The organism is Bacillus sp. 1780r2a1, assembly GCA_024134725.1.
In the GTDB taxonomy this organism is placed as follows: domain Bacteria; phylum Bacillota; class Bacilli; order Bacillales; family Bacillaceae_H; genus Priestia; species Priestia aryabhattai_A.
Genome location: CP099863.1, coordinates 97,501 through 210,000, shown reverse-complemented (window position 1 = coordinate 210,000; position 112,500 = coordinate 97,501). Strand labels below are relative to the sequence as shown.

The 112,500-nt window shown below is 38.9% G+C and carries 122 protein-coding genes, 16 tRNA genes, 5 rRNA genes, 1 pseudogene and 2 other annotated features (1 of these 146 only partly in view); of the genes and pseudogenes, 5 read left to right on the top strand and 139 right to left on the bottom strand.

What is annotated here, in order from left to right:
* Positions 1-8: 8 nt before the first annotated feature.
* From NIZ91_01230 to NIZ91_01195, 8 genes are all read right to left on the bottom strand, one after another.
* Positions 9-84, bottom strand: a tRNA-Lys gene (locus NIZ91_01230).
* A gap of 4 nt (positions 85-88) precedes the next feature.
* Positions 89-163, bottom strand: a tRNA-Gln gene (locus NIZ91_01225).
* A gap of 13 nt (positions 164-176) precedes the next feature.
* Positions 177-252, bottom strand: a tRNA-Asp gene (locus NIZ91_01220).
* 29 nt (positions 253-281) lie between these two features.
* Positions 282-354 (bottom strand) — tRNA-Val (locus tag NIZ91_01215).
* 31 nt (positions 355-385) lie between these two features.
* Positions 386-457 (bottom strand) — tRNA-Glu (locus tag NIZ91_01210).
* Positions 458-466: 9 nt separating this feature from the next.
* A tRNA-Ser gene (locus tag NIZ91_01205) sits at positions 467-557 on the bottom strand.
* A 7-nt stretch (positions 558-564) separates the two neighbouring features.
* Positions 565-639: transfer RNA gene (locus NIZ91_01200), tRNA-Asn, on the bottom strand.
* Between the two features lie 127 nt (positions 640-766).
* Positions 767-1,225 carry a SprT family protein gene (locus NIZ91_01195; GenBank protein USY55358.1) on the bottom strand — a complete coding sequence of 153 codons (459 nt, stop codon included), beginning with the start codon at positions 1,223-1,225 and terminating at the stop codon, positions 767-769.
* A gap of 95 nt (positions 1,226-1,320) precedes the next feature.
* Here NIZ91_01195 and cmpA point away from each other — a divergent pair, with 95 nt between their 5' ends.
* A complete protein-coding gene (cmpA, locus tag NIZ91_01190; protein ID USY55357.1) occupies positions 1,321-1,440 on the top strand; it encodes a cortex morphogenetic protein CmpA in 120 nt (39 codons plus the stop codon).
* Between the two features lie 60 nt (positions 1,441-1,500).
* On the opposite strand, the gene NIZ91_01185 is transcribed toward cmpA, so the two are convergent.
* The 14 genes from NIZ91_01185 to acpS form a co-directional block, all read right to left on the bottom strand.
* The gene (locus tag NIZ91_01185) at positions 1,501-3,657 is read right to left on the bottom strand and encodes an RNA-binding transcriptional accessory protein (GenBank protein ID USY57059.1); all 2,157 of its coding nucleotides are present in this window, start codon (positions 3,655-3,657) and stop codon (positions 1,501-1,503) included.
* A gap of 109 nt (positions 3,658-3,766) precedes the next feature.
* Complete coding sequence (locus NIZ91_01180) at positions 3,767-4,378, bottom strand: SpoIIE family protein phosphatase (protein ID USY55356.1); 612 nt, start codon at positions 4,376-4,378, stop codon at positions 3,767-3,769.
* Positions 4,375-5,169: an RNA polymerase sigma factor SigB gene (gene sigB, locus NIZ91_01175; protein ID USY55355.1), complete on the bottom strand. Its 795-nt coding sequence runs from the start codon at positions 5,167-5,169 to the stop codon at positions 4,375-4,377. The genes NIZ91_01180 and sigB overlap by 4 nt, the downstream gene beginning before the upstream one ends.
* Positions 5,135-5,620 (bottom strand): anti-sigma B factor RsbW, encoded by a 486-nt coding sequence (gene rsbW / locus NIZ91_01170; GenBank protein ID USY55354.1) that lies wholly within the window; start codon positions 5,618-5,620, stop codon positions 5,135-5,137. The genes sigB and rsbW overlap by 35 nt, the downstream gene beginning before the upstream one ends.
* Positions 5,617-5,949 (bottom strand): anti-sigma factor antagonist, encoded by a 333-nt coding sequence (locus tag NIZ91_01165; protein ID USY55353.1) that lies wholly within the window; start codon positions 5,947-5,949, stop codon positions 5,617-5,619. Before NIZ91_01165 ends, rsbW begins: the two co-directional genes overlap by 4 nt.
* A 62-nt stretch (positions 5,950-6,011) precedes the next feature.
* Positions 6,012-7,025: a PP2C family protein-serine/threonine phosphatase gene (locus tag NIZ91_01160; protein ID USY55352.1), complete on the bottom strand. Its 1,014-nt coding sequence runs from the start codon at positions 7,023-7,025 to the stop codon at positions 6,012-6,014.
* An 11-nt stretch (positions 7,026-7,036) separates the two neighbouring features.
* Positions 7,037-7,438: an anti-sigma regulatory factor gene (locus tag NIZ91_01155; protein USY55351.1), complete on the bottom strand. Its 402-nt coding sequence runs from the start codon at positions 7,436-7,438 to the stop codon at positions 7,037-7,039.
* Positions 7,439-7,441: 3 nt separating this feature from the next.
* Positions 7,442-7,804 (bottom strand): STAS domain-containing protein, encoded by a 363-nt coding sequence (locus NIZ91_01150; GenBank protein ID USY55350.1) that lies wholly within the window; start codon positions 7,802-7,804, stop codon positions 7,442-7,444.
* Positions 7,801-8,637: an STAS domain-containing protein gene (locus NIZ91_01145; protein USY55349.1), complete on the bottom strand. Its 837-nt coding sequence runs from the start codon at positions 8,635-8,637 to the stop codon at positions 7,801-7,803. The genes NIZ91_01150 and NIZ91_01145 overlap by 4 nt, the downstream gene beginning before the upstream one ends.
* 173 nt (positions 8,638-8,810) lie before the next feature.
* Positions 8,811-9,161 (bottom strand): type II toxin-antitoxin system PemK/MazF family toxin, encoded by a 351-nt coding sequence (locus tag NIZ91_01140; protein USY55348.1) that lies wholly within the window; start codon positions 9,159-9,161, stop codon positions 8,811-8,813.
* 4 nt (positions 9,162-9,165) lie between these two features.
* Positions 9,166-9,447 (bottom strand): antitoxin endoai, encoded by a 282-nt coding sequence (locus NIZ91_01135; protein ID USY55347.1) that lies wholly within the window; start codon positions 9,445-9,447, stop codon positions 9,166-9,168.
* A 175-nt stretch (positions 9,448-9,622) separates the two neighbouring features.
* The gene (gene alr / locus NIZ91_01130) at positions 9,623-10,795 is read right to left on the bottom strand and encodes an alanine racemase (protein ID USY55346.1); all 1,173 of its coding nucleotides are present in this window, start codon (positions 10,793-10,795) and stop codon (positions 9,623-9,625) included.
* Positions 10,796-10,983: 188 nt separating this feature from the next.
* Entirely contained in the window at positions 10,984-12,000 is a 1,017-nt protein-coding gene (locus tag NIZ91_01125) for an outer membrane lipoprotein carrier protein LolA (protein USY55345.1), read from the bottom strand.
* Between the two features lie 113 nt (positions 12,001-12,113).
* Positions 12,114-12,482 (bottom strand): holo-ACP synthase, encoded by a 369-nt coding sequence (gene acpS / locus NIZ91_01120; GenBank protein USY55344.1) that lies wholly within the window; start codon positions 12,480-12,482, stop codon positions 12,114-12,116.
* A gap of 96 nt (positions 12,483-12,578) precedes the next feature.
* Between acpS and NIZ91_01115 the strand changes: the two genes are divergently transcribed.
* Complete coding sequence (locus tag NIZ91_01115) at positions 12,579-13,166, top strand: rhomboid family intramembrane serine protease (GenBank protein ID USY55343.1); 588 nt, start codon at positions 12,579-12,581, stop codon at positions 13,164-13,166.
* Positions 13,167-13,201: 35 nt separating this feature from the next.
* On the opposite strand, the gene uvsE is transcribed toward NIZ91_01115, so the two are convergent.
* The 30 genes and pseudogenes from uvsE to sigW form a co-directional block, all read right to left on the bottom strand.
* Positions 13,202-14,170 (bottom strand): UV DNA damage repair endonuclease UvsE, encoded by a 969-nt coding sequence (uvsE, locus tag NIZ91_01110; GenBank protein ID USY55342.1) that lies wholly within the window; start codon positions 14,168-14,170, stop codon positions 13,202-13,204.
* Between the two features lie 75 nt (positions 14,171-14,245).
* Positions 14,246-15,754, bottom strand: coding sequence for a DEAD/DEAH box helicase (locus tag NIZ91_01105; protein ID USY55341.1), 1,509 nt, complete (start codon positions 15,752-15,754; stop codon positions 14,246-14,248).
* 193 nt (positions 15,755-15,947) lie between these two features.
* The gene (locus NIZ91_01100; protein ID USY55340.1) at positions 15,948-17,321 is read right to left on the bottom strand and encodes a UDP-N-acetylmuramoyl-tripeptide--D-alanyl-D-alanine ligase; all 1,374 of its coding nucleotides are present in this window, start codon (positions 17,319-17,321) and stop codon (positions 15,948-15,950) included.
* A gap of 66 nt (positions 17,322-17,387) precedes the next feature.
* Positions 17,388-18,473: a D-alanine--D-alanine ligase gene (locus tag NIZ91_01095; GenBank protein ID USY55339.1), complete on the bottom strand. Its 1,086-nt coding sequence runs from the start codon at positions 18,471-18,473 to the stop codon at positions 17,388-17,390.
* 231 nt (positions 18,474-18,704) lie between these two features.
* Entirely contained in the window at positions 18,705-19,805 is a 1,101-nt protein-coding gene (locus tag NIZ91_01090) for an acyltransferase (protein USY55338.1), read from the bottom strand.
* Between the two features lie 247 nt (positions 19,806-20,052).
* Positions 20,053-21,126 (bottom strand): ABC transporter substrate-binding protein, encoded by a 1,074-nt coding sequence (locus NIZ91_01085; protein ID USY55337.1) that lies wholly within the window; start codon positions 21,124-21,126, stop codon positions 20,053-20,055.
* Positions 21,123-21,926: an ABC transporter permease gene (locus NIZ91_01080; protein ID USY55336.1), complete on the bottom strand. Its 804-nt coding sequence runs from the start codon at positions 21,924-21,926 to the stop codon at positions 21,123-21,125. The genes NIZ91_01085 and NIZ91_01080 overlap by 4 nt, the downstream gene beginning before the upstream one ends.
* Position 21,927: 1 nt before the next feature.
* Positions 21,928-22,728 carry an ABC transporter permease gene (locus NIZ91_01075; protein USY55335.1) on the bottom strand — a complete coding sequence of 267 codons (801 nt, stop codon included), beginning with the start codon at positions 22,726-22,728 and terminating at the stop codon, positions 21,928-21,930.
* Positions 22,718-23,827, bottom strand: a complete 1,110-nt coding sequence (locus tag NIZ91_01070; GenBank protein USY55334.1) for an ABC transporter ATP-binding protein — start codon at positions 23,825-23,827, stop codon at positions 22,718-22,720. Before NIZ91_01070 ends, NIZ91_01075 begins: the two co-directional genes overlap by 11 nt.
* A 26-nt stretch (positions 23,828-23,853) precedes the next feature.
* Positions 23,854-24,396 carry an XRE family transcriptional regulator gene (locus NIZ91_01065; protein USY55333.1) on the bottom strand — a complete coding sequence of 181 codons (543 nt, stop codon included), beginning with the start codon at positions 24,394-24,396 and terminating at the stop codon, positions 23,854-23,856.
* Between the two features lie 200 nt (positions 24,397-24,596).
* Complete coding sequence (budA, locus tag NIZ91_01060; protein ID USY55332.1) at positions 24,597-25,298, bottom strand: acetolactate decarboxylase; 702 nt, start codon at positions 25,296-25,298, stop codon at positions 24,597-24,599.
* Between the two features lie 77 nt (positions 25,299-25,375).
* Positions 25,376-25,921 (bottom strand): annotated as a pseudogene (locus NIZ91_01055) (GNAT family N-acetyltransferase).
* Positions 25,922-25,996: 75 nt separating this feature from the next.
* The gene (locus NIZ91_01050) at positions 25,997-27,139 is read right to left on the bottom strand and encodes a mannitol-1-phosphate 5-dehydrogenase (protein ID USY55331.1); all 1,143 of its coding nucleotides are present in this window, start codon (positions 27,137-27,139) and stop codon (positions 25,997-25,999) included.
* A 5-nt stretch (positions 27,140-27,144) separates the two neighbouring features.
* Entirely contained in the window at positions 27,145-29,232 is a 2,088-nt protein-coding gene (locus NIZ91_01045; protein ID USY55330.1) for a BglG family transcription antiterminator, read from the bottom strand.
* Between the two features lie 88 nt (positions 29,233-29,320).
* Positions 29,321-31,216, bottom strand: coding sequence for a PTS mannitol transporter subunit IICBA (locus NIZ91_01040; GenBank protein USY55329.1), 1,896 nt, complete (start codon positions 31,214-31,216; stop codon positions 29,321-29,323).
* Between the two features lie 177 nt (positions 31,217-31,393).
* A complete protein-coding gene (locus NIZ91_01035; GenBank protein USY55328.1) occupies positions 31,394-32,011 on the bottom strand; it encodes an HAD family hydrolase in 618 nt (205 codons plus the stop codon).
* A gap of 109 nt (positions 32,012-32,120) precedes the next feature.
* Positions 32,121-32,528 (bottom strand): GNAT family N-acetyltransferase, encoded by a 408-nt coding sequence (locus tag NIZ91_01030; protein USY55327.1) that lies wholly within the window; start codon positions 32,526-32,528, stop codon positions 32,121-32,123.
* Positions 32,529-32,626: 98 nt separating this feature from the next.
* Positions 32,627-33,325 carry a lactate utilization protein C gene (locus NIZ91_01025; protein ID USY55326.1) on the bottom strand — a complete coding sequence of 233 codons (699 nt, stop codon included), beginning with the start codon at positions 33,323-33,325 and terminating at the stop codon, positions 32,627-32,629.
* On the bottom strand, positions 33,322-34,752 hold the full coding sequence (locus NIZ91_01020; GenBank protein ID USY55325.1) for a LutB/LldF family L-lactate oxidation iron-sulfur protein: 1,431 nt from the start codon (positions 34,750-34,752) through the stop codon (positions 33,322-33,324). The genes NIZ91_01025 and NIZ91_01020 overlap by 4 nt, the downstream gene beginning before the upstream one ends.
* A 17-nt stretch (positions 34,753-34,769) precedes the next feature.
* The gene (locus NIZ91_01015; protein ID USY55324.1) at positions 34,770-35,486 is read right to left on the bottom strand and encodes a (Fe-S)-binding protein; all 717 of its coding nucleotides are present in this window, start codon (positions 35,484-35,486) and stop codon (positions 34,770-34,772) included.
* A 41-nt stretch (positions 35,487-35,527) separates the two neighbouring features.
* A complete protein-coding gene (locus NIZ91_01010) occupies positions 35,528-36,235 on the bottom strand; it encodes a FadR family transcriptional regulator (protein USY55323.1) in 708 nt (235 codons plus the stop codon).
* A gap of 79 nt (positions 36,236-36,314) precedes the next feature.
* Entirely contained in the window at positions 36,315-37,895 is a 1,581-nt protein-coding gene (locus tag NIZ91_01005; protein USY55322.1) for an L-lactate permease, read from the bottom strand.
* Between the two features lie 249 nt (positions 37,896-38,144).
* A complete protein-coding gene (locus tag NIZ91_01000; protein ID USY55321.1) occupies positions 38,145-38,699 on the bottom strand; it encodes a hypothetical protein in 555 nt (184 codons plus the stop codon).
* A 33-nt stretch (positions 38,700-38,732) separates the two neighbouring features.
* The gene (locus NIZ91_00995) at positions 38,733-38,987 is read right to left on the bottom strand and encodes a hypothetical protein (GenBank protein ID USY55320.1); all 255 of its coding nucleotides are present in this window, start codon (positions 38,985-38,987) and stop codon (positions 38,733-38,735) included.
* A 142-nt stretch (positions 38,988-39,129) separates the two neighbouring features.
* Entirely contained in the window at positions 39,130-40,932 is a 1,803-nt protein-coding gene (gene glmS, locus NIZ91_00990) for a glutamine--fructose-6-phosphate transaminase (isomerizing) (GenBank protein USY55319.1), read from the bottom strand.
* A gap of 426 nt (positions 40,933-41,358) precedes the next feature.
* Entirely contained in the window at positions 41,359-42,705 is a 1,347-nt protein-coding gene (glmM, locus tag NIZ91_00985) for a phosphoglucosamine mutase (protein ID USY55318.1), read from the bottom strand.
* A gap of 33 nt (positions 42,706-42,738) precedes the next feature.
* Positions 42,739-44,205 carry a CdaR family protein gene (locus tag NIZ91_00980; protein ID USY55317.1) on the bottom strand — a complete coding sequence of 489 codons (1,467 nt, stop codon included), beginning with the start codon at positions 44,203-44,205 and terminating at the stop codon, positions 42,739-42,741.
* On the bottom strand, positions 44,198-45,019 hold the full coding sequence (cdaA, locus tag NIZ91_00975; protein ID USY55316.1) for a diadenylate cyclase CdaA: 822 nt from the start codon (positions 45,017-45,019) through the stop codon (positions 44,198-44,200). Before cdaA ends, NIZ91_00980 begins: the two co-directional genes overlap by 8 nt.
* A 191-nt stretch (positions 45,020-45,210) precedes the next feature.
* Positions 45,211-45,828, bottom strand: coding sequence for an anti-sigma factor (locus tag NIZ91_00970; protein ID USY55315.1), 618 nt, complete (start codon positions 45,826-45,828; stop codon positions 45,211-45,213).
* A 12-nt stretch (positions 45,829-45,840) separates the two neighbouring features.
* Entirely contained in the window at positions 45,841-46,404 is a 564-nt protein-coding gene (sigW, locus tag NIZ91_00965; GenBank protein USY55314.1) for an RNA polymerase sigma factor SigW, read from the bottom strand.
* A 214-nt stretch (positions 46,405-46,618) separates the two neighbouring features.
* Here sigW and NIZ91_00960 point away from each other — a divergent pair, with 214 nt between their 5' ends.
* Complete coding sequence (locus NIZ91_00960; protein USY57058.1) at positions 46,619-46,723, top strand: aspartyl-phosphate phosphatase Spo0E family protein; 105 nt, start codon at positions 46,619-46,621, stop codon at positions 46,721-46,723.
* A gap of 38 nt (positions 46,724-46,761) precedes the next feature.
* Here the strand turns inward: NIZ91_00960 and rocF are convergent, their stop codons facing one another.
* The 14 genes from rocF to NIZ91_00890 form a co-directional block, all read right to left on the bottom strand.
* Entirely contained in the window at positions 46,762-47,661 is a 900-nt protein-coding gene (gene rocF, locus NIZ91_00955; GenBank protein ID USY55313.1) for an arginase, read from the bottom strand.
* Between the two features lie 151 nt (positions 47,662-47,812).
* Positions 47,813-47,888: transfer RNA gene (locus tag NIZ91_00950), tRNA-Ala, on the bottom strand.
* A 22-nt stretch (positions 47,889-47,910) separates the two neighbouring features.
* Positions 47,911-47,985: transfer RNA gene (locus NIZ91_00945), tRNA-Gly, on the bottom strand.
* Between the two features lie 9 nt (positions 47,986-47,994).
* Positions 47,995-48,067 (bottom strand) — tRNA-Lys (locus NIZ91_00940).
* A gap of 4 nt (positions 48,068-48,071) precedes the next feature.
* A tRNA-Gln gene (locus NIZ91_00935) sits at positions 48,072-48,146 on the bottom strand.
* Between the two features lie 6 nt (positions 48,147-48,152).
* Positions 48,153-48,236: transfer RNA gene (locus tag NIZ91_00930), tRNA-Tyr, on the bottom strand.
* A gap of 8 nt (positions 48,237-48,244) precedes the next feature.
* Positions 48,245-48,320 (bottom strand) — tRNA-Thr (locus NIZ91_00925).
* 10 nt (positions 48,321-48,330) lie between these two features.
* Positions 48,331-48,406: transfer RNA gene (locus tag NIZ91_00920), tRNA-Val, on the bottom strand.
* Between the two features lie 23 nt (positions 48,407-48,429).
* Positions 48,430-48,504: transfer RNA gene (locus NIZ91_00915), tRNA-Glu, on the bottom strand.
* A gap of 5 nt (positions 48,505-48,509) precedes the next feature.
* Positions 48,510-48,584 (bottom strand) — tRNA-Asn (locus tag NIZ91_00910).
* A gap of 10 nt (positions 48,585-48,594) precedes the next feature.
* Positions 48,595-48,710 (bottom strand): 5S ribosomal RNA (rrf, locus tag NIZ91_00905).
* 110 nt (positions 48,711-48,820) lie between these two features.
* Positions 48,821-51,755, bottom strand: a 23S ribosomal RNA gene (locus NIZ91_00900).
* 224 nt (positions 51,756-51,979) lie between these two features.
* Positions 51,980-53,532, bottom strand: a 16S ribosomal RNA gene (locus tag NIZ91_00895).
* Together the 16S, 23S and 5S rRNA genes with 9 tRNA genes alongside form the textbook arrangement of a ribosomal RNA operon.
* A 237-nt stretch (positions 53,533-53,769) precedes the next feature.
* Positions 53,770-53,943, bottom strand: coding sequence for a hypothetical protein (locus NIZ91_00890; GenBank protein USY55312.1), 174 nt, complete (start codon positions 53,941-53,943; stop codon positions 53,770-53,772).
* A 188-nt stretch (positions 53,944-54,131) separates the two neighbouring features.
* Between NIZ91_00890 and pdaB the strand changes: the two genes are divergently transcribed.
* Positions 54,132-54,851 (top strand): polysaccharide deacetylase family sporulation protein PdaB, encoded by a 720-nt coding sequence (gene pdaB / locus NIZ91_00885; protein ID USY57057.1) that lies wholly within the window; start codon positions 54,132-54,134, stop codon positions 54,849-54,851.
* 17 nt (positions 54,852-54,868) lie between these two features.
* Here pdaB and NIZ91_00880 read toward each other — a convergent pair whose 3' ends face one another.
* Entirely contained in the window at positions 54,869-55,492 is a 624-nt protein-coding gene (locus tag NIZ91_00880; protein ID USY55311.1) for a KinB-signaling pathway activation protein, read from the bottom strand.
* Positions 55,493-55,641: 149 nt separating this feature from the next.
* Here NIZ91_00880 and gerD point away from each other — a divergent pair, with 149 nt between their 5' ends.
* Positions 55,642-56,283, top strand: a complete 642-nt coding sequence (gene gerD / locus NIZ91_00875) for a spore germination lipoprotein GerD (GenBank protein ID USY55310.1) — start codon at positions 55,642-55,644, stop codon at positions 56,281-56,283.
* A 43-nt stretch (positions 56,284-56,326) separates the two neighbouring features.
* Here gerD and NIZ91_00870 read toward each other — a convergent pair whose 3' ends face one another.
* The 72 genes from NIZ91_00870 to NIZ91_00515 form a co-directional block, all read right to left on the bottom strand.
* Positions 56,327-57,391: a P-loop NTPase gene (locus NIZ91_00870; protein ID USY55309.1), complete on the bottom strand. Its 1,065-nt coding sequence runs from the start codon at positions 57,389-57,391 to the stop codon at positions 56,327-56,329.
* 77 nt (positions 57,392-57,468) lie between these two features.
* Positions 57,469-58,191 carry an N-acetylmuramoyl-L-alanine amidase CwlD gene (gene cwlD / locus NIZ91_00865; GenBank protein USY57056.1) on the bottom strand — a complete coding sequence of 241 codons (723 nt, stop codon included), beginning with the start codon at positions 58,189-58,191 and terminating at the stop codon, positions 57,469-57,471.
* A 55-nt stretch (positions 58,192-58,246) separates the two neighbouring features.
* Positions 58,247-58,678, bottom strand: a complete 432-nt coding sequence (locus tag NIZ91_00860; GenBank protein ID USY55308.1) for a YbaK family protein — start codon at positions 58,676-58,678, stop codon at positions 58,247-58,249.
* Positions 58,679-58,799: 121 nt separating this feature from the next.
* On the bottom strand, positions 58,800-59,192 hold the full coding sequence (gene rpsI, locus NIZ91_00855) for a 30S ribosomal protein S9 (protein USY55307.1): 393 nt from the start codon (positions 59,190-59,192) through the stop codon (positions 58,800-58,802).
* 20 nt (positions 59,193-59,212) lie between these two features.
* Positions 59,213-59,650 (bottom strand): 50S ribosomal protein L13, encoded by a 438-nt coding sequence (rplM, locus tag NIZ91_00850; protein USY55306.1) that lies wholly within the window; start codon positions 59,648-59,650, stop codon positions 59,213-59,215.
* Between the two features lie 153 nt (positions 59,651-59,803).
* A complete protein-coding gene (gene truA / locus NIZ91_00845) occupies positions 59,804-60,544 on the bottom strand; it encodes a tRNA pseudouridine(38-40) synthase TruA (protein ID USY55305.1) in 741 nt (246 codons plus the stop codon).
* A gap of 18 nt (positions 60,545-60,562) precedes the next feature.
* The gene (locus NIZ91_00840) at positions 60,563-61,360 is read right to left on the bottom strand and encodes an energy-coupling factor transporter transmembrane protein EcfT (protein ID USY55304.1); all 798 of its coding nucleotides are present in this window, start codon (positions 61,358-61,360) and stop codon (positions 60,563-60,565) included.
* Complete coding sequence (locus tag NIZ91_00835; GenBank protein ID USY55303.1) at positions 61,357-62,226, bottom strand: energy-coupling factor ABC transporter ATP-binding protein; 870 nt, start codon at positions 62,224-62,226, stop codon at positions 61,357-61,359. Before NIZ91_00835 ends, NIZ91_00840 begins: the two co-directional genes overlap by 4 nt.
* On the bottom strand, positions 62,202-63,041 hold the full coding sequence (locus NIZ91_00830; protein USY55302.1) for an energy-coupling factor ABC transporter ATP-binding protein: 840 nt from the start codon (positions 63,039-63,041) through the stop codon (positions 62,202-62,204). The genes NIZ91_00835 and NIZ91_00830 overlap by 25 nt, the downstream gene beginning before the upstream one ends.
* 116 nt (positions 63,042-63,157) lie before the next feature.
* Positions 63,158-63,520 carry a 50S ribosomal protein L17 gene (rplQ, locus tag NIZ91_00825; GenBank protein ID USY55301.1) on the bottom strand — a complete coding sequence of 121 codons (363 nt, stop codon included), beginning with the start codon at positions 63,518-63,520 and terminating at the stop codon, positions 63,158-63,160.
* 46 nt (positions 63,521-63,566) lie between these two features.
* Complete coding sequence (locus NIZ91_00820; protein ID USY55300.1) at positions 63,567-64,511, bottom strand: DNA-directed RNA polymerase subunit alpha; 945 nt, start codon at positions 64,509-64,511, stop codon at positions 63,567-63,569.
* 179 nt (positions 64,512-64,690) lie between these two features.
* A complete protein-coding gene (gene rpsK / locus NIZ91_00815; protein ID USY55299.1) occupies positions 64,691-65,080 on the bottom strand; it encodes a 30S ribosomal protein S11 in 390 nt (129 codons plus the stop codon).
* Positions 65,081-65,103: 23 nt separating this feature from the next.
* The gene (gene rpsM / locus NIZ91_00810; protein ID USY55298.1) at positions 65,104-65,469 is read right to left on the bottom strand and encodes a 30S ribosomal protein S13; all 366 of its coding nucleotides are present in this window, start codon (positions 65,467-65,469) and stop codon (positions 65,104-65,106) included.
* Between the two features lie 23 nt (positions 65,470-65,492).
* Positions 65,493-65,606, bottom strand: a complete 114-nt coding sequence (gene rpmJ / locus NIZ91_00805) for a 50S ribosomal protein L36 (GenBank protein USY55297.1) — start codon at positions 65,604-65,606, stop codon at positions 65,493-65,495.
* A gap of 37 nt (positions 65,607-65,643) precedes the next feature.
* Positions 65,644-65,862, bottom strand: coding sequence for a translation initiation factor IF-1 (gene infA / locus NIZ91_00800; protein ID USY55296.1), 219 nt, complete (start codon positions 65,860-65,862; stop codon positions 65,644-65,646).
* A 240-nt stretch (positions 65,863-66,102) separates the two neighbouring features.
* A complete protein-coding gene (gene map, locus NIZ91_00795; protein USY55295.1) occupies positions 66,103-66,849 on the bottom strand; it encodes a type I methionyl aminopeptidase in 747 nt (248 codons plus the stop codon).
* Positions 66,846-67,499 (bottom strand): adenylate kinase, encoded by a 654-nt coding sequence (locus tag NIZ91_00790; GenBank protein USY55294.1) that lies wholly within the window; start codon positions 67,497-67,499, stop codon positions 66,846-66,848. Before NIZ91_00790 ends, map begins: the two co-directional genes overlap by 4 nt.
* Positions 67,500-67,563: 64 nt before the next feature.
* On the bottom strand, positions 67,564-68,856 hold the full coding sequence (secY, locus tag NIZ91_00785; GenBank protein USY55293.1) for a preprotein translocase subunit SecY: 1,293 nt from the start codon (positions 68,854-68,856) through the stop codon (positions 67,564-67,566).
* A 2-nt stretch (positions 68,857-68,858) separates the two neighbouring features.
* On the bottom strand, positions 68,859-69,299 hold the full coding sequence (gene rplO / locus NIZ91_00780; protein USY55292.1) for a 50S ribosomal protein L15: 441 nt from the start codon (positions 69,297-69,299) through the stop codon (positions 68,859-68,861).
* A 33-nt stretch (positions 69,300-69,332) separates the two neighbouring features.
* Entirely contained in the window at positions 69,333-69,515 is a 183-nt protein-coding gene (rpmD, locus tag NIZ91_00775; GenBank protein ID USY55291.1) for a 50S ribosomal protein L30, read from the bottom strand.
* Between the two features lie 13 nt (positions 69,516-69,528).
* Positions 69,529-70,029 carry a 30S ribosomal protein S5 gene (gene rpsE / locus NIZ91_00770; GenBank protein USY55290.1) on the bottom strand — a complete coding sequence of 167 codons (501 nt, stop codon included), beginning with the start codon at positions 70,027-70,029 and terminating at the stop codon, positions 69,529-69,531.
* Positions 70,030-70,049: 20 nt separating this feature from the next.
* Positions 70,050-70,412, bottom strand: coding sequence for a 50S ribosomal protein L18 (gene rplR, locus NIZ91_00765; protein USY55289.1), 363 nt, complete (start codon positions 70,410-70,412; stop codon positions 70,050-70,052).
* Between the two features lie 32 nt (positions 70,413-70,444).
* Positions 70,445-70,984, bottom strand: a complete 540-nt coding sequence (gene rplF, locus NIZ91_00760; protein USY55288.1) for a 50S ribosomal protein L6 — start codon at positions 70,982-70,984, stop codon at positions 70,445-70,447.
* Positions 70,985-71,015: 31 nt separating this feature from the next.
* The gene (gene rpsH / locus NIZ91_00755; GenBank protein USY55287.1) at positions 71,016-71,414 is read right to left on the bottom strand and encodes a 30S ribosomal protein S8; all 399 of its coding nucleotides are present in this window, start codon (positions 71,412-71,414) and stop codon (positions 71,016-71,018) included.
* A gap of 30 nt (positions 71,415-71,444) precedes the next feature.
* Positions 71,445-71,630: a type Z 30S ribosomal protein S14 gene (locus NIZ91_00750; GenBank protein USY55286.1), complete on the bottom strand. Its 186-nt coding sequence runs from the start codon at positions 71,628-71,630 to the stop codon at positions 71,445-71,447.
* Positions 71,631-71,663: 33 nt separating this feature from the next.
* On the bottom strand, positions 71,664-72,203 hold the full coding sequence (gene rplE, locus NIZ91_00745; GenBank protein USY55285.1) for a 50S ribosomal protein L5: 540 nt from the start codon (positions 72,201-72,203) through the stop codon (positions 71,664-71,666).
* Between the two features lie 31 nt (positions 72,204-72,234).
* On the bottom strand, positions 72,235-72,546 hold the full coding sequence (gene rplX / locus NIZ91_00740) for a 50S ribosomal protein L24 (GenBank protein USY55284.1): 312 nt from the start codon (positions 72,544-72,546) through the stop codon (positions 72,235-72,237).
* 51 nt (positions 72,547-72,597) lie between these two features.
* Complete coding sequence (gene rplN / locus NIZ91_00735) at positions 72,598-72,966, bottom strand: 50S ribosomal protein L14 (GenBank protein ID USY55283.1); 369 nt, start codon at positions 72,964-72,966, stop codon at positions 72,598-72,600.
* Between the two features lie 52 nt (positions 72,967-73,018).
* Positions 73,019-73,282, bottom strand: a complete 264-nt coding sequence (rpsQ, locus tag NIZ91_00730) for a 30S ribosomal protein S17 (GenBank protein USY55282.1) — start codon at positions 73,280-73,282, stop codon at positions 73,019-73,021.
* Between the two features lie 24 nt (positions 73,283-73,306).
* Positions 73,307-73,507 carry a 50S ribosomal protein L29 gene (gene rpmC / locus NIZ91_00725; GenBank protein USY55281.1) on the bottom strand — a complete coding sequence of 67 codons (201 nt, stop codon included), beginning with the start codon at positions 73,505-73,507 and terminating at the stop codon, positions 73,307-73,309.
* Entirely contained in the window at positions 73,497-73,931 is a 435-nt protein-coding gene (rplP, locus tag NIZ91_00720; GenBank protein USY55280.1) for a 50S ribosomal protein L16, read from the bottom strand. The genes rpmC and rplP overlap by 11 nt, the downstream gene beginning before the upstream one ends.
* Before the next feature lie 2 nt (positions 73,932-73,933).
* Positions 73,934-74,590, bottom strand: coding sequence for a 30S ribosomal protein S3 (rpsC, locus tag NIZ91_00715; GenBank protein ID USY55279.1), 657 nt, complete (start codon positions 74,588-74,590; stop codon positions 73,934-73,936).
* 3 nt (positions 74,591-74,593) lie between these two features.
* The gene (rplV, locus tag NIZ91_00710; protein ID USY55278.1) at positions 74,594-74,935 is read right to left on the bottom strand and encodes a 50S ribosomal protein L22; all 342 of its coding nucleotides are present in this window, start codon (positions 74,933-74,935) and stop codon (positions 74,594-74,596) included.
* A gap of 19 nt (positions 74,936-74,954) precedes the next feature.
* The gene (gene rpsS / locus NIZ91_00705; GenBank protein ID USY55277.1) at positions 74,955-75,233 is read right to left on the bottom strand and encodes a 30S ribosomal protein S19; all 279 of its coding nucleotides are present in this window, start codon (positions 75,231-75,233) and stop codon (positions 74,955-74,957) included.
* A 57-nt stretch (positions 75,234-75,290) separates the two neighbouring features.
* Positions 75,291-76,121 carry a 50S ribosomal protein L2 gene (rplB, locus tag NIZ91_00700; protein ID USY55276.1) on the bottom strand — a complete coding sequence of 277 codons (831 nt, stop codon included), beginning with the start codon at positions 76,119-76,121 and terminating at the stop codon, positions 75,291-75,293.
* A 27-nt stretch (positions 76,122-76,148) separates the two neighbouring features.
* Positions 76,149-76,436 (bottom strand): 50S ribosomal protein L23, encoded by a 288-nt coding sequence (rplW, locus tag NIZ91_00695; GenBank protein ID USY55275.1) that lies wholly within the window; start codon positions 76,434-76,436, stop codon positions 76,149-76,151.
* A complete protein-coding gene (rplD, locus tag NIZ91_00690) occupies positions 76,436-77,059 on the bottom strand; it encodes a 50S ribosomal protein L4 (protein USY55274.1) in 624 nt (207 codons plus the stop codon). Before rplD ends, rplW begins: the two co-directional genes overlap by 1 nt.
* Positions 77,060-77,087: 28 nt before the next feature.
* Positions 77,088-77,717, bottom strand: coding sequence for a 50S ribosomal protein L3 (gene rplC, locus NIZ91_00685; protein USY55273.1), 630 nt, complete (start codon positions 77,715-77,717; stop codon positions 77,088-77,090).
* Positions 77,718-77,758: 41 nt separating this feature from the next.
* Entirely contained in the window at positions 77,759-78,067 is a 309-nt protein-coding gene (gene rpsJ, locus NIZ91_00680; protein ID USY55272.1) for a 30S ribosomal protein S10, read from the bottom strand.
* 321 nt (positions 78,068-78,388) lie between these two features.
* Complete coding sequence (tuf, locus tag NIZ91_00675) at positions 78,389-79,579, bottom strand: elongation factor Tu (protein ID USY55271.1); 1,191 nt, start codon at positions 79,577-79,579, stop codon at positions 78,389-78,391.
* Positions 79,580-79,693: 114 nt separating this feature from the next.
* Positions 79,694-81,772: an elongation factor G gene (fusA, locus tag NIZ91_00670; protein ID USY55270.1), complete on the bottom strand. Its 2,079-nt coding sequence runs from the start codon at positions 81,770-81,772 to the stop codon at positions 79,694-79,696.
* A 57-nt stretch (positions 81,773-81,829) separates the two neighbouring features.
* Positions 81,830-82,300 carry a 30S ribosomal protein S7 gene (rpsG, locus tag NIZ91_00665; GenBank protein ID USY55269.1) on the bottom strand — a complete coding sequence of 157 codons (471 nt, stop codon included), beginning with the start codon at positions 82,298-82,300 and terminating at the stop codon, positions 81,830-81,832.
* A gap of 49 nt (positions 82,301-82,349) precedes the next feature.
* Positions 82,350-82,772, bottom strand: a complete 423-nt coding sequence (rpsL, locus tag NIZ91_00660; protein ID USY55268.1) for a 30S ribosomal protein S12 — start codon at positions 82,770-82,772, stop codon at positions 82,350-82,352.
* A gap of 96 nt (positions 82,773-82,868) precedes the next feature.
* Positions 82,869-83,117: a 50S ribosomal protein L7ae-like protein gene (locus tag NIZ91_00655; GenBank protein ID USY55267.1), complete on the bottom strand. Its 249-nt coding sequence runs from the start codon at positions 83,115-83,117 to the stop codon at positions 82,869-82,871.
* Between the two features lie 130 nt (positions 83,118-83,247).
* The gene (gene rpoC, locus NIZ91_00650) at positions 83,248-86,841 is read right to left on the bottom strand and encodes a DNA-directed RNA polymerase subunit beta' (GenBank protein USY55266.1); all 3,594 of its coding nucleotides are present in this window, start codon (positions 86,839-86,841) and stop codon (positions 83,248-83,250) included.
* Positions 86,842-86,914: 73 nt separating this feature from the next.
* A complete protein-coding gene (gene rpoB, locus NIZ91_00645; GenBank protein USY55265.1) occupies positions 86,915-90,481 on the bottom strand; it encodes a DNA-directed RNA polymerase subunit beta in 3,567 nt (1,188 codons plus the stop codon).
* Between the two features lie 242 nt (positions 90,482-90,723).
* Entirely contained in the window at positions 90,724-91,326 is a 603-nt protein-coding gene (locus tag NIZ91_00640) for a class I SAM-dependent methyltransferase (protein ID USY55264.1), read from the bottom strand.
* Between the two features lie 113 nt (positions 91,327-91,439).
* Entirely contained in the window at positions 91,440-91,802 is a 363-nt protein-coding gene (rplL, locus tag NIZ91_00635) for a 50S ribosomal protein L7/L12 (GenBank protein ID USY55263.1), read from the bottom strand.
* A gap of 44 nt (positions 91,803-91,846) precedes the next feature.
* Positions 91,847-92,347: a 50S ribosomal protein L10 gene (gene rplJ, locus NIZ91_00630; protein USY55262.1), complete on the bottom strand. Its 501-nt coding sequence runs from the start codon at positions 92,345-92,347 to the stop codon at positions 91,847-91,849.
* A 41-nt stretch (positions 92,348-92,388) separates the two neighbouring features.
* Positions 92,389-92,532: a sequence feature (ribosomal protein L10 leader region), on the bottom strand.
* Positions 92,533-92,596: 64 nt separating this feature from the next.
* The gene (rplA, locus tag NIZ91_00625; GenBank protein USY55261.1) at positions 92,597-93,298 is read right to left on the bottom strand and encodes a 50S ribosomal protein L1; all 702 of its coding nucleotides are present in this window, start codon (positions 93,296-93,298) and stop codon (positions 92,597-92,599) included.
* 109 nt (positions 93,299-93,407) lie between these two features.
* A complete protein-coding gene (gene rplK, locus NIZ91_00620; GenBank protein USY55260.1) occupies positions 93,408-93,833 on the bottom strand; it encodes a 50S ribosomal protein L11 in 426 nt (141 codons plus the stop codon).
* A 164-nt stretch (positions 93,834-93,997) separates the two neighbouring features.
* Positions 93,998-94,531, bottom strand: coding sequence for a transcription termination/antitermination protein NusG (nusG, locus tag NIZ91_00615; GenBank protein USY55259.1), 534 nt, complete (start codon positions 94,529-94,531; stop codon positions 93,998-94,000).
* Positions 94,532-94,724: 193 nt separating this feature from the next.
* The gene (secE, locus tag NIZ91_00610; protein USY55258.1) at positions 94,725-94,904 is read right to left on the bottom strand and encodes a preprotein translocase subunit SecE; all 180 of its coding nucleotides are present in this window, start codon (positions 94,902-94,904) and stop codon (positions 94,725-94,727) included.
* 53 nt (positions 94,905-94,957) lie between these two features.
* Positions 94,958-95,107 (bottom strand): 50S ribosomal protein L33, encoded by a 150-nt coding sequence (gene rpmG, locus NIZ91_00605; GenBank protein ID USY55257.1) that lies wholly within the window; start codon positions 95,105-95,107, stop codon positions 94,958-94,960.
* A 73-nt stretch (positions 95,108-95,180) separates the two neighbouring features.
* Entirely contained in the window at positions 95,181-95,831 is a 651-nt protein-coding gene (sigH, locus tag NIZ91_00600; protein USY55256.1) for an RNA polymerase sporulation sigma factor SigH, read from the bottom strand.
* Positions 95,832-95,899: 68 nt separating this feature from the next.
* Positions 95,900-96,409 (bottom strand): NYN domain-containing protein, encoded by a 510-nt coding sequence (locus NIZ91_00595; GenBank protein ID USY55255.1) that lies wholly within the window; start codon positions 96,407-96,409, stop codon positions 95,900-95,902.
* Between the two features lies 1 nt (position 96,410).
* Positions 96,411-97,157 (bottom strand): 23S rRNA (guanosine(2251)-2'-O)-methyltransferase RlmB, encoded by a 747-nt coding sequence (gene rlmB, locus NIZ91_00590; protein USY55254.1) that lies wholly within the window; start codon positions 97,155-97,157, stop codon positions 96,411-96,413.
* A 1-nt stretch (position 97,158) separates the two neighbouring features.
* Complete coding sequence (locus tag NIZ91_00585; protein ID USY55253.1) at positions 97,159-97,572, bottom strand: Mini-ribonuclease 3; 414 nt, start codon at positions 97,570-97,572, stop codon at positions 97,159-97,161.
* Positions 97,573-97,579: 7 nt separating this feature from the next.
* A complete protein-coding gene (gene cysS / locus NIZ91_00580) occupies positions 97,580-98,977 on the bottom strand; it encodes a cysteine--tRNA ligase (GenBank protein ID USY55252.1) in 1,398 nt (465 codons plus the stop codon).
* Positions 98,967-99,635, bottom strand: coding sequence for a serine O-acetyltransferase (gene cysE / locus NIZ91_00575; GenBank protein ID USY55251.1), 669 nt, complete (start codon positions 99,633-99,635; stop codon positions 98,967-98,969). The genes cysS and cysE overlap by 11 nt, the downstream gene beginning before the upstream one ends.
* A 33-nt stretch (positions 99,636-99,668) precedes the next feature.
* Positions 99,669-99,892, bottom strand: a binding site (T-box leader).
* Between the two features lie 34 nt (positions 99,893-99,926).
* Positions 99,927-101,384, bottom strand: coding sequence for a glutamate--tRNA ligase (gene gltX, locus NIZ91_00570; GenBank protein USY55250.1), 1,458 nt, complete (start codon positions 101,382-101,384; stop codon positions 99,927-99,929).
* A 101-nt stretch (positions 101,385-101,485) separates the two neighbouring features.
* Positions 101,486-101,965: a 2-C-methyl-D-erythritol 2,4-cyclodiphosphate synthase gene (gene ispF, locus NIZ91_00565; GenBank protein ID USY55249.1), complete on the bottom strand. Its 480-nt coding sequence runs from the start codon at positions 101,963-101,965 to the stop codon at positions 101,486-101,488.
* A 12-nt stretch (positions 101,966-101,977) separates the two neighbouring features.
* Positions 101,978-102,667, bottom strand: a complete 690-nt coding sequence (ispD, locus tag NIZ91_00560; protein ID USY55248.1) for a 2-C-methyl-D-erythritol 4-phosphate cytidylyltransferase — start codon at positions 102,665-102,667, stop codon at positions 101,978-101,980.
* Positions 102,668-102,692: 25 nt separating this feature from the next.
* Entirely contained in the window at positions 102,693-103,790 is a 1,098-nt protein-coding gene (locus tag NIZ91_00555) for a PIN/TRAM domain-containing protein (GenBank protein USY55247.1), read from the bottom strand.
* Positions 103,791-103,932: 142 nt separating this feature from the next.
* Entirely contained in the window at positions 103,933-105,009 is a 1,077-nt protein-coding gene (gene disA / locus NIZ91_00550; protein USY55246.1) for a DNA integrity scanning diadenylate cyclase DisA, read from the bottom strand.
* A 5-nt stretch (positions 105,010-105,014) separates the two neighbouring features.
* Complete coding sequence (gene radA, locus NIZ91_00545) at positions 105,015-106,394, bottom strand: DNA repair protein RadA (protein USY55245.1); 1,380 nt, start codon at positions 106,392-106,394, stop codon at positions 105,015-105,017.
* A 122-nt stretch (positions 106,395-106,516) separates the two neighbouring features.
* Positions 106,517-108,958, bottom strand: coding sequence for an ATP-dependent protease ATP-binding subunit ClpC (clpC, locus tag NIZ91_00540; protein USY55244.1), 2,442 nt, complete (start codon positions 108,956-108,958; stop codon positions 106,517-106,519).
* A gap of 20 nt (positions 108,959-108,978) precedes the next feature.
* Positions 108,979-110,046: a protein arginine kinase gene (locus tag NIZ91_00535; GenBank protein ID USY55243.1), complete on the bottom strand. Its 1,068-nt coding sequence runs from the start codon at positions 110,044-110,046 to the stop codon at positions 108,979-108,981.
* A gap of 4 nt (positions 110,047-110,050) precedes the next feature.
* Entirely contained in the window at positions 110,051-110,590 is a 540-nt protein-coding gene (locus tag NIZ91_00530) for a UvrB/UvrC motif-containing protein (GenBank protein USY55242.1), read from the bottom strand.
* Between the two features lie 37 nt (positions 110,591-110,627).
* Positions 110,628-111,089: a CtsR family transcriptional regulator gene (locus NIZ91_00525; protein USY55241.1), complete on the bottom strand. Its 462-nt coding sequence runs from the start codon at positions 111,087-111,089 to the stop codon at positions 110,628-110,630.
* 201 nt (positions 111,090-111,290) lie between these two features.
* Positions 111,291-111,406, bottom strand: a 5S ribosomal RNA gene (rrf, locus tag NIZ91_00520).
* Positions 111,407-111,586: 180 nt separating this feature from the next.
* Positions 111,587-112,500: ribosomal RNA gene (locus NIZ91_00515) — 23S ribosomal RNA — on the bottom strand (it continues 2,021 nt past the right edge of the window).

Sequence of the window (112,500 nt, the reverse complement as noted above, 5' to 3'; positions counted from 1 at the left end):
ATTTAAAATGGTGAGCCATGAAGGACTCGAACCTTCGACCCTCTGATTAAAAGTCAGATGCTCTACCAACTGAGCTAATGGCTCTTGATGGCTGGGCTAGCTGGATTCGAACCAACGCATGACGGAGTCAAAGTCCGTTGCCTTACCGCTTGGCTATAGCCCAATCAAGAAAGAAATGGCGGTCCCGACGGGAATCGAACCCGCGATCTCCTGCGTGACAGGCAGGCATGTTAACCGCTACACCACGGGACCATCCATATAGATGATATACAACTAAAATATGGAGGATGACGGGATCGAACCGCCGACCCCCTGCTTGTAAGGCAGGTGCTCTCCCAGCTGAGCTAATCCTCCGGAATTAAATCATGAATTCTTCAAACAAGTATGACCCGTACGGGATTCGAACCCGTGTTACCGCCGTGAAAGGGCGGTGTCTTAACCACTTGACCAACGGGCCATTATAAAATGGCGGAGAAGGAGGGATTTGAACCCTCGCGCCGCTTACGCGACCTACACCCTTAGCAGGGGCGCCTCTTCAGCCTCTTGAGTACTTCCCCATTTTCATGGCTCCACAGGTAGGACTCGAACCTACGACCGATCGGTTAACAGCCGATTGCTCTACCACTGAGCTACTGTGGAATAATGTTATCAGACTCATTAAAATTTACTATATTTTGACGGTTTTGTCAATATGTTTTCGAAGAAATATTTAAGCACTTTTGAGTGCTTTATAAATTTATCATATGAATTTTCCATAGTCAAGGACTTACTCTATTTTTTTTAACATTCCATTACAATAACCGCAGCGATATTTTTGTAGCTGAATCTTTCGCTTTCTCGTATATTTAATCTTGCAACCAGTGCACTGATAAAGATGTATTGGACTATTTTGCTTCTTTTCTATGTTTTTCGCAAGCGGTTGGCAAAATCTTGGAGCGTTTACTTCTTTCATTAATTTCCGGAAATCTCGATCCCGATGTCGATATCCTTTACCTTCTAAATGCAAATGGTAATGACATAGCTCATGTTTAATAATATTAACAACTTCTTCTTCACCATGTTCTTCATAGTGACCATAGTTGATTTCAATATTAGAGTTATGAACCAGATACCTCCCACCCGTTGCTCTTAAACGTTTATTAAAATAAGCTTTATGGAAAAAAGGTTTTTGGAAAAACTTCATTGATATTTCTTCTACTAATTGCTGCAATTCATTGTTCTCCATTTTCTTCCCCCTTGGTATCACCTGACTAGCATGCCTTGCATACATTTAATATTACATTATTTTTATACACTTATATAAAAGGAGCGAATGCTGTGATGCCGATGTGGTTACAAAGACAAATGCAGCGTGCTTACTTACAGAAAGATTGTGCACAAATTCGATTATTAAACCAATGCTGGTTTTTTTACCGTAAAAACCACTCTTCAATGGACTAACTTCTACAACAATAGAGAAATCGCCCTGACTTTAATGCCAGAGCGATTTTTCTGATGGATTTACGAAGTAGCTTTTGGAGAAATCATTGTCAATGAAACTCTTCCTTTAGCCACATCTACATCTTCTACCCAAACAGTTACTACATCTCCGACAGAAATTACGTCTAACGGATGCTTTACATACTTAGTTGTTAATTTTGAAATATGAACAAGACCGTCCTGCTTTACACCGATATCTATAAACGCGCCAAAATCTACTACGTTACGCACTGTTCCTTCAAGTTGAAGACCTTTTGATAAATCTTCAAGCTGTAAAATATCTTTCTTTAGGAGTGGTTTTGGCAAATCGTCTCTGGGGTCTCTACCCGGCTGTACCAAAGCTTGAATAATATCTTTTAAAGTAAACTCTCCAACTCCTAGCTCTTTTGAAAGATCTGAGACAGATAAGCTATTTAATGCTTGTTTTAATTCATCTGTTCCAAGAGCATCATAAGTCAAATTCAATTTACCTAACAATTCGTTAACGTAGCCATAACTCTCAGGGTGAATACTTGTTTGATCTAACGGCTCTTGACCATCAATAATTCGCAAGAAGCCAATACATTGTTCATATGTTTTAGCCCCTAATCTCGGAATCTTCTTTAACTCTTTTCGACTTTTAAGCTTTCCGTTCTCTTCTCGATAGCGAATGATGTTTTGAGCAACCGTCTTATTCAAACCTGACACATATTGAAGCAAAGAAGAAGAAGCTGTATTTACATTGACTCCTACTTGATTTACTACTGTCTCCACAACGAACGTTAATGAATCATTTAGCTGTTTTTGGGAAACATCATGCTGATATTGTCCAACGCCAACGGATTTCGGATCTATTTTAACAAGCTCAGCAAGCGGGTCTTGTAACCTTCGCCCAATTGAGACTGCGCTTCTTTCTTCTACCTGAAAGTTCGGAAATTCATCTCTAGCAATGTCTGAGGCAGAGTAAACGCTAGCGCCCGCTTCATTCACAATTAAATAAAAGATATTTCTAGGCTGCTGCTGTAGAATCTCTGCGATGAACTGCTCTGTTTCTCTAGAAGCTGTACCGTTTCCGATTGCTACCATTTCAATTGAAAACTTTTCAATAATTTCAATGATTCGCTTTACACTTTCTTCTTTTTTGTTAACGGGAGGATGCGGGTAAACAACATCAATTTTGAGCACTTTTCCTGTTTCATCAATAGCTGCCAACTTACATCCAGTTCGATATGCAGGATCTACAGCTAAGACAACCTTTCCTTTTAGAGGAGGTTGAAGAAGTAGCTTTCTCAAATTTTCAGAAAAGATATGTATAGCTTGTGCTTCAGCTCTCTCTGTTAGGTCTTTTCGAATTTCTCGTTCAATAGCAGGAGCAATTAGGCGCTTATACGCATCCGCAATAGCTTCTTCTACTAATAAGACAACAGGTGACTTCGTATTTTTAATAAACCCTGTTTGGATATATCTAAGAATACCTTCTGGAGATACATTAATAGATACTTTTAATACCCCATCTTTTTCTCCTCTATTCATGGCTAACACGCGATGAGGAACAATCTTGGTTACAGATTCCTTATAATCGTAATACATTTCATAGACGTTTTTTTCATCTTTTTCATGGGCTTTAGCTTCAGTTTCAATCACGCCATGTTTAAAGGTATAGTCTCGAATCCACTGACGATAGGAAGGTTCATCGGATATAATCTCTGCGATGATATCTAGAGCACCTTGAATAGCATCTTCGACGTTATCGACGCCTTTTTCCTTAGATACGTATAGCTTTGCTTTCTCCTTAACTGTTTCTAAAGGAAATGTTAAAATCCATTGAGCAAATGGTTCTAATCCTTTTTCTTTTGCAACAGTTGCTTTCGTTCTTCGCTTTTGTTTGTAAGGTCTATATAGATCTTCCACTTGCTGTAACTTTGTTGCTTTCACAATTCTTGTAGCAAGCTCATCGGTTAATTTCCCTTGTTCTTCAATTAAACGAATAACCTCTTCTTTTCGGTTATTTAAGTTTGTTAAGTAGGTCCACTCATCTAAAATTGTTCGAATTTGCACTTCATCAAGAGAGCCTGTTTGCTCCTTGCGATACCGAGCAATAAATGGAACTGTATTTCCCTCTTCAATTAAGTCGATTACATTCTTTACTTGTTTTAAGGACAGGTTTATTTGATTACTTACATGCTTCATTACATCAATTGTTTTCACTTTTGCTATGGCCGTCAACTCAATCTCTCCTAGCAATGTTTTCTTTTAATTGTAACAAAACTCACATGTATTAGCACATGTGAGTTAAATTTTTACATCATTAGCTTGTCGGTAGCTCTCCCAATATGAACGTTACATCGTCTTTATGAGAGGATAATTTTGCTTTGAGCTGAGCAGATAGTTGTTCAATGTTCATTCGAGAACCAAAGAAAGCTCTAACTTCTTTTAAATCTAATCCATCTGTATGAATTAAAAATTGTGAGCTAGGTTCATATGAAAAAGTCTGAACTTGGATTTTTTGTTTTCGACCTGATAGAAATCCTTTTACAGGTAAAGGATACGTAAGCTTTCCGTCTGGGGCATATAGATAAAATCGAATATTGCCTACGTTTGTGTATGAAAACTGCCGACTGCGCTTATCAAATTTCAATAGAGCAACAGCGGCGCCTCTTGTTCCTTTAGTCACATCATTACACAGGATCATTAAATCATCGAGCTCAAGATTATAATTTTGCTTTGCAGTTTCAATGACAGCATCGGACGCTATTTTCGCATGTTCACCGCTTCCTAACCCATCTGCAATAGCGCATAAGAAATAATCGCTAGTTTCTTTGATATAAAAGCCATCACCACAACAGGCATTTCCATCTTTGGGTGTTTGATAAGTGGCTGTTTTTATAAAAGATTGATTGGCAGATATACGATTCGTCACTTTTTATACTCCGCTTCGCTAAGATCGGTTCGGGCAGCATTTCGAAGCTTATCAAGAGCTCTTCTTTGAAGACGAGAGACATGCATTTGAGAAATACCTAATTTCTCTCCAGCTTCTTTTTGACTTAAGTTCTCAATAAATGTATAACGAATGACTTCTCTTTCTCGCTCGCTTAAAACATGTAAAATCTTCTCCAAGACCAACCTTTGGTCGGTTTTTTCATAGCCTGCTTCTTTTTCCCCAACTAAATCTAGAATAGTTACGGTACTGCCATCAGAATCCGCTTCAATGGAGTGGTCAACAGAGAGCGCTTGGTAGCTTTGCCCCATTTCCATCGTCTCTAAAACTTCTTCTTCCGTGACTCCGATATAATCAGCAATCTCTTGCACTTGAGGAGAGCGCTGTAACTGAGTTGTCAACTCTTCAACAGCTGCTTTAATTTTAGGACCTAGCTCTTTAATTCGACGAGGAACATGTACGCTCCACGTTTTGTCACGTAAGAATCGTTTTATCTCACCAATGATTGTCGGAACAGCAAACGACTCAAAGCTTCTTCCAAACGAAGGATCATATCTGCGAATTGCACCTAAAAGACCGAGCATTCCAACTTGGACAATATCCTCATGTAAGCTGCGACCTTTTGAATAACGACGTGCAATTGATTCAACAAGATTTTTATAATGAATAACGAGTTCACTTTGTGCTTCTTCATCTTGGAATTTTTGGAAACGCTCAATTCGTTCCTGAACCTGCTCTTTAGTTAATTTCATAGGTTGAGACTGTGTTTTCATCACTCTCCACCTGCTCTCTTTGCAAATACTTTGTCATCATGAGGGTAACACCTTTAGAATTCATCATTTTCACTTCATCCATGAGCGTTTCAATTAAATATAAACCTAATCCACCTTCTGGCAGCATCTCAACTTCTTCTGCTGTCTCGTAAGGACCGATTTTTTCTTTTAACTCTTCAAAATCAAAGCTTTCACCTTTATCAACCACCATAATTTCTAAGCGGTCAGAAAAAAGGCCAAAACCTACTTTAACTTCACCGTTTTCATTTTCTTTATAAGCATGCTGAACGGCATTCGTACACGCTTCGCTTATAGCAATCTTCATATCTTCAATATCGTCATAAGAGAAGCCCATACGGTTTGCTACTCCTGACAAAGTTAGACGAATGATTGCGACATAATCTGGCTTGGCTGGAATCTTCATCTCAACAAAATCATACGGTTGCTTCATTTGACGCCACCTTCTACCTGTGAATTCACGTTTAAAATATCCGTCAATCCTGTAATATCAAATAGTCTCTTTAATCGCTCAGACACGCCAACAAACCTCAATGAACCGTTATGCTTTTTACTCGCTTTTAACAGCGCAATAAAAACGCCAAGACCTGTACTGTCCATATATGAAACGTCTGTTAAATCAATTGTAATTTTAACACCGTCTTGTTCCGCTATTTCCATAAATTTCTCTTTTAAATTTGGAGCTGTATATGCATCAATTTCGCCAGCCAATGTAATACGATACTCCTGACTAGCATCTTGAACATCAATCTTTAAATTCATCGTATCTATAAACCCCCTCAGATTTCATAAACTATACATTCTTTACCCTTTATTCTTTTGAATTAAACCGCTTTTTTTAAAATAATTAGGGTAAAATCATCTCTAAGCTGAAACTCTTGTAACTTTTCTAATTCTTTAAAAACCGCCTCAACAATTTCTTGAGGTGTCAAATGCATGTATTTACGAATTAGTTTTATGATGTCCAACCTTTCCAAAAATCCTTCTTCAGTTCGACATTCTGTTACACCATCCGTTAATAAGATAATCATATCACCTTCGTGAAGCTCTTTTTCATACTGTGCGTACTTCACGTGGCGATCTACACCTAAAACTAGACCTCTTGCTTCTAAATCATGAAATGTATCAGTTGAAGCTTCATAGTAGAACCCTGGTTCATGACCTGCTGATGCGTAGGTGAACAAGTTGGTTGTAGGGTGGTACGTCCCATAAAACATCGTAATAAACATGCTCGGGTCGACATTACGCTCTACAATATTATTCAAATTTTCAAGCACATAGCCTGGATTTTTCCGAGAATCCGGTAAGCTATCCATCGCATACTTAATCATCGACATACACATTGCTGCTGGTATTCCTTTACCGATTACGTCTGCAACGGCAATGCTAACACCGCCTTTATCTTCATCCACAAAATGAAAATAATCGCCATTCATCTGCTTAGCTGGTACGCTCACTGCGCCAATCTCTAAAGTATCCACATGGTCGGGAATGTTTGTTCCCAATAAATTTTGCTGAACGTTTGCAGCTACTTCAATCTCTGACCGAAGTTCCCTCTGCTTACTTTTTAACGTTTGATGTTCACGTAAGGCTAGTCCATAGCTAATCATAACTTCTAATAAAAAATCTAATGAATGCAATACTTTCTCTGGAATATCAGAATAAATTTCCTCGATTACCTCTTTATGAATACTAACGATGTCTTCTGGCGATATTTCATTTTCTAAAGATTTGCGACTTAACTTTTGTCCTTGGTATAAAACTTGCTCATCTTGTGTTTGAATATAGTTCCCCAAAATATCTCTATATAGCTGCTTCATTTCTTTATCAAAAGACATTTATTCTCCTCCTAGCGGAGCCACTTAATTGCTTTGATTTCAGTACCGTCTCCCACATTTGAGTCAATTGAAAATTCGTCCATGAGTCGCTTTACTCCGGGTAAACCTGCACCTAGTCCCCCAGATGTTGAATACCCATCTTCCATCACTTTGCGGATATCAGGAATACCTGGTCCTTCATCTTTAGCAATGATTAAAAGCCCTCGTGTAGTTGAACGGTCCAGCTTTTCAATATGAATCTGCCCTTTCCCTGCGTACAAATAAATGTTACGTGCTAACTCAGAGATGGCTGTTGTAATACGCGCTTGGTCTACGGTTCCAAACCCTAAATCTTTGGAAACATTCCTACCTAGTTGGCGCGCAGCTACAATATCCCACTCCGTTACAATTTTTACACTGGATTGGAATTCCATCTATTATTCCCCCAGTTCCGATTGGAGTTTCTCAAGACCTTTTTCCAAGTCAAGCGCAGTGAAAACATCATTTAACCCAATACCTAGCTCCACTAAGGTAATAGCAACAGCAGGTTGAATTCCTGTTAACACAACACGCGCTCCCATTAAACTAGACATGCTAACTACATCACCTAACACTTTAGCAATAAATGAGTCAATCATATCAATGGATGTTAAATCGATTACTACGCCTTTTGCTCCAGTTTGGTGTATTTTGCTTAGTAAGTCTTCTTGAAATTGAATAGCTGTTTGATCATCAAGCTCCCATTGAATCGAGACTAGTAAGTAGTCATATAATTTTAAGATCGGTATTCTCACGTTCATTCCCCCGACTCCATATCGACAATTTGACGGTTAGTCATTTCTAACGCAAATTCGATTCCTTTCTTTAATGAGTTCTTCGTAATTAGCTCATTTAAATTAATTCCTAAATTAACAATGGTTTGTGCAATTTCAGGACGAATCCCTACTAATAAGCATTTTGCTCCTACTAATCGTACAGCCTCAGCTGCTTGTATAATATGGTGAGCTACCATTGTATCAACTACCGGCACTCCTGTAATATCAATTAAAACCACTTCTGAGCGATGCTTAACAACGCCTTGCAGAAGGTTTTCCATAATTTTTCTTGCACGCTCTGTATCAATTGTTCCCACAAGTGGCATAACTGTTATTTTATCAAATACCGGAATTAACGGTGCTGACAATTCTTGTAAAGCTACTTTTTGTAGCATCACCGTATTTTCCCATGAACTTGAATACTGCTCTACTACCTTGTTATAAACTGGACTAAGCCATTTATCAAAATGATAAAAAAGCTCTGAGTGTGCTTCTTTGTTTGGGTTTCCTTCATTCAAATATCCTTCTACAACAACATGTCCTAATTCGCGCAAGCCCTGGGTTAGGTATCCAAGCGGCCATCCTAGCTTGACCACTTTCTCTACGATATCTTCGAGTTCATTTGAAAACTCTTTTAAAGAACGAAATGCATTTGATAAAACTACATTCACAAAATCTGAACTAACGTTTACATAGACTTGTTCCGATACAACGCTTTTAATTCGACCTGTTTCAATATCATTCATTGTAACAAGCCAACGTTCAAATATATCCGCTTTAGATTGTTGAATATAATCAAATAACTCTTTTTGATTCATGGGCTCCTCCTTGTAAGAAATCACATTTCTTTATGCTATTTCGCCATTTTTTATCCTATTTAATAAACCTATTAAATAAATTTCTTCTTTCAATATACGTTTACTAGTTATTCTTCGTCAAATTAAAAAAGTTGCCCTTAAAGGAGCAACTTAGTATAAATGGAAGTATAATTCTAAAAGTCGATAAGTCCTACACTGATTTGCAAGGCATCATCCACTCTGTCCATCATTTCATCATCTAAATGGGTAATCTTATCAGTTAGTCGCTGTTTGTCAATTGTTCGAATTTGCTCTAGCAAAATAACTGAATCGCGCTCAAACCCATATTTTTTCGCATTAATTTCTACATGCGTAGGCAACTTTGCCTTTTGAATTTGAGCAGTAATTGCAGCAACAATGACAGTCGGACTAAATCGATTTCCAATATCATTTTGGATGACAAGTACAGGGCGAACGCCTCCTTGTTCTGAGCCAACAACAGGAGATAGGTCAGCAAAATAAACGTCGCCGCGTTTGACTACCAAGACATTACCCCCCGCTGACTAAACGATCCACTGTGTGGTTTGCTTCAGACTCAGCTAAGAAAGCTTCAGAAGCAATGTTTAAATTTATCTTTGCCATCTCCATATATCCGCGACGCATAGACTCGCGAATATGGCGTTTTTTTCGCTCACGAAGGTATAATTTCGTTGCTTGGTAAATAAATTCGCTTCTGTTACCATTTTCTTGTTTCACCATAAGATCAAGTTCCGATACTAAATTTTTCGGCAATCTTACCAGGATTTCTGTAGTTGCGCTCGCTTCAGACACAAACATACACCTCCAACATCAATACACACACCAATAGTCTCATCTTTCCTTATCATAACACTCATACGTATTAATGGAAAGTTAATTCTGTCAATTTCTACACTATTATTGTCAATCGACGTATTGTTTTATGCATAAATTTAATTTTTAAGCTGAATATTTATTAAATTCTACGTCAATCGTGCTTGTTCAACAAGTAGTTCGTAATATTCACTTGTTCTTGATTCTTCACAATTACCCTTGGTACGCGAGCTGAAATCATACAAGGAATTTCATAGTTAATTGTTTCTAAGTGCTGTGCTACTTGATCAATCGATATTTTTTCGTCACCCTGCTTACCAATAAGCGTCACTTTTGTGCCTACTGGATAACGCTCTGGAAGACGTACCATTAGTTGATCCATACAAATACGCCCCACCACAGGAACTTTTTTTCCTTCAACGAGAATATTGAAGTTATGAAGCTTTCGAATCCATCCGTCCGCATAACCGATTGGAATCGTTCCAATCCATTCTTCTTTCTCCGATTCATACGTAATACCATAGCTGATTCCACTACCCGGCTCTACTTTTTTAACATGTACAAGTGTACTATGCAATGAAAAAGCCTCTTTTAAAGGAAATGAAATGATTTCCTTCATCTCTGGTGAAGGCCTTAATCCATACATTGAAATGCCTAGTCTAGCAGCCGTAAACAAATTTTCTGGCTGCTGAAAAATAGCCGCACTGTTTGCACAGTGAATTAAAGGAGGATTAATTCCTAGAGATTGAATGAGCTGAACTACGTTTTGAAATCGGTTATATTGATTTTGAAAGTACGTTGAATTTAGTTCATCTGCCGTTGCAAAGTGAGTAAATACCCCCTCTACCTCCATAAAGGATTGTGACTTCAAAAGTGTTGCTACTTCCTTAATCTCATCATCACTTCGTAAGCCTAGCCTTCCCATTCCAGTATCTATTTTCAAATGAATAGTTAACTTTCCATTATTAGCTTGGTCTGCCATTACTTCTTCTATCCATTGCTTACTATAAGCTGTTATTATAACATTCCATTTAATTGCCTCTTTAACGTAGAGAGGTGGCACAGCTCCTAGTACTAAAATGGGGGCTTTAATCCCTTTCTGACGAAGTGAGATTGCTTCATCCAAAAATGCAACTGCCAACATGTTAGCACCTGCTTGTAGTGCTAAATCTGCTACTTCTACATCTCCATGTCCATATGCATTTGCTTTCACTACAGCCATAAGCTTTTGACCTGGCTTTAATAACTTTTTAATTTCTTGAACATTATACAAGATTGCATCCGCATTAATTTCTGCCCATGTTTCTCGGTAAAATGCTTTAACCATTGTGACACTTCCTTTTTCAGAACCATTATAAACATATGCTACTTTGCTAGTATAATACATCCAAAATTAAAGTTCATTAGCAGGAACTAAAAATCAGCCTAAACAGATTTGAATTTTCTCACAAATGAAACCGTATTCAAAGAAGAAAACAAAAAGACTCGCTATTCGCGAGCCTGTATTAAAAGCAGTTATTTACCAAGCTGAGTTTGAACTGAGTTTGCTACTTTACTCATTTCTTCAGGCGTTAAGTTTTCCGAACCAATCATAAAGTCAATTCCATCATAAGACCAAGAAAGTGTCTTATCTGTTAGCGCTCCAACTGTAAATCCTAAATCAAATGGTTCCCCCGCTGTTAAAGTAGCTGTAGATACCGCTGTTTCCGCTACTTTTGCTTTCTCTTGCACAAGCGTAAACGACTTTTTGCCTTCATATTTTAAGACAACTCGCTCACCATTTTCACCTTCAACTTTTTTCTCTTCTGCTAATTTAACTCCCTTTGGTAGAATTTCTGGATAAAGCACACCAAACTCATCAGATTTTTCTGTAGCCATTGTCGGAACATCAATTTTTGCCCCGGTCATGTTACGCTTTGTATCAAATGCACCTTTATCAAACTTTGAATCAAATTGTACTTTTGAAAAATCCACTTCAATTAATACCTTATTATCTGTATCCATAATTTTTACAGATACAGGTGTTAAATCCTTTTTATTCAGCGTAATTTCTTGCTTCGGTAACATCGTGCTATTTTGATAATTTGTCTTTGTCTTAAATACATAATGTTTGTCGTTTGATTTAAATTCAGCACCCTCATCCTGCACAATGTCTTGTACTAACGACTCGTACAAGTAAGCTTGGCTACTGTTCTGTGGCCAGTCGCTTTGGAAACGGAAGCTTTTGTTCAAAGCTGGTGTTAAGACAAAGACACCTTCATCGTTGCGCAAAATCATTTGACTTTGGTCTTTCTTCGTATTTTTTAAATTCACACGATAATACGTTGGCTTACTGTGCCAAATCTCAACGTCATATACCTGCGCATCCTTTCCTGTATTTAGCTTCATTTCTGCTTCAGCTTTATACCCTTTCATATCTTCAATCTTAGCATCTAATGCATCCGTTACATCTTGCTGGCTTTTTTCTCCACAAGCAGCCAATAGTAATAGTAAAAAAGCGCATGCGAATAACCCAATAAACTTTTTATGCATCTCCCCAACTCCTTTTATATCATGTCATACCTACATGTAGAGAGAAACAAGATATTTCCTGTCTCCCTTGTCCGCAATATGAATATATGAAGTTGGGAATATGAATATGCAGACTAGCTTGACGAGCTTTCAATAATTACCTGTGTTACAACATAATGTTGACTGTGTGAAATAGAGACATGAATGTCCTTGTTATCGTTTCTGTTTAGCACATAAAGCACTGGTTTTCCACTGTGTTCATTTAAAACTTCAATATCTTGAAAGCTTAACTCTTTTCCTATTCCTGTTCCCAATGCTTTAGAATAGGCCTCTTTCGCTGAAAAACGTCCTGCTAGAAACTCAATCTGTCTTTTCCCTTGGAGTTTATCGTAGCTCACCTTTTCATTTTTTGTTAAAATACGAGTAACAAATGAAGGCTGTCTTTTTACAAGCTTTTCAATTCGATCTAGCTCTGTAATATCTAGTCCGATTCCTTTAATCAATTGTTCTTCACATCCTTCTATCTTTTTGTACACTGCATAAAATAAAGAAATGCACCTAGAACACTTATACTAAGTTCCCTACGAAAGGAAGTGTTTATGATCTTTGTGCGAACTGAAAGCTTTCGTGAATTCAGAACCTACTACCCAATTACATTTCTACTACTTTGTATTCATATAATTTTATGGATTTTATTTTTGATTCCTGTCCAATCTATCCAATCCTTATTTTATAACTTTATTGGTTATAACGGTGCCATTAGCCAAGGAGAATATTGGCGCTTGGCAACATCCATGTTCCTACACAATAGCTTTGGTCATTTGCTGTTTAACTCATTTTCACTATTTTTATTTGCACCACGTCTAGAAAGGGAGCTTTCACGCTATAAATTTCTAGGCTTTTATATGGCATGTGGCATATTAGCAAATGTACTTACCTTTATCATTCAGCCTGCTTATTATAGTCATGTAGGCGCATCAGGTGCAATCTTTGGCATTTTCGGTGCCTACATTTATTTCATTCGAAACAAAACGATCTATTTTACAAAAAGCGATCAACAAATTGTTATTGTGCTCCTGATTATAGGATTACTATCTGGATTTTTAAATAGTGGAGTAAATAACGTTGCTCATATAGGTGGATTTATAAGCGGCTATCTATTAACCATTTTGTTTGCTCGTAAATAACAAGAGAACAGTTCGTTCAAAGAACTGTTCTCTTGTTATTTTACAATAAACGTGGATCCATTTACTATTTTGATTCCTTTATACATTTTTAAATCATTCATTAGTTTAAAAAGTGCTGCATCCTTTTGTTTTGCTTCAATCATACAGTCAATCTGTGGTATTGTCCCAGAAATTGATTGTAGGAATGAATAAAACTCTTCTGCATCAATGTAATCCGCATGGGCACGAAATTCTTTTGAGCTTTTGGGACTTGAAATGTGCATTTTCAATGGGAGCTTTTCCTGTTCCCACGTAGCAACAATCCTAGGCCAATATTCTTTCCAATCGGGGTTTTCATGATTTGCTTGATGATGATGCAAATCAAATATTAAAGGAATGTTTAGTTTTTCACAAAGATATAACGCATCCTGAACAGAGAATGTTGTATCATCATTTTCAAGCATAATCATTTCTTGAATAGAATGAGGTACTAACCCCCAGTTATGAATAAACTGTTCAAGCGCTTTTTCTTTGTCATTATAAGCCCCGCCAACATGTAAAACACAACGGTTTTTGGGTAGTATCCCCATTCCTTTTAATAACTTTTTATGCATTTGAAGCGTTTCAAGAGAGTGCTTGAAAATATCTTTATCTGTAGAGTTTAGCACAACAAAATGATCGGGATGAAAATCAACGCGCATTGGATTTTCTTCTAGAAACTGACGAATCTTGAACATGACAGGTTTTAAAGCGTTTATGTAGTTCCAATCACTAAGTTCGGGATGGTTAGCAAGGGGAATAAGCTTTGAACTAAGTCGAAAAAATTCCACTTCACTCCAAGCATTATGCTTTAATAACCTCAAACAATTTTCTAAGTTTGAAATAGCAATACGCTCTAGTTTGGAAATGGCAGCTACTCGGTCTCGAATTCGCCCAAACTGTGCAAATGTCATCGTCTGAGAAGGCGATGCATTCTGTAATTGCACACTCATTGCTACATACCCTAAACGCACTAACGTGGACATTGAAAACACCTCACTTTCCTTTTAGTATTTCCTAACGGCAAAAAAAATAAGCGAGCCAATTGGCTCGCTTTTATTTTATGCTTTTGTACGTGAATCTTTGCGGTTATTTTGACGATTTCCTTGACCACCGCTGTTATTGCTACGGCGCTTATCTCCAAATCGCTTAGAGTTTCCACGACGGTTTTGTTGTGAATAGTTTTTAGAATTAGAGCGTGAACGACCACTGCCGTTATTACCACCGCGTCTTTTCTTATCACCTTTTCCAACAACAGGTGGCTCAGCTGTTAAGTTTACAGGCACATCGTTTGGCTCTTTTGTCGCCAACTTAAGTGCTGCTGCTACTAATGCTACAGATTCATTTTCTTCTAACAGCTCTTCAGCTAATTGCTTATAGTAAGATAAGTTGCCTGTTTTTACTGTTTCAACTAACTTATCTGCAGCAATACGCTGTTGACCTTCTAATGCCTCATCCAATGTTGGAGGCGTCATACGATCCATTTTACGCTTAGTTGTACGCTCAATGTTGTGTAACTGACCAGATTCTCTTGGTGTTACAAACGTCATCGCTGCACCCATTTTGCCCGCACGACCTGTACGTCCAATACGGTGAACATAGCTTTCTGGATCTTGTGGAATATCAAAGTTATAAACGTGAGTTACGCCTGAGATATCTAATCCACGAGCAGCTACATCTGTAGCAACTAACACGTCAATAGAACCTTCTTTAAATTGACGTAAAACAGATAGACGTTTCGCTTGTGTTAAATCACCATGGATTCCTTGAGCAGAATAACCACGTACGTTTAGAGCTTCTGACAACTCATCCACACGACGCTTTGTACGACCAAAGATAATAGCTAATTCTGGTGATTGCATATCTAAAAGACGTGTTAATACATCAAATTTACGTTTTTCTTGTACTTCAATGTAGTACTGTTGAATGTTTGGAACCGTTACTTCTTTTGCTTTTACTTTTACAACTTTAGGTTCGCTCATGAATTTTTCAGCAATGCGGCGGATTGGGTCAGGCATTGTTGCTGAGAATAATAGCGTTTGATGACTTTCAGGAACATTAGATAAGATTTTTTCAATATCTTCAATGAATCCCATGTTTAACATTTCATCCGCTTCATCTAATACAACAGTGTGAACATCTTGTAAGCGAAGTGTACGACGGTTAATATGATCTAACATACGTCCTGGTGTTCCAACGATAATGTGAGGGCGTTTCTTTAGAGCGCGAATTTGACGGCTGATATCTTGACCACCGTAGATTGGTAAAACGCGAACGCGTTTTGTTTGTCCAATTTTATAAAGTTCTTCAGATACCTGTACCGCAAGTTCACGTGTAGGTGCAATAATTAAACCTTGAATTGCATCAACGTTTGCATCTACTTTTTCAATAAGAGGAATACCGAATGCAGCTGTTTTACCAGTTCCTGTTTGTGCTTGTCCAATTAAATCATGGCCTTGTAACGCTAAAGGAATTGTTTCAGATTGGATTGGTGTAGCTTCCTCAAAACCCATTTTACTAACAGCATTGTTTAGCTGTTGACTTAAACCTAACTCTTGAAATAATGCCAAATTTTTCAAACTCCTTCTATATTTAGACTATCTATATTTTACAAAAAAAAGCATTCCCCGATACCCGGAAAATGCTCTAAACGATTACTTAATGAAATCAACGTTTAGAGAATAAGCATCTCAAGACACTCAAATTACATCATAACACTATGAGTTTTTATTTGCAATAGAGCTTATTCTATTATTCCTCTTCTTATTTCGACATGACTTTAGTAATTACTTCTTCAAGCTTCATACCTCGAGATGCTTTCACCAATACAATATCATTTGAAGAGCTAACAGATTGTAAATGATCTGCTAACGTATCTTTATCGTCAAAATGAAGAACTTTTCCTTCTTGAAAATTCTCTTGTGCTCCTGAAGCAATCTCTTTACTTAGCGGACCGTATGTAAATACATATTCCACTGCAGCAGGATCAATAAATTTCCCAATCTCATTATGAAATTGTATTTCTTGATCACCAAGTTCGAGCATATCTCCTAACACTAAGATTTTTTTATTATAACCATTAATCTCATGGATTAGCTTAATCGCTGCTCTCATTGATGTTGGACTTGCATTATACGCATCGTTAATAAACGTTAAACCACTCTTAGCTTTCACTAATTCCATTCGCATATTTGTCAGCTTTAATTCAGCTAACCCTTGTGCAATTGTTTCATCACTCAGGTTAAAGTAGCGACCCACAGCAATAGCAGCCATCGCATTATGTGCATTATGCTCACCTAATACAGGAATGAAAAACTTTTGTGTTTCACGTGAAACGAAAAATGTCGTTCCATGTTCTTCTCTTGTCATATTCGTTAAAGAAAGGTCATTATTTGGTGAACTTCCAAACGTAATAACTTTAAACTTTGGATTGTTTACTCGACTTGTTAAAAGAGGTTCATCACCATTAAAGATAAATTGTCCTTGCTCTGATAGACCACTTGTAATTTCAAGTTTTGCTTCAGCAATTCCTTCTCGGCTACCTAAATCCTGGAGGTGAGATTCCCCGATGTTTGTAATGACCGCAACATCAGGCTCAGCCAAATTCGATAAAAACTCAATTTCACCGCGGCTACTCATTCCCATTTCCAGAACAGCAATATCCGTATCTTCTTCTAAGCGTAAGATTGTTAATGGCATGCCGATGTGATTGTTAAAATTCCCTGCTGTTTTTAAAACTTTATACGTTGTCGATAAAACGGCATCGACCATGTCTTTTGTTGTTGTTTTCCCGTTACTTCCCGTAATTCCTACAACTTTTACAGCTAGTTCATGACGATATGCTTTTGCTAATTTCTGTAGGGCTTCAAGCGTATCGTCTACCAAAATGACAGGTACATTTTGCGGAATATCTTTTTCATTTTTATTCCATAAAGTTGCCACAGCACCTGCTTCAATTGCTTTTTCAACAAAGTCATGGCCATTAAATCGATCACCTTTAATTGGTACATATAAATTCTCTGGTTGCAATGTTCTTGTATCAATTGAAACCCCTTTAATATGAACCTTTTCGTCACCATGAGCTAAGCTGCTGTTTGGAATCATCTTCACTACATCTTTTAGCTTTCGATTAATCATAATGTTTATAGCTCCTTTCACAAAAAGCAGAAACACTATTCATTTTGAATAGTGTTAGCTTTTTTCTCACATCGTATGTTTAATTTTTTGCTTTTCATCATGACGCTGAAGCGCTAAATCTACTAATGTTTCAATTAACACTGGATATTCAACACCTGCATGCTTCCATAGTAACGGGAACATGCTAAACGGTGTAAATCCTGGCATTGTATTTACTTCATTAATAATTAACTCGCCTTCTTTTGTTAAGAAGAAATCAGCACGAACAAGCCCTGAGCCATCAATTGCTTTAAATGCTTTAATTGCCAATTCTTTCATTTCTACATACGTTTCTTGGCTAATTTCAGCCGGAATAGCAAGACCCGTGCTACCATCTTCGTACTTCGCTTTATAGTCATAGAAAGCAGCCTTTGGTAAAATTTCTCCAACAACTGAGCAAGATGGATCATCATTACCTAATACACCAATTTCCACTTCGCGTCCAATTGCCGCTTCTTCAATAATAATTTTACGGTCAAATTGGAAGGCTTCTTCAAATGCTGCTTCTAATTCGTTACGATTATCACATTTACTAATACCAACGCTTGAACCTAAGTTCGCTGGCTTGACAAAACATGGATACCCTAAGTTTTTCTCAACAGCTTCATATGATGCTTCACGGTTCTCATCCCACTCTTTGCGAATGAAATATTCGTATTTTACTTGCTTTAAACCTGCTTGAGAGAAAAGTTGTTTCATCACGACTTTATCCATCCCTGCTGCAGATGCTAACACTCCGTTCCCTACGTAAGGTAGGTTTAATAGTTCTAACAGCCCTTGGACTGTTCCATCTTCACCGTTTGGACCGTGTAGAAGTGGGAAGATTACATCAAGCGTTTCTTCATTTTTCACATCGGATAAAGCGAACATATTTGTATTTAAAGATACGGATGAAATAACCGTACCACTGTTACTAATCTCAAGTTCGTTGACTGTTTCAAGTGGACCCATCAATTTTGTACCGCGAACCCATTCGCCTGTTTCAGTAATATAAATTGGATGCACTTCGTATTTATCATGGTTAATTGCTTTTGTTACTGCTAAAGCTGTTTGTAGAGATACTTTATGTTCAGCGGATTTTCCCCCGTATAAAAGACCAAGCTTAATTTTCACAAGTGTTCCTCCTAACACAATTTCATCTTTTCTATTTTATCACTTTCTCTATCCTTATAGGAAACAGTTTCTTTCTTTATTACTTATGTAAAAAGTGGGCAGATGTGAGTCAAATTATAATTTATTTTTGACTTACTTGTTATCATAACAGCTTCTACTCCAATCAGTAAGGGACTTCCGACTCCAATAAAAAAGTGGTAAAAAGAGTTGGTCTTTTTACCACTTTAATAATTATTGTGCTTCACGCTTATATAAAAATACAGCTTTCTTTGGAAGCTTTCCATACAATAAATTTGCAAACGGTAAAAACCGATGACAAGCCCAGATAATAAGGTAACATAGAGTTAAAGTTAATATATAACGAATTAGCATCTCAATATGAAATAATTGATTACTATGTGCTGGTACAAATCCAGAGACAATATTTAACACCAAAGGATGAATTAAATAAAAACCAAAAGAGTACATTGCAATATTTCGAACTGTAATAACTGCTCTTCTAGGAAGTTTTGCGGCCAAAATCTCTCCGATACGGAAGGCTACATAGCTACCTAATACGAGATAAAATGTATTGATGACCTCGTACATAACTCCCGATAGGTAAAGTGTCTTAACTGTATACACATAATAATGTAAAGAAGAGACGACTGCTCCTGCAATTAGCGCAACAATTAGCAACACAATCGTAGATTTATTGGTGCTTTTTGCTTTCTGTTCATTATAGTAAACGCCAATCCATGCTCCTAATAGGAAAGTAGATAACGAACTAATGAATAAAGTAAATGATACCAGGCCGTACATTGAATTTAATTGAAGATAAACTAACTGTAGGACGACTCCGAATAACCACATATAGCGGCGAAAAAAAGTAAACTTTTGAGCAATCCATACAAAAACAGGTAAAACAAGATAAATTTGCACAATTAAGAAAATAAAGTGCAGTTGATAGTACGATTCACCCTTTAAAATGCGTAGCAAAATTTCTGTTGCGTTAAATTCTCTTGCACCTACGTAAATTGAATATGCTTCATAAATCAATGCCCAGATAATATATGGTATAAGGATATATGTAACTCGTCTCGTATAATAACTTTTCCACAACTCTTTTGTTAACGGCTTCTTAATATAGCTATAAAAGAATACGAGTCCTGTAATTACAATAAAGATTCCCGCTTCTATCCGAATAATGCGATTGATAAAGTGATACTTTTGGTACGCATCTCCGCTATATGGAAGGACGCTTGCATACGCTGCCGTTACGTGTACAAGTACAACCATCATCATGGCAAATAATCTTAAAAAGTAAATTGATTCAATTTGTTGTTTCTTCACATTCTGTCTCCTATTATGAAAAAATTTAACACGTCATCTCTATTCCCCTATGCCATAAGTGTTACGCTTTACTTTTCCCCTATTTTAAAAAAAGTTTCATAAAAAAAGCTAATGACATGATAAATCATGTCATTAGCTTCCTTATCTCTATATTAAAGGTCTATTTTTATCTTTTCAACAGGCAGTAAAACCTATTTATTTTACACAATTATCCTTGATATCAACATAAAGCAACAAAAAACCAGACCTATTTTCTATGCATTTTAAATTCTAAAAACAATTCGTTGTAGTAACCTAACATTTCTTTTCCTAGATTATCGTAAACCTCTAACTTTTCAGTTAATGCTTCATCTGGATAGAAACGTTCATCTTTTGCAACTTCCTCAGGTAAGTAATCTAACGCTTTTTCATTTGGTGTTGAGTACCCCACGTATTCAGCGTTTCGAGCTGCAATTTTCGGATCTAACATAAAGTTCATAAATTGATGAGCTCCCTCAATATTGTTTGCCGTTTTAGGAATCACCATATTGTCAAACCACAGGTTCGATCCTTCTTCTGGAACTACATAATCTAGATTCTCATTTTCACTCATAATCTCTGAAGCATCACCAGACCAAACTAACCCTACCGCTGCCTCTTCATTTGCTAGCAACATTTTAATTTCGTCTCCAACAATTGCTTTCACGTTGGGTGTTAACGTATCTAACTTTTCTTTCGCTTCTCTTAAATGCTTTTTATCCGTGTCATTTAGCGAATAGTCTAAGCTATTAAGTCCCATCCCTATCACTTCTCGTGCCCCATCAGCTAAAAGGATTTGATTTTTCAACTTTGGATCCCATAGATCGTCCCAACTCGTAATTTCCTTGCCGTTTAGCATTTCTTTGTTATAGACAACACCTACTGTTCCCCAGAAGTAAGGAATAGAATATCTATTTCCTTCATCAAACGATAAGTTCAGAAAGCGTGGATTAATATGCTTTAAGTTAGGTAGCTGCTTATGATCTACAGGAAGTAGTAAATCTTCTTCCTTCATTTTACTAATGGCATACTCTGATGGTACCGCAATATCAAACGTAGTGCCACCTTGTTCAATTTTTGTCATCATTGCCTCGTTGGAATCAAACGTTTGATAGATAACTTTAATCCCTGTCTCTTCCTCAAACTCATCAATAATTTCTGGATCAATATAGTCCCCCCAGTTATAAACAGTCAGAGTATTGTCTCCTGAATATCCTTGAGCAGAGTTTAACTGAGATACAACGTACATTAAGACGAGTGAAATGGCTACAATAACAATAAATGACCGCATTAATTGCTTCATTTCTCACCCCCGCCTCCTTTCGTACGAAGATTGCGTTGACTAACAAAGTAGTAGCCCACTACCAATAGCACAGTGAATAAGAAAATCAGAGTAGACAATGCATTAATTGTTAATGATACGCCACGTCTTGCTAGTGAATAAATTTCAACTGACAGTGTAGAAAACCCATTTCCCGTTACAAAGAACGTAACTGCAAAATCATCTAATGAATAAGTTAGTGCTAAAAAGAAGCCTGCAAAGATTCCTGGTGCAATAAACGGTAAAATGACTTTTGACAATACTTGAAAACGACTTGCACCTAAATCCCTTGCTGCATCAATCAAAGTTGAACTCATTTCTTGAAGCTTCGGGAGAATCATAATGACAACAATTGGTACACTAAAAGCAATGTGGGCAAGCAGAACAGATGTAAAGCCCAGCTTAATCCCAACAATCGTAAATAAAATAAGAAAAGAAGCTCCTATGATGACATCTGGACTAACAATGAGAACATTATTTAACGTCAACAGCGTATTTTGAATTCTTCTTCTTTTTACATAAATAATTGCAAGCGCTCCAATGATTCCAAGAATGGTTGAAATCACCGATGAAAGCAATGCAATAATAAGCGTGTTTAATACAATAATTAATAGTCTTGTATCTTGGAAGACTTCCTTATACCACTGCAATGTAAAGCCTTCAAACTCCCTCATTGAGCCCCCACTATTAAATGAGTAATACATAAGGTAAAAAATTGGCGCATATAAAATGACAAAAACCAAAATTAAATATATATTGCTCCATTTCCATTTCTTCATCATTTTATAGCCCTCTCTTTCTAGTTCCAGTTGCAATCATCATAATTGCCATCGCAATAATTAAGAAGACCGCAATCGTCGCTCCCATTCCCCAGTCTTGTGTTACTAAGAAATGCTGTTCAATTGCTGTACCAAGCGTAATTACTCGGTTCCCGGCAATTAGACGAGTAATCATGAAGAGTGATAATGCAGGAATAAAGACTGCTTGGCATCCGGACTTCACACCATTTAATGTGAGCGGAAATACAACGCGACGGAATGTTGTCCATGAAGAAGCCCCTAGATCTCTGGATGCGTATATTAAAGAAGGGTTCAGCTCTTCTAACGAGTTGAAAATAGGTAAAATCATAAATGGAATAAAGATATAAACAGATACAAAAACAAAACTAAAATCAGTAAATAATATTTGATGAGTGCCAAACCCTAAAAACTCACTAAAACTATTAATTGTTCCGTACGTACCGAAAATCCCTAAAAATGCATACGCTTTTAGCAGTAAGTTAATCCAAGTCGGTAAAATAATTAACAACAGCCATAGCTGCTTATGTCTTGTTTTGGTTAGTAAGTACGCTGTAGGATAAGCAATTAGTAACGAAAATAGCGTAATCAAAAAAGCATACCAAAACGAGCTGAGCGTCATTTTTAAATAAACTGGTGTAAAAAATTTCTCATAGTTAGCGAAGGTAAACTCATTATGAATATCAAAGAACGAATAATAAACAACTAAGGCAATCGGTGCAATAACAAACAAAGCAATAAAAAGCAGATAAGGTATTAAATAAATATTACGTGACTTAGTTTGCATGAGTCTCGTCACCATATGCTTCTAGCCTTTTATCAAACTCTTCCTCTGTTTCACCAAAGCGCATAACGTGAATTGCTTCAGGATCAAAGTAAAGACCGATCTCTTCGTCTACTGTTGCTTTTTTTGTTGAATGCACAAGCCACTCGTTTCCATCCTTATCGTATCCACAAATTTCATAGTGGACCCCTCTAAACAGCTGAGAGTCAACTTTCACTTGAATTTTACCCTTTTCTGGATCCGTAATTTCTAAATCCTCTGGACGGATGACAATTTCTACTTTTTCATTTGGATTGAAGCCTTTATCCACACATTCAAAGCGTTCTCCTGCAAACTCTACGACAAAGTCTTCAACCATACTTCCTGGAATAATATTTGACTCTCCAATGAAATCTGCTACGAAACGATTAATAGGTTCATCATAAATATCTGTTGGTGCACCGCTTTGCTGGATATTCCCTTTGTTAAGTACAAAGATTTCATCGGACATCGCTAATGCTTCTTCTTGATCATGCGTAACAAAAATAAATGTAATGCCTAATCGGCGCTGAAGCTCTCTTAGTTCATACTGCATTTCCGTACGCAGCTTTAAATCCAATGCTGATAGTGGTTCATCAAGTAAAATGACCTCCGGTTGATTTACAATTGCTCGAGCAATTGCCACGCGTTGACGTTGGCCTCCAGACATCTCTTTAATTTCACGATTTTCATATCCTTCTAGATTGACGAATCGAAGTGCTTCACTCACCCGTTCTTTGACTTCGGCATTCTTTACTTTTTTTATTCGTAATCCAAATGCAATGTTTTCAAATACATTAAGATGCGGAAATAATGCATAATCCTGAAAAACGGTATTAACCTGACGTTTGTTAGCTGGTACGGAATTAATTTTCTTACCGTTGAAATAAATATCTCCGCTTGAAGCCTCTGTAAACCCTGCAATTAAACGTAAAATAGTTGTTTTACCACACCCTGATGGACCTAGTAACGTGTAAAATTTCCCTCTCTCAATTTCAAAGCTTACGCTATCAAGCACTATTGAATCGTTATCGTATTGCTTTGTTACATTTTCAAAGCGAATAATCGCTTGATTATCGTTCATTTCAATCTTCTCTCCTCTTAATCTCTTTATAAATATGACTCTGTCGCTACCACAATAAGCTCAGTGACGCCGTCGTAGGCATTAAACATTTTGTGCTCTTCAGCAGCTTGAAAATAAATTGTTTCTCCTTCTTTCGCTTCATACGTTCGCTGACCAATTTGAACAATAACAGCTCCTTTTAGAACATAGCCAAAGGTCTCAGATAGGGAAGGCTCAAATTCTTTAAATTCACCTTTTCGTTCTAAAATTAACCGAATAGGCTCCATTTCTTTTTCATTCGATTCATGAACTAACCATTCAATATGATAGCCTTTTTCTTCATCACAATAATTTGTGTAGTCTTCTTTTTTATATACAACTTTTTGCACGGTTGTATCTTGATCAAAAAACTCTTTTGGTTGGCAACCTAACACTTCTAAAATACTAAAAAACGTTTCAAGAGAAGGCGAGCTTAAATCTCGCTCTAACTGTGAAATATAACCTTTGCTAAGGTCCGTCCGTTCTCCAAGCTCTTCTTGCGTTAACCCTTTTTTTAAACGTAAGTTCTTAATCTTCTTACCTATCTCCATTTATTTAAACCTCGACATGTTTAAAATAAGTAAACTTCTAGTAAATAAAGTTTTATAACACTTAACTTAAAGTTTACTTTCAACTCGTATTATTATACATGTTTTAAAGCTAAGCACAAGAAGTTTTTTTAGCAATTATGGTACTTAAAAGTTGAAGCTTGCTTGCATTAAAAAAAGCACCGCTTAAACGATGCTTTGCTCTATTCTACTTCTTCAATTTCTTTTTGAATATCTTCTTTATCTAAATCTGCGTTACGAAAACATTGGGTATTATCAAGGTCCAGCTCCAACGATGTTTTTTCTTCTAAACTTATCTTTACATCCTCAACGGTCACATCTAAAACGTGACCACCTGCCGTTTTATATTCATCAATAAAATGAAAATGGTACCCTGGCACACCTATACCTGCTACATAAGCTGGAGTGAAAAATCCAACCATAGTTCCCTTAACATTTTCCAACTCAAAAACAGGCTGGCTTTCTGCAACTTCCGTCATTGGTGGATAGGGCTTGTTTTGTTTAGCTACCGTTCTTGTTTTTACTTGTTGAAAAGCCCCCTCCACCTTTATTGCATAAAAGACATTTTTACTATTCATATTAGCCTCTAGCTGTTGCTCAAGCTCTTTCTGAGTTAACACCTTATCAAGATTAATTTCTGTTCTCCCTTTAAAATACGTCATCACGGCAAATGGCAGTATATCTTTTGAATGGACCTTTATCGCTTCTCCTTCTCTTAAATGATAAAAATCCCCATCCACCGCTAACATTTCACCATCTAGCGCCTGGAATGTTCCAAGGCCAAAATCTCCTTTTTGAGAAAGCTCTTCTTTTGTAATTGTTCCATCGTAAACACCCTCTAAGAGTGCTACCATCGTAGATTTTTGATAAATACTAGAGCTCATTATTCGTTTCCCCTTCCGTTACAGATAACTATTGATATAACAATTATTCCCTCTGAAAAGAAGCTGAAACAACGGAGCTATTTAAAGAATCGACTCATAATAAGCATGCTGTAATAGCTGCCATCAGATAATTTCTTATCTTTTTTCAGTACGCCCTCTATTTCAAACCCATACTTCTTATAAACATGTATAGCACTTTTATTCGTTTCAATAACCTTTAGGGTTACCTTAACAAAGTCTTGGTAGTCAGCCCAAAGAAGCGATTGATTTAATAATTCCTGACCAACCTTTAGTCCCCAAAAATCTTTTTTAACCCCTACACCAAATTCAACTTGATGCATGAGACGCTGAAGTTAACTGCCTGCACACCTAGAGAATCCCACAAGGTTGTTTTCTACCTCCGCGACGAGAAATAAATGATTAGGTGTCGACGTATCTATTAAAATCAGTTCCCTGAATCTCTCTTCATCAATTATCCCCTCTCCTTTTACACGATCGAGATGTTCTGTTTCACCATCAATTTGTAATCGTAATTCAGCAAGTGCAGATGCATCGCTGATCGCAGCAACACGAATGATATACTCTATTCCCTTGACTTGAAATGTTTTTGATTTTATCACCAATCTTCTCTCCCTCTTTTAACCTATTAAAAAACGAGCCTTTGTTTTATTATAAGGCTCGTTTAGGAAAAGATATTTTTATTTCTGTAATTGAGAGTAGTGCTCAATAATTTCCTGGGTTAGATCATCATTTTCATGTAGGTCGCTCACTTTACTTAGCACATATAAAATACCATGCTCTTCAAGCATTGTTTGGAGCTGAACAGCTTCTTCATCCTCCGAAGGATCAAACAGCAATGCTGCAGCGATTGCCTTGGCTAAGTTTGTATATGATAAACCTGCTTGCTTTGCTTCTACAGCTGGACGAACTAATCGATCTTGCGGCCCCAGCTTACGAATAGGTGAACGACCTACGCGATTGACAGAATCATTTAAGTACGCATTTTTGAAGCGCTCAATAATTTTCTTAATATATGCTTCATGTTCATTTTGATCAAGACCATATCGATGAACAAGGTACGCCCCTGTTTCCTGCAATGTCTTTTTTACCTGTTCGTAAATCGCAGCATCCTCTAATGTCTGATCAATCGTCTCTTTTCTTTGCAAGTAACCTAAATAGGCAATGACCGCATGTCCTGTGTTAACCGTAAAGAGTTTACGTTCAATAAATGGTGCTAAGTCCGGAACAATTTTCATTCCTTCAACTGTTGGAATATGTTCTTTTGTTTCTACCACCCACTCATAATACGGCTCAACCAATACATCGATAGATTCTGGATTCGATTGAATCGGTACAATACGATCGACTGCTGAGTTAAAGAACGACACTTTCCCACTAAGCTGTTCCTTTGTTTCCTCATCTAGGCACTCTAGAATGTAGCCTTTTAAGAGCTCCGTTGCAGAAATTTGATTCTCACATGCGATAACATATACTTTCTCATCGGTTTCCTTTACGCGAGCTGCTAAGCCTTTTGCAATCAATGGTGCAATACGAGGTAAAATTGTCGGGCCGATAGCTGTTGTGATGTAAGTAGCAGTTTTTAAAGCTTCTAACACTTCTTGCTCTTGCGTCATATTATTTAAGCCAGACACATTATTCACTTCAATTATTTCCGTATCTTCCGCTGCCGTTTTCACATGGTACCTTTTATCTTCGTTTAGTTTATCAATAATTGGTTGGGCAATATCCACAAACGTAACATGATATCCCGACTGAGCAAAAAGCGCACCGATAAACCCTCTTCCAATGTTGCCTGCACCAAAATGTACAACTGTTTTCACACTTATCATTCCTTTATCAAATTATTTTGTAAGTATTCATAAAATGTATCTTCCAGTTTTTTTCGAATCATCTCTTCATTAGAGGACGAAAAAATCATCATCGCCTCTTTATCTTCAATCAAGCTTGTACTAATTAGGCTTAAAATCTCTTGCTCACGGATTGTAAGCTTTTCTGGGGCCAACATCAGCAGTAGGTTTCGTGTTTCCAGCATTTTTCCATCCATCCCTTTCACCTGACAAGGATTTTGCAAATGAGAAATTTGAAACAATAGTTGTCCTATCCCTTCATGTCGACAGTGAAAAAGGGCCATGCTTGTTTCTGGAATACCAAGCCCACCTTTTTCTTCTCGCTCCTTGAGCTTTTGAATAATGCTTTGTGTGTTTTTAACCAAACCTTCACGACCTGCAGCCGCAACCATACGAGCAATGATTTGCTCATGACCTAAAGTTGAACCTTCTCGGTAAATCCTTAGGTTGTCAAAAATAGAATCAATACTTGTATACACTTCTTTTATTTCTTTCATTACTTGTTGAAAAGGTGGTCTATCGTTTGCACTTGAAGTAGCAGTTATGCTGCTTTTTGCTGTATATCGATTCTTTTGTGTTAACTCCTCCACATTTTTTTGAAGAAAGGTTCGAATAGCATGAATATCCTCATCGCTAAGGAGCGGATTAACTAAGATGTATTCACATGCTAAAAACGGTAAACGGACGGTTGAAATAATAAGGTCGTACTTTTCTATATTTGTTTCATGAATTTCTTTAATCGATTTTACATCAACAGAGTCAATTTCAATAAATTCTTTCTTTATTCGACTCGCTAGCATCTTAGATGTACCGATACCTGTTGGGCATACCACTAATGCTTTGATTACAACATTTTCTTCTCGCACTACTAAAGAAGAGCCAAAATGAAGAACTACATACGCAATTTCATCATCTGAAAAAGATAACTCGTTAAACTCTTTTTCCATGCTGTTTCGTACCGCCATAAAAAGTAGTGGATACTTCTTTTTAATCTCTTCCGTTAATGGATTAAATGCTTCTAGCTGCTGTTGAATGCGAAAGATAGATGGCTCCATGTGCGCTAATAACCCTTGAAATAGTGAAAAGTCATTTGTTAAGTCGATATGCAGCTGAATGGAAACATCTTGAATAACTCTCTTAATCATGCGTCCTAAAACTATACTATCGTAATCTACTGCGTTGGCTACTTGAAGTTTAGATGCTCGTAGTACAACCGCTAGGAATGTAATATCATTAGTGTTAATGCTGAGAGAAAACTGTTCCTCTAGCTCTTTGCACAGACTTTCGATTAATTGGTACTCATTTGACGCTTCCTTAATTAACACTGATTCTTCTAACTGAAAGCCTTTCTCAGACCTTTGTAGCATGATACATGTATGAATGATTAACCCCATATAATCGCTGTCTGCTAACCTCGATTGGCCTTTATTTATCTTTAAATTAACAATACGATCCACTTCCGCCAAATAAGCAGCATTAAAATAATATAAAACCTTTTCTTGCTTTAATTTATTGTTTTGAAGCAAAAAAAGCTGTTCGATTAGCTCTTCTCCAAAATAAACAAGAAAGTAATTAGCAAGTGCTTTTCGTTTGTTGATTTCAGTTGAAACGACCTCTAACCCAACTCCTCTTCTTCGAACAAGGGTTACACTGTAATGTTCAAGCCAATCTGTTAATTCATCCAAGTACGAAGTTAAGGTAGTGATGCTAACACCTAAGTCTTTAGCTAGCGTTTGGAGCTTAAAAGATGCTTCTTCCAATAGCTTAATAACCAATAATAGCTTACGTTCTTTCGGAGACTGATCGGTAGGTTGAACTTTCATAAGCTCTTGGATCAACTTGAAAATCTGTTCATCTTTACCGCTAATTATCAATCCTTCATCTGGTGTACGAACTAATTGCAAATTAAATTGCTTCAGTAAGGATTCAATTGTTTTCAAATCCCGATGTACGGTTCTAGCACTTACCTTCAAAAAACTAGCAATGGATAAAGCCGTATGTTTTCCTGATGTTTTAATGATTAATTCAATAATGTTTTTTTCCCTGGATGTAATAAACACATGCATCAACTCATTTCTTATCTAAAGAAATTAACGCCTTGCAGAAAGAACGAATAGAAAGGCACTTTACATGCCTTTCTACACTTTTACTTTTTTAGTTCAACTCACCTTGAATAATTGCTTTAAGTTCTTTAGCTGATGTAGCTTGAACCATTTTTTCAATGTTATCCATATCAGAACATGTTACGGCGATACCCGACAGGATTTCGAGATGCGTACCATCTTTGCCTGCAATACCAAAGATTAAACGTACTTGTTCTCCATCGAAATCAACACCATTTGGAACTTGCAGCACCGTAAATCCAGATTTTAATACGTTCTTTTTTGCTTCTTCTGTACCATGCGGAATAGCAACATCATTTCCCATATAAGTAGATGTTATATTGTCACGTTCAATCATAGCTTCAATATAACTCTCTTCCACATAACCACCTTTTACAAGAACTTCTCCTGCAAATCGAATTGCTTCTTCTTTGTTGCTAAATTCTTGATTAAGAAAAATATTCTCTTCGCGCAGCAAGCTATCATCTTCTGGACTTGATTCTACTACTTCCTCTACTTGAGGAATTCTTCCTTCCGCTGAAGAATCATTTTTAAGCTTATTAATAAGCTTGTCATATTCAGGGCTCGATAAGAAATTATCTACTGAAATATGATATGCTTCTGGAATTTTATTTTGAGCACGTGGAGTAAGTTCTTCTTGTGTAATAACGATTTGAGCATCACTTGGAATATTGCTGATTGCTGTATTTGTAACAAAGATATCTAAACCAGCTTCTTTTACTTTTTTACGAAGTAATGATGCTCCCATTGCACTTGATCCCATTCCAGCGTCACAAGCGAATACAACTTTGTTAACTTCTTTTGGTAACGCTCCTTTATTTGTCACAATTGAGCCAGCTACCGAACTCTTCTTCCCCTTCATCTCTTGCATCTTGCGCGTTGCCTCATCTAGATCCTCTGTTTGCTTACCTGTTTTTAAGATAAACGCTGAAACAACAAATGATACAACTGTCGCTACCAGAACGCCTGCAATGTTTGCAATGTAACTTCCTGCATTACCTGGTGTTGCAGCTAAAATAGCTAAGATACTACCTGGAGATGCAACAGCTTGAAGTCCTCCACCTAGGAGTACAAGCGTGAATACACCACTCATACCTCCTAAAATTGTTGCAATAATAAGCATTGGACGCATTAACACGTACGGGAAATAGATTTCGTGAATACCCCCAATAAAGTGAATAACGGCTGCACCTGGAGCAGATTGCTTTGCTGTTCCACGTCCAAAGAACCAATAAGCTAATAGTACTCCTAGACCAGGACCTGGGTTTGCTTCAAGAAGTAGCAAAACAGACTGACCAGTAGTACGAATTTGCTCTGCACCAATTGGTGATAAGATTCCATGGTTGATTGCATTATTTAAGAATAGGATTTTTGCTGGTTCAATTAAAATACTTGTTAGTGGGAGTAATCCAGCACCTACTAACCAATCTACCCCAACAATTAGTGCTTGTGTAAACGCGTCTACTGCAGGACTAATACCTAAGAAAGCTAAAATAGCTAATATGCCACCTAAAATACCTGCCGAAAAGTTATTTACAAGCATTTCAAAGCCTGTTTTAATTTTACCGTCAATTAACTGATCAAATTTCTTAATAACGTATCCACCAAGTGGACCTACAATCATCGCTCCAAGGAACATTGGAATATCTGCTCCAACGATAACCCCCATTGTAGCAATGGCACCAACGACTGCACCACGCTGGTCATGAACTAGCTTACCGCCGGTATAACCAATCAATAGCGGTAATAAGTACGTAACCATTGGTCCAACAAGCTTAGCAAGCTCTTCATTTGGAAAAAAGCCTTTTTCAATAAATAGTGCTGTAATTAGACCCCAGGCAATAAATGCCCCGATATTTGGCATAACCATTGAGCTTAGAAAGTTACCAAACTTTTGAACGCCTACTTTTATATTTGATTGAGCCATATGCTCTCTCCCTTTCTATATCATAATTACACTTATAATGTTAGGATATGAACCGCTTACATTCAATGAAGAAGAAAACTAACTTTGTCACACCTTAACGAGACAAAGGTATATTTATGTATATAGGCTTTGAAGAGAAGTATATTTGCATACGTATATCTTATTGAAAGAGAAATTCTAGAACAGTTCGTTTAGTTCTTTAAACGCACCAATTGTATAGTCTGGGTCATCTACTTTTCCAAATCCATACGATGCATAAACAAATGGAATACCTGCATATCGAGCTGCTTCGTAATCTCCTTGTGTATCCCCTACATATACTGGTTCTTTTAAGTTATTACGCTCGATAATGAGCTTAATATTCTCACCTTTTGATAAACCTGTACGCCCAGGGTTTTCAAAGTCAATAAAATGTGCGTCTAGCTTGTGATAGTTATAAAAAGCTTCAATATACCCTTCTTGACAATTACTTACAATATACAATTTATATTTTTTAGAAAGCTCTTTTAGTGTTCTCTCTACTTGTGGGTACAAAAGACCGCCACTTTTCTCTAAATAAGCATTCTCTACTTCACAACATTCTGCTAGAATCTGCTTTTGCTTTTGTTCATCTAACTCTGGAAATAGCTTTTGAGCAATCTCTTGAAATGGAAGACCCATGGTTTGTTCAAAGTCTCTTTCCGTTACTTCTTTTTTCACATACTTGCTTCTTTTAATGACTTCGTTCCAAGCGACGGTTACCGTCCCAATTGAATTCCAGAGTGTTCCGTCTAAGTCAAAGATTATACTATCCATCTAGTCATCCCCTTTAATTTGTCTTACCGTCATTATAAACATAACAAAGCTTCCTTTTTCAATTATCAAAGGAAGCCTTATAAAAGCTTATATACACCATTACAAAATTTTATCTATTTATTCGCTTAACCATGGCAGTTGCAAATTCTTCAAATCCCAAGGATTCATAATAGGGCTTAAGACTATCTACACACATAAGTTGAGGAATGACTCTTTGCTTCTCACAGTACTTAATAATGCGGTTCATAAGCTCTTTACCAATTCCCTTTGATTGATATGCAGGAGCGACACCCACACCACAGATTGTAGCTGTAATAATACCATCAGATATAACTCTCGCTGTACCAACTAGCTCGTCTGCATCAAATGCATATAGTGTATACCAGCTCTGCTCGCACATTTTCTTTAGTTCATCTGTTGTTAGATTGATTGAATTCCAAACTAAAGAGTCATATAAAACTCGCATCTGATTAAAATCTTTGGGTCCCTTAATTGTATAACATATACGTTGATTCAATCTTTCCCCTCCTATTTCATCTATCTCCGCTACTTGGGTCTTTCTATAAAAATAGCCTTTTCGTAACTATTATACGAAAAGGCTATTTTTTCTAGAAGTTAGTCTACTACAATATAAGTTGCTTTTACAGGTCCATGCACTCCAACAATCAAGTTCATCTCAATATCAGCGCTGTTGCTTGGTCCAGTGATAAAACTCACATAAGAAGGGACATCTTCACCCTCTAGCTGCTTTTTGTGTATAAGCGAAGCTGCTTGTGTCATCCGTGGAACTAGCGTGCTTTTAGGAATAATTGCAACAAACGTTTTCGGTAACAAACTGATTGACCTACCGTGATCTTTATTATGAAAGAGCGTTACCGTTCCTGACTCTGCAAGCGTCACATCGCTAAAAACAAGCCCTACGTCGGCTGCTTCTGCAATTTGTTGATTTACCTTTTTTTTCTCTGCATCCCAGATATGAACTTGGAGGTCTTCAGCATTTCTCTCAAAAAAGCCGGTTAACCCATATTCTTTATTTCGCAGATCATTTGAAGTGATTAACGACTTTCCCTCGTAACCTTTAATCGTTTCTGCAAGAACACCAACCAATCCTTCACGATCTGTTCGCTTAAAAGTTGTATGAATTACTTTACAATGCTCTTGTAAAATATCGACAAGTTCATCCTGTGTCCTATCTTTGAATACATCATACTGTGGCGTAACGCTCCAGCTTGGGCGCTGTACACCTTCGACTTTTCGTTCTCTACCTAAAGTAGTAGCTAATTTATCTAAAAAAGCCTCTCGATTCTGTATCATGATGACGATTCACTCTCCTTCTGCCGTTGTTTAAACCAAGAACGGAATGACTGACCTTCCGGAGCATAGAAATCACGTACATTCGTCCAATCCTTCAGGGGACCTGGCCCATTTTCAATCATACCCTCTTTTGTCCATGGTCTAAGAGCAGGCTTAGCGAGATTTGCACTTAAGTTATAAAGAGATGGATTGGCCGACCACTTCGCGAATCCCTTCATCATGAGCTTTTCAGTCAGGGGTGCTTTCTTTTCTCGTTCCACAATGATTTGACGATGGCGAACTAAATGCTCGTGCAGTGGTATTTTAACAGGACATGCTTCTGAGCACGCTGCACATAGCGTAGATGCATACGGAAGCTCTTTATGATCGTCATAGCCTTCTAAAAGTGGCGTGATGACTGCACCGATTGGCCCTGGATAAATTGAGTTGTAAGCATGCCCTCCAATATGACGATAAACAGGACATGCGTTAATACAGGCGGCACAGCGAATACAGTGAAGTGCTGATTGAAATTCTGTTCCTAAAATTTTTGAACGACCATTGTCTACAATGACTAAATGAAACTCATCTGGACCATCTATTTCTTCTTCGAGCCTTGTTCCTGTAATAGCCGTAATATAGCTCGTTAGTTTTTGTCCAACCGCTGCTCGGGTTAGTAAACTAACAAGCACCTCCATCTCTTCCCAAGTGGGAACAATTCTCTCCATTCCCATCACCGTAATAACAGTGTCCGGTAGACTTGTAACCATTTCTGCGTTTCCCTCATTGGTAACAAGGGTGATAGCACCTGATTCTGCAATAGCGAAATTACACCCTGTAACTCCTACGTCAGCCGCTAAGAAATCTTGACGAAGTTGTTCTCGAGCAAACGCTGCCAGCTCTTCGGGAGTATCTGAGCCACCGTATCCTTTTTTATTAGCAAACGTTTCTCGTATTTGTCCTTTATTTTTATGAAGAGCAGGAGCTACGATGTGAGAAGGTGGATCTTCATCCAGTTGCAAAATCCATTCACCCAAATCAGATTCCACAACCTCAGCACCTACTTCTTCAAGCGCTTTATTTAAACCAATTTCTTCAGTTACCATCGATTTTGATTTAACAACTTTTTTCGCTTCCTTCTTTTTTATCACATTTTTAACATACTCATTTGCTTCTTCTGCTGTTTCTGCAAAAAAGACATTTCCTCCTCGTCTAGCTACTTGTTCGCTCAGTTGATGTAAATAGTAGTCTAGATTCTCTAATGTATGTGAACGAATTTCAGAACCGAGCTGTCGCCACTCTTCCCAATTTCCCCATGCTTCTGCCTGATTTAACCGCCCATTTCGAAGTCTTCCTTGAGCGGAGGAAACGGCTTGCCTCATAAAGTCGTCTGCAATTCCTTTTTGAATTCGTTCTTTGTATGGAATTTCACCAATTTTGACGCTCATTTTCGTTCCTCCGTTTCTTAATGGGTGTTTAGAATCTCAGTAATATGAACAACTTTAACTTCTTTCCCTTCACGACTCATGCGACCGCCGATATTCATTAAGCACCCCATATCAGCACCCACTAAATATTCGGCTTTTGTTTCTGAGACATGACGTGACTTTTCACTGACCATCTCTTGTGAAATAACAGAGTTTTTCACGGCGAACGTACCACCAAATCCACAGCAATCTTCTTCACACGGTAAATCAACTAGTTCTACACCTTTTACGTTTTTCAACAGTACTTTAGGCTGTTCCTTTACTCCTAACAGTCGTTTCATATGACAAGAGGAATGAAAAGTGACTTTTCCCTTAAACGAAGAATTTAAGTCTGTAACGTTTAATACATCTACAAGGAATTCAGTAATTTCATAGCACTTATCTGCAAAAGCTTCCGCTTCTTTCTCCCATTCTACATCTCCTCTAAACACCGCGGGATACTCCTTCAACATACTGATGCATGATCCTGATGGTCCCACTATATATTCAGAATGACGAAAAGCTTTCATCATTTGCTTCATAGACTGCTTTGCTTCCTGTAGGTATCCACTGTTATACGCTGGTTGGCCACAGCACGTTTGCTCCATAGGATAATCAACTTTACAGCCGCATCGTTCCAGGATTTCAAGCGTGTCTTTTGCTACATTGGCAAAAAGAATATCACTTAGGCATGTACTAAATAAGGAAACTCTCATACTTGCTCACCTCTCAGAAAATTGGTAAACAGCCGGCTACATCATTCAATATATGTAAAAAGACGGCTTTGAACATTTTGCAAATGTTCAAGCATCGCTTCACTCGCCTCATTTGGCTGCCTATTTTTAATAGCTTCAAAGATTCTTCGATGCTCTACTTTTAAATCTTCGACCGTATTACCTGAATATAAGAATACTTTTCTTGTTTCTTGAATCGTTTCAGAGATTAACGACGACACGCTGCTCATTAAATTAATAAGTAATTTATTATGTGTCGCGTTCGCAATGGCCAAATGGAAGTCTAAATCCGCGCTTGAGGCTAACTCTTCATTTCCGCTTGCATTCTCCATCACAATCAATGCTTTCTCAAGCGCTAAAAGATCCTCTTCTTCGTGCACTGCTGCTGCTTGAGCCACCGTACCTAACTCTAAAATTTCACGAACTTTGTAAAGTTCTTTAATATCTTCAATCTTCATTAAAAAAGCAATGTTGACAGGTAACTGAAATTTAGAAGCGTCAAAGTTATTTACAAACGTACCTTCTCCATGCCTCGCTGCGACTAGCCCCATTGTACGTAAGCCACTTAAAGCCTCGCGAATAGTTGACGTCCCTACATCAAAACTTTTTGCTAATTTTTCAACAGACTCTAATTTATCACCAGGCTTTAAATCTCCTGCTTTAATTAATTCAATTAATGTTTCAGCTACTTCCTCATATGCTTTTTTTCCACGAACACGTTTATAGTTCATTTCATTCAACTCCCATCTATCTCTCTATTATATCGATTTACTTACAAGAGAATACAATGGGAAACCCCGCTTTTCTTATTTAAAAAACATTTAAAAAGAGAAACCCTGCTATACCCGCTAATACTCCATATACAACTGCTGTCCCTAACGTTTTGCGAATGATTTCCCCCTCTTTACCAGATAAACCAACAACAGCACTAGCAGCCACAACATTGTGAACGCAAATCATATTTCCCGCTGCAGCACCAATGAGTTGAACTGCTAAAACAGTGTTTAAGTTTAACCCAATTGCCTGGGCAACATTATATTGGATTGGTGAAAAGGTTAATGTGGATACCGTTGCACTTCCAGTGATGAACGCCCCAAGTTTTCCAAGGAATGGCGCTACAAAAATCCATACTGACCCTAAAGAGCTCGCCAATGATTCGGCAATGTATTCGGGCATGCTATTTAAATTGTTTAGGTTCAATCCAGAATTAACAAACACCTGTACCATCGCCAGCGTTGCAATGAGTGAAATCGCTGTTATTTTCATTGTACCTAGTGACTCTTTTGATGCTTGCAAAAATGTTTTATAAGACTTTCTTTGAATAAGAAAAGCAAACACAGCTGCCAAAGTTAGAATCGTTCCGGGAGAATATAAAAACTCCCACTTAGAAACAATACCTTCTACTCCTAAAATATCTGTCCAGGTTAAGTCAATAGCGGTTAACGCAAATTGCTTAAGCCCTGGGATAACTCTAGTCAACAGCAATAAGACTACAACGCTAATATACGGTGCCCATGCTGTTAAAATGCCCATTTCCGCTTTATCTTCCCCTATCTTGAAATCTTTCCTCATTACCTTTCTCCATTCTCCCTTAGGTAATAAGATTCCTCTCTTTGCTGTCAAAGTTGCTACAATTAACGTAATAAGAGAGGCTAAAATGGAGACAAATTCATGCCCAAAGAAATTAGCAATCAGAAATGCGCTTACCGTATATACAATTCCAATGAGGAACGTCCACGGAAACATTTGCAGCGCATCTTTTATACCACTGCGACTAAATGTGGTTAATACAACCATTAAAATAAATGGAATAAAGACACCCGCCAATAAGTCTAAACTTGTGACTTGCACCGCAATTTCTTTAAAGAAATTAATATCTGCGCTTGGAATATTACTGAGTCCGACTGCTACTGGCGTCCCCACTGCTCCAAACATAACGGCTGTACTATCAGCAATTAACGCAATGGTGGCGGCCACCAGTGGTTGAAAACCCAGAGCCAATAATAGCGGGCCTGTCACCATCGCCGGTGTCCCAAAACCAGCGGCTCCTTCAATAAGTGAGCCAAATAAAAAAGCTACAATGACTACTTGGACACGCATATCAGCTGAAATGCTTTGAAAGCCTTGATTGATTCGAACAACTCCACCCGTATTTCGAAGGGTATTCAACAATACCAATGCACCGAATAAAATCCACAAAATCGTAAATGTTTTATGTATTCCTTGAAAAATTGATGCTAAAATTACTTTCCCTTCCATCCCCCAGATAGTAAGCGCTAACAATATGACGATAATTGAACTCAATGCCATTCCTTTAGCAGCTGACATCCTCAGAACTACAAGAAATAAAAATGGCGCAATAATCGCACTTAGCGCAATGAACAATAACATATAAACCCTTCCCCCTAGTTGACTTATAGTATTGAGCACTCATATCTAATGAGGTCATCTGATGACCTCATTAATATAGTTACATAAATTTCATAAATAGACAATGGGGAATTTTGCATTTTTATCTAATTTATTTTATAGCAACTACATATCTTCAGCTTTATTAGAACAAAAAAAGCCAAACTTATGGAGTTCCTAAGCTTGATCCTCGAATATATGTTTGTTTATGATGCTAGTTCCCATTGCTCTTTATGGTTTTATTTCAATTTCTTTTATCCAGAATTCAATTGTATCCATTGGTTCTGAACGTAAATGCACGTAATATACTTCCACCTCTTTTTCTTTTATTCCCTGCGGTAAAGAAAAAGTAAAGCGACCGTTCTTACTTGCTTTTATATCAAAAACTTGTGTTGTTAAGTTTGACGGATATTTTTCTTCTACCCATCCTTTAACCGAGTCTTCTAATTCTGCCATTTCCTTATAATCTTTCACTCGTTCTCTTTTCACATTTGTTACTGTACTAGTATTTGGTACATAGAAAACGACAAAATCAGTTGGAAACCGATACACATCTAAAGGCTTTTCCCAACTGTTTTCAATTATGTATTCAGATCCTTCATGCTGCACGCTAAAGTTTAAAGATTCAGGGGTTGTTTCATACCACATATTAAAAAGAACATAACTAGCAAAACCAAATAGAACCAACATAGGTGCTAAAAGTAAAAGAGAAAGCCAGCGGTTTATTTTCCCAAAAAAGATCCCTGCTATCATAAGCAGTAAAATAATAAAAATTACAAATGACATATTTACTCCCTCATACTTGAATTATTTTTACATTTAAGACATAGAGGATACCGCAACTTCTATTAAGCCTGTAAAAATGATTAAAAACACCATAAAGGTGCTTGAACTCAATAAGATTTTCCTTGTGAAATTTTTTTGTTTTTGTTTCTTATACATTAAGTAACCTACTACAATGGAGAAAACCCAACAGAAAAGCCCACTTTTTGAAAAGAGGTAAGAAGAATTTCCTATCCAGAATAGTGCAACAGCTATATGAAATAAAATTAAAAACCAAGCAAATATCTTCATTCTCAACCTCCTTTATATCTATCCTAATTTTAACATAGAATAAATTTACTTTTTTGTAATTTTCACTAATATAAACACAAAAAGAAAGAGAGCAACCAACAGGTTACTCTCTTTTTATATGATTTAAAAACCCGATTAACTATTACTCAACCGTAACAGACTTAGCTAAGTTACGTGGTTTATCTACGTCACAATCACGGTGTAGAGCTGCGTAGTAAGAAATTAATTGTAATGGAATAACCGCTGCTAAAGGTGCTAATGTTTCGTGTACCTTTGGAATTACATAGCGATCTTCTTCCGTTTCTAAGCCCTTCATAGAGATAATGCAAGGGTTAGCTCCGCGCGCTACTACTTCTTTTACGTTTCCGCGAATGCTTAAATTTACGTGCTCTTGTGTTGCAAGGGCAATAACAGGCGTATTGTTTTCAATTAAAGCAATTGTTCCGTGCTTCAGCTCTCCACCAGCAAATCCTTCTGCTTGGATGTAAGAGATTTCTTTAAGCTTTAATGCACCTTCTAATCCAACGTAATAGTCTACAGAACGCCCGATAAAGAATGCGTTACGCGTTGTTGCTAAGAACTGAAGAGCAATGCTTTCCATTTCTTCCTTATCATCACATAGAACTTCCATTGTATTAGCAACGATTGCTAGTTCTTGCATTAAGTCGAAATCAAGCTTAATGCCGCGTGCTTGTGCAGTTACTGCTGCTAAAATTGAAAGCACTGCTAACTGAGCTGTATATGCTTTTGTAGAAGCAACAGCAATCTCTGGACCAGCGTGTAATAACAGCGTGTAGTCTGACTCACGAGATAAAGTTGAACCAGGAACGTTTGTAATTGTTAATGCTTTATGGCCAAGCTCTTTAATTTGAACAAGGACTGCACGGCTATCTGCTGTTTCACCACTTTGAGAAATAAAGATGAATAGTGGTTTTTCAGATAAAAGCGGCATGTTGTAAGAGAATTCACTTGCTACGTGCACTTCAACAGGTACTTTCGCCCATGTTTCAATGAATTGTTTTCCTACTAGTCCAGCATGGTAACTTGTTCCACAAGCAACGATGTATACGCGATCAGAGTTATTCATAGCTTTTACAATGTCCTCATCCACGTGAAGCTCATTGTCATCACCTTGGTATTGCTGAATGATTTTACGCATTACTAGAGGCTGCTCGTCAATTTCTTTTAGCATGTAGTGAGGATACGTACCCTTTTCGATATCACTTGCATCTAATTCAGCAGTGTAAGGTTCACGCTCTACTACTTGACCATCTAATGTTTTAATTGTAACTGCTTCTTTTGTTACAATTACTGTTTCTTTATCCATTAACTCTACATATTGGTTTGTTACTTGCAGCATCGCCATTGCATCACTTGCTACAACGTTAAAGCCTTCGCCTAAACCAACAAGTAATGGACTTTTATTTTTAGCAACATAAATTGTATTTTTATCTTCATTATCAATTAATGCTAGTGCATAAGAACCGTGTAGTAAGCTTACCGCTTTACGGAATGCTTCTTCTACTCCTAATCCTTCGCTTGCGATTTTTTCAATTAAATGAACGATTACTTCTGTATCCGTTTCACTTTTGAATTCAACACCTTGTAAATACTCACGCTTTAAAATTGCGTAGTTCTCAATAACTCCATTGTGAACTAACGTAAAGCGCCCGTTATTACTTTGATGTGGGTGAGCATTTTCACGGCTTGGAACACCGTGTGTTGCCCAGCGCGTGTGACCGATACCAGCTGGTGCTACAACATTGTTATCCACTGATTGACGTAGTTCAGCAATACGTCCTTTTTCTTTAAATACGTGTACGCCACCGTCATTAACAACTGCAATACCTGCTGAGTCATATCCACGATATTCTAATTTTTCAAGACCTCGTAATAAAATTTCCTTTGAATCTTGAGTTCCAATATAACCTACAATTCCGCACATAGATTGTAATCCTCCTTAAAGTAATGAAGAACGTTACCTTCTTCACAATAACGATTATCTTCTTAATGCGTTTGTCCAAAGAGTCACCCCTTTGTTTTTCACATCAAGCTTTCGATTGTGATAATCAACAACCGGGAGGCATCCGCCGATACTTCGATAAACCTCCTCCTCGTCAACTAAGTCACTGTCGTCTCAGACCTAGTTCAGGCGCTTTTATTTAAATTATAAACTGCTTTTAACATTCCCTCCTTTTGTAAATTAGAGACGAACAGATTTAATCTTACAACAAAGCATAAGAAATCGTCAATTATCTTTATTACCAATAGTAAAAACAGGGCTTTTTGCGTGCCGCTGTGTACAATTGGCATAATATAAAAATATGCATAAGCAGCCCTTGTGGTCACTGCTTATGCATAGAATGATGAATTACTCTAGTCCCATTTCTGCTTTTACTACTTCAACAATACGATTTACGTACACATCACACTCATTTTGGCTTGGTGCTTCAACCATTACGCGCACAAGTGGCTCTGTACCTGAAGGACGAACAAGAACACGACCGTTTCCAGCCATTTCTTTTTCTACCTCTGTAATTACTTCTTTTACCTTTTCATTTTCAGTTACGTGATGCTTATCCGTTACTCTCACGTTCACAAGAAGCTGCGGGAACTTTTTCATTTCGCTCGCTAATTCAGATAACTTTTTATTTGTTGCTTTCATAATGTTTACAAGCTGAATCGCAGACAACATACCATCTCCTGTTGTATTGTAGTCAAGGAAAATAATATGGCCTGATTGCTCTCCACCTAAATTATATTGATGTGCTTTCATTTCTTCTACTACGTAGCGGTCACCCACCGCTGTCTGAGCACTTTGAATTCCGTTTGCCTCAAGAGCTTTGTAAAACCCAAGGTTACTCATCACCGTAGAAACAAGCGTATTATGCTTTAAACGACCTTGTTCGAATAGATACTTTGCACAGATGAACATAATTTGATCACCATCTACAATGTCGCCATTTTCATCGATTGCAATTAGTCGATCCCCATCACCATCAAAGGCTAACCCTACGTCTGCATTTTTTTCTTTTACAAATGCTGCTAATGCTTCCGGATGAGTAGAACCCACACCTTCGTTAATATTTAATCCATTTGGAGATGCACCCATTGTTGAAATATCAGCATCTAAGTCTGCAAATAAATGTGCTGCTAAAGATGAAGTGGCACCATGCGCACAGTCTAGCGCAACGTGCAAACCAGAAAAATCTTCATCAATTGTTTGCTTGAGGTACTGAAGGTACTTTTGACCACCTTCAAAGTAGTCATTTACTTGTCCAAGGTCTTTACCTGCAGGTCTTGGTAGTTCATCTTTTGAAGCATCAATTAATGCTTCAATCTCATTTTCTTGAGCATCAGATAGCTTGAATCCATCCGGTCCAAAAAATTTAATACCGTTATCTTGCACTGGGTTGTGTGACGCAGAAATCATAACACCTGCTTGCGCACCTAACGCTTTCGTTAAGTAGGAAACACCTGGCGTTGAAATTACACCTAAGCGCATCACCTCAGCTCCAATTGATAGAAGACCCGCTACTAAAGCTCCCTCCAACATATGACCTGATACACGAGTATCGCGACCTATTAGGACTTTTGGTCTTTCAGTGTCTTTTGTTAATACGTACCCGCCAAAACGACCAATTTTAAATGCAAGCTCAGGTGTTAATTCACTGTTTGCAACACCCCTTACACCGTCTGTTCCAAAATACTTACCCATTCTTGTTCTCTCCTTTTATATCCATTGTGTATATTAGTTTGCCGATGATGAATCATTTTCTTCATTATTTGTACTGTTGTCGCCATTACCTTCATCCTCTTCGTTAGACCCCGTGTTATCAGATGGATCAGAAGGCTCGTCCGGATTATTATTACCACCTTCTTCTGGTGGTTCAGAAGGGTTTTGTTCTTCTTCATTTGAAGGATTTTTTTCACTAACTTTTACTCTTAGTGTCTTTGTAGAAAGGGTGCCTTCAACACCATTTGGAACCGTTAGAGAAATAGGAACCGAAAACTCACCAGGTGTTAGCCTTGCAACATTAGCAGTTATACTAATATCACTTCGGGTAACGTTTCTTAGCTGTTGTTGTGGTCCTAACAGGTCAACCCCCACCACTCCGTTTTTAGGAGATAAAATTTCATATCTATATTTTGAGTTTTGCCCATTTAGTGTCACTGACAAGCTTTCAAACGACTTTTTTCCATCTTTCTCTTCTTCGGCTACAGAGGTTTCTTCTGCGTCAGTTTCTTCTTCTGCTTCCTCATCCAGCTTTTTGACTTTTACACTTACTGTCACCTGCTTAGGCTGAACACTATCTACACCTTCTGGAACAGGCACATCAACTTTTATATCGGACGTTTTAGAAATCCCCGTTACGTCGACCGGAATATTATCAATTGATGAGATAGAATCTAATACGTCTTTCTCACCAATAACAGTTACTTCATCTCTATCTAAAGAAATACCTGTAATTTCAATACCTTCGCCTAGGGTACCAGTTTGCTCAAGGCTAATTGGTACCTTTTTACTTCTATTTTCAATTGGGATTGTAACATTAACTACTTCTGGTTCGATAGATACATCTAGCTTATTCAGATTTTTATCAAATGCTACTACCTCTGCTTGTTCATTTACATCTTTACTTACATTATCTAATTCAACAAGTGCTTTTACATAGGCTACTTGTGATAGCTGACTCTTCGCTCCAGTAACCGTTACCGTCTCTGGGCTAATTTGTGCTGATCCCGCTTTATAGCCTTTTTTCACCTGATTTTTATCAAAGCTTGCTTCTACCGGAAATTCTTGTGATTGTTGATTTTCAATACTGACCGTTACAACTTGTGGATCAATTTTGACATCCAAACGATCTGAAATGTTTCGGTGCTGCAACTCTACTTGGTGCTCTCCCAAACCATAGTTATTTAAATCCACATACACTTCCAAGTCTTGCTTTAGCTTTTCTTGTTGAAGGGCACTCTTAGAACCTTCTAAAGTAACGTTAACCGTATCTGGAACACCGCTAATGATCATATTATCTTGATCATAAGAAACTTCTACAGGAACATTTGTAATGGTTTCTGTACCTGTTCCTGACGATTTACTTGTGCCAAGAATTGTATTTGTATCTTGATTATCGATGCTAACAGATAAATAAAGCATTAAGGCTAAAAGAAGCGCAATTATTTTCATGATCCAAGGATTGTTTAATAATCTATCCATTCTTCTTCGACCTCCATTGCCAACGAGCTGAAGAAGATGCTCTTGAAGTATTAACCAACTCTTTCTCAAGCATTTCTTTTAACGTATCGATTGTTAACTCACGGTATAACTCACCATTCTTTGTCACAGAAATACCACCTGTTTCTTCAGATACTATAACCGTTATACTATCTGTTACTTCACTAATACCAACAGCTGCTCGGTGACGAGTCCCTAGCTCCTTTGAAATAAAAGGGCTTTCGGAAAGTGGCAAGTAGCAAGCGGCAGCTGAAACTTGATTGCGCTGTAAAATAACGGCTCCATCATGCAATGGCGTATTAGGAATAAATAAATTAATCAATAGTTCTGATGACACATTGGCATTTAACGGAATGCCGGTTTCAATATAATCATTCATTCCTGTTTCTCGCTCAATCGAGATTAAAGCTCCTATACGACGCTTTGCCATATAATGTGTAGCTTTTGTAATAGCTTCGATTGTTAATGCGCGTTCATCCTCTTCAGGAAGACTAGCTTTAGAAAACAAACTTCCTCTTCCTAACTGTTCCAACGCTCTGCGAACTTCAGGTTGGAAAATAATAATAACTGCTAAAAATCCCCATGTTAAGGCTTGATCCATTAACCATTGTAATGTGTTTAGGCCCAGGAAGTTACTAATAAAGCGTACAACAACGATGACGATTATTCCTTTGAGTAACTGTACAGCTTTCGTACCTCTGATGACCATTATCAATTTATATATAACAAACCAAACAAGGAGAACATCGATTATATTTCCTAAATATGCAAAGATCGGTAGCTCTCCAAAAGGCATCGTCTCACTTCCTCTATTTATATGTAGTCAATTAAACATAACTTTTTTATTATATCACAAATTTAAAATTTCCTACTAGCTAGACATAATAACAATTGGTTTTCATTTACAAAAAGAATCGTCCAATAGTCTTGATGACCGAGGACGATTCTTTAGCAAATCTATGTTGTTACCGTCAACCAAACTTCTTTTTATTGATGATTTGATAGGTTAACTGCGTCTTTAACACCATTCTTTACGTTGTACCAAATCCATTCAAACATTTGGTCTAATTCTTCAATATCACCGGTAACCTCTCCCGCAGATGCAAGATACTGATCACCATTAATAATAGTAATATTTCCATCGACCTTTCCTTCTACCTTTATATCACCATTACGTACAGTAACATCTCCTTTAACTACTTCGCCAGCTGGCACAATAACAGTCTTATTTTCAATTACAAGATTATCTTGCTTAGAGACTGCAAACTCTTCATTTGTATTCCAAGCTGAAAAAGTCGCTCCAGACATTAATAACGTAAATACAGCAGCTGCCGTTAAAAATGGGTGATTGGTAAACCAACGATTCATTCTTACAGCGTTCTTCTCTTTAGGAAGACCCGCCATAATATTAGCCGTAAAGTTCATAGGTGTATCAATATGAGAAGTGCTTTGAACAAAAGCAATTGTTCGCTTTAATTGTTTAAAATGTTCTTGGCATGCATCACATTCCTGTAAATGCTGCTTCAGTAATTGTTCATTCTCTTTTGTAAGATCTCCATCTAAGTATTCATGGATTAGATTTACATAGGAACTTGAGCATTTCATTATTTTCACTCCTTACAAATGGCGAAGTCTGTTTCTTAAGGCTTCCCGTCCTCTATGAATTCTTGTCTTTACAGTACCAATCGGTAGCTCTAAGATTTCACTAATTTCCTTCAAAGAAAGCTCATCAATATATTTCAGCACAATAACTGTACGATATTTCTCAGGTAGCTTTAGAATTTCAGATTGAATTAAATCTTGCAACTCTCCTCTTTCTAATTCATCTTCAGGAAGTGCTTGATCTGCAGCAATCTGTGAGTACATATTCAGACCTTCCGTTCCAGCTACTTCTGCATCTAAATAGTAATCTGGCTTCTTTTTACGAATTTTATCGATACAAAGGTTTGTGGCAATCCGATATAGCCATGTGGAAAATTTCTTGGATGAATCATAACTATGAATATTAACATAGGCTCTAATAAAAGCTTCCTGAGCCGCATCTTGCGCTTCTTCACGATTCCCTAACATTCGATAACACAGCTGATAGAGCTTATCTTTATGATATTCTACAATATCAGCAAACGCATCTTGATCGCCTTTTTTTACTTTTTTTATTTTCCGTTTTAATAATAAATCCATGTAACAGTGACCTCCGCCCATTGCGGGATAGTATATATACGTTTACTTCTAGTTAAAGTTTCATTCATGCTTAATTATTTTAACAAAAATTTGCTGCCTATGTTTAAGATTTTGCAAATTGGGTTATTTATGAAGAAAAAGACTATTATAAAGTGGAGGAATGTCGCTGATGGAGAAAAATTTACTGGAAAGAATTGAAGAACATCGTCACATGATGTTAAGTACCGCACAACAAACTTCTCTATGTTCTAAAGAGGTACTGAGGCTAAGTTCAGAGTTAGACACACTATTAAATCAATACACAAAACAATCAAACTAAATCAGCTCTTGCTTTTACAAACAAGAGCTGATTCTTTTTTATAATAATTTTTCACCAAATAAGGAGCCCATTAATGCAACAGCCACCGTTGCTGTTTTATTGCGCTCATCTAAAATAGGATTTACTTCTACAAATTCAGCGGAAGTAATGACGTTAGATTCAGCTAGCATTTCCATAGCTAAATGGCTTTCTCTGTAGCTGATTCCTCCAATAACAGGTGTTCCTACTCCAGGTGCGTCATGAGGATCTAAACCATCTAAATCAAGTGACAAATGTACCCCATCTGTTTTATCTTTTAGATAAGCAATTGTTTCTTCCATAACGTGTGCCATTCCAAGACGATCAACCTCATGCATTGTGTATACCTTAATACCAATCTCTTTAATTAAAGCCCTTTCTCCTTCATCTAAAGAACGTGCACCAATAATTACAACATTTTCAGGTTTAATTTTTGGCATATATCCAAAAATATTGATTAGTGTTGGGTGTCCAATTCCTAAGCTAGCTGCTAATGGCATTCCATGTATGTTTCCTGATGGAGAAGTATCAGCTGTATTCAAATCTCCATGTGCATCATACCAAATAACTCCTAGATTCTCATAATGCTTGCTCACACCAGCTAACGTTCCAATAGCAATACTATGGTCACCACCAAGTACAAGTGGAAAATTACCGTTTGTAATTACATGATCTACTTTAGAAGCTAGCCGCTCACTAGCATCTGCTACGGCCGTTAGATTTTTTAAGTTAGTTTTTACATCATTATGTACTCTTTCTGCAGGAGCAATCTCAATGTTGCCTTCATCTTCCACAACATATCCAATGCTTTCAATACGCTCTACTACACCAGCATAACGAATAGCACTTGGCCCCATGTCTACCCCTCGACGTGTTTGCCCTAAATCCATTGGTACACCAATAATTGATACATTTTTCATTTCTCTTTCTCCCCTTTTTACCTTTTATACTTCTATTGTATAGCTAAAAGTATGAATGGCTCAACTCGACATTTTTCTGAATATATATACAAATTTAAAAGGGACAAAAAAACCTCTAAACGATAGTTTAGAGGTGAATGATTTATGTAATTGGTGGAGCCTAGCGGGATCGAACCGCTGACCTCCTGCGTGCAAGGCAGGCGCTCTCCCAGCTGAGCTAAGGCCCCAACAAAAGCAAATAATAATAATTGGAGCGGAAGACGAGGTTCGAACTCGCGACCCCCACCTTGGCAAGGTGGTGTTCTACCACTGAACTACTTCCGCATATAAGAGTGAGCCATGAAGGACTCGAACCTTCGACCCTCTGATTAAAAGTCAGATGCTCTACCAACTGAGCTAATGGCTCTTAATGGCTGGGCTAGCTGGATTCGAACCAACGCATGACGGAGTCAAAGTCCGTTGCCTTACCGCTTGGCTATAGCCCAATAAAATGGTGGAGGGGGGCAGATTCGAACTGCCGAACCCGAAGGAGCGGATTTACAGTCCGCCGCGTTTAGCCACTTCGCTACCCCTCCAAAAACAATGGTGCCGGCAAGAGGACTTGAACCCCCAACCTACTGATTACAAGTCAGTTGCTCTACCAGTTGAGCTACACCGGCAACATGTTCATGGTGGAGGATGACGGGATCGAACCGCCGACCCCCTGCTTGTAAGGCAGGTGCTCTCCCAGCTGAGCTAATCCTCCAAAATTTCTTATATAAAAATAAGTGGTGACCCGTACGGGATTCGAACCCGTGTTACCGCCGTGAAAGGGCGGTGTCTTAACCACTTGACCAACGGGCCATAAATGGCTCCACAGGTAGGACTCGAACCTACGACCGATCGGTTAACAGCCGATTGCTCTACCACTGAGCTACTGTGGAATCTTATAAAGCCTGGCAACGTCCTACTCTCACAGGGACAAAGTCCCAACTACCATCGGCGCTAGAGAACTTAACTTCCGTGTTCGGCATGGGAACGGGTGTGACCTCTCTGCTATCGCCACCAGACATGAATTGAGATTATTCTCTCAAAACTAGATAACATTTTGCTGAGTACTAAGTTTACTGTCTAGCTACGGCTCCTTTCACAATTGAACAGTCGCCTTCGCTTTTCTAATTTGGTTAAGTCCTCGATCGATTAGTATCAGTCAGCTACACACGTCGCCGTGCTTCCACCTCTGACCTATCAACCTGATCATCTTTCAGGGATCTTACTAGCTTGCGCTATGGGAAATCTCATCTTGAGGGGGGCTTCATGCTTAGATGCTTTCAGCACTTATCCCGTCCACACATAGCTACCCAGCGATGCCTTTGGCAAGACAACTGGTACACCAGCGGTGTGTCCATCCCGGTCCTCTCGTACTAAGGACAGCTCCTCTCAAATTTCCTACGCCCACGACGGATAGGGACCGAACTGTCTCACGACGTTCTGAACCCAGCTCGCGTACCGCTTTAATGGGCGAACAGCCCAACCCTTGGGACCGACTACAGCCCCAGGATGCGATGAGCCGACATCGAGGTGCCAAACCTCCCCGTCGATGTGGACTCTTGGGGGAGATAAGCCTGTTATCCCCGGGGTAGCTTTTATCCGTTGAGCGATGGCCCTTCCATGCGGAACCACCGGATCACTAAGCCCGACTTTCGTCCCTGCTCGACTTGTAGGTCTCGCAGTCAAGCTCCCTTGTGCCTTTACACTCTACGAATGATTTCCAACCATTCTGAGGGAACCTTTGGGCGCCTCCGTTACTCTTTAGGAGGCGACCGCCCCAGTCAAACTGCCCACCTGACACTGTCTCCCAGCCCGATCAGGGCTGCGGGTTAGAATTTCAATACAACCAGGGTAGTATCCCACCGACGCCTCCACCGAAGCTAGCGCTCCGGCTTCTCAGGCTCCTACCTATCCTGTACAAGCTGTACCAAAATTCAATATCAGGCTACAGTAAAGCTCCACGGGGTCTTTCCGTCCTGTCGCGGGTAACCTGCATCTTCACAGGTACTATAATTTCACCGAGTCTCTCGTTGAGACAGTGCCCAGATCGTTACGCCTTTCGTGCGGGTCGGAACTTACCCGACAAGGAATTTCGCTACCTTAGGACCGTTATAGTTACGGCCGCCGTTTACTGGGGCTTCGATTCAGAGCTTCTCCCAAAGGATAACCCCTCCTCTTAACCTTCCAGCACCGGGCAGGCGTCAGCCCCTATACTTCGCCTTGCGGCTTCGCAGAGACCTGTGTTTTTGCTAAACAGTCGCCTGGGCCTATTCACTGCGGCTCTCTCGGGCTATACACCCTACCAGAGCACCCCTTCTCCCGAAGTTACGGGGTCATTTTGCCGAGTTCCTTAACGAGAGTTCTCTCGATCACCTTAGGATTCTCTCCTCGCCTACCTGTGTCGGTTTGCGGTACGGGCACCTCCCGCCTCGCTAGAGGCTTTTCTTGGCAGTGTGGAATCAGGAACTTCGGTACTATATTTCCCTCGTCATCACAGCTCAGCCTTATGATGAGCGGATTTGCCTACTCATCAGCCTAACTGCTTGAACGCGCATATCCAGCAGCGCGCTTACCCTATCCTCCTGCGTCCCCCCATTACTCAAACGGCGGGGAGGTGGTACAGGAATATCAACCTGTTGGCCATCGCCTACGCTTTTCAGCCTCGGCTTAGGTCCCGACTAACCCTGAGCGGACGAGCCTTCCTCAGGAAACCTTAGGCATTCGGTGGACAAGATTCTCACTTGTCTTTCGCTACTCATACCGGCATTCTCACTTCTAAGCGCTCCACCAGTCCTTACGGTCTAGCTTCGCAGCACTTAGAACGCTCTCCTACCACTGACATCAAAGATGTCAATCCACAGCTTCGGTGATACGTTTAGCCCCGGTACATTTTCGGCGCAGAGTCACTCGACCAGTGAGCTATTACGCACTCTTTAAATGGTGGCTGCTTCTAAGCCAACATCCTGGTTGTCTAAGCAACTCCACATCCTTTTCCACTTAACGTATACTTGGGGACCTTAGCTGGTGGTCTGGGCTGTTTCCCTTTTGACTACGGATCTTATCACTCGCAGTCTGACTCCCACGGATAAGTCTTTGGCATTCGGAGTTTGACTGAATTCGGTAACCCGTTGGGGGCCCCTAGTCCAATCAGTGCTCTACCTCCAAGACTCTCACTACGTGAGGCTAGCCCTAAAGCTATTTCGGAGAGAACCAGCTATCTCCAGGTTCGATTGGAATTTCTCCGCTACCCACACCTCATCCCCGCACTTTTCAACGTGCGTGGGTTCGGGCCTCCATTCAGTGTTACCTGAACTTCACCCTGGACATGGGTAGATCACCTGGTTTCGGGTCTACAACCACATACTAAACGCCCTATTCAGACTCGCTTTCGCTACGGCTCCGTCTCTTCAACTTAACCTTGCATGGGATCGTAACTCGCCGGTTCATTCTACAAAAGGCACGCCATCACCCATTAACGGGCTCTGACTACTTGTAGGCACACGGTTTCAGGATCTCTTTCACTCCCCTTCCGGGGTGCTTTTCACCTTTCCCTCACGGTACTGGTTCACTATCGGTCACTAGGGAGTATTTAGCCTTGGGAGATGGTCCTCCCAGCTTCCGACGGAATTTCACGTGTTCCGCCGTACTCAGGATCCACTCAAGAGGGAACGAAGTTTCAACTACAGGGTTGTTACCTTCTTTGACGGGCCTTTCCAGACCTCTTCATTTACCTCGTTCCTTTGTAACTCCGTATAGAGTGTCCTACAACCCCAAGAGGCAAGCCTCTTGGTTTGGGCTAATTCCGTTTCGCTCGCCGCTACTCAGGAAATCGCATTTGCTTTCTCTTCCTCCGGGTACTTAGATGTTTCAGTTCCCCGGGTCTGCCTTCAATATCCTATGTATTCAGATAAAGATACTGCTCCATTACGAACAGTGGGTTTCCCCATTCGGAAATCTCCGGATCAAAGCTTACTTACAGCTCCCCGAAGCATATCGGTGTTAGTCCCGTCCTTCATCGGCTCCTAGTGCCAAGGCATTCACCGTGCGCCCTTTCTAACTTAACCATTAGCGAATAAATGGTGCAACTTGCGTTGCGTTATTTATTGGTTTGATTAAAGAAAAGTTTCACTTTTCCTCAGCTATTACTGTTATCTAGTTTTCAAAGAACAATCGCACTCAAAATTCTTCTTATTAGATAAGAAGAAAGTGATGTACTTTCTATTAATGAGAGATTGAACTCTCAAAACTGAACAAAGCTTCAAAACGTACGTCTTGTAAAAATCCTTAGAAAGGAGGTGATCCAGCCGCACCTTCCGATACGGCTACCTTGTTACGACTTCACCCCAATCATCTGTCCCACCTTAGGCGGCTGGCTCCATAAAGGTTACCCCACCGACTTCGGGTGTTACAAACTCTCGTGGTGTGACGGGCGGTGTGTACAAGGCCCGGGAACGTATTCACCGCGGCATGCTGATCCGCGATTACTAGCGATTCCAGCTTCATGTAGGCGAGTTGCAGCCTACAATCCGAACTGAGAATGGTTTTATGGGATTGGCTTGACCTCGCGGTCTTGCAGCCCTTTGTACCATCCATTGTAGCACGTGTGTAGCCCAGGTCATAAGGGGCATGATGATTTGACGTCATCCCCACCTTCCTCCGGTTTGTCACCGGCAGTCACCTTAGAGTGCCCAACTTAATGCTGGCAACTAAGATCAAGGGTTGCGCTCGTTGCGGGACTTAACCCAACATCTCACGACACGAGCTGACGACAACCATGCACCACCTGTCACTCTGTCCCCCGAAGGGGAACGCTCTATCTCTAGAGTTGTCAGAGGATGTCAAGACCTGGTAAGGTTCTTCGCGTTGCTTCGAATTAAACCACATGCTCCACCGCTTGTGCGGGCCCCCGTCAATTCCTTTGAGTTTCAGTCTTGCGACCGTACTCCCCAGGCGGAGTGCTTAATGCGTTAGCTGCAGCACTAAAGGGCGGAAACCCTCTAACACTTAGCACTCATCGTTTACGGCGTGGACTACCAGGGTATCTAATCCTGTTTGCTCCCCACGCTTTCGCGCCTCAGCGTCAGTTACAGACCAAAAAGCCGCCTTCGCCACTGGTGTTCCTCCACATCTCTACGCATTTCACCGCTACACGTGGAATTCCGCTTTTCTCTTCTGCACTCAAGTTCCCCAGTTTCCAATGACCCTCCACGGTTGAGCCGTGGGCTTTCACATCAGACTTAAGAAACCGCCTGCGCGCGCTTTACGCCCAATAATTCCGGATAACGCTTGCCACCTACGTATTACCGCGGCTGCTGGCACGTAGTTAGCCGTGGCTTTCTGGTTAGGTACCGTCAAGGTACAAGCAGTTACTCTTGTACTTGTTCTTCCCTAACAACAGAGTTTTACGACCCGAAAGCCTTCATCACTCACGCGGCGTTGCTCCGTCAGACTTTCGTCCATTGCGGAAGATTCCCTACTGCTGCCTCCCGTAGGAGTCTGGGCCGTGTCTCAGTCCCAGTGTGGCCGATCACCCTCTCAGGTCGGCTATGCATCGTTGCCTTGGTGAGCCGTTACCTCACCAACTAGCTAATGCACCGCGGGCCCATCTGTAAGTGATAGCCGAAACCATCTTTCAATTTTCTCTTATGCAAGAAAAAATGTTATCCGGTATTAGCTCCGGTTTCCCGGAGTTATCCCAGTCTTACAGGCAGGTTGCCCACGTGTTACTCACCCGTCCGCCGCTAACGTCATAGAAGCAAGCTTCTAATCAGTTCGCTCGACTTGCATGTATTAGGCACGCCGCCAGCGTTCATCCTGAGCCAGGATCAAACTCTCCGAAGAAATGTTTGACTTGCTCATAAAAGTTTAAAAAATTAACGTTGACGTTTGTCGCTTTGTTCAGTTTTCAAAGTTCAACCGTCGCCCAGAAGCGACTTTTTTATATTAACAAGTTACAATCAACTTGTCAACACTTTTTTATATTTTGTTATCGCTCACTTGCGACATTTAATAATTTAACAGATATAAATAAAAAGGTCAATACTTTTTCAAAACTTTTTTTATAAACCCTCTGGTTATTTAACTGGTACGCATTAATAAACGAGTTAACAGTGCCTTTCTCTCCTTAATAACACGGGCAATAAACGGGTTAGATTGATATGTATCAGCCTGTATCGATAAATCCTTTAATTCTTTTAATAAAATAGTGTGCATCTCTACTATTTCTTGTTCATTCAACGATAATCTTCTCACGTACAGCACCTTTTCTTTTTTATTCTAACCATTGCTAGCAACTTTATATCACCTTTTATAAGAACTGATGATTATTTGTTATTTATCTTTCACACATTGCATAGAAATTAGACAAGTACTACTTAATTAAATGAGGTGAAAATGTGAATGGATTTTATACAATAAAAGCGAAGCGCTTAAAACAAACCATGATTATCGTTTTATCCGCTTTGTTTACAAGCTTCTTTCTCTATGCTCAACATATGTTTGACTATCCAGTGTTCTCAACTGACGATGGCCCGCGCGCTGTTTATAAGGCTGAAGAAAAAGATTTAGAAGTAGCCTTAACTTTTAATATCAGCTGGGGAGATGAACGCGCTGTTCCTATTTTGGATGAGCTAAAAAAACAAAAAATTAACCACGCCACGTTCTTTTTATCCGCTTCCTGGGCAGAACGTCATCCAGATGTTGTTGAAAGAATTAAAAAGGAAGGCCATGAAATCGGAACCATGGGATATGATTATAACTCATATACTTCTATGGAGCCAAATGAAATTAGACAAGACTTAGCCAAATCACAGAAAGTTTTTACCTCTTTAGGTATTAAAGACGTAAAGCTTTTACGCCCACCTAATGGACATTTCAATAAAGACATTCTAAAGCTTGCGAACAAGATGGGTTATACAATTATTCACTGGAGCATTGATTCAAAAGATTGGACAAATCCAGGTGTTAAAGAAATTGTATCAAATACAACTAAACCATTACATGGTGGAGACATTGTATTACTGCACGCATCAGATTCGGCTCAACAAACTGCAAAAGCACTTCCTTATATTCAACATGCTTTACAGTCTAAAAAGATATCTAATGTGACCGTATCCACTCTTATTTCTAATACAAAAAGCGAAATTCAGGATGTAAAATAAAAAACAACCGGGGGCTATTAGCCGCTGGTTGTTTTCACTACTTTTTTATTTGTTGTCAATTTCGGTAAAATCAACAACTGATATGTATTACAAATTAATAAGGGAAATAGCATTAAATATAGCCAGCTTTCTTCATTGGTACGAAGTGCAGGAAACCATTCCACTGTTGTAATCACAATGATAAAAAACAGAGCCGGTATAAAAGCTTCTTTCTTCGTACTTCTAGCCTTTAAGTACGCTACCACTAAGCCATAAGCTAAAACAAAAATACTAACTAAAAGATAGCCCAGCATAGATTCTCCTTCTTCAGCAAAAAATCGATAGCGAAAATAAACTAAATCAAATAGTACAAAAACAATTAATACCGATTGTACACTTGACCATAAGGATAATGAACGAAAAATTCCAATCCCAAATCGATGGATTGTTAAATATGCAAAGAACCCCATCTGACTAATAAGGCTAAAAATAAAACCTACACCTATTAGCCATGTTAAAATTGATAAGATTTCTGTTACTTCTCCACCAGCAAATAACTCTTTATACTCATTCCATCTAACCGCAAAGCCAACGATAGATGTGCTAAGCCCACCTACTATTAAGGTTGATAAAAAGAGTCGAACCCAATTTCGACTATTCACGTTCATCCTCCCCCCCATAAAACCGTTAAGTAATCCCTTTCATAAATTGTACCAATCGTTTTTTAAAAAATCTAGAGGTGAGCAATGAATAAAAAATGCTCATTATCTCATATTAAGCGTAAGCGTATGTTGAAAGGAGCCCATCATCCATGAAAAAGCTACTCTTGCTCCTCTCTTATGTAGGGATATGCATGTTTTCATTAACTGCCTGTGCCCCTCAAGACGAGGAAAGTAACGGGATGGATTATGATCAAACAAAGAAAATGGTTGTTGATATTTTAAAGACTGATGAGGGAAAGAAAGCCATTGAAGCTATTATGGATGATCCTGCACTTCGAGAAGACCTCGTAATGGATCAAGCAATGGTTAAAGAAACAATTTCTGAAACGTTAACTTCAGATACTGGCGTTGAATTTTGGAAAAAGGCCATGAAAGATCCAAAATTCGCTGAGAGCTTCGCTAAAAGTATGGAAGCAGAGCATGAACGAGTATTAAAGCAACTTATGAAAGACCCTGACTACCAAGCTATGCTACAGGACGTTTTAAAAGATCCAGCAATGGAAAAAGAACTGTTAACTGTACTTAAGAGTAAAGAATATCGCACTCATTTACAAAAAGTAATGAACGAAACGTTTGAAAGTCCTCTCTATCAATCAAAGATTCAGGATATTTTATTAAAAGCTGCTGCAGAAAATTCTGAACAGCAAGGTCAAAAAGGTGAAAATAGTGGCGAAGGATCTTCAGAAGAAGCATCCGCTGACGGTGAAGAACAACAACAAGAACAAGGATAAGGATAAAAAAACCCAAAGATACTTTTGTATCTTTGGGGTTTTTTTAATTATAGACGTTTTGTTCGCAAATATCCGCTACTTTTTGAGCAATTTCTTTATACACTTTCCCTAAACGATGGGACTCGTCATACACAGACGGAGCAAAGTCTTCTTCATTCCAGTCTGGTTGACTTAAAGGAAGCTGGCCTAATAGCTTGGTTTGAAGTTCTTCAGCTAATTTTTGGCCGCCACCTTTTCCAAACACATATTCCTTCTCACCAGTTAATTTACTCTCAAAAAAGGACATGTTTTCAACGACTCCAATTACTTCATGATCCGTCTTCAATGCCATTGCACCAGCTCTCGCTGCAACAAATGCTGCAGTTGGATGCGGTGTAGTAATAATAACTTCTTTACAAGATGGAAGCATTGAATGCACATCTAGCGCAATGTCACCTGTGCCCGGAGGTAAATCTAATAATAAGTAATCTAACTCTCCCCATTCAACTTCTGTGAAGAAGCTTGTCAGCATTTTACCAAGCATGGGACCACGCCAGATAACTGGTGAATTGTCCTCAACAAAGAATCCCATTGAGATTACTTTAACCCCTAATCTTTCTACAGGGATAATACGTTCCCCTTGTACCGTAGGGCGCTGAGTAATCCCCATCATATCCGGAACGCTAAATCCGTAGATATCAGCGTCAATTAAGCCTACTTTTTTCCCTAAACGTGCTAGAGATATTGCTAAGTTTACAGAAACCGTTGATTTTCCTACGCCACCCTTACCACTCGCAACAGCAATAAATTGCGGAGGATTAAGACTCGTAAGTAAATTACCATCGCTCTTTTGCTCAGCGCGAAACGGTGCTAATTCTTCAGGAGTAAATTCAATAAACCGAATTCCTACTGTCGCAGCACCGATTTCTTTTAGTTTTTCAACGAGAGTTGATTGTAATGAAAGCTGTTCGCTCGTACCAGTTTTAGCTACGGCAACTTTTACACTAATATGCTTTTTCTCTTCTTTGATTGAAATTTCTTTAATTGCATCTGTTTCGTTTAATGATTTGTTTAAAAATGGATCTACAATTTCCCCTATTGCATCTTTTACCTGTTGTTCCGTAAGCATATTCCCACCACCATGTTAAAAGTCATTTTCCACTTTTAGTATACCATACTCTAATACATACAAGGTTATATGTTACTCTATTTTGGTCTTTCACCTGCAAAATAGCGGCTTATTCCTTCGTAGATAGATTCGGATACCTTTTGTTGATACTTTTCAGTTTCTAACAGTTCACGCTCAGAAGGATTGGATAAAAAGCCAACTTCAACTAAGGCACCTGGTGGATCTGCATGCTTTAATAAGTAGAGAGTTTGCATGACTTTAGCTTCTCTAGTGGTGTTCGCTAGGTTTGCTTTTAGTTCATTTTGAATCAATTTCGCTACTTGTTCATTCTCTTTTAAAGAACCATGATAAAAGGTTTGAGCACCTCTCCAAGCCGGAGATGGGATAGCATTAAGGTGTATAGTTAAATACAAATCTGCATTAGATTCATTAATGATATCAAGTCGCTTTTTTAAATCTTCAACCTTACGCCTGCTATATCCTTTTGTTTCTTTTTTAGCTAAGTCTTTGTCTGTTTCTCGCGTCAAAATAACCAAAGCACCTTGTTCTTGAAGGTAGTCTCTAAGTTCAAGTGACATTTTTAACGTAATATCTTTCTCTAAGGTTTCTTTCCCACCAACAGCTCCACCATCAGGCCCTCCATGACCAGGGTCAATTACAATGATTTTCCCGCTTAGAGGTAAAGAGAAAGAGCCCGACGATATCTTGGTACCAAACTGATATTGAATGATAAATGCAATAACAACAAACGCTAATAGCCCGCTTATAATTTTTGCTTTAGACAAAAAATCCCCTCCCATTCCCACATATCTATTTACTTCTATATGGGACAAGGAGTGAATTTATGATTGTTTTTTAACTGAGGCGAAGACGATGTCTACGAATACCTGTTTCGTACCCTTCGTTCCACCACTCTTCTACATAAGACTGGCACAGATAATAAAGGCTATCTTTAGACACTTGATTTGAAGCGGAACATAGCACTTCAAATAGTGTATCGGCTAACAGCTTCTCTTCATTTACACTGCGAAGTTTTGATTGTTCCAATGTTTCTCCCCAAGTGAAGAACTTACTTGTTCGTGCTCCTAGCAAAAATGATTCAATAGCAATATCCATACAGTACTCTTCAACATGGTATTCACTCATCACATGCCACTGAAAAATAGGTCGGAATGTTTTATCAGCTTTTCTGTGTAGTTCCTCAATGGACAAATCTCGTAAAACTTTGCGCTCATACTTCATTTCTCTTTCGTATCGCTTCTCTTTAAACGTGTTCGCTTCATACATAAATATACAAGACTCCTTTTTCTCATATTGTCTACACAACCTTTAATCTCATTCATTAAAAACATAGACAACATAAAAAAACCCTCGGTCTTTGAGACCAAGGGTTGAAACGATAATAAAATTAACGTTTTGAGAATTGTGGTGCACGACGAGCGCCTTTAAGACCGTATTTTTTACGTTCTTTCATACGAGCGTCACGAGTTAATAGACCAGCGCGTTTTAATGTTACGCGGTATTCTGGATCAGCTTCTAATAAAGCACGAGAAATACCGTGACGGATAGCGCCAGCTTGACCTGCATAACCTCCACCATCAACGTTTACAAATACGTCATAGTTACCTACAGTTTCAGTTAAAGCAAGTGGTTGCTTTACTACTTCACGTAGTGCAGCGAATGGGATGTACTCTTCGATTTCACGACCGTTAATTACAACGCGACCGTTACCTGGTACTAAACGTACACGAGCAACAGAGCTTTTACGACGACCAGTTCCATAATATTGTACCTGTGCCAAGATAATAACCTCCTTATTAATTATCCGCGAAGTTCGTAAACTTCTGGTTTTTGAGCTTCATGTGGATGTGTGTTACCAGCATATACATGAAGTTTTTTGAACATTTGACGACCTAAGCTACCTTTTGGAAGCATGCCTTTGATTGCTAATTCAAGCATTTTTTCAGAGTAGTTAGTACGCATTTCTAATGCTGTACGTTGCTTTAAACCACCTGGGTGCATGCTGTGACGGTAGTAAATCTTGTCAGTTAATTTCTTACCTGTTAATTCGATTTTCTCAGCATTGATAAGGATAACGTTATCACCTGTATCAACGTGTGGTGTAAAAGTTGGTTTATGTTTACCGCGTAAGATAGATGCTACTTCACTAGCAAGACGACCTAAAGTTTTACCTTCAGCATCAACAACATACCATTTACGCTCTACTTCGTTTGCTTTCGCCATGAAAGTTGTACGCATGAGTTTCCCTCCTAATTTTCATCAATAATAAAATTATTTCAACCTTATATTTCAACACGATTAATTTCCGGGGCTAACCGTGGGGTTAAAATACATACCATATGATATATTATATGTTTACACTACTAATGTCAAGAAAATGTTACACCAGGTTTAGTTGTCATAGAAAACTTGCCACAAATAGAGCCCTTCCGCTGGAGCTGTTTTCCCCGCTAAAGGCCGTGACTTGCTCTCTAATACTGCTTTTATATCAACAGGATCTATTTTACCTTGTCCTACATCTAACAATGTACCAACAAGGATACGTACCATATTGTATAAAAAGCCATTTCCCTTAAACGTAAGTACAAGCTGGTTATTCTCTTCGACCAAACCTATATCATAGATTGTCCGCACTTTATCCTCTACTTCTGTTTTTGCAGAGCAAAAACTCGTAAAATCATGAGTGCCGGTGAGATAGTGACTTGCTTCTTTCATCTTCATGTAATCAAGTTTATAAGGATAGTGGTATGCATAATAACGAGTGAAAGGATTGCGATTTTCCTGCCTATCAATATAATAACGATACTCTTTCGCCTTCACATTGAAACGAGCGTGAAACTCAGAATCGACTTCACTTACATACTTAATTACAATATCATCTGGGAGCATTGAATTCAATGCTTTTTTCCACTTATTGAGTGGAATATTTAGGTCTGTGTCAAAGTGAATAACTTGACCTTGAGCATGAACCTGTGCATCCGTTCGACCAGATGCATAAATGGTTATTTTCCTCTTATGCATCTGGGTTAAAACCTTCTCTATTTCACTTTGGACTGTTCTTTTTGCTGGCTGTACCTGATAGCCAGCAAAAAGAGAACCGTCATACGCTACGATACATTTTAAGCGTTTCATTTTATTCACCAAACCAGTTTAATTTCGAATAAATAATAGACCAACAGCTAAACAAATGAGGGTAATTAGCATAATGGTATCAACTGCTCCCCAGGTTAGCTGTCGATATTTTGTACGCCCTTCGCCCCCTCTGTATCCTCTAGCTTCCATCGCGATGGCTAGCTCTTCAGCTCGCTTAAATGAGCCAATAAAAAGAGGGACCAACAGCGGAACTACTGCTTTTAGTCGCTCCATGATAGGACCGCTACTAAAGTCTACACCACGGGCTGTTTGAGCTTTAATAATCTTATCTGTTTCATCCATTAAAGTTGGGATAAAGCGTAATGATATAGACATCATTAATGCTAGTTCATGAACAGGAAATTTTAGCTTCTTTAAAGGAGCTAGTAAACTCTCAATACCATCTGTTACTTGAATTGGCGTTGTTGTCAACGTTAGCAAAGTAGTAATTAAGATTAAAAATAAAAAGCGCAGGGATATTAATAACCCCTGAATAACTCCTCCTTGATGGATAGATAAGAAACCTAATTCAAACAGGACAGGCCCTTCTTTGGTCATAATGATATGCAAGATAAACGTGATAATAATAATCCATATAACCGGCTTTAAACCTCGTAAGATAAATGAAAATGGAACCTTGCTCATAAAGACCAAGACAGCCGTATAGACCCCTAGTAACAGGTAACCACCTGCATTATTAGCTAGGAATACGATTAGAATATAAGCAAATACGAGTAAAAGCTTAGCTCGAGGGTCCATTCTATGAACAACTGACTCCCCCGGGACATACTTCCCTATAATCATGGAATTCATCATGGCTTCTCACCCTTTAACATTAATCCTTGTACCTGGTGAATAACCTCTTGAAAAGTGAGGGGAACCTGATTATCCTTATGCATGAATTTCTCTTGTAGCTTTAAAGAAAAACGAAGCGTCTCCGGAACCTGTAGGCCGTATTCATTCAATTTCTCATACTGACTGAATACTTCTTTAGGAGTACCCTTGATAGCAATAGTCCCTTTATTCATAACCAAGACTTCATCTGCATACATTGCAGCATCTTCCATACTATGAGTAACGAGAATTGTTGTAAGGCCTTTTTCCTTATGAAGCGTATAAAGCATATCCATAATCTCTTTTCGACCTCTTGGATCTAAACCTGCTGTTGGCTCATCTAGCACCAGAACTTCAGGCTCCATTGCTAGAATTCCCGCAATAGCTACCCTTCTCATTTGTCCTCCACTCAAATCAAATGGAGAGCGCTGAAGCATATCTTGTGATAAACCTACCAATTCAATTAACTCTCTTGCTTTTTTCTGTGAATCTTCCAAGCTTGCCCCGTAATTCATTGGCCCAAAGCATATATCCTTCTCAATTGTTTCTTCAAACAGTTGATGCTCTGGAAACTGAAAAACTACTCCTACCTTTTGACGAATTGGCTTCAATTGCTTTTCTTTACGGTTAGACTCTATGGTACGATCGCCGATTTTAATGGAGCCAGACGTAGGCTTTAAGAGAGCATTTAGATGTTGAATAATCGTTGATTTACCAGAACCTGTATGTCCTATTACTGCTAGAAACGTCCCTGATTTAACAGTGAGGTTTAAATCATGGAGTGCCAAACGTTCAAAAGGAGTATTTAGTTGATAACGATGCTCTACGTCTTTGAATATAATGTCCATAGTTCGTTCACCAAATCCTCGTCCGTTAAATGAATTTTTGATAGCGGAATTCCTAAAGATGCAATCTTTTCACTTAGCTTCACTGAAAATGGTAAGTCTAAGCCAATTCTTGTTAATTCAGAGCCTAAAGCAAAAATCTCACTAGGTTCTCCACTCGCAAAAACTTTTCCTTTGTTTAAAACAATTACACGATCAGCCATAGCTACCTCATCTAAATCATGAGTAATTGAAATAACTGTGAGTTTTTTTTCTTCTTTTAATTTTCGAACAGTTTCAAGCACTTCTGTTCTTCCTATTGGATCTAACATTGAAGTAGCTTCATCTAAAACAATAATATCTGGTTGCACTGCTATGATGCCTGCAATTGCCACACGCTGCTTTTGACCTCCAGATAAGGAATGAGGCTCTTGATTAACATAATCGCTCATATTGACGAGCTTAAGAGCTTCAGGAATACGCTGAGCCATTACCTCGTACGGAATACCGTTATTCTCTAATCCAAATGCAATATCGTCTTGTACAGTAGAACCTACAAATTGATTATCAGGATTTTGAAACACCATACCAATTTGTTTACGAATTTCCCAGATAGTATCAGCATCAAGAAACGTATCCATTACTTTAACATGTCCAGATTCAGGAAGAAGCAAACCATTTAAAATTTTTGCCAGCGTTGATTTACCAGAGCCATTATGCCCCGCAATTGCCAACCATTCACCTTTATAAGCAGAGAAACTAATTTGATCGAGTGTTAGATCATCATTGGACTCATAGCGAAAACATAAATCCTTTACTTCAAGTGATGTCTCTTTCAACGTAACGATCCCTCTAATCTTTACTCTTCATATAAAAAGGTTGAAGAGTTAATGGTATAAAAAAAGGGCAACGACTAGTTTCAAACTGTCTCGCCCTTTTCCACATGTATAAATTATTAAACTAATTCAATGATAACGACTGGAGCACCGTCACCACGGCGTGGTCCAACTTTTAAGATACGAGTGTAACCGCCTTGGCGATCTTCATATCGAGTAGCGATATCGCTGAATAGTTTTTGTAATGCGCTTTGGTTAGCTTCTTCGTTAGCTACTTCGTTACGGATGTAAGCTGCAGCTTGACGACGAGCATGTAAATCTCCACGTTTACCTAAAGTAATCATTTTTTCAACAGTTGAACGTAACTCCTTAGCGCGAGCTTCAGTAGTTTCGATACGCTCGTTGATGATTAAATCAGTTGTTAAATCACGAAGAAGCGCCTTACGTTGTGCGCTTGTACGACCTAATTTACGGTAAGACATGTGAGGTCCCCTCCTTTGTTAAGTAGTTAAACAGATTAGTAAGATATCAATCGTCTTTTCGTAAGCCCAAGCCTAGCTCTTCAAGTTTAGCTTTCACTTCTTCTAAAGATTTACGGCCTAAGTTACGAACTTTCATCATATCTTCTTCTGTTTTGTTAGCAAGCTCTTGTACAGTATTAATGCCTGCACGTTTTAAGCAGTTATAAGAACGAACAGATAAATCTAGTTCCTCGATAGTCATCTCAAGAACTTTTTCTTTCTGATCTTCTTCTTTTTCTACCATAATCTCTGCTTTTTGGGCTTCATCAGTTAAGTTAACAAAGATGTTTAAGTGCTCAGTTAAAATCTTTGCACCTAAAGCTACTGCTTTTTCTGGCTCAATGCTTCCATCAGTCCATACATCAAGTGTTAACTTATCATAATTCGTCATTTGACCCACACGAGTATTTTCTACATAATACGAAACACGCGTAACAGGAGTATAAATAGAATCAATCGGAAGAACTCCAATTGGTTGGTCTTCACGCTTGTTTGCATCGGCAGGATTATAACCTCGACCAGTGCGAGCAGTTAGTCTCATACGGAAATGAGCATCTGATTCAAGTGTAGCAATATGAAGATCTGGATTTAGAACTTCAATATCACTATCTGCTTGAATATCAGCAGCCGTGACAGTACCAGGACCTTTAACATCAATCTCAAGAGTTTTCTCTTCATCAGAGTAAATCTTTAACGCTAATTTCTTAACGTTTAAAATGATGTTTGTTACATCTTCAACAACCCCAGGGACTGTTGAGAATTCATGTAATACACCTTCAATTTGAATAGATGTTACAGCTGCACCAGGGAGTGAGGATAATAGGATACGACGTAAGGAGTTACCCAAAGTAGTACCATATCCACGCTCAAGTGGTTCGACGACGAATTTACCGTACTTTCTATCATCGCTGATTTCTACCGTTTCGATTTTTGGCTTTTCAATCTCTATCACAATAAACCCTCCTTCAAAACGTCGAAACCTCGGCTAGACTGAGTGTTCTCAAGGCCTAACCGAAATTCCCTATTAGACAGTTCCCGAATGTGCACAACAAATGAAAAAACATTTCGTTGCATGAATAAATTCTATACCATCATCATTATCGACAATTGTACAGAATCTATACATATTAATTATACACGACGACGTTTTGGCGGACGGCATCCGTTATGAGGAACAGGAGTAACATCTTTAATAGCTGTTACTTCTAAACCTGCAGCTTGAAGAGCACGGATTGCAGCTTCACGACCTGCACCAGGGCCTTTTACTGTTACTTCTAAAGTTTTCATACCATTGTCCATTGATACTTTAGCAGCTGTTTCAGCAGCCATTTGAGCAGCAAATGGAGTAGATTTACGAGAACCTCTGAAGCCAAGTGCACCTGCACTAGACCAAGCGATCGCATTACCGTGAACATCTGTAATAGTTACGATAGTGTTGTTAAACGTAGAACGAATGTGAGCAACACCAGATTCAATATTCTTTTTCACGCGACGTTTACGTGTATTAGTTTTACGTGCCATCTGTTAATGACCTCCCTTACTAATTATTTCTTCTTGTTCGCTACAGTACGGCGTGGGCCTTTACGTGTACGAGCATTGTTTTTACTGTTTTGACCACGAACTGGTAAACTACGACGGTGGCGGATACCACGGTATGAACCAATCTCAATTAAACGTTTGATGTTTAAAGAAACTTCACGACGAAGATCGCCTTCTACTTTATAGCTATCTAAAATATCACGAATTTTACCTAATTCTTCTTCTGTTAAGTCACGAACGCGAGTATCTTCAGAAACTCCAGCTTCAGCTAGAACTTTTTCAGCAGTTGGACGACCAATACCGAAAATGTATGTTAAAGAAATGACTACGCGTTTGTCACGAGGAATATCAACACCAGCAATACGTGCCATGTGAACAGTGCACCTCCTTATGATTAACCTTGTTTTTGTTTATGCTTAGGGTTTTCACAAATTACCATTACTTTACCTTTTCTGCGGATTACTTTACACTTTTCGCAGATCGGCTTTACCGATGGTCTGACTTTCATGTTTCATACCTCCTTGATAGTACGGAGTGCATAGGTTTTATTTGAAACGGTACGTAATTCTACCGCGAGTTAAATCGTATGGTGATAATTCTACAGTTACTTTGTCTCCAGGTAAAATGCGAATGAAGTGCATACGAATCTTACCAGATACATGAGCAAGTACTGTATGACCATTTTCTAATTCTACCTTGAACATTGCATTAGGTAAAGTCTCTAGGACTGTACCTTCTACTTCAATTACATCGTCTTTTGCCATTAAAGTGCTCTCCTTTCTTTGCAACAGTAACAAGCTATCATTAATTGACTTAAAAAGAACCTGTTCTGAACATCCGGAGATCGTAATCATTAAATTCATGATGGATCACGTTTGTAATATACATCTTTACCATTTTAACAGCAATTCAGACGAAAAACGAGCACCGTGAATTTAGATAATTACTGTTTAACTGTCCAGTGCATCTAGCGAGGAATGGATAGAGATAACCTTAACTACCAACTACAGCGTTGTTAGAATTTCATATCCCGTCTCAGTGATTGCAATTGTATGTTCGAAATGCGCACACATCTTTCCGTCGACTGTTACAACAGTCCAGTTATCAGATAATGTTTTTACATATCGAGTTCCAGCGTTCACCATTGGCTCTACTGCCAACACCATGCCTGGACGTAGACGCGGTCCTTTGTTTGGTGGACCATAATGTGGAATCTGCGGATCCTCATGTAAATCTTGGCCAACACCATGACCAACATATTCTCTTACAATTGAAAAGTTTTGAGATTCTGCATACGTTTGAATAGCATGTGAAATATTCGATAATCGATCGCCGGGCTTAGCTTGCTCTAAGCCTTTATAAAGAGATTGCTCTGTAACATCTAGAAGTCGTTGATTTTCTTCTGAAATCTTTCCGACCCCGTACGTCCAAGCAGAGTCACCGTGATAGCCATTGTATTTAGCACCAATGTCAATACTGATGATATCTCCCTCTTGCAGCTTTCTGTTTCCTGGAATACCATGAACTAATTCTTCGTTTACAGAAGCACAAATACTACCGCGAAAACCATTATACCCTTTAAAAGACGGAATTGCATCATGTTGACGAATAAATTTTTCAGCAATTGCATCCAATTCTTCCGTCGTAATACCAGGTTGAATATGTTTTTTTAACTCTTGATGAGTTAAAGCAACAATTTTCCCTGCTTCACGCATGATTGCAATTTCACGCTGCGTCTTGCAAATGATCATTGCTTGACTCCCCCGAGTAAATTACGGATGTCGTCAAATACAACGTTAATATCTTGATTACCATTAATATTGCGTAAATAACCTTTTTCTTCATAGAAATGAAGTAACGGCTTTGATTGTTCAACGTTGACTGAAAGTCTAGTTGAAACAGTTTCCTCATTATCATCTGCACGCTGGTATAGCTCTCCTCCACATTTGTCACAAACGCCTTCTTTAGCAGGAGGGTTGAACACAAGGTGGTAAGTAGCTCCACAGTCTTTACAGATGCGACGCCCTGTTAGGCGTTCCATAAGGATACTTTCATCTACATCAATATTAATAACATAATCAATCTTTTTGTTTAATTCTTCTAAGATTGTTTCAAGAGCGTCTGCCTGTGCTACTGTTCTTGGGAATCCATCAAGTAAAAAGCCATTTTCACAATCTTGCTTGTTTAAACGTTCACGAACAATACCGATTGTTACTTCATCTGGCACAAGATTACCTTGATCCATAAATGATTTAGCTTTTAAGCCTAGAGGAGTTCCTTCTTTAATTGCAGCTCGGAACATATCTCCTGTTGAGATATGAGGGATATCGTAATGCTCAACGATCTGTTCTGCTTGAGTACCTTTCCCAGCACCAGGAAGGCCCATTAACACTAAATTCATTTCTTGCTTCCCCCTCAGTATCTATCTGTTTAATGGGAAAGCAAGCTGCTTCCCACTAAACCTTTTATTTAATAAACCCTTTATAATGTCGTTTCACTAATTGACTCTCAAGCTGTTTCATTGTCTCAAGAGCTACACCGACAACGATTAACAAACTAGTACCACCAATCTGTGCAGACTGAGGTAAATTTGCGACCTGGATAAAAATCACTGGCAATACAGCAATTAACGCAAGGAAAATTGAACCGATTAATGTTAAGCGGTACAACACTTTTGTTAAATATTCTTGTGTACTTTTACCAGGGCGAATACCTGGAATGTATCCACCTTGCTTCTTCAAGTTTTCTGCTACTTGCTCTGGATTAACCTGAACAAATGTATAGAAATATGAGAAAGCAATGATCAACGCAACATATACTATCATACCAATTGGCTGAGTATAGTCAAACGTCTTTTGTATCCAATCTGTCACATCATTCGGACCGAAGAATGATGCAATCGTTGGTGGAGTAATAATGAATGAAACTGCAAAGATAACAGGGATAACCCCAGCAGCATTTACTTTTAACGGTAAATGTGTGGACTGACCACCAACAGGATTACGACCGGCTGAACCCTTTGCATATTGAATAGGTATTTTTCGTAATGCTTGTTGGAAGTAAATAACACCAACGACAATAGCTAATACAGCAAGTGCAATTAAAACAACTGTCACAATACGAATAAATAACTGATCCCCAACATCTTCAAATTGCTGAGCGTAGATCTGGTTGAGTGTTGTAGGAATCCCAGCAGCGATACCAGCAAAGATAATGATAGAAATACCATTACCAACGCCTTTTGCTGTAATCTGTTCGCCTAACCACATTAAGAACGCTGTTCCTGCCGTTAATACGACAGCAATTAAAAGATAAGTAGCGACTCCGGGATTAGCAATTAATTGCCCACCCGACATATTGTTAAATCCTATAGACATACCTAATGCCTGGATAAATCCAAGCACAATTGTTCCGTAACGAGTTACTTGAGCAAGTTTACGACGTCCAACTTCTCCTTGCTTTGACCATTCCGTAAACTTAGGTACAACATCCATCTGCAATAATTGAACGATGATGGATGCTGTAATATAAGGCATAATGCCCATTGCAAGAATAGAGAAGTTTTGAAGAGCCCCACCGCCAAATGTATTTAGAACTCCAAATACATTTAACTCGTCTTGCAACTTCAGTACATCCGTATTAACACTAGGTACAGGAATAAAAGTACCGATTCGGAAAATAACTAACATTAACAATGTGAAAAAGATTTTTTGTCTAATTTCACGTACGCGCATTAAATTGGAGATTGTTTGAAACATTATTAGATCACCTCTGCAGTTCCGCCAGCAGCTTCAATAGCTTCTTTAGCAGATGAGGAGAACTTAGCAGCTTTAACAGTTAGCTTAGTAGATAATGTACCGTTACCAAGTACTTTAATACCAGCCTTCTCTTTGCTTACTAAACCAGTTTCGATTAATAGTTCTGGTGTTACTTCAGTTCCATCTTCAAAACGATTTAAAGCTTCAAGGTTAACGATCGCATATTCTTTGCGATTGATGTTAGTGAAGCCACGTTTTGGAAGACGACGGAATAAAGGAGTTTGACCACCTTCGAATCCAGGTCTTACGCCACCGCCAGAACGAGCGTTTTGCCCTTTGTGACCTTTACCTGAAGTCTTTCCGTTACCTGAACCAGTACCACGACCTACACGGTTACGCACTTTACGTGAACCTGCAGCTGGTTGTAATTCATGAAGTTTCATTCCGGAGCACCTCCTTAGAGTGACAATTTATAATTATTGCTCTTTTACTGTAACAAGGTGAGCTACTTTGTTAATCATACCGCGAATTGCAGGATTATCGTCTTGAACGACAGTTTGGTTTACTTTACGTAAGCCAAGTGTACGAACAGTTACACGTTGATCTTCTGGACGACCAATTACGCTACGAGTGAGGGTAATTGCTAATTTGTTTGCCATTCTGTGTCCCTCCTTATCCTAACAGTTCTTCTACAGACTTACCACGTAGTTTTGCAACTTCTTCTGCACGCTTTAGGTTAGCTAAACCGTTAAGAGTTGCACGTACCATGTTAATTGGAGTATTTGAACCTAAAGATTTAGATAGAATATCACTTACGCCAGCTAATTCTAATACCGCACGAACTGGACCACCAGCGATAACTCCCGTACCTTCAGAAGCAGGTTTCAAGAAAATTTGACCTGCACCAAATTGTCCAAGGATTTCGTGTGGAATTGTAGTACCAACCATAGGTACAGTGATTAAGTTTTTCTTCGCATCTTCAATTGCTTTACGGATTGCATCTGGTACCTCTTGTGCTTTACCAGTACCAAATCCAACATGACCGTTTTTGTCACCAACTACTACTAAAGCAGCAAAGCGGAAACGACGTCCACCTTTAACAACTTTAGCTACGCGGTTAACGGTAACAACACGTTCTTCAAGCTCTAATTTATTTGGATCAATACGACGCATGATTTTCCCTCCTTTTACAATTAGAATTGTAATCCAGCTTCACGAGCAGCGTCAGCTAAAGCTTTTACGCGACCATGATATAAATAACCGCCACGATCGAATACTACTTCTTTCACGCCATTTTCTACTGCGCGCTTAGCAACTAATTCGCCAACTTTTGTAGCAGCTTCAACGTTACTAGTACCTTCTAAAGAAAGATCTTTATCTAGAGTAGACGCACTAGCGATTGTTACTGAATTTAAATCGTCAATGACTTGTGCATAAATATGTTGGTTAGAACGGTACACGTTTAAACGTGGACGAGTTGCAGTACCAGACAATTTAGCACGAACACGAGCATGTCTTTTCTTACGAACCTTGTTCTTATCTTGCTTCGTGATCATTTCGGTCACTCCTTTCTTTTACCTAACTGGCATTACTTCTTAGCAGTTTTACCTTCTTTACGACGAACATATTCACCTTCATAACGAATACCTTTACCTTTGTAAGGCTCTGGTGGGCGAACGTCACGGATATTTGCAGCTAATGCACCTACACGCTCTTTATCGATACCTTTAATAACAATTTTAGTTTGAGAAGGAACCTCAACCTCGATACCTTGCTCTGGAGTAATCTCAACTGGATGAGAGTATCCAACGCTCAATACTAATTTGCTACCAGATTTTTGCGCACGGTAACCAACACCGACTAATTCTAAACCACGTTCGAAACCATTTGTAACACCTTCAACCATGTTACCTAATAGGCTACGAGTAGTTCCGTGAAGAGCACGGTGCTCCTTGTTGTCGCTAGGACGAGTTACAACTAATACGTTATCTTCAACTTTGATTTCAATCTCAGGGTGGAATGTACGAGTCAATTCACCCTTTGGCCCTTTTACAGTTACAGTGTTGTTTTCGTTTGTAACTGTAACACTTGCAGGAAGTTCTAAAGGCTTTTTACCAACACGTGACATAACTTACACCTCCATTCACTTTAAAAACTTATTACCAAACGTATGCTAATACTTCTCCACCTGTTTGTTTTTGACGAGCTTCTTTGTCAGTTAAAACACCTTGAGAAGTAGAAACGATTGCAATTCCTAAACCGTTAAGTACACGAGGTACTTCGTTTGTTTTTGCATATACACGTAGACCAGGTTTACTGATACGTTTTAAGCCTGTAATTACACGCTCATTGTTTGCACCGTATTTTAAGAAGATACGGATGATACCTTGTTTGTTATCTTCGATGTATTCTACATCACGCACAAAACCCTCACGCTTAAGGATTTCTGCAATTTGCTTCTTAATGTTTGAAGCAGGAACTTCGATTTTTTCATGACGAACCATGTTCGCATTGCGGATACGAGTTAGTAAATCTGCAATAGGATCAGTCATTACCATATTAATTTACCTCCTTCCCAAACTTGGGTTTTACCAACTAGCTTTTTTAACACCAGGAATTTGACCTTTATAAGCAAGCTCACGGAAACAAATACGGCAAAGCTTGAATTTACGTAGTACTGAGTGTGGACGTCCACAACGTTCGCAACGTGTGTACTCTTGTACTTTGAACTTCTGCTGGCGTTTTTGCTTCGCAATCATTGATTTTTTAGCCACATTTTCGCCTCCTCTGCTTAACGTTGGCAGTTATTACTTCTGGAATGGCATACCGAACTGAGTTAAAAGCTCACGAGCTTCTTCATCAGTGTTTGCTGTTGTAACAATAACGATATCCATACCACGAACTTTACTCACTTTATCATAATCGATCTCTGGGAAGATCAATTGCTCTTTAACACCTAATGTGTAGTTTCCACGACCATCAAATGCTTTTTTAGATACTCCACGGAAATCACGTACACGTGGAAGTGAAACTGAAACTAATTTATCGAAGAACTCATACATGCGCTCGCCGCGTAAAGTTACTTTAGCACCGATTGGCATACCTTCACGTAGACGGAAACCTGCAATAGATTTCTTAGCACGAGTTACGATAGGTTTTTGACCAGTGATTTCTGCTAATTCTTCAACAGCGTTATCTAGAGCTTTTGAGTTAGAAACAGCTTCACCGATACCCATGTTAATAACGATCTTTTCGATCTTTGGCACTTGCATTACAGATTCATAATTAAACTTGCTCACTAGAGCAGGTGTAATTTCTTTTGTAAACTTCTCTTTAAGACGGTTCATGTGAACTATACCTCCCTTCACATTTCAATAATTATTTATCTAAAGTTTCACCAGATTTTTTTGCTACACGTACCTTTTTGCCGTCGATTACTTTGTAACCAACACGTGTTGGCTCACCAGATTTCGGATCTAATGGCATTACGTTAGATACGTGGATAGGTGCCTCTTGGCTAACGATTCCACCTTGTGGATTTACTTGAGAAGGTTTAGAGTGTTTTTTCACTACGTTTACGCCTTCTACAAGTACACGGTTTTTCTTTGGAAAAGCAGCAAGTACTTCGCCTTGTTTGCCTTTATCTTTACCAGAGATAACCACTACTTTGTCGCCCTTTTTTACATGCATCCTATTCGCACCTCCTTAAAAGGCATTTTGTTTTTATTCATTAATATATAATTAGATAACTTCTGGAGCTAAAGATACGATCTTCATGAAGTTGTTGTCACGTAATTCACGAGCAACTGGTCCAAAGATACGAGTACCACGTGGACTCTTATCGTCACGGATGATTACGCAAGCATTTTCGTCGAAACGGATGTATGAACCGTCGTTACGACGAACACCACGTTTTGTACGTACTACTACTGCTCGAACAACGTCACCTTTTTTAACAACGCCTCCTGGTGTTGCTTGTTTCACCGTACAAACGATAACATCACCAATATTAGCTGTCTTACGACCAGAACCACCTAATACTTTGATAGTAAGTACTTCACGCGCACCAGAGTTGTCTGCAACTTTTAAACGAGATTCTTGTTGAATCATGTACGAAACCTCCCTTCGGATGAATCATTCTTATCCGATCTGTCTTTCACTATTAGATAATAACAGCTTCTTCTACAACTTCTACTAGACGGAAACGTTTAGTAGCTGATAACGGACGAGTTTCCATGATTTTCACGATATCGCCCACTTTAGCTGTGTTATTCTCATCGTGAGCTTTGAACTTTTTTGAGTACTTTACACGTTTACCGTAAAGCGAATGCTTTTTGTAAGTTTCTACAAGAACAGTAACAGTCTTATCCATTTTGTCAGAAACTACGCGGCCAGTGTAAACTTTACGTTGATTGCGTTCACTCATTCTGAAAGCCTCCTCTCAGACTTATTATTTATTAGCAGCGATCTCTCTTTCACGAACTACAGTCTTCATGCGAGCAATCGCTTTGCGTACTTCGCGAATACGAGTAGTATTCTCTAATTGTCCAGTCGCTAATTGGAAACGAAGGTTAAATAACTCTTCTTTTAAAGCTTTAACTTTTTGTTCAATTTCGGCAGTGGTAAGGTCACGAATTTCATTAGCTTTCATTAGATTCACCACCAATTTCTTCACGTTTTACAAACTTACACTTTACTGGTAGCTTGTGAGCTGCTAAACGTAATGCTTCACGAGCAACTTCTTCAGATACACCTGAGATTTCAAACATTACTTTACCAGGCTTAACAACAGCTACCCAACCTTCAGGTGCACCTTTACCAGAACCCATGCGCACTTCTAGTGGTTTAGCAGTATAAGGTTTAGAAGGGAAAATTTTAATCCATACTTTACCGCCACGTTTCATGTAACGAGTCATAGCGATACGAGCAGATTCGATTTGACGGTTTGTAATCCAAGAAGCTTCTAAAGCTTGTAAACCGAACTCACCGAAGTGTACTTCAGTACCACCTTTTGCACGTCCTCGCATTTTTCCGCGGTGTTCGCGACGATATTTAACGCGTTTTGGCAATAACATTATTATTTTCCTCCTTCCTCAGATTTCTTTTTAGTAGGAAGGACTTCTCCACGATAGATCCATACTTTCACGCCAAGCTTACCGTAAGTTGTATCTGCTTCAGCATGAGCATAATCGATATCAGCGCGAAGTGTATGAAGTGGAACTGTACCTTCACTATAGTATTCAGAGCGAGCAATGTCAGCTCCGCCTAGACGACCAGATACCATTGTTTTGATACCTTGTGCACCAGCACGCATTGTGCGTTGAATTGATTGCTTTTGCGCACGACGGAATGATACACGATTTTCAAGTTGACGAGCGATGTTTTCAGCTACAAGCTTAGCATCTAAGTCAGCTCTTTTGATTTCTAAAATGTTGATGTGTACACGCTTGCCTGTTAATTGGTTAAGAGCTTTACGAAGTGCTTCAACTTCAGTACCACCTTTACCAATTACCATACCAGGTTTTGCAGTGTGGATCGTTACGTTTAAACGGTTAGCAGCACGCTCGATTTCTACTTTAGAAACAGCTGCATCGTTAAGACGTTTAGCGATATATTCACGTACTTTTAAGTCTTCATGTAATAAGTCAGCATAGTCTTTACCAGCGAACCATCTTGATTCCCAATCACGGATGACGCCGACGCGTAGACCAACTGGATTTACCTTTTGACCCATGAATTATCCCTCCTTCTTTTCTGATACCACGATTGTAATGTGGCTTGTGCGTTTGTTAATTTGGCTTGCACGACCTTGAGCACGTGGACGGAAACGTTTTAAAGTTGGACCTTCGTCAACAAAAACTTCAGAAACAACTAAGTTGTTAGCGTCCATTTCATAATTGTGTTCTGCATTGGCAATAGCAGATTTTAATAGTTTCTCAACAACCGGAGAAGCAGCCTTAGGCGTGTGAAGTAGCACTGCTAATGCTTCACCCACTTGCTTACCTCGAATTAAATCTACAACTAAACGAACTTTACGAGGAGCAATACGTACTGTTCTCGCAACAGCTTTAGCTTGCATTTAAAAGCCTCCTCTCATATTAGCGTCTTGTTTTCTTATCGTCACTTGCGTGACCTTTATAAGTACGAGTTGGTGCGAATTCACCAAGTTTATGACCTACCATATCTTCAGTTACATAAACAGGTACATGTTTACGACCGTCATATACAGCAATAGTGTGACCGATGAATTGAGGGAAAATAGTTGAACGACGAGACCAAGTTTTAACAACTTGTTTGCTGTCTGTTTCGTTTAACTTCTCAATTTTATTAATTAAGTGTCCATCAACAAAAGGTCCTTTTTTTAAGCTGCGACCCATAAGTGAACCTCCCTTCGTGATTGTTCTACGGTTCGCTTGAACCGTAGCTCAATCCCGTTATTTTTTACGACGACGAACGATAAATTTATCGGATTTATTTTTCTTCTTACGAGTTTTAAATCCAAGTGTTGGTTTGCCCCATGGACTCATTGGAGACTTACGTCCGATAGGTGAGCGTCCTTCACCACCACCGTGTGGGTGATCATTAGGGTTCATTACAGAACCACGAACAGTTGGACGAATACCTAACCAACGAGAACGACCAGCTTTACCAATGTTGATTAGTTCGTGTTGCTCGTTACCTACTTGACCTACAGTAGCGCGGCAAGTAGCAAGAATCATGCGAACTTCACCAGAAGTTAAACGTACTAATACGTATTTACCTTCTTTACCAAGTACTTGTGCAGAAGCACCAGCTGAACGTACTAATTGTCCACCTTTACCTGGTTTTAATTCGATGTTGTGTACTACTGTACCAACAGGAATGTTTGCTAGTGGAAGAGCGTTACCTACTTTAATGTCAGCTTCAGTACCTGACATAACTTCCATACCTACTTTAAGGTTTTTAGGAGCAAGAATGTAACGTTTTTCACCATCAGCATAATTGATTAATGCGATGTTTGCTGAACGGTTTGGATCATACTCGACTGTAGCAACGCGTCCAGGTATTCCATCTTTATCGCGTTTAAAGTCGATGATACGGTATTGACGTTTGTGCCCACCACCTTGGTGACGAACAGTGATTTTACCTTGGTTGTTACGACCACCTTTGCGTGTAACAGGTGCAAGTAACGATTTTTCTGGTTTGTCAGTAGTGATTTCAGCGAAATCTGAAACAGACATACCACGACGACCATTTGAGGTTGGTTTGTACTTTTTAATCGCCATCTCAATTTCCCTCCTTCTCTATTAATCTTAAGCTTCGAAGAATTCGATTTCGTTGCTTTCTTGAGTTAGCGTTACTACCGCTTTACGACGACGGTTTGTAAGACCGCTATAACGACCTACACGTTTGAATTTACCTTTGTAGTTCATGATGTTTACTTTTTCAACTTTTACGTCAAAGATTCTTTCGATCGCATCTTTAACTTCAGTTTTATTAGCTTTAACATCAACTTCAAAAGTGTATTTCTTCTCAGTCATTAAGTCTGTTGAACGTTCTGTAATTACGGGGCGCTTAATAATATCACGAGGATCTTTCATTATGCAAGCACCTCCTCTACTTTTTCAACTGCGTCTTTAGTAATTACAAGCTTATCGTGATTAATAACGTCTAATACGCTTAATCCGTTAGCTGTAACAACTGTTACACCAGGAATGTTACGTGCTGAAAGTGCAACATTTTCATTAAGATCAGCAGTTACTACTAATGCTTTGCGCTCTACTGTTAGGTTTTTAAGAACTGCTACCATATCTTTTGTTTTTGGAGCATCAAAAGATAAAGCTTCAAGTACAACAATGCTGTTATCTTGAACTTTTGTAGATAAAGCAGACTTAATAGCTAAACGACGAACTTTTTTAGGTAACTTGTAGCTATAGCTTCTTGGAACTGGACCAAATACTACGCCACCACCACGCCATTGTGGAGAACGGATAGATCCTTGACGCGCACGACCAGTACCTTTTTGACGCCATGGCTTACGACCACCACCACGTACTTCAGAACGATTTTTTACTTTAGAAGTACCTTGACGCATCGCTGCACGTTGCATGATGATTGCATCAAAAAGTACTTTGTTATTAGGTTCGATACCGAAAACGGCATCTTGTAATTCGATTTCACCAACGTTTTTACCGTCTTGGTTAAACAATGCTACTTTTGGCATTGGTTATTCCTCCTTTCTCGAAGAATTATTATTTAGATTTAACCGCAGATTTTACAGTTACTAGAGATTTTCTAGCTCCTGGCACGTTACCTTTTACTAATAAAAGGTTGCGTTCTACGTCAACTTTTACGATTGATAAGTTTTGAACTGTAATGCGCTCTCCACCCATGCGTCCTGGTAATAATTTACCTTTGAATACGCGGTTTGGAGCAACAGGACCCATTGAACCTGGGCGACGGTGGTAACGAGAACCGTGAGACATTGGTCCACGAGATTGTCCGTGGCGTTTAATAGCACCTTGGAAACCTTTACCTTTTGAAACTCCTGTTACATCGATTACATCGCCTTCTGCGAAAATATCAACCTTGACTTCTTGACCAACTTCATATTCTGAAGCGTTCACTCCGCGTAACTCACGGATGAAGCGCTTAGGAGCAGTATTAGCTTTAGAAGCGTGTCCTTTAGCAGGTTTGTTAGATAATTTCTCACGAATATCTTCAAAACCTAATTGGATTGCTTCGTAACTGTCTGTCTCAGCGTTTTTAACTTGAAGAACTACGTTTGGAGTAGCTTCAATTACTGTTACAGGGATTAAATCACCGTTTTCAGCGAATACTTGAGTCATACCGATCTTTCTTCCTAAGATTCCTTTGGCCATTAGTCACACCTCCTAAGTATGTCTTCATTCTTTATTTTAAATTAAAGTTTAATTTCGATATCTACACCAGATGGTAAATCTAAACGCATTAATGAATCAACAGTTTGTGGTGTTGGATTCACGATATCAATTAAGCGTTTATGCGTGCGCATTTCGAATTGCTCACGAGAATCTTTATATTTGTGCACAGCACGTAGAATTGTATAAACTGATTTCTCAGTTGGTAACGGAATCGGACCAGATACTGTAGCGCCAGAGCGTTTAGCAGTTTCTACGATTTTCTCAGCTGATTGATCAAGAATTCTGTGATCGTATGCTTTTAAACGAATGCGAATTTTTTCTTTTGCCATTATTTTCCCTCCTTTTTCGCCTATCTTTCTAAATAGACATTCTCCGCGGAAATTTCCCCACACTCGCCATGGCAAAGCGGCCGGGTGTGTCGGCAACCTTCCGCATCATCGCAGTCAAAGACCAACATTCTTATTGTACTAAAAATGGGCCGGTATTGCAACAGTCTTTATAAAAAATATAAAACTTTTTTTCTGTTGCGCACTTTTCTCATTATATATAAAACAAATACACAATGCAAGTGTAATAATAAAATCTCTATTTACCTTTTATGACCAAAAAAAAGAAGCAGGAGATCCTGCTTCTTTTTTAAGAGTAAGAGATTACTCAGTGATTGTAGCTACAACGCCAGCGCCTACTGTACGTCCACCTTCACGGATTGAGAATTTAGTTCCTTCTTCAATCGCGATTGGAGCGATAAGTTCAACAGTCATTTCGATGTTGTCGCCAGGCATTACCATTTCTACGCCTTCAGGTAGGTTACAAATACCAGTTACATCAGTTGTACGGAAGTAGAACTGAGGACGGTAGTTGCTGAAGAATGGAGTGTGACGTCCACCTTCTTCTTTAGAAAGAACGTATACTTCAGCTTTGAATTTAGTGTGTGGAGTGATTGTACCTGGCTTAGCAAGTACTTGTCCACGTTGGATATCTTCACGAGAAACACCGCGAAGTAAAGCACCGATGTTGTCACCAGCTTCAGCATAATCAAGAAGCTTACGGAACATTTCTACACCAGTTACAGTAGTAGATTTTGATTCTTCAGCTAAACCGATGATGTCTACAACGTCACCAACTTTAACTTGTCCACGCTCAACACGACCAGTAGCAACTGTACCACGACCAGTGATTGAGAATACGTCCTCAACTGGCATCATGAATGGCTTTTCAGTGTCACGCTCTGGAGTTGGGATGTACTCATCAACAGCGTCCATAAGCTCGATGATTTTAGCTTCCCAATCAGCATCTCCTTCAAGAGCTTTAAGAGCAGAACCTTTGATTACAGGTACATCGTCACCTGGGAAGTCGTATTCAGAAAGAAGGTCACGTACTTCCATTTCTACTAATTCAAGTAACTCTTCGTCGTCTACCATGTCACATTTGTTTAAAAATACAACTAGGTATGGAACACCTACTTGACGAGAAAGAAGGATGTGCTCACGAGTTTGTGGCATTGGGCCGTCAGCAGCAGATACTACTAAGATACCGCCGTCCATTTGTGCAGCACCAGTGATCATGTTTTTAACGTAGTCAGCATGTCCTGGGCAGTCAACGTGTGCGTAGTGACGAGTGTCAGTTTCGTACTCAACGTGTGCAGTTGAGATTGTGATTCCACGCTCGCGCTCTTCTGGAGCAGCATCGATCATGTCGTAAGCCATAGCTGCACCTTTACCACTTTTCTTAGCAAGTACAGTAGTGATAGCAGCTGTTAAAGTTGTTTTACCATGGTCAACGTGACCAATTGTACCAATATTGGCATGTGTTTTTGAACGGTCGAATTTTTCTTTACCCATTCGTAACGCCTCCTTAATTTCTTATAATGTAAATTTATGAGGCCGTGAAAGGGAATCAACTCCACTTTCACAGCGTACATAAGTAGTTATACTTTAATAAAGGGTGAAAATCAATTATTCACCTTTATTTTTTTTAATAATTTCTTCTGAAATTGATTTTGGTACTTCTTCATAGTGATCAAAGTGCATAGAGTAGTTTCCACGACCTTGAGTATTAGAACGTAATGCAGTTGCATAACCAAACATTTCAGAAAGTGGTACGAATGCGCGTACTACTTGAGCGTTTCCGCGAGCTTCCATACCTTCTACACGTCCACGACGAGAAGTGATGTCACCCATGATGTCACCTAAGTACTCATCAGGAATTACAACTTCAACTTTCATCATTGGCTCAAGAATAACTGGGTTACATTTTGAAACTGCGTTTTTAAGTGCCATAGAAGCGGCAATTTTAAACGCCATCTCACTTGAGTCAACGTCATGGTAAGAACCGTCTACTAAAGCAGCTTTAACGTCGATTACTGGGTAGCCTGCTAATACACCATTTTGAAGTGCATCTTCAAGACCAGCCTGAACTGCAGGGATGTATTCACGTGGAACTACACCACCAACAATTTTGTTTTCGAATTCGAAGCCTTTACCTTCTTCGTTCGGTTCAAATTCAATCCAAACGTGACCGAATTGTCCACGACCACCAGATTGACGTGCAAATTTACCTTCAACTTTCGCAGAACCACGGAAAGTCTCACGGTATGCTACTTGAGGAGCACCAACGTTAGCTTCTACTTTGAACTCGCGACGCATACGGTCAACGATAATATCTAAGTGAAGTTCACCCATACCAGAGATGATAATTTGACCAGTCTCTGTGTTAGTTTCCGCACGGAAAGTTGGATCTTCTTCTTGTAGCTTTTGAAGAGCAGTTGTCATCTTATCTTGGTCAGCTTTTGATTTAGGCTCAACAGATAATGAAATAACTGGCTCTGGGAACTCCATAGACTCAAGAATAACAAGATTCTTTTCATCACATAAAGTATCACCAGTAGTAGTATCTTTCAAACCTACAGCAGCAGCGATATCTCCAGCATGTACAGATGAAATCTCTTCACGAGAGTTAGCATGCATTTGTAGGATACGTCCTACACGCTCACGCTTACCTTTTGTAGAGTTTTGTACGTATGAACCAGAGTTAAGAATTCCAGAGTATACGCGGAAGAATGTTAATTTCCCTACGTATGGATCTGTCATTACTTTAAACGCTAAAGCTGAGAATGGAGCATCGTCGCTAGATGGACGTACAACTTCTTCATCAGTATCAGGAGTGATACCTTTAATTGGTGGTACATCTGTTGGAGCTGGTAAGTAATCAATTACCGAGTTCAACATTAATTGTACACCTTTGTTTTTGAACGCTGATCCACAAAGAACTGGGTAGAATTCAACGTCACAAGTACCTTTACGGATAGCAGCTTTTAGTTCTTCAACGCTAAGCTCGCCTTCTTCAAGATACTTCATCATTAATTCTTCATCAAGTTCTGCAGCAGCTTCTACAAGTTTAGCATTATATTCTTCAGCTAATTCCTTGTATTCTTCTGGAATCTCGATTTCTTGAATATCAGTTCCTAGGTCATTACCATAGTGGTAAGCTTTCATTTCCACTAAGTCAATGATTCCTGTGAATTGATCTTCAGCACCGATTGGCAATTGGATTGGGTGCGCATTTGCACCTAAACGATCATGGATCGTTTTAACAGAGTACAAGAAGTCAGCACCAATTTTGTCCATTTTGTTTACGAATACTACACGCGGTACACCGTATGTAGTAGCCTGACGCCATACAGTTTCTGTTTGAGGCTCAACACCAGATTGAGCATCAAGAACTGCCACCGCACCATCAAGTACACGAAGTGAACGTTCAACTTCTACAGTGAAGTCTACGTGTCCAGGAGTATCGATGATGTTAACACGGTGACCTTTCCAAGAAGCAGTTGTTGCAGCAGACGTGATTGTAATACCACGCTCTTGCTCCTGCTCCATCCAGTCCATTTGTGAAGCTCCTTCGTGAGTTTCACCAATTTTATGGATACGACCAGTATAATAAAGAACACGCTCAGTTGTTGTTGTTTTACCAGCATCAATATGAGCCATGATACCAATATTACGAGTGTTTTCTAAGGAGAACTCTCTTGCCATGTTAGGTATTTCTCCTTCCATATTATAATTAGTTTTTTTAGTTGATTCGTTAAAAGATTACCAACGGTAGTGAGCAAACGCTTTGTTCGCTTCTGCCATTTTGTGAGTATCTTCACGTTTCTTAACTGCAGCACCAGTGTTGTTAGCTGCGTCAAGGATTTCGTTAGCTAAACGCTCTTCCATCGTTTTTTCTCCACGAAGACGAGCATAGTTTACTAACCAACGAAGACCTAGAGTTGTACGACGCTCTGGACGTACTTCTACAGGAACTTGGTAGTTAGAACCCCCTACACGGCGTGCTCTAACTTCTAATACAGGCATGATGTTTTTAAGAGCTTGGTCGAATACTTCCATAGCTTCTTTACCACTGCGCTCTTGTACTAGATCGAATGCTCTATAAAGAATAGCTTGTGACTTACCGCGCTTTCCATCAAGCATCATTTTGTTGATTAAGCGTGATACAAGCTTTGAATTGTAAATTGGATCTGGTAATACGTCTCTCTTTGCGACTGGACCCTTACGTGGCATTCTAATTTCCTCCTTTCACTTATGAGAATAGTTCTATTTGTTGTTTATATTATTTTTTAGCTGCTTTTGGTCGCTTAGTACCATATTTAGAACGACCTTGCATACGGCCATCCACACCAGCAGTATCTAACGCACCACGTACGATATGGTAACGTACCCCTGGTAAGTCTTTTACACGTCCACCGCGGATAAGTACCACGCTGTGTTCTTGTAAGTTGTGACCGATACCTGGGATATAAGCAGTAACCTCGATACCGTTAGTTAAACGTACACGAGCATATTTACGAAGAGCCGAGTTCGGTTTCTTCGGTGTCATAGTACCCACACGTGTACATACACCACGTTTTTGTGGAGAAGATAGGTTAGTTTGAGCTTTTTTGAAGCTGTTGTAACCTTTGTTTAAAGCAGGTGAGTCAGATTTTTGAACCTTGCTCACACGACCTTTACGGATTAATTGATTAATAGTAGGCATTTGAATTTCCTCCTTTCGGCTTTTGTAAGACCACACATCCAGGTGGTTCATTTTTTAGCAAAAAACAAAGTCTTTGAACACTAGTCCAAAAACGTGTTAACTAATAATTGCAACAGCTGCCGCATCTACTTCTATTCCACAAGCTTTTCCAAGCTCTTTCATAGAATTAACAAAACTGTAGGGAGTGTTTTCTTGCACAGCAACTTTCACTACCAAGTCGGTAATGTAGGTGTCTGCATTATCCGCAAGTATAACTTCCTTTACAATTCCTTTTTTTAAAGCTTTCACTGTCTGCTTAGTTCCTACAATAATATGATCAGCCTGTGATACTTTTTCATAAGACATTATCATATCCTCCAAAGCAACAGGTAGTTTATAGGAGCACCTTTGATATAGTATCATTCCCTAGAATGGATGTCAACTACACGATGCAGTTTTTTTAAAAAAACATCCATTCTAGAAAAATGATTACTTATTAATCGATTGTTACTGGCTCTTCAACTTGATTCTTAACTGGTTCAGCATTACGATATCTCGTCATACCAGTACCAGCAGGAACAAGTTTACCAATAATAACGTTCTCTTTAAGACCTAATAACTCATCACGTTTTCCTTTAATAGCTGCATCTGTAAGAACACGAGTTGTTTCTTGGAATGATGCTGCTGATAAGAAGGAATCTGTTTCAAGAGATGCTTTTGTGATACCAAGTAGTACAGGGCGACCAGTAGCTGGACGATTACCCTCTAGTAATACTTTTTCGTTAGCATCTGTAAATTGGTGGATGTCCAGTAGTGAACCTGGTAATACATCTGTATCTCCAGAATCCATTACTCTCACTTTACGAAGCATTTGGCGTACCATTACTTCAACGTGCTTATCACCAATTTCTACCCCTTGCATACGGTATACTTTTTGTACTTCACGCAGTAGGTATTCTTGAACAGCAGTGATATCTTTTACTTTTAATAATTCTTTCGGATCAATTGAACCTTCTGTCAACTCTTGACCACGAGCGATCTCTTGGCCTTCAGTTACCTTCAAGCGTGCGCTATAAGGAGCTGTGTAAGAGCGCGTTTCAATGTCACCTTGAACTGTAATTTCATGTTGACGGTCACGTCCTTCAGTAATTGAAGTAACGGTACCTTCGATTTCTGAAATAACAGCTTGCCCTTTAGGATTACGAGCTTCGAAAATCTCTTGGATACGAGGTAAACCTTGAGTGATGTCATCTCCGGCAACCCCACCAGTATGGAATGTACGCATTGTTAACTGTGTACCTGGCTCACCGATTGATTGAGCAGCGATGATACCAACTGCTTCACCAACTTCAACTTCTGAACCAGTCGCCAAGTTACGTCCGTAACATTTTTTACATACTCCATGACGAGTGTTACAAGTAAATGCAGAACGAATCCATACTTCTTCAACACCAGCATTTACGATTTCTTCAGCTAGATCTTCTGTAATTAATTCATTTTCTGCTACAAGTACTTCGTTTGTTTCTGGATGAACAACAGTTTTACGTGCATAACGTCCAATTAGACGCTCATCCAGCTTTTCGATTTCCTCCGTACCTTCTTTGATTGCAACAGCCAAGATTCCTCGGTCTGTACCACAATCATCATCACGAACGATAACATCTTGAGCCACATCAACAAGACGACGAGTAAGGTAACCTGAGTCAGCTGTTTTAAGGGCTGTATCGGCAAGACCTTTACGCGCACCGTGAGTAGAGATAAAGTATTCTAATACTGTTAAACCTTCACGGAAACTTGATTTGATCGGTAACTCAATGATACGTCCAGACGGGTTAGCCATCAGACCACGCATACCAGCAAGCTGCGTGAAGTTAGATGCGTTACCACGGGCACCAGAGTCACTCATCATAAAGATTGGATTTCGTTTATCTAAGGATTCCATCAGCTTACCTTGGATAACGTCTTTCGCACTACTCCAAATTGAGATTACGCGATCATAACGCTCATCTTCAGTAATTAAACCACGACGGAACTGTTTTAGAACATTATCTACTTTAGCTTGCGCTTCTTGTAAGATAACCTCTTTTTCACCTAATACAACGATATCTGCTACACCAACTGTAATACCAGCTTTAGTAGAATATTTGAACCCTAGGTCTTTCATGCGATCAAGCATTTTAGACGTTTCAGTAATCTTGAAGCGTTTGAATACTTCAGCAATGATATTACCTAAGATTTTCTTCTTAAATGGTGCAATTGCAGGTTGATTTTTAATAAATTCTTTTACGTTAGCACCTTTTTCAACAAAGTATTTATCCGGTGTCTTAACTTCAAGATTTTCTCTTGTTGGTTCGTTAATGTACGGGAACGATTTTGGTAAGATTTCGTTAAATACAAGCTTACCTACAGTCGTCACTAATAATTGTTGGTTTTGTGCTTCGGTAAATGTTTGGTTATTTAAAGAACCAGCGTAGACACCAACACGAGTATGTAAGTGTACATATCCGTTTTGGTATGCAAGCAATGCTTCGTTTGTATCTTTAAATACCATACCTTCACCCACTGCGTCTTCACGCTCAAGTGTTAAGTAATAGTTACCTAATACCATATCTTGAGATGGTGTAACAACTGGTTTACCATCTTTTGGATTCAGGATGTTTTGTGCAGCTAACATTAGGATACGAGCTTCTGCTTGTGCTTCCGCAGATAGCGGTACGTGAACGGCCATTTGGTCACCATCAAAGTCCGCATTGTATGCTGTACATACAAGTGGATGTAGACGGATTGCACGCCCTTCTACTAATGTAGGTTCAAATGCTTGGATACCTAGTCTGTGAAGCGTAGGTGCACGGTTTAAAAGAACTGGATGCTCTTTAATAACCGATTCTAATACGTCCCATACCTCAGGTTGGACACGCTCAATCTTACGTTTCGCACTCTTAATATTATGAGCTAAACCACGCTCAACTAACTCTTTCATAACAAATGGCTTAAATAACTCTAACGCCATTTCTTTTGGTAAGCCACATTGATACATCTTTAAGTTCGGTCCTACAACGATTACAGAACGTCCAGAGTAGTCAACACGTTTACCCAGTAAGTTTTGACGGAAGCGTCCTTGCTTACCTTTTAACATGTGTGAAAGAGATTTTAACGGACGGTTACCAGGACCTGTTACAGGGCGACCACGACGACCGTTATCGATTAAAGCATCTACAGCTTCTTGAAGCATACGCTTTTCGTTTTGAACGATAATGCTAGGAGCTCCAAGATCAAGTAAACGTTTTAAGCGGTTGTTACGGTTAATTACACGGCGATATAAATCGTTTAAGTCAGATGTTGCAAAACGTCCACCATCTAATTGAACCATTGGACGAAGTTCCGGTGGGATAACCGGTAAAACATCTAAAATCATCCAAGAAGGTTCATTACCAGAATGACGGAAAGCTTCCAACACTTCTAAACGCTTAATTGCGCGCGTACGACGTTGACCTTGAGCAGTTTTAAGCTCTTCTTTTAGAGCATCTACTTCTTTGTCAAGATCGATGTCTTGTAATAATTTCTTAACAGCTTCCGCACCCATCGCAGCATGGAAAGTTTTTCCGTACTTTTCACGATATGCACGATATTCTTTTTCAGATAACAGCTGTTTCTTTTCAAGCGGTGTATCACCAGCATCTGTCACAACATATGAAGCAAAATAGATAATCTCCTCTAGCGCACGAGGGGACATGTCTAAGACAAGTCCCATGCGGCTAGGGATACCTTTGAAGTACCAAATGTGCGAAACAGGTGCAGCTAGTTCAATATGTCCCATACGTTCACGACGTACTTTTGCTCTTGTTACTTCTACTCCACAGCGGTCACATACTACGCCTTTGTAACGAACACGTTTGTATTTACCACAGTGGCACTCCCAGTCCTTTTGTGGACCAAAGATACGCTCACAAAACAAACCATCTTTTTCAGGCTTTAATGTACGATAGTTGATCGTTTCCGGTTTTTTTACCTCACCGTATGACCAAGAGCGAATTTTATCTGGCGAAGCTAGACCAATTTTCATATACTCAAAGTTATTTACATCTAGCAAGGAGCCTACCTCCCTTTTAATCTACAGGTTTTTTCCCTTAACGTGCGTATAGCTTTTATATGAAAGTAATTCCTTACTCTTTAATAACAGGGTCTTTTTGACCTTCAGAAATTCCTTCTGGTTCTACATCAGACATAATAGATTCCGACTGCTGTTCTTGATCATCCTCTGAATCTACAATGTCAATCTCTTGCTCGTCAGCTGAAAGCATTTTTACATCCATACCTAAACTTTGTAACTCTTTAATTAATACTTTAAATGATTCAGGTATACCTGGCTCTGGAATGTTTTCACCTTTTACGATGGCTTCATATGTTTTCACACGACCTACAACATCATCCGACTTCACAGTTAGGATCTCTTGTAGTGTATAAGCAGCACCATATGCTTCCAGTGCCCATACTTCCATCTCTCCAAAACGTTGTCCACCAAATTGCGCTTTACCACCTAATGGCTGTTGCGTAACAAGTGAATATGGTCCAGTAGAACGTGCATGAAGCTTATCATCTACCATGTGAGCAAGTTTAATCATGTACATAATACCTACTGACACACGATTATCGAAAGGCTCACCTGTACGACCATCGTATAATACAGTTTTCGCATCACGTGACATACCTGCCTCTTCAATCGTAGCCCAAACATCTTCTTCACGAGCACCATCAAATACTGGAGATGCAACATGAATTCCAAGTTTACGAGCCGCCATACCTAAATGAAGCTCTAATACTTGCCCGATGTTCATACGAGAAGGTACCCCTAATGGGTTTAACATGATATCGATTGGCGTTCCATCTGGTAAGTAAGGCATATCTTCCTCTGGTAAAATACGCGAAATTACACCTTTGTTACCGTGACGACCGGCCATTTTGTCACCTTCAGAAATTTTACGCTTCTGAACGATATATACGCGAACAAGTTGGTTAACACCTGGTGGTAATTCATCGCCATCTTCACGATTGAAGACTTTAACGTCAAGGATAATTCCGCCTCCACCATGTGGTACACGTAATGAAGTATCACGAACCTCACGTGCTTTTTCACCAAAGATCGCATGTAATAAGCGCTCTTCAGCAGTTAGTTCCGTAACACCTTTAGGCGTTACTTTACCAACTAAAAGATCACCATCTTTAACTTCGGCACCAATGCGAATGATACCACGCTCATCTAGGTTACGAAGAGCGTCTTCACCCACGTTTGGAATATCGCGTGTGATTTCTTCTGGTCCTAGTTTTGTATCACGAGACTCAGATTCATATTCTTCAATATGAACAGAAGTATATACATCGTCTTTTACAAGACGTTCACTCATGATAATAGCATCCTCATAGTTATATCCGTCCCAAGTCATGAAACCTACTAAAACGTTACGTCCTAATGCAAGCTCTCCTTTTTCCATAGAAGGGCCATCAGCTAGGATTTCACCTTTTACAACTTCATCGCCAACTGAAACAATTGGACGTTGGTTGTAGCAAGTACCTTGGTTAGAACGAATGAACTTAAGAAGCTTGTATTTATCTAAGTTTCCTTTAACCTTTTGTCCATCTACTTCTTCATAACGACGAACAAAAACTTGTTTTGCTTCTACGCGCTCAACAACACCAGGATGCTTACAGATAACTGCAGCCCCTGAGTCTTTACCAGATACATATTCCATACCTGTTCCGACAAGTGGTGCTTCTGGATTTAACAACGGCACTGCTTGACGTTGCATGTTGGCACCCATTAATGCACGGTTTGAATCATCATTCTCTAAGAATGGAATACAAGCTGTTGCCGCAGATACTACTTGCTTTGGCGATACATCCATGTAATCTAAACGATCGCGACGGATAACTGTATTTTCACCACGGAAACGAGCCACAATATTTTCATCTAAGAAAGAGCCGTCTTCGCCTAGGCGTGCATTTGCTTGGGCAACTACATAGTTATCTTCTTCATCAGCAGTTAAGTAATCAATTCTTGACGTAACTTTACCTGTTTCAGGATCGATACGACGATATGGCGTTTCAATAAAGCCAAATTTATTCACTTTTGCATAAGAAGATAATGAGTTGATTAACCCAATGTTTGGTCCCTCAGGCGTTTCAATCGGACACATACGGCCATAGTGAGAGTAGTGAACGTCACGAACTTCGAATCCAGCACGCTCACGAGTTAAACCACCTGGTCCTAATGCAGACAGACGACGCTTATGTGTCAATTCAGCTAACGGGTTTGTTTGGTCCATAAACTGAGAAAGCTGAGAACTACCAAAGAATTCTTTAATAGCAGCAATTACAGGGCGAATATTGATTAACTGTTGAGGAGTAATTGTATTCGTGTCTTGAATAGACATTCTCTCACGAACAACACGCTCCATACGAGATAACCCAATACGGAATTGGTTTTGTAACAATTCCCCTACAGAACGAAGGCGACGATTTCCTAGATGGTCGATATCATCTGTATCTCCTACTTGATGAAGCAAGTTAAAGAAGTAGCTAATTGATGCTAGAATATCAGCAGGTGTAATATTCTTCACTTCTTCTGTTACGTAAGCATTACCTGAAACTGTAATTACTTTTTCTCCATCCGGATCGTTTGGAGCATAAATCTTAATAGATTGTAACGTAACATCGTCTTCTAAAACTCCGCCAACCGGGCTATAAGTTTTGAAGTTTACTCCACTTTCAAGCATTGGAATTAAGCGATCTAACGTACGGCGGTCAATCATTGCACCTTTTTCAGCAATAATTTCGCCCGTCTCATGATCAACTAATGTTTCTGCTAATTTTTGATTAAACAAACGATGTTTAATATGAAGCTTTTTATTAATCTTGTAACGACCAACATTTGCTAAATCATAGCGCTTTGGATCAAAGAATCGAGATACAAGCAGTGATTTTGCATTTTCTACAGTTGGTGGCTCACCTGGACGTAAGCGCTCATAGATTTCTAGCAACGCTTTTTCAGTACTTTCCGTGTTATCTTTTTCAAGCGTATTACGGATGTACTCATTATCTCCAATTAAATCAATAATCTCTTGGTCTGAACCAAAACCTAATGCACGTAACAATACTGATACTGGAAGTTTACGAGTACGATCAATACGCACGTAAACAACGTCTTTTGCATCAGTTTCATATTCTAACCATGCTCCACGGTTAGGGATAACAGTAGCTGTATATCCTTTTTTACCGTTTTTATCTACTTTTCCACTGTAGTAGACGCTTGGTGAACGTACCAATTGTGATACGATAACGCGCTCAGCACCGTTAATAACAAACGTACCAGTTTCCGTCATCAATGGGAAATCACCCATAAACACATCTTGGTCTTTTACTTCACCTGTTTCTTTATTAATTAAACGCACCTTAACACGAAGAGGTGCTGCATAAGTTACATCACGTTCTTTAGATTCTTCTACTGAATACTTTGGCTCACCTAAGCTGTAGTCAATAAATTCTAGTGATAAATTACCAGTAAAATCATCGATTGGAGAAATATCCTGGAACATTTCTCTTAATCCTTCATCTAAAAACCATTGGTATGAAGCCGTTTGAATCTCGATTAAGTTTGGTAATTCTAGAACCTCACTGATACGAGCATAACTTCTGCGCTGGCGGTGGCGTCCATACTGAACTAGTTGACCTGTCAACTGATTCACCCCTCAAATCAAGCGTTATTATTCAAGACATATAATAAACTATTGTTTATTATTGAACAAAAGAAAAATGGTTTCTTTAAATAGAAAACCACAATTTCATAAAACGTACTATTGATTTTATTAGTTTTCCCATACATTCTCAAATTATACGTGTAATTTTATGTATAACAGAGGCCTATATGGAATATTTATATATTGGCATTTTATAATGCTAACATACTAAAAAATATTAGTCAACATTTTTTAGCACGTATGATATAATAGCCTTTTTTCTTCTCTACTACCTCTACTTCCTCAAATAGAGACTCTAGTTTCGCTAAAGCGGAAGGAGCTCCCTGCTTTTTTTGAATAACGACCCATAATTCACCTTGTTCAACGAGGTGATTATATGCCCCTTCAAGGATTTCATGTACAATTTTCTTACCAGCACGAATTGGTGGGTTGGTAAGAATAGTAGAGAAATCATTAATTTTCACATTACTATAGCAAGAGCTTTGATAAATTTGAACATTGTTAATACCGTTAGCTTTTGCATTTTTTTCTGACAAAGCTAATGCACGCTCATTAACATCAACCATATGCACTTGCTCATCCGGACGAAGTTTAGCTATTGTTAAACCGATAGGGCCATATCCACAACCGACATCTAGAATAGGACCTTTTACATTATTAACTTCAAAGCTATCAATTAGTACCCGCGAACCGAAATCAACTTCCTTTTTAGAGAAAACACCTCGATCACTAGTGAAACGGAAAGTTTGTCCTCGAAGTTCAAACGAAAATGTCTCTTCATTACTACTAGCCGATGGTGTGTTTGAAAAATAGTGTTCTGTCAACTGAACTCCTCCTTCTAAAAGGCATCCTCTATTACTATAAACGAATAGAGAAACAGAAGCAAAAAAGCTCGCTTGAGTAAGCGAGCTTTTTCATATCAAATGTTAAGTAGTAATTACTTAACTTCTACAGAAGCGCCAACTTCTTCAAGTTTAGCTTTTGCTTCTTCAGCTTCTTCTTTAGAAATACCTTCTTTAAGAGCTTTTGGAGCGTTATCAACGATTTCTTTAGCTTCTTTTAAGCCAAGACCAGTGATTTCACGTACTACTTTGATAACTTTGATTTTTTGGCCGCCAGCACTTTCAAGTACTAGGTCAAATTCAGTTTTCTCAGCAGCAGCTTCACCAGCAGCACCGCCAGCTACAGCTACAGGAGCAGCAGCAGTTACGCCAAATTCTTCTTCAATTGCTTTTACTAAATCGTTAAGTTCTAAAACAGTCATATTTTTAACTGCTTCAATGATTTGTTCTTGAGTCATTGTTAATTTCCTCCTTGTGATTGTGTTATATATAACAGACTAAATTATGCACCTTGTTCTTCTTTTTGATCTGCCACAGCTTTTGTAGCAAGAGCAAGGTTGCGGATTGGAGCTTGAAGAACGCTAAGTAACATAGAAAGTAAGCCTTCGCGAGATGGAAGCTCAGCAATAGCTTTGATTTGTTCAACAGTTGCTACGTTACCTTCGATAACACCAGCTTTAATTTCTAATGCTTCATGCTCTTTAGCGAAGCTGTTAAGAATTTTAGCTGGAGCAACAACGTCTTCTCCACCAAATGCAATTGCGTTTGGACCAACTAGCGCTTCGTTAAGGTCGTTTAGTTCAACCTTTTCTACAGCACGGCGAGTTAAAGTATTTTTGTATACTTTAAACTCAATACCCGCGTCACGTAATTGCTTACGAAGTTCAGTTACTTCAGCAACATTTAAGCCACGGTAGTCAACTACGATCGCTGATCCACTTGCTTTAAGTTTATCAGCAATTTCATCAACAACTAGTTTCTTTTGTTCAATTACGTTGCTCATTTTTACACCTCCTGTAGATTTCCTTCCGTACACTCATACAAGGTGCAAATAAAACACCTCCATGACAACTAAGACATGGAGGTGTTATAAGCGAATCAGAACGTTCACTAATTTATCACACACACCTCGGTAGGAAATTAAGCCTTAAAGGCACCTACTGTCTACGGTACAAATGTTATTTTTTTTTAACAACATTATCTATTGTAATCAGTTCGACTTATAAAGTCAACACCAATTTATTTCCAATAATTAGTTAGCTGCGCTGAAAGTTGCGATATCAACTTTGATACCAGGGCCCATAGTTGAAGATACAGCTAAGTTCTTCATGTATGTTCCTTTTGCAGCTGCAGGCTTAGCTTTTTGCATAGTTTCGAAGATTGTAGTGAAGTTTTCAACTAACTTGCTATCTTCGAATGATACTTTACCGATTGGTACGTGGATGTTACCAGCTTTATCAACGCGGTATTCTACTTTACCAGCTTTGATTTCATTAACTGCTTTCTCAACATCAAATGTTACAGTACCAGTCTTAGGGTTTGGCATTAAACCTTTTGGCCCTAATACGCGACCAAGTTTACCAACTTCACCCATCATGTCTGGTGTAGCAACGATTACGTCAAACTCGAACCAACCTTGTTGGATTTTGTTGATGTAATCAGAATCGCCAACGTAGTCAGCTCCAGCAGCTTCTGCTTCTTTCGCTTTCTCACCTTTAGCGAATACTAATACACGTTGAGTTTTACCAGTACCATTTGGAAGTACTACTGCACCACGAATTTGTTGGTCAGCTTTTTTAGGGTCAACGCCTAAACGGAATGCTACTTCAACAGTTGCATCAAATTTAGTTGTGTTTGTTTTCTTTACTAATTCAATTGCTTCTTGAACTGAGTAAGCTTGTGTACGATCTACAAGCTTCGCAGCTTCAATGTACTTTTTACCTTTTTTAGCCATGTTCTTTTCCTCCTTATGTGGTATTAACGGAATAACCTCCCACTAATAAAGGTTGCGAAATGGAAGCTATCCCCTATCTCGCAACCTTCTAACACCTAATCATTTGGGATTAGTCTTCAACTACGATTCCCATGCTACGTGCTGTACCTTCTACCATACGCATTGCAGACTCAACGTTAGCAGCGTTTAGGTCAGGCATTTTTGTTTCAGCAATCTCACGTACTTTGTCACGCTTGACTGTTGCAACTTTATTACGGTTTGGTTCACCAGAACCTGACTCAATACCAGCCGCTTTCTTAAGTAATACAGCAGCAGGTGGAGTTTTCGTAATAAATGTAAATGAACGGTCTTCAAATACCGTGATTTCAACAGGAATGATTAAACCAGCTTGATCAGCTGTGCGAGCGTTAAATTCTTTACAGAATCCCATGATGTTAACACCGGCTTGACCTAATGCAGGACCAACTGGTGGTGCTGGGTTTGCTTTACCAGCAGGAATTTGTAATTTTACAAGTTTAATTACTTTTTTAGCCACGAGACACACCTCCTTAAGTCCGTGATGTGGTAATAGGGCGATGCCCTCCCACTCCAAGTTCTTTATATATAAAATAAAGAAATAGTTGTTTTAGTCTCAGGATTGAGACATACTGACTTATGAAATATTAACATTAAAACAAATGAATTGCAAGGTTTTAAAGGTTATATTTTTTCAATTTGTGTAAACTCTAACTCAACAGGTGTTTGACGTCCAAACATATCAACATGAACTTTAATTTTGCGCTTGTCTGTGTCGATTTCTTCAATTGTACCTTCAAAGTTTGCAAACGGGCCTTCTTTAACTAGAACAGTTTCTTTTAGTTCAAAGTCAAATCCAGCATGGCTTTCATCCATACCCATTTGTTTTAAAATCATTTCCACTTCTTCTGGTAATAGAGGTGTCGGTTTAGAACCTGAACCAGCTGATCCAACGAAACCTGTTACACCAGGGGTATTACGTACCACGTACCATGAATCATCTGTCATAATAATCTCTACTAACACGTAACCTGGAAATACTTTTTTCTTCGTTATCTTTTCTTTATTGTTTTTAATTTCTCTTTCTTCTTCTTCAGGTACAACTACACGAAAGATTTTATCCTGCATGCCCATTGTTTCTACACGTTTTTCTAAATTTGTCTTTACTTTATTTTCATACCCTGAATAAGTATGAACAACATACCAATTTTTCTCCATTTTTGAGGACGTAATGTCCTTCCCTCCCAGCTTCCTGTAAAGTGTTCAAGTATCTATTGCACAGAAGATAAACTAGAATATAAATACACTCTAGTTCATATCATTCTCAAAACAAATTAAAAAACCCGTAAACGGGCTTTTTAAGAAGAACTCATCATATAGTTTCATTATACCATGATTATCATTAAATTATTCAAGGGATTAAACGAATCAATGATGAGATTCCATAATCGACAATTGCGAAAAAGACGGTCATGAAAATAACTGTAGAAACAACTGTAATTGTATAGCGAACTAGTTCATTTCGTTTAGGCCAGCTGACCTTCTTCATTTCACGACCAACGTCACGCAAAAATTTCCCTACACGGTTCATGTTTGTAACCTCCATTAAAATAAAAGGGGTATTAATCTGTGCAGCTTTTTGATCTATTTTGTTTCACGATGCTGGACATGTGAGTTGCAAGATTTGCAAAACTTCTTCATCTCTAAACGAATGTTGTTTTGCTCTGTACTTTTCATCGTTGTATAGTTACGACTACCACATTCTACACATGCCATTACAACTTTTTTACGCATTTTATTAGCCACCTATATAAGTGATAATGTCTATAAGAAAGTATCACACACTTTCTTCCTGTGTCAATACAGGCTATGTGGTAATTTCACGGATTTCTAAGTAGCGCTCTAACTTACGCTTAACTCTTTGTAAAGCATTATCAATCGATTTTACGTGGCGGTTTAAATCTTCTGAGATTTCTTGATAAGAACGACCGTCTAAATACAATACTAATACTTTTCTTTCTAAATCACTCAAAAGTTCTGCCATCTTTAACTCGATATCATCGAACTTTTCTCTGTTAATCAAGAGTTCTTCCGGGTTCATGACCTTGGTTCCTGAAATAACATCTAGCAATGTTCGATCAGATTCCTCATCGTAAATAGGCTTGTCCAACGACACATAAGAATTTAGCGGAATATGCTTTTGTCTTGTAGCCGTTTTTATGGCTGTAATGATTTGCCTCGTAATACATAGTTCAGCAAATGCTTTAAATGAAGTAAGCTTATCTTCTCTAAAGTCACGAATAGCTTTATACAGCCCTATCATGCCTTCTTGAATAATATCTTCTCTATCTGCCCCTATTAAAAAGTACGACCGTGCCTTAGCTCGAACAAAATTCTTGTACTTGTGAATCAAATACTCTAATGCATCAATGTCACCTTTATGCACAAGCTCGACAACTTCTTCATCTTCTTGTTGTTCGAAATGAGCATGAAGTTTTCTCCCATAGTTATCGCCCATATCGATCCCCCTGACCGCACAGTAGATAGAAATATTATACAGTAGCTAATTCTTCACCGTCAACAGCGTCACTTCTCACCACGTCTCCATTTTTCGAAAATTTCAGCAACTCCGTCAGACAATTTAATCCTCGCCGCTGGTTTTTGCGTTTGAATGGACTTTACTTCAATTTTAATAAATCTTTCAATCTCTTGAATTTCATTATATAATTCCCGGGCTGATTTACGTAATGCTCCTTGACCAAATATCGCCCACTGTTCAGTAAAGTCTGATGTCGCAACATGAACCTGCGTGGCTACATTATTTAAATCTTGAGCCAGCTTTTCAATGTATTCATCAGCTGTTTCATTTTCACGTGTAAACACGACTTCAATTTTATAATTATGAGCTTTCTTTTCAATCCCTTGAACCATATGCGCATCAAATACCACAATGACACGGTAGCCTGTATAAGCTTGGTACTCGGCGAGCTTTTCAATAAGTAAATCTCGGGCTCCCGCTAAATCATGATCACGTAGATTCCGTAAGTTAGGCCATGCACCAATCATGTTATAACCATCTACTAATAAAATGTCCATTTTATCTTCCTAATGGGTGACGTTTACGATACACTTCATACATCAATAAACTTGCTGCTACTGATGCATTTAAAGATGTTACGTGACCAACCATTGGAAGCTTTACTAAAAAGTCACACTTTTCTCGAACAAGGCGACTCATTCCTTTACCTTCGCTTCCGATAACTAAAGCCAGTGGCATTGTACCATCTAAATTTCGGTAGTCATCACTTTCTTTTGCATCCGTACCAGCTACCCATACTCCTCTTTCTTTTAATTCATCAATGGTGCGAGCTAAGTTCGTTACGCGAGCAACTGGAATATGTTCAATAGCTCCTGTTGATGATTTAGCCACAGTTGATGTTAGCCCAACAGATCTACGCTTTGGAATAATAATGCCGTGAGCACCAACTGCATCCGCTGTTCTCATAATTGAACCTAGGTTGTGTGGATCTTCCAACTCATCTAGTATTAAGAAAAAAGGATCTTCATTTTTTTGTGCTGCTTTTTCAAACAGTTCATCAACTTCAGCATATGAATACGCCGCAACTAAAGCCAATACACCTTGATGTGTCCCCTGAACCATTTGTTCGATTTTCTTTTTAGGCACATACTGCACCAATACGCCATTTCGTTTAGCAAATTTTACAATCTCTCCCATAGAGCCACCCTGAGATCCTTCTGCAATCCATAGCTTGTTAATTTCTCTTTCTGATTTTAATGCTTCTAATACGGCATTTCGTCCGATAATATAATCTTGTTGCTGCATATTAATTTCCTCCCTCTCCTTCAAAGATGAAAGAGATTGCTTTTGTAATAATTTCATGAGCACGTTCATCGTTACCCAATAAATAATGGTAGCCAACTAACGCTTCAAATGCTGTGCTATAGCGATATGTTTGTACATCTGTGTTTTTAGGAACTGTTCCTGATTTTGCATTACGCCCTCTTCTTAGCACAGCTAGTTCTTCATCATCTAAAAAATCATTTTCTTTGAAATGATAGACAATTTGAGCCTGCGCTTTAGCAGACACATATTTTTTAGCTTTATTATGAAGTTGGTTAGGGCGCACTGTCCCTAACCCAAGCAAATGTTTACGAACATGTAAATCGAATACTGCATCACCCATATAAGCTAATGCTAGACTATTCAACTGCTTTACATCTAACTTCTTTTCAATCATCAAACAATCATCCTCTTTTCCAACGCGTTCCTTGAGCCGTATCCTCTAAAATAATATTTTTAGCTTTTAATTCGTCGCGAATTTGGTCAGCTAATTTAAAATCACGGTTTTTACGGGCATCAATTCGCTGTTGAATGAGATTTTCAATTTCCTCATCTACTAATTCTTGAGCACCAAATGTTAAGCCCAAAGCTCCACCTAACTGGTTAAATTCATTAATGAATGCTTCAATCACTTCTTTTGATGTCGTACTCTCAAGCAGATACACATTTGCTTGCTTAGCTAGTTCAAACAATACAGAGATAGCATTTGCTGTATTGAAGTCGTCATCCATTTCTTTGATAAAGCTGTTGTGAAGCTCATCAATTTTAGCTGCCCATTCAGAATTATCATCACTTAAGTCTGTGGCTGCATCCAAACGGTGCTTTAAATTCATATAAGCCGTTTGTAATCGTTCATATCCTTTGCGAGTATTCTCTAGAATTTCTTCGTTATAATTGATTGGATGACGGTAATGTACTGATAAAATAAAGAACCTTAGTAGTGATGGGTCATGCTTTTGAATAATGTCATGTACAAGTACAAAGTTACCTAATGACTTCGACATTTTTTCGTTATCAATATTAATATAACCATTATGCAACCAATATTTCGCAAATGTCTTACCCGTCAATGCTTCAGACTGCGCAATTTCATTTTCATGATGCGGAAACGATAAATCCTGACCACCGGCATGAATATCGATTGTATCCCCTAAGTATTTGCGAGCCATTGCTGAACACTCGATATGCCACCCTGGTCTTCCTTGTCCCCATGGGCTATCCCATGCAATTTCATCATTTTTTGCTGCTTTCCATAACGTAAAGTCTAACGGATCTTCTTTCTTTTCCCCAACTTCAATACGAGCACCTGATTGCAGCTCATCAATTGACTGGTGTGAAAGTTTGCCGTAACCTTCAAACTTTCTTGTGCGATAATAAACGTCTCCATCTGACTCATATGCATAGCCTTTTTTAACTAACTCATCAATAAAATCAATAATAATATCCATATTTTCCGTTACGCGAGGATGTATAGTCGCATGTTTGCAACCAAGTGCTGTCGTATCCTCAAAATAAGCGTTAATAAATCGTTCTGCAATCGTTGGTACATCTTCACCTAGCTCTTTAGCTGCTCGAATTAGCTTGTCATCAACGTCCGTGAAGTTTGAAACATATTGTACTTCATACCCTCTAAACTCTAGATAACGACGTACTGTATCGAATACAATAGCAGGTCTTGCGTTTCCAATATGAATATAGTTATAAACAGTTGGACCACAGACATACATTTTAACCTTGTTTTCTTCTAAAGGTGTAAACACTTCTTTTTGACGAGTTAATGTATTATATAGCTTAATTGTCATGATAAATCTTCCCTTCTTTGAGCTGCTTAATTTCTTGTTGTAGTTCACTTAATTGGTATTCAAGCTGCTTAAATCGTTCTGCATCTGGATCTGGTAAATCTTGATGATTTAAATCTTTAATACGAACCCCATTTTGAATGACGACTCGACCTGGAATTCCTACAACCGTTGAATTCTCAGGAACGTCATTTAAAACAACCGAACCAGCACCAATCTTTGAGTTCTCGTTAATGGTAATCGATCCTAAAACTTTAGCACCCGTGGCAATAAGAACGTGGTCTTTAATAGTTGGATGACGTTTTCCTTTCTCTTTTCCCGTACCACCTAAAGTTACTCCTTGATAAACCGTGACATTGTCTCCTATTTCACAAGTCTCTCCAATTACAATTCCCATTCCGTGGTCAATAAAAAAGCGTCGTCCTATTTTTGCCCCCGGATGAATTTCGATTCCTGTGAAGAAGCGACTGATTTGTGAAATTACACGTGCTAAAAAGAACCATTTGCGTTTAAACAACGCATGAGCTAAACGATGTGACCAGATAGCATGGAGCCCAGAATACGTTAAAATCACTTCAATGTAGCTCCTAGCAGCAGGGTCTTGTTCAAATATCACCTCAATATCCTCTTTTAACATCTTTATCACTTTCTCACCCCCCATTTTTTATAAAAAAAACGTCTCTGTGTCAACTGACACAGAGACGTTTCTTATACGCGGTTCCACTCTGCTTGAATGCAAATATGCACTCCAACTCATCTCGTGTAACGGCGATACCCGCTCCTGCTTACTAACCTCTGTTTTCAGCAAAAGTCTCTAAGGTGCATTTCAATAGGTATGAGCATGGATTACTTTCAGCCGATGGTAATCCTCTCTAAAAAAGCCATAACCTATTTACTTCTCCTTATCAACGATTTCAATATATATTAACTATATGGGTTTTAAATCAATTTGTTAACCAGAAACTTTTGCTAGACGAGCTAAAACTGTGTCTTTACCAAGTAGTGAAATAGCTTTTGGTAATTCTGGCCCATGTGTTTCACCCGTTGTAGCTACACGGATTGGCATAAATAGTTTCTTACCTTTGTGGCCTGTTGATTTTTGAACAGCTTTTGTTGCTGCTTTAATTTCTTCAGGACTAAATGTTTCCATTGCTTCAATTTCCGCTGCAAAAGCTTGTAGGACTTCGGGTACCTGCTCTTCTGCAAGTACAGCTTTCGCTTCTTCATTGTACTCAATTTCTGTTTTAAAGAACATTTCTGTTAGCTCCACGATTTCTGCACCGTAGCTCATTTGTTCTTGATAAAGGGCAATGAGTTCTTTTACCCACTTCGTTTGTTCTTCCGTCATTTGCTCTTCTACACGACCAGCTTTTACAAGGTGAGGAAGAGACAGGTCTACAACTTCATCTAAATCAAGCTGTTTCATATATTGATTGTTCATCCAACGAAGTTTATTCGTATCAAACAATGCTGGTGATTTAGATAAACGAGCAGGATCAAAAATTTCAATAAACTGCTCTTTTGAGAAGATTTCTTCTTCCCCTACAGGTGACCATCCAAGCATTGTAATAAAATTGAACAGAGCTTCAGGCAAGTAGCCTAATTCTTTATACTGCTCGATAAATTGGATAATAGACTCATCACGCTTACTTAGTTTGCGACGACTTTCATTTACAATCAATGTCATATGACCAAATACAGGTGGTTCCCAGCCTAACGCATTATAAATCATAATTTGTTTTGGTGTATTTGAGATATGATCGTCTCCACGTAAAACGTGCGTCATTTCCATTAAATGATCATCAACAGCTACAGCGTAGTTATAAGTTGGCGTACCATCTTTTTTCACGATAACATAGTCACCGATACCATCAGACTCGAATGCTACTTCATCTTTAACAATATCGTTGAACTTAACTATTGTACCCGTTGGAACTCGGAAGCGGATGCTTGGCTTACGACCTTCTGCCGCTAACTCTTTTTGTTGCTCTTCTGTTAAGTTACGGCATTTGCCTGAGTAGCGTGGCATTTGACCATTTTCAGTCTGTTCTTCACGTTCTTTTTCTAATTCTTCTTCTGTACAGTAGCAATAGTAAGCTGCACCTTTTTCTAATAGTTCGTCCGTATATTTTTGGTAAATTTCTGTGCGTTCGGATTGACGATAAGGACCGTATTTTCCACCGATATCAATACTTTCATCCCAATCAATACCTAACCACTTTAAATAGCGAAGCTGGCTTTCTTCTCCACCTTCAATGTTACGCTTTTGATCTGTATCTTCAATACGAATAATGAATTTACCGTTTTGATTGCGAGCAAATAAATAATTAAATAAAGCTGTTCGTGCGTTTCCGATATGAAGGTGCCCAGTTGGACTCGGTGCATAGCGAACGCGTACTTCTTTTGACATAAGTAGGATAACCTCCAGTTTATTTTACGTAGGTATGTAATTTATTATTTTTCGACATTGTTAATTTTATCACCAAATGTAATTCTGTTAAAGACTCTGGATTATTTTTGATATACTAACACCGCGGCTTGTGAAGCAATCCCTTCTTCACGGCCAGTAAAGCCTAGTTTTTCTGTCGTCGTTGCTTTAACATTAATCTGTGACACTTCAGCTTCTAATAATTCGGCAATACGCTCTCGAATTGGCTGGATGTACGGTGCCATCTTAGGCTTCTGTGCAATAATTGTACAATCTACATTGCTGAGTGCATAGCCTTCTTCTTTCACTAGTTTCCAAACATGTTGTAAAAGCTTAGCTGAATCTGCATCTTTAAACTCAGGATCAGTGTCTGGAAAATGCTTACCGATATCTCCTTGAGCTACTGCTCCTAACAGTGCATCTGCAATCGTATGTAGAAGTACGTCCGCATCAGAATGGCCTAGTAACCCTCTCTCATATGGGATTTCAATTCCTCCAATAATTAGTGGACGTCCTGTTGCAAATTGATGAACGTCAAACCCTTGCCCAACACGTATATTCATTTCCTTCACCTCTTAGTTGTTTTGTTCCAACTTTGTTAAAATAGCTTCTGCATAAATCAAATCTTCTGGTGTTGTTAATTTTATATTATCGTAGTCTCCTTGTACAATCGCGACTTTCTGCCCTAACTGTTCCACTAAGCTTGCATCATCTGTTCCTAGATAGCCAGTTTCTTTCGCTAAATGATGAGCTTTTTGAATCGTAGACGAAAGAAAAGCTTGTGGGGTTTGAATAGACCACAAGCTAGAGCGTTCAATCGTTTCCACTACGATGTTGTTTTCTACTTTCTTAATCGTCTCTTTAACAGGAACGCCTAAGGTTGCCGCTTCTTTAAGTGCTGCTTCTTGTACAAGTTTGTGGATGTGGTGATGTTTCACAAATGGCCTAGCACCGTCATGGATAAGAACCACTTTGGAAAGCTTAAGGGCTTTCAATCCATTATACACGCTATGCTGACGTTCTTGACCACCCGATACCACTGACTTAACTTTACGCATCGGATATTGCTCTAAAAGTGATGTAATATCCTCTAGTTCTTGGTCATTGATAACTAAAATAATGCTGTTACATGTATGATCAGTTTCAAATATATTTAGTGTATGAACAAGAAGAGGTACGTCTCGAATTAATAAGAACTGCTTATTGCGCCCTGCTTTCATCCGCTTACCTTGTCCTGCTGCTAAAACAATTACATCGTATTGCATGTTCCTTCTCCCTTATAGCTGAAAATTAGAGGGCTTTTTCTAAGAGCTTAGGCTTAGCAAAAATCATTCGACCAGCTGATGTTTGGAGCACGCTTGTCACAAGCACATCAATTTGCTTGCCTATATAGTTGCGGCCTTCCTCTACAACAATCATTGTACCATCGTCTAAGTAGGCAATACCTTGATTATGTTCCTTACCATCCTTAATGACAAGTACATTCATTTCTTCTCCTGGTAAAACAATTGGTTTGACGGCGTTTGCTAAGTCATTAATATTTAAAACCCCTACATTTTGCAGTTCGCATACTTTGTTTAAGTTAAAATCATTTGTTACAACGAGGCCTGAAGTAACTTTTGCTAACTTTACAAGTTTACTATCCACCTCTTGAATGTCTTCAAAGTCACCCTCGTAAATCTCTACCTTCATAGACAATTCTTTTTGAATTCGATTTAAGATATCAAGACCTCGACGACCTCTATTGCGCTTTAAAACATCTGATGAATCTGCGATATGCTGAAGCTCTTCTAATACAAAGCGAGGAATTACAATCGTTCCATCTAAAAAGCCAGTTTGACATATATCTGCAATGCGTCCATCGATAATAACGCTTGTATCTAAAATCTTTAAAGATTGCAAGGATTGATTATTCTCTTGCTCTTCTTCCGAGCCTTTTTTCTTACCAATACGAGTAGGCATTGAAAAAACATTAACCAACTCATCTCTCTTTTTAAACCCTACTTGAAAGCCTAAGTAACCTAACAAAATACTTAAGAAGATTGGTAAAACTGTACTAACTACTTGTAGCTGAATTTTCCCTAGGAACGTACCAACTAAATAGGCCACAATTAAGCCTAATATTAAGCCTAAACTCCCAAATAAAACATCTGTTACTGGTGCCTTTACAAGAGACTCTTCAATGCGGCGAATGAAGCCTACAACATAATCTACTAGCCAGAATGTTATCACATAAAAGAGAATTGCACCTAAAGGGGCGTGAATGTATGACTTGTCTAGTAATGCAATATCTTTTAGACTTAATAATTCAATAAGTTCTGGAATAAGAAAGATTCCTAATGTACCACCTGTTATGATAAAAAACAATTGAACAAAACGCTTTAACACGCCTTCACCTCCCTTTATCATTATAAACAGTTTACAATGATTGAAACCTTTTATTTAATTGAAAACATAATTTGTAAACAAAATGTCACTCTTTTAGTATTTTCACAATATCCTAATCAAGATTAAAAAGTCAATTAATATCCTAGAGCTGACGGTTTAGCAAATGTTGTTCCTTGAGACGCTTTAATCCTTGTTGAATTTTACGAGCACGTATTTCACCTATACCCTCTACCTCATCAAGCTCCTGAACGGTTGCATCCGTAATAGATTTGAGGTCACCTAGTTCTTCAATTAAGTTCTCAATAATAATAGACGGTAGTCGCGGGATTTTATGAAGCATTCGATACCCTCTCGGAACAACTCCCTCTTCAAAGCTCGTATAGATTGGGTACCCCATTAGTCTTAAGAGAGTTTGATCATCTAATAACACGTTATTAGATGGTTGCTGCATCTTTTCAATTACTTTTGTTGGCTCTACGCTTGTATCATACATATAATCTTTCATTAATAGAATTGCTTCTTCTTCTAGGTGAGACAGCAATTCATTCATCTGAAGACGAATTAACCTTCCTTCGGTTCCTAACTCACTAATATAACTTAAGATTTCGTTTTTAATTCGCAATACCATTTCAATGCGATGCAAAGATTGCAAAACGTCTGTATGAGTTACTTGTTCTTCAAACTCTAAAGCACTTAGGCTATTAATGGACTCATCTAAAACTGCTTTATATTTCTCCAAGGTACCAAGTGCTTGGTTTGCTTTTGCTAAAATAACACTAATATCTTTAAGTACATATTGAGACGACCCTTTATACAGCGTAATAACATTTCGACGCTGTGAAATAGCAATAACCAATACTCCTGACTGCTTCGCAACCCGCTCTGCTGTACGATGTCGCATACCGGTTTGTGAAGAAGGAGTAGAAGGATCAGGCATTAATTGAGCATTTGCGAACAAGATCTTACTACCACTATCATTTAAAATAAGTGCTCCGTCCATTTTAGCCAACTCATACAAATGAGCTGGTGTAAATGCACAGTTAATTGAAAACCCTCCGTCTACCATCTTTTTCACTTGATCATTGTATCCAATTACGATTAACCCTCCAGTCTTAGCTCTTAACACATTTTCAATACCATCGCGAAAAGGGGTTCCAGGAGCCACAAATTCTAAAATATCAGAGATTTGCTTTTGCTCTGTTGTCTTTTCATCATTCATCCGTTTTAACCTCCTAACGTGTACTGTAACGCTTCTGACACAGTGGACACCCCTACTACGTCAATGCCTTCTGGTATTTTCCAACCACCTAAGTTTTTTTCAGGAACAATGATTCGCTTAAACCCTAACTTTACAGCTTCTTGTACTCGTTGTTCAATTCGAGACACTCTTCGAACTTCACCTGTTAACCCAACCTCTCCTACTACTACATCTGTAGGATTTGAAGGTGCATCTTTAAAACTAGATGCAATGCTAACTGCAACCGCCAAATCAATAGCCGGCTCATCTAACTTTACTCCACCTGCTACTTTTAAGTATGCATCTTGATTTTGCAAAAGCAGTCCTACTCGCTTTTCTAATACCGCCATAATAAGCGATACACGGTTATGATCAAGCCCTGTGGACATCCTCCTAGGATTTCCAAAACTTGTTGGACTAATCAGTGCCTGTAACTCTACCAATACAGGACGAGTCCCCTCCATCGAAGCCACAACTACAGAACCGGCTGCACCTTGAGAGCGTTCTTCTAAAAAGATTTCAGATGGATTGAGCACTTCTTCCAAACCACTTTCCTTCATTTCAAAAATACCCATTTCGTTTGTTGAACCAAAGCGATTTTTTACTGCTCTTAAAATTCGATACGTATGGTGACGTTCTCCTTCAAAATACAAAACACTGTCTACCATATGTTCAAGTAACCTTGGACCGGCAATAGCTCCTTCTTTGGTAACATGACCTACAATAAAAATGGCGATGCCGTTTGTTTTTGCAATTCGCATTAACTCAGCAGTACACTCACGTACTTGAGAAACGCTTCCTGGCGCTGACGTAACGTCACCGTGATAAATTGTTTGAATTGAATCAATAATCACAAGTTCTGGATTCATACTTGAGATAGCTTCTGTAATTGACTCTAAGTTTGTTTCTGCATGCACATACAAATCTTCCGCTTTAATACCTAAGCGATCGGCTCTTAGCTTTGTTTGCTTTGTTGACTCCTCACCAGATATATAAAGCACTTTATGCTTATTCATAGCTAACTGAGCTGACGTTTGGAGCAATAAAGTTGACTTACCTATACCAGGATCTCCTCCAATTAAGACTAGTGATCCTCTGACAATTCCTCCGCCTAAAACACGGTTTAATTCAGGCGATTTTGTATATATCCTTGGTTCAGTCGTTGATTCAATACTTGTAATAGATTGAGGCTTTTGCACCTTTGTAGAAGTTGCGCCAGAAAAAGCTCCTCCTCGCCTTGAAGACTTTGTCTCTTCAATTTCTTCTACCATCGAATTCCAACTGCCACACCCAGGACACTTTCCCATCCATTTAGCCGATTCATATCCACAATGTTGGCATGAAAATTTTGTTTTTCTTTTACTCATTATTTAGTATATTCTCCTCGTTCTTTATAAAAGTCCTTGATGCTATTGTACACTATCTTTATATGGTAAATAAAAATGGAGGCATACGTATTTTGTCGTATGCCCCACATGTTCTTAACTCTTTAGCTAATGCTGCTCGGTGAAGAAGATTTAACAGTAAAGTTTTCACCTTCTACATCTAACGTTACCTTTTGACCTTTTTGAATTACGCCTCTTAGTAACTCTTCAGATAAACGATCTTCAACATGCTTTTGAATTGCTCGACGTAAAGGACGCGCCCCATACTCTGGATCAAAGCCTTCTTCTGCAATCTTATCAATTGCTGCAGTCGTTAATTCCAACTCAATTTCTTGTTCTTTTAAGCGTCTAGTTAATTGATCAGCCATTAGCTTCACAATTTCAGCTAGGTGTGGTTTCTCTAACGAATGGAAGACAATAATCTCGTCGATACGGTTAAGAAACTCTGGGCGGAAAGCACGTTTCATCTCACTCATTACTTTCCCTTTCATATCTTTATAGTCCTGACCCTCTGCTTCAACCGTAAATCCAAGGTGCTTGCTACGTTTTAACGTATCTGCACCAACATTTGAAGTCATGATTAAAATTGTATTTCGGAAGTCTACTGTACGACCTTTTGAATCAGTTAAGCGGCCGTCTTCTAGCACTTGTAATAGGATGTTAAATACATCCGGATGTGCTTTTTCAATCTCATCTAACAGTACAACAGAATACGGCTTTCTTCTAACTTTCTCAGTTAACTGTCCACCTTCATCATATCCAACGTAACCTGGAGGAGACCCTACTAAACGAGAAGTAGAATGCTTTTCCATGTACTCTGACATATCAATGCGAATCATCGCATCTTCGTCACCAAACATTGATTCAGCTAAAGCCCTAGCAAGTTCTGTTTTACCTACACCCGTTGGTCCTAAGAAAATAAATGAACCGATTGGACGCTTTGGATCTTTCAAGCCTGCTCTTGCACGACGAACAGCTTTTGCCACTGCTTTTACAGCTTCTTCTTGGCCAATAACACGAGAGTGTAAAATCTCTTCCATGTTTAGCAAGCGCTCTGATTCTTCCTGAGCTAATTTTGAAACTGGTACCCCAGTCCAGCTAGATACAACCATCGCAATATCTTCTACCGTAACAGCTGAATTTTCTTTACCTTGCTCTTGTTTCCAAGCTTTTTTTGTTTCTTCTAATTCTTCTCTTAAGCGTTGCTCTGTATCACGTAATGATGCTGCTTTTTCAAATTCTTGACTTTGAACAGAAGCATCTTTTTCATTTCGAATAGATTCTAACTTTTGTTCTAACTCTTTTAAGTTAGGTGGCGTCGTAAATGAACGTAAACGAACCTTTGAACCAGCTTCATCAATTAAATCAATTGCTTTATCCGGTAAAAAGCGATCTGAAATATAACGATCGGATAACTTTACTGCCTGTTCAATAGCTTCATCAGAAATCGATACACGGTGATGAGCTTCATAACGATCCCTTAAACCTTTTAAAATTTGAATAGATTCATCTAGAGTTGGCTCATCAACTTGAATTGGTTGGAAGCGTCGCTCTAAAGCTGCATCTTTTTCAATATATTTTCGATATTCATCGAGAGTAGTAGCACCAATACATTGTAATTCACCACGTGCTAAGGATGGTTTTAAAATGTTTGAAGCATCAATTGCTCCTTCTGCACCACCAGCACCAATTAGTGTATGCAACTCATCGATAAATAGAATGATATTACCAGCTTGACGAATTTCGTCCATTACTTTTTTCAAACGATCTTCAAATTCACCACGATATTTTGTTCCAGCAACTACTGTTCCCATATCTAAAGTCATAACGCGCTTATCTCGAAGAATTTCCGGTACTTCGTTATTAACAATTTGCTGGGCTAACCCTTCTGCAATGGCTGTTTTACCTACACCTGGTTCACCGATAAGAACCGGGTTATTCTTTGTACGACGACTTAACACTTCAATAACACGTTGAATTTCTTTACTACGCCCAATAACTGGATCTAGACTTCCTTCACGTGCTACCACTGTTAGATCACGAGCTAAACTATCAAGAGTTGGTGTATTTGCATTTGAAGTTCCACCACCTTGATGGCTAGAAGCAGCTTCGTTACTACCCAATAAGTGTAATACTTGTTGACGAGCTTTATTTAAGCTCACTCCTAAATTATTAAGTACGCGAGCTGCTACACCCTCGCCTTCACGAATCAAACCAAGTAAAATATGCTCAGTTCCTACATATGAATGACCTAGTTTTCTTGCTTCATCCATTGAAAGTTCAATTACCTTTTTAGCGCGAGGCGTATAATGAATTGTTTGAGTTAACTCTTGACCTCTTCCGATAAGCGCTTCAACTTCTTTTTGAATTTTTTCAGTACTTAATCCTAGTGCAGATAGTGCCTTTGCAGCAATACCTTCACCTTCACGCACAATACCTAATAAAATATGCTCAGTTCCAATATTGTTATGTCCAAGTCGTAAAGCTTCTTCTTGTGCTAACGCTAATACTTTCTGTGCACGCTCTGTAAATCTTCCAAACATCATACGGCTGTCACCCTCCACGTTTAATCTATATTTTTAATATTGCTAAGGCGATCTCTAATTAAGGTAGCTCTCTTAACATCTCGCTCATGGGCATCTAATGCTGAGCCTGAATACTTTTGTAAAAAGCCTGGCTGCGTCATTATAATAAGTTCATTTAGAATATTTCTAGGTATGTCTGTTATATACCCCAAGTCGATTCCTAACCGAACATCTGACAAGCATTGAGACGCTTCTTTAGATTCAATTATGCGACTATGAGCTAATACTCCATATGATCGATGAACACGATCTTCTAATTCTAAATGAGATGTTTTAAATAATGCATCTCTTGCAGATTTTTCTTGAGCAATTAACTGTGTTACAACGCTATTCAAGTCTGATACAATATCAGCTTCAGATTTTCCTAGCGTAATTTGGTTAGAAACTTGAAAGATATTACCTAGTGCTTCGCTACCCTCTCCATAAATTCCTCTTACAACTAAACCTAATTGATTAATCGCAGGAATAATTCGATGAATTTGACGAGTCATAACCAACGCAGGCATATGCATCATAACCGAAGCACGAAGTCCTGTACCAACATTCGTGGGACAGCTCGTTAAGTAACCTCTTTGTTCATCAAAAGCGTAATCTACACGATTTTCAATCAAATTATCTACTTCATTAGCTCGTTCCAATGCTTCAGATAATTGAAGGCCTGGAAATAAACATTGTATGCGTAAATGATCTTCTTCATTAACCATAATACTTAAATCTTCTTGTTTTGATAAATAACAAGCTCCTGCATTAGATTCAGCTAATTGAGGGCTAATTAAATGCTTCTCTACTAATACTCGTTTCTCTAGTGACTTTAATTCACTCATTTTTAAAGAAGATAACTCAAAATCTTCCGCTTTTCTTATTTCTTCAAATACTTGATCAAAATCGTTTACAATTTCATCAGCTTTTTCTTTTGCTAACATTGTAGGAAAAAGAAAATTTGTTAAGTTTCTAGCTAGACGAATTCTGCTGCTTAGTACAATATCAGAGTCCGGTGCTTCTTGTTTCATCCAAGAGCTTACGGGATTTGTGAAGAATAGTTCAGACATTCGGCTATGTCTCCTTTCCCGTAGATTCATTAATTTTTTTCTCTAATAGGCGGATTTCATCTCGAAGCTCTGCAGCCTTTTCGAATTCCTCTTTTTCAATATACTCCTTTAAATTCAATCTCAGAGCCTGTAATTCCTTTTTTAAATGAAGATTACTTCCAATTCTCTTTGGAATTTTACCATGATGTAAATAATTCCCCCCATGTAATCTCTTTAAAAACGGAACAAGTGGTTGTTCAAAAGTTTCATAACAATTCGAACAGCCAAAACGACCTACTTTAGAAAATTGATGATACGTCATTCCGCATGTAGGGCAACGTAGTGGTTCTTTTTTAATTGTATTCGGACCTGTAGCAGAAGGTTCAAAATTTAATAGTCCTGCTAATAGACTATTAATTGAAAAGCCTTGCTGAGATGATATAGAAAATACATCTCCACTCTCTGCAGCGCATTGTTCGCAAAGGTGTACTTCTGTCTTATTCCCATTCACTACATTTGTAAAGTGAAGTGTTGCAGGTCGAATCTCACATTGCTGACAAATCATGCAATCATCTCTCCCTGTCTACATAAAATCAATTCAATTAGCGATACCTCAATGAATTTAACATAGCTTTTAGTAACTTGGCTCGAAGTTCATCACGATATGGTAGCTCAAGATCAATAACGGATCGATGAATTACGCTAAGCATTATCTTAGCTTCTCGCTCTGTAATGACCTTTTCTCCAACTAACCTGAAAATGACGCTTTCAGCATAGGACTGTGAAATTTGTGATTCGATAAGATCAATGACTTGTTGAAATAAATGAGAAGCATTATGAGTTCGGACTTTAGCAATTCTAATAAAGCCGCCTCCACCTCTTTTACTCTCAACCACATAACCTCTTTCAATTGTAAAGCGAGTATTAATAACGTAGTTGATTTGAGACGGAACACATTGAAACTTATCGGCGATTTCGCTACGTTTAATCTCCACAATTTCTCTGTCACTTAATTCAAGCACTTCTTTTAAATACTGTTCAATGATGTCAGAGATATTTGGCACATTGCACCCTCCTTCTGACTTTGACTATATTTGACCTTATTAAGTTAAATATAAAAGGAAATGAAAGAAATTTCAACTATGTAGTTTGATAAGTTTTGTCTTACTTTTATGGTTTCCACTAAAATAGGGTTCAAAACGTAATTTATTGAAATTAATGAGAAATAAAAAAAGGATTAGCTATAAGCTAATCCTTTTAAATGTGCCTGGCAACGTCCTACTCTCACAGGGACAAAGTCCCAACTACCATCGGCGCTAGAGAACTTAACTTCCGTGTTCGGCATGGGAACGAGTGTGACCTCTCTGCTATCGCCACCAGACATGAATTGAGATTATTCTCTCAAAACTAGATAACATTTTGCTGAGTACTAAGTTTACTGTCTAGCTACGGCTCCTAATTGTTCGGTCGTTTCACTTCTGTTATTGAAACCAAAGAGCGGTTTCCCTATCAGAAGCTCCAACGCCTTTCACAATTGAACAGTCGCCTTCGCTTTTCTAATTTGGTTAAGTCCTCGATCGATTAGTATCAGTCAGCTACACACGTCGCCGTGCTTCCACCTCTGACCTATCAACCTGATCATCTTTCAGGGATCTTACTAGCTTGCGCTATGGGAAATCTCATCTTGAGGGGGGCTTCATGCTTAGATGCTTTCAGCACTTATCCCGTCCACACATAGCTACCCAGCGATGCCTTTGGCAAGACAACTGGTACACCAGCGGTGTGTCCATCCCGGTCCTCTCGTACTAAGGACAGCTCCTCTCAAATTTCCTACGCCCACGACGGATAGGGACCGAACTGTCTCACGACGTTCTGAACCCAGCTCGCGTACCGCTTTAATGGGCGAACAGCCCAACCCTTGGGACCGACTACAGCCCCAGGATGCGATGAGCCGACATCGAGGTGCCAAACCTCCCCGTCGATGTGGACTCTTGGGGGAGATAAGCCTGTTATCCCCGGGGTAGCTTTTATCCGTTGAGCGATGGCCCTTCCATGCGGAACCACCGGATCACTAAGCCCGACTTTCGTCCCTGCTCGACTTGTAGGTCTCGCAGTCAAGCTCCCTTGTGCCTTTACACTCTACGAATGATTTCCAACCATTCTGAGGGAACCTTTGGGCGCCTCCGTTACTCTTTAGGAGGCGACCGCCCCAGTCAAACTGCCCACCTGACACTGTCTCCCAGCCCGATCAGGGCTGCGGGTTAGAATTTCAATACAACCAGGGTAGTATCCCACCGACGCCTCCACCGAAGCTAGCGCTCCGGCTTCTCAGGCTCCTACCTATCCTGTACAAGCTGTACCAAAATTCAATATCAGGCTACAGTAAAGCTCCACGGGGTCTTTCCGTCCTGTCGCGGGTAACCTGCATCTTCACAGGTACTATAATTTCACCGAGTCTCTCGTTGAGACAGTGCC

Excerpts from the sequence above, each read along its gene's own strand:
- NIZ91_01195 (USY55358.1), bottom strand. The coding sequence starts at position 1,225 with ATGGAGAACAATGAATTGCAGCAATTAGTAGAAGAAATATCAATGAAG.
- cmpA (USY55357.1), top strand. The coding sequence starts at position 1,321 with ATGCCGATGTGGTTACAAAGACAAATGCAGCGTGCTTACTTACAGAAA.
- sigB (USY55355.1), bottom strand. The coding sequence starts at position 5,169 with ATGAAAACACAGTCTCAACCTATGAAATTAACTAAAGAGCAGGTTCAG.
- rsbW (USY55354.1), bottom strand. The coding sequence starts at position 5,620 with ATGAAGCAACCGTATGATTTTGTTGAGATGAAGATTCCAGCCAAGCCA.
- NIZ91_01165 (USY55353.1), bottom strand. The coding sequence starts at position 5,949 with ATGAATTTAAAGATTGATGTTCAAGATGCTAGTCAGGAGTATCGTATT.
- NIZ91_01160 (USY55352.1), bottom strand. The coding sequence starts at position 7,025 with ATGTCTTTTGATAAAGAAATGAAGCAGCTATATAGAGATATTTTGGGG.
- NIZ91_01155 (USY55351.1), bottom strand. The coding sequence starts at position 7,438 with ATGGAATTCCAATCCAGTGTAAAAATTGTAACGGAGTGGGATATTGTA.
- NIZ91_01150 (USY55350.1), bottom strand. The coding sequence starts at position 7,804 with ATGAACGTGAGAATACCGATCTTAAAATTATATGACTACTTACTAGTC.
- NIZ91_01145 (USY55349.1), bottom strand. The coding sequence starts at position 8,637 with ATGAATCAAAAAGAGTTATTTGATTATATTCAACAATCTAAAGCGGAT.
- alr (USY55346.1), bottom strand. The coding sequence starts at position 10,795 with ATGGTTAAAGCATTTTACCGAGAAACATGGGCAGAAATTAATGCGGAT.
- NIZ91_01125 (USY55345.1), bottom strand. The coding sequence starts at position 12,000 with ATGCATAAAAAGTTTATTGGGTTATTCGCATGCGCTTTTTTACTATTA.
- NIZ91_01115 (USY55343.1), top strand. The coding sequence starts at position 12,579 with ATGATCTTTGTGCGAACTGAAAGCTTTCGTGAATTCAGAACCTACTAC.
- uvsE (USY55342.1), bottom strand. The coding sequence starts at position 14,170 with ATGTCCACGTTAGTGCGTTTAGGGTATGTAGCAATGAGTGTGCAATTA.
- NIZ91_01100 (USY55340.1), bottom strand. The coding sequence starts at position 17,321 with ATGATTAATCGAAAGCTAAAAGATGTAGTGAAGATGATTCCAAACAGC.
- NIZ91_01085 (USY55337.1), bottom strand. The coding sequence starts at position 21,126 with ATGAAGCAATTAATGCGGTCATTTATTGTTATTGTAGCCATTTCACTC.
- NIZ91_01080 (USY55336.1), bottom strand. The coding sequence starts at position 21,926 with ATGATGAAGAAATGGAAATGGAGCAATATATATTTAATTTTGGTTTTT.
- NIZ91_01075 (USY55335.1), bottom strand. The coding sequence starts at position 22,728 with ATGCAAACTAAGTCACGTAATATTTATTTAATACCTTATCTGCTTTTT.
- NIZ91_01070 (USY55334.1), bottom strand. The coding sequence starts at position 23,827 with ATGAACGATAATCAAGCGATTATTCGCTTTGAAAATGTAACAAAGCAA.
- NIZ91_01065 (USY55333.1), bottom strand. The coding sequence starts at position 24,396 with ATGGAGATAGGTAAGAAGATTAAGAACTTACGTTTAAAAAAAGGGTTA.
- budA (USY55332.1), bottom strand. The coding sequence starts at position 25,298 with ATGAGCTCTAGTATTTATCAAAAATCTACGATGGTAGCACTCTTAGAG.
- NIZ91_01045 (USY55330.1), bottom strand. The coding sequence starts at position 29,232 with ATGCATGTGTTTATTACATCCAGGGAAAAAAACATTATTGAATTAATC.
- NIZ91_01040 (USY55329.1), bottom strand. The coding sequence starts at position 31,216 with ATGGCTCAATCAAATATAAAAGTAGGCGTTCAAAAGTTTGGTAACTTT.
- NIZ91_01035 (USY55328.1), bottom strand. The coding sequence starts at position 32,011 with ATGGATAGTATAATCTTTGACTTAGACGGAACACTCTGGAATTCAATT.
- NIZ91_01025 (USY55326.1), bottom strand. The coding sequence starts at position 33,325 with ATGATACAGAATCGAGAGGCTTTTTTAGATAAATTAGCTACTACTTTA.
- NIZ91_01020 (USY55325.1), bottom strand. The coding sequence starts at position 34,752 with ATGAGCGTCAAAATTGGTGAAATTCCATACAAAGAACGAATTCAAAAA.
- NIZ91_01015 (USY55324.1), bottom strand. The coding sequence starts at position 35,486 with ATGAGAGTTTCCTTATTTAGTACATGCCTAAGTGATATTCTTTTTGCC.
- NIZ91_01010 (USY55323.1), bottom strand. The coding sequence starts at position 36,235 with ATGAACTATAAACGTGTTCGTGGAAAAAAAGCATATGAGGAAGTAGCT.
- NIZ91_01005 (USY55322.1), bottom strand. The coding sequence starts at position 37,895 with ATGTTATTGTTCATTGCGCTAAGTGCGATTATTGCGCCATTTTTATTT.
- NIZ91_01000 (USY55321.1), bottom strand. The coding sequence starts at position 38,699 with ATGTCATTTGTAATTTTTATTATTTTACTGCTTATGATAGCAGGGATC.
- NIZ91_00995 (USY55320.1), bottom strand. The coding sequence starts at position 38,987 with ATGAAGATATTTGCTTGGTTTTTAATTTTATTTCATATAGCTGTTGCA.
- glmS (USY55319.1), bottom strand. The coding sequence starts at position 40,932 with ATGTGCGGAATTGTAGGTTATATTGGAACTCAAGATTCAAAGGAAATT.
- glmM (USY55318.1), bottom strand. The coding sequence starts at position 42,705 with ATGGGTAAGTATTTTGGAACAGACGGTGTAAGGGGTGTTGCAAACAGT.
- NIZ91_00980 (USY55317.1), bottom strand. The coding sequence starts at position 44,205 with ATGGATAGATTATTAAACAATCCTTGGATCATGAAAATAATTGCGCTT.
- cdaA (USY55316.1), bottom strand. The coding sequence starts at position 45,019 with ATGCCTTTTGGAGAGCTACCGATCTTTGCATATTTAGGAAATATAATC.
- NIZ91_00970 (USY55315.1), bottom strand. The coding sequence starts at position 45,828 with ATGAAATGCTCAAGTTCCTATGTAAATCTAATCCATGAATACTTAGAT.
- sigW (USY55314.1), bottom strand. The coding sequence starts at position 46,404 with ATGGATTTATTATTAAAACGGAAAATAAAAAAAGTAAAAAAAGGCGAT.
- NIZ91_00960 (USY57058.1), top strand. The coding sequence starts at position 46,619 with ATGTTAAGTACCGCACAACAAACTTCTCTATGTTCTAAAGAGGTACTG.
- rocF (USY55313.1), bottom strand. The coding sequence starts at position 47,661 with ATGAAAAATGTATCAATTATTGGTGTACCAATGGATTTAGGGCAAACA.
- pdaB (USY57057.1), top strand. The coding sequence starts at position 54,132 with ATGATTATCGTTTTATCCGCTTTGTTTACAAGCTTCTTTCTCTATGCT.
- gerD (USY55310.1), top strand. The coding sequence starts at position 55,642 with ATGAAAAAGCTACTCTTGCTCCTCTCTTATGTAGGGATATGCATGTTT.
- NIZ91_00870 (USY55309.1), bottom strand. The coding sequence starts at position 57,391 with ATGCTTACGGAACAACAGGTAAAAGATGCAATAGGGGAAATTGTAGAT.
- cwlD (USY57056.1), bottom strand. The coding sequence starts at position 58,191 with ATGGGAGGGGATTTTTTGTCTAAAGCAAAAATTATAAGCGGGCTATTA.
- NIZ91_00860 (USY55308.1), bottom strand. The coding sequence starts at position 58,678 with ATGTATGAAGCGAACACGTTTAAAGAGAAGCGATACGAAAGAGAAATG.
- rplM (USY55306.1), bottom strand. The coding sequence starts at position 59,650 with ATGCGTACAACTTTCATGGCGAAAGCAAACGAAGTAGAGCGTAAATGG.
- truA (USY55305.1), bottom strand. The coding sequence starts at position 60,544 with ATGAAACGCTTAAAATGTATCGTAGCGTATGACGGTTCTCTTTTTGCT.
- NIZ91_00840 (USY55304.1), bottom strand. The coding sequence starts at position 61,360 with ATGATGAATTCCATGATTATAGGGAAGTATGTCCCGGGGGAGTCAGTT.
- NIZ91_00835 (USY55303.1), bottom strand. The coding sequence starts at position 62,226 with ATGGACATTATATTCAAAGACGTAGAGCATCGTTATCAACTAAATACT.
- rplQ (USY55301.1), bottom strand. The coding sequence starts at position 63,520 with ATGTCTTACCGTAAATTAGGTCGTACAAGCGCACAACGTAAGGCGCTT.
- rpsK (USY55299.1), bottom strand. The coding sequence starts at position 65,080 with ATGGCACGTAAAACTAATACACGTAAACGTCGCGTGAAAAAGAATATT.
- rpsM (USY55298.1), bottom strand. The coding sequence starts at position 65,469 with ATGGCACGTATTGCTGGTGTTGATATTCCTCGTGACAAACGCGTAGTC.
- rpmJ (USY55297.1), bottom strand. The coding sequence starts at position 65,606 with ATGAAAGTCAGACCATCGGTAAAGCCGATCTGCGAAAAGTGTAAAGTA.
- infA (USY55296.1), bottom strand. The coding sequence starts at position 65,862 with ATGGCAAAAGACGATGTAATTGAAGTAGAAGGTACAGTCCTAGAGACT.
- map (USY55295.1), bottom strand. The coding sequence starts at position 66,849 with ATGATCATTTGCAAGACGCAGCGTGAAATTGCAATCATGCGTGAAGCA.
- NIZ91_00790 (USY55294.1), bottom strand. The coding sequence starts at position 67,499 with ATGAATTTAGTGTTAATGGGCCTTCCTGGTGCTGGGAAAGGTACTCAA.
- secY (USY55293.1), bottom strand. The coding sequence starts at position 68,856 with ATGTTTCAAACAATCTCCAATTTAATGCGCGTACGTGAAATTAGACAA.
- rplO (USY55292.1), bottom strand. The coding sequence starts at position 69,299 with ATGAAACTTCATGAATTACAACCAGCTGCAGGTTCACGTAAAGTGCGT.
- rpmD (USY55291.1), bottom strand. The coding sequence starts at position 69,515 with ATGGCAAACAAATTAGCAATTACCCTCACTCGTAGCGTAATTGGTCGT.
- rpsE (USY55290.1), bottom strand. The coding sequence starts at position 70,029 with ATGCGTCGTATTGATCCAAATAAATTAGAGCTTGAAGAACGTGTTGTT.
- rplR (USY55289.1), bottom strand. The coding sequence starts at position 70,412 with ATGATCACGAAGCAAGATAAGAACAAGGTTCGTAAGAAAAGACATGCT.
- rplF (USY55288.1), bottom strand. The coding sequence starts at position 70,984 with ATGTCACGTGTTGGTAAAAAGCCTTTAGAACTTCCTGCAAGTGTTACA.
- rpsH (USY55287.1), bottom strand. The coding sequence starts at position 71,414 with ATGGTAATGACTGATCCTATTGCAGATTTACTAACTCGTATCCGCAAT.
- rplE (USY55285.1), bottom strand. The coding sequence starts at position 72,203 with ATGAACCGTCTTAAAGAGAAGTTTACAAAAGAAATTACACCTGCTCTA.
- rplX (USY55284.1), bottom strand. The coding sequence starts at position 72,546 with ATGCATGTAAAAAAGGGCGACAAAGTAGTGGTTATCTCTGGTAAAGAT.
- rplN (USY55283.1), bottom strand. The coding sequence starts at position 72,966 with ATGATTCAACAAGAATCTCGTTTAAAAGTTGCAGACAACTCTGGTGCG.
- rpsQ (USY55282.1), bottom strand. The coding sequence starts at position 73,282 with ATGAGTGAACGCAATCAACGTAAAGTTTACACTGGCCGCGTAGTTTCT.
- rpmC (USY55281.1), bottom strand. The coding sequence starts at position 73,507 with ATGAAAGCTAATGAAATTCGTGACCTTACCACTGCCGAAATTGAACAA.
- rplP (USY55280.1), bottom strand. The coding sequence starts at position 73,931 with ATGTTATTGCCAAAACGCGTTAAATATCGTCGCGAACACCGCGGAAAA.
- rpsC (USY55279.1), bottom strand. The coding sequence starts at position 74,590 with ATGGGTCAAAAGGTAAATCCAGTTGGTCTACGCGTCGGCGTCATCCGT.
- rplV (USY55278.1), bottom strand. The coding sequence starts at position 74,935 with ATGCAAGCTAAAGCTGTTGCGAGAACAGTACGTATTGCTCCTCGTAAA.
- rpsS (USY55277.1), bottom strand. The coding sequence starts at position 75,233 with ATGGGTCGCAGCTTAAAAAAAGGACCTTTTGTTGATGGACACTTAATT.
- rplB (USY55276.1), bottom strand. The coding sequence starts at position 76,121 with ATGGCGATTAAAAAGTACAAACCAACCTCAAATGGTCGTCGTGGTATG.
- rplW (USY55275.1), bottom strand. The coding sequence starts at position 76,436 with ATGAAAGATCCTCGTGATATTATTAAGCGCCCCGTAATTACAGAACGT.
- rplD (USY55274.1), bottom strand. The coding sequence starts at position 77,059 with ATGCCAAAAGTAGCATTGTTTAACCAAGACGGTAAAAACGTTGGTGAA.
- rplC (USY55273.1), bottom strand. The coding sequence starts at position 77,717 with ATGGCCAAAGGAATCTTAGGAAGAAAGATCGGTATGACTCAAGTATTC.
- rpsJ (USY55272.1), bottom strand. The coding sequence starts at position 78,067 with ATGGCAAAAGAAAAAATTCGCATTCGTTTAAAAGCATACGATCACAGA.
- tuf (USY55271.1), bottom strand. The coding sequence starts at position 79,579 with ATGGGTAAAGAAAAATTCGACCGTTCAAAAACACATGCCAATATTGGT.
- fusA (USY55270.1), bottom strand. The coding sequence starts at position 81,772 with ATGGCAAGAGAGTTCTCCTTAGAAAACACTCGTAATATTGGTATCATG.
- rpsG (USY55269.1), bottom strand. The coding sequence starts at position 82,300 with ATGCCACGTAAGGGTCCAGTCGCAAAGAGAGACGTATTACCAGATCCA.
- rpsL (USY55268.1), bottom strand. The coding sequence starts at position 82,772 with ATGCCTACTATTAATCAATTAATCCGTAAAGGTCGTGTGAGCAAGGTT.
- NIZ91_00655 (USY55267.1), bottom strand. The coding sequence starts at position 83,117 with ATGTCTTATGAAAAAGTATCACAGGCTGATCATATTATTGTAGGAACT.
- rplL (USY55263.1), bottom strand. The coding sequence starts at position 91,802 with ATGACTCAAGAACAAATCATTGAAGCAGTTAAAAATATGACTGTTTTA.
- rplJ (USY55262.1), bottom strand. The coding sequence starts at position 92,347 with ATGAGCAACGTAATTGAACAAAAGAAACTAGTTGTTGATGAAATTGCT.
- rplA (USY55261.1), bottom strand. The coding sequence starts at position 93,298 with ATGGCTAAAAAAGGTAAAAAGTACATTGAAGCTGCGAAGCTTGTAGAT.
- nusG (USY55259.1), bottom strand. The coding sequence starts at position 94,531 with ATGGAGAAAAATTGGTATGTTGTTCATACTTATTCAGGGTATGAAAAT.
- secE (USY55258.1), bottom strand. The coding sequence starts at position 94,904 with ATGAACCGTGTAGGGAAATTTTTGCGTGACGTTGGTCGTGAAATGAAG.
- rpmG (USY55257.1), bottom strand. The coding sequence starts at position 95,107 with ATGCGTAAAAAAGTTGTAATGGCATGTGTAGAATGTGGTAGTCGTAAC.
- sigH (USY55256.1), bottom strand. The coding sequence starts at position 95,831 with ATGGGCGATAACTATGGGAGAAAACTTCATGCTCATTTCGAACAACAA.
- NIZ91_00595 (USY55255.1), bottom strand. The coding sequence starts at position 96,409 with ATGGACATTTTATTAGTAGATGGTTATAACATGATTGGTGCATGGCCT.
- rlmB (USY55254.1), bottom strand. The coding sequence starts at position 97,157 with ATGCAGCAACAAGATTATATTATCGGACGAAATGCCGTATTAGAAGCA.
- NIZ91_00585 (USY55253.1), bottom strand. The coding sequence starts at position 97,572 with ATGATTGAAAAGAAGTTAGATGTAAAGCAGTTGAATAGTCTAGCATTA.
- cysS (USY55252.1), bottom strand. The coding sequence starts at position 98,977 with ATGACAATTAAGCTATATAATACATTAACTCGTCAAAAAGAAGTGTTT.
- cysE (USY55251.1), bottom strand. The coding sequence starts at position 99,635 with ATGGGGGGTGAGAAAGTGATAAAGATGTTAAAAGAGGATATTGAGGTG.
- gltX (USY55250.1), bottom strand. The coding sequence starts at position 101,384 with ATGTCAAAAGAAGTACGCGTTCGCTATGCACCGAGTCCAACTGGGCAC.
- ispF (USY55249.1), bottom strand. The coding sequence starts at position 101,965 with ATGAATATACGTGTTGGGCAAGGGTTTGACGTTCATCAATTTGCAACA.
- ispD (USY55248.1), bottom strand. The coding sequence starts at position 102,667 with ATGCAATACGATGTAATTGTTTTAGCAGCAGGACAAGGTAAGCGGATG.
- disA (USY55246.1), bottom strand. The coding sequence starts at position 105,009 with ATGAATGATGAAAAGACAACAGAGCAAAAGCAAATCTCTGATATTTTA.
- radA (USY55245.1), bottom strand. The coding sequence starts at position 106,394 with ATGAGTAAAAGAAAAACAAAATTTTCATGCCAACATTGTGGATATGAA.
- clpC (USY55244.1), bottom strand. The coding sequence starts at position 108,958 with ATGATGTTTGGAAGATTTACAGAGCGTGCACAGAAAGTATTAGCGTTA.
- NIZ91_00535 (USY55243.1), bottom strand. The coding sequence starts at position 110,046 with ATGTCTGAACTATTCTTCACAAATCCCGTAAGCTCTTGGATGAAACAA.
- NIZ91_00530 (USY55242.1), bottom strand. The coding sequence starts at position 110,590 with ATGATTTGTCAGCAATGTGAGATTCGACCTGCAACACTTCACTTTACA.